General features: G+C 71.7%; 97 protein-coding genes, 1 rRNA gene, 2 pseudogenes and 1 riboswitch (1 of these 101 running past the window's edge). Of the genes and pseudogenes, 62 read left to right on the plus strand and 38 right to left on the minus strand.

The features are described 5' to 3' along the window. Positions 1-125 precede the first annotated feature (125 nt). The 3 genes from rrf to ACYVNR_RS00370 all read left to right on the plus strand — a co-directional run bounded on the left by rrf (position 126) and on the right by ACYVNR_RS00370 (position 1891). A 5S ribosomal RNA gene (gene rrf, locus ACYVNR_RS00360) occupies positions 126-242 on the plus strand. A gap of 81 nt (positions 243-323) precedes the next feature. Further along, the gene (locus ACYVNR_RS00365; RefSeq protein WP_461045736.1) at positions 324-719 is read left to right on the plus strand and encodes a cupin domain-containing protein; all 396 of its coding nucleotides are present in this window, start codon (positions 324-326) and stop codon (positions 717-719) included. Then, entirely contained in the window at positions 716-1891 is a 1176-nt protein-coding gene (locus ACYVNR_RS00370) for an adenosine deaminase (RefSeq protein ID WP_461045738.1), read from the plus strand. The genes ACYVNR_RS00365 and ACYVNR_RS00370 overlap by 4 nt, the downstream gene beginning before the upstream one ends. A gap of 21 nt (positions 1892-1912) precedes the next feature. Here ACYVNR_RS00370 and ACYVNR_RS00375 read toward each other — a convergent pair whose 3' ends face one another. From ACYVNR_RS00375 to deoC, 5 genes are read right to left on the minus strand one after another with little or no spacing between them, the layout of a single operon-like run. Next, positions 1913-2608 (minus strand): aspartate/glutamate racemase family protein, encoded by a 696-nt coding sequence (locus tag ACYVNR_RS00375; RefSeq protein ID WP_461045740.1) that lies wholly within the window; start codon positions 2606-2608, stop codon positions 1913-1915. Beyond that, entirely contained in the window at positions 2605-3243 is a 639-nt protein-coding gene (locus tag ACYVNR_RS00380; protein ID WP_461045742.1) for a uridine kinase family protein, read from the minus strand. The genes ACYVNR_RS00375 and ACYVNR_RS00380 overlap by 4 nt, the downstream gene beginning before the upstream one ends. A gap of 34 nt (positions 3244-3277) precedes the next feature. Beyond that, positions 3278-4165: an aldehyde dehydrogenase family protein gene (locus ACYVNR_RS00385; protein ID WP_461045743.1), complete on the minus strand. Its 888-nt coding sequence runs from the start codon at positions 4163-4165 to the stop codon at positions 3278-3280. After that, positions 4162-5646, minus strand: a complete 1485-nt coding sequence (locus tag ACYVNR_RS00390) for an aldehyde dehydrogenase family protein (protein ID WP_045192777.1) — start codon at positions 5644-5646, stop codon at positions 4162-4164. Before ACYVNR_RS00390 ends, ACYVNR_RS00385 begins: the two co-directional genes overlap by 4 nt. A gap of 59 nt (positions 5647-5705) precedes the next feature. Beyond that, the gene (gene deoC, locus ACYVNR_RS00395; RefSeq protein WP_458802076.1) at positions 5706-6692 is read right to left on the minus strand and encodes a deoxyribose-phosphate aldolase; all 987 of its coding nucleotides are present in this window, start codon (positions 6690-6692) and stop codon (positions 5706-5708) included. Positions 6693-6747: 55 nt separating this feature from the next. Between deoC and ACYVNR_RS00400 the strand changes: the two genes are divergently transcribed. After that, positions 6748-7389 (plus strand): PH domain-containing protein, encoded by a 642-nt coding sequence (locus ACYVNR_RS00400; RefSeq protein ID WP_461045746.1) that lies wholly within the window; start codon positions 6748-6750, stop codon positions 7387-7389. A gap of 99 nt (positions 7390-7488) precedes the next feature. Here the strand turns inward: ACYVNR_RS00400 and ACYVNR_RS00405 are convergent, their stop codons facing one another. Continuing rightward, the gene (locus ACYVNR_RS00405) at positions 7489-9174 is read right to left on the minus strand and encodes a phospho-sugar mutase (protein WP_461045748.1); all 1686 of its coding nucleotides are present in this window, start codon (positions 9172-9174) and stop codon (positions 7489-7491) included. Continuing rightward, a complete protein-coding gene (locus ACYVNR_RS00410; RefSeq protein WP_461045750.1) occupies positions 9174-10007 on the minus strand; it encodes a purine-nucleoside phosphorylase in 834 nt (277 codons plus the stop codon). The genes ACYVNR_RS00405 and ACYVNR_RS00410 overlap by 1 nt, the downstream gene beginning before the upstream one ends. A gap of 90 nt (positions 10008-10097) precedes the next feature. Between ACYVNR_RS00410 and ACYVNR_RS00415 the strand changes: the two genes are divergently transcribed. After that, entirely contained in the window at positions 10098-11510 is a 1413-nt protein-coding gene (locus ACYVNR_RS00415; RefSeq protein WP_461045753.1) for an NAD(P)H-quinone dehydrogenase, read from the plus strand. A gap of 17 nt (positions 11511-11527) precedes the next feature. Here ACYVNR_RS00415 and ACYVNR_RS00420 read toward each other — a convergent pair whose 3' ends face one another. Continuing rightward, positions 11528-11749 carry a hypothetical protein gene (locus ACYVNR_RS00420; protein ID WP_461045756.1) on the minus strand — a complete coding sequence of 74 codons (222 nt, stop codon included), beginning with the start codon at positions 11747-11749 and terminating at the stop codon, positions 11528-11530. A gap of 115 nt (positions 11750-11864) precedes the next feature. Between ACYVNR_RS00420 and ACYVNR_RS00425 the strand changes: the two genes are divergently transcribed. Beyond that, positions 11865-12395: an antitoxin gene (locus ACYVNR_RS00425; RefSeq protein WP_461045757.1), complete on the plus strand. Its 531-nt coding sequence runs from the start codon at positions 11865-11867 to the stop codon at positions 12393-12395. 90 nt (positions 12396-12485) lie between these two features. On the opposite strand, the gene ACYVNR_RS00430 is transcribed toward ACYVNR_RS00425, so the two are convergent. After that, a complete protein-coding gene (locus tag ACYVNR_RS00430; RefSeq protein WP_045192785.1) occupies positions 12486-14273 on the minus strand; it encodes an acetyl/propionyl/methylcrotonyl-CoA carboxylase subunit alpha in 1788 nt (595 codons plus the stop codon). 119 nt (positions 14274-14392) lie between these two features. On the opposite strand from ACYVNR_RS00430, the gene ACYVNR_RS00435 reads away from it, so the two are divergent. From ACYVNR_RS00435 to ACYVNR_RS00455, 5 genes are all read left to right on the plus strand, one after another. Then, positions 14393-15235 (plus strand): aldo/keto reductase, encoded by an 843-nt coding sequence (locus ACYVNR_RS00435; protein ID WP_461045759.1) that lies wholly within the window; start codon positions 14393-14395, stop codon positions 15233-15235. A gap of 44 nt (positions 15236-15279) precedes the next feature. Further along, a complete protein-coding gene (locus ACYVNR_RS00440; RefSeq protein ID WP_461045761.1) occupies positions 15280-15801 on the plus strand; it encodes a DUF3806 domain-containing protein in 522 nt (173 codons plus the stop codon). Between the two features lie 21 nt (positions 15802-15822). Beyond that, positions 15823-16683 carry a tryptophan 2,3-dioxygenase gene (locus ACYVNR_RS00445; protein WP_461045763.1) on the plus strand — a complete coding sequence of 287 codons (861 nt, stop codon included), beginning with the start codon at positions 15823-15825 and terminating at the stop codon, positions 16681-16683. Positions 16684-16685: 2 nt separating this feature from the next. Beyond that, entirely contained in the window at positions 16686-17333 is a 648-nt protein-coding gene (locus tag ACYVNR_RS00450) for a class I SAM-dependent methyltransferase (protein WP_461045765.1), read from the plus strand. A gap of 113 nt (positions 17334-17446) precedes the next feature. Next, positions 17447-18877, plus strand: a complete 1431-nt coding sequence (locus tag ACYVNR_RS00455; protein WP_045192821.1) for an APC family permease — start codon at positions 17447-17449, stop codon at positions 18875-18877. A gap of 435 nt (positions 18878-19312) precedes the next feature. Here the strand turns inward: ACYVNR_RS00455 and ACYVNR_RS00460 are convergent. From ACYVNR_RS00460 to ACYVNR_RS00475, 4 genes and pseudogenes are all read right to left on the minus strand, one after another. Further along, a pseudogene (locus ACYVNR_RS00460) lies at positions 19313-19603 on the minus strand (helix-turn-helix domain-containing protein); the annotation flags it as partial. 130 nt (positions 19604-19733) lie between these two features. Then, positions 19734-20201, minus strand: a complete 468-nt coding sequence (locus ACYVNR_RS00465) for a SufE family protein (RefSeq protein WP_045192791.1) — start codon at positions 20199-20201, stop codon at positions 19734-19736. Positions 20202-20205: 4 nt separating this feature from the next. Further along, a complete protein-coding gene (locus ACYVNR_RS00470) occupies positions 20206-21084 on the minus strand; it encodes a sulfurtransferase (protein WP_461045768.1) in 879 nt (292 codons plus the stop codon). Between the two features lie 12 nt (positions 21085-21096). Then, positions 21097-21480, minus strand: a complete 384-nt coding sequence (locus ACYVNR_RS00475; RefSeq protein ID WP_045192793.1) for a MerR family transcriptional regulator — start codon at positions 21478-21480, stop codon at positions 21097-21099. Between the two features lie 84 nt (positions 21481-21564). Here ACYVNR_RS00475 and ACYVNR_RS00480 point away from each other — a divergent pair, with 84 nt between their 5' ends. From ACYVNR_RS00480 to ACYVNR_RS00490, 3 genes are read left to right on the plus strand one after another with little or no spacing between them, the layout of a single operon-like run. Beyond that, entirely contained in the window at positions 21565-22743 is a 1179-nt protein-coding gene (locus ACYVNR_RS00480; RefSeq protein ID WP_458802106.1) for an acyl-CoA dehydrogenase family protein, read from the plus strand. Then, positions 22740-24287: an acyl-CoA carboxylase subunit beta gene (locus ACYVNR_RS00485; RefSeq protein WP_045192796.1), complete on the plus strand. Its 1548-nt coding sequence runs from the start codon at positions 22740-22742 to the stop codon at positions 24285-24287. The genes ACYVNR_RS00480 and ACYVNR_RS00485 overlap by 4 nt, the downstream gene beginning before the upstream one ends. Further along, entirely contained in the window at positions 24241-25548 is a 1308-nt protein-coding gene (locus ACYVNR_RS00490) for a hypothetical protein (RefSeq protein ID WP_461045771.1), read from the plus strand. Before ACYVNR_RS00485 ends, ACYVNR_RS00490 begins: the two co-directional genes overlap by 47 nt. Positions 25549-25552: 4 nt before the next feature. Here ACYVNR_RS00490 and ACYVNR_RS00495 read toward each other — a convergent pair whose 3' ends face one another. The 6 genes from ACYVNR_RS00495 to ACYVNR_RS00520 all read right to left on the minus strand — a co-directional run bounded on the left by ACYVNR_RS00495 (position 25553) and on the right by ACYVNR_RS00520 (position 34423). After that, a complete protein-coding gene (locus ACYVNR_RS00495; RefSeq protein WP_045192798.1) occupies positions 25553-26215 on the minus strand; it encodes a Maf family protein in 663 nt (220 codons plus the stop codon). 97 nt (positions 26216-26312) lie between these two features. Further along, on the minus strand, positions 26313-28775 hold the full coding sequence (locus ACYVNR_RS00500) for a carboxypeptidase regulatory-like domain-containing protein (protein ID WP_461045773.1): 2463 nt from the start codon (positions 28773-28775) through the stop codon (positions 26313-26315). 185 nt (positions 28776-28960) lie between these two features. Beyond that, complete coding sequence (locus ACYVNR_RS00505; protein WP_461045775.1) at positions 28961-30655, minus strand: DUF885 domain-containing protein; 1695 nt, start codon at positions 30653-30655, stop codon at positions 28961-28963. Between the two features lie 113 nt (positions 30656-30768). Next, positions 30769-32487, minus strand: a complete 1719-nt coding sequence (locus ACYVNR_RS00510; protein WP_461045777.1) for a protein kinase domain-containing protein — start codon at positions 32485-32487, stop codon at positions 30769-30771. A 59-nt stretch (positions 32488-32546) separates the two neighbouring features. After that, complete coding sequence (locus ACYVNR_RS00515) at positions 32547-32783, minus strand: acyl-CoA carboxylase subunit epsilon (protein WP_461045779.1); 237 nt, start codon at positions 32781-32783, stop codon at positions 32547-32549. Beyond that, the gene (locus ACYVNR_RS00520; RefSeq protein ID WP_461045781.1) at positions 32780-34423 is read right to left on the minus strand and encodes an acyl-CoA carboxylase subunit beta; all 1644 of its coding nucleotides are present in this window, start codon (positions 34421-34423) and stop codon (positions 32780-32782) included. The genes ACYVNR_RS00515 and ACYVNR_RS00520 overlap by 4 nt, the downstream gene beginning before the upstream one ends. 24 nt (positions 34424-34447) lie before the next feature. Between ACYVNR_RS00520 and ACYVNR_RS00525 the strand changes: the two genes are divergently transcribed. From ACYVNR_RS00525 to purE, 8 genes are all read left to right on the plus strand, one after another. Then, complete coding sequence (locus ACYVNR_RS00525) at positions 34448-35377, plus strand: biotin--[acetyl-CoA-carboxylase] ligase (RefSeq protein WP_461045783.1); 930 nt, start codon at positions 34448-34450, stop codon at positions 35375-35377. Between the two features lie 7 nt (positions 35378-35384). Then, a complete protein-coding gene (locus tag ACYVNR_RS00530; protein WP_461045785.1) occupies positions 35385-36566 on the plus strand; it encodes an adenylate/guanylate cyclase domain-containing protein in 1182 nt (393 codons plus the stop codon). 20 nt (positions 36567-36586) lie between these two features. Then, positions 36587-37474 carry an enoyl-CoA hydratase/isomerase family protein gene (locus ACYVNR_RS00535; protein WP_461045787.1) on the plus strand — a complete coding sequence of 296 codons (888 nt, stop codon included), beginning with the start codon at positions 36587-36589 and terminating at the stop codon, positions 37472-37474. A gap of 116 nt (positions 37475-37590) precedes the next feature. Then, positions 37591-38268, plus strand: a complete 678-nt coding sequence (locus ACYVNR_RS00540; RefSeq protein WP_045192804.1) for a response regulator transcription factor — start codon at positions 37591-37593, stop codon at positions 38266-38268. An 11-nt stretch (positions 38269-38279) separates the two neighbouring features. After that, positions 38280-39299, plus strand: a complete 1020-nt coding sequence (locus ACYVNR_RS00545) for a sensor histidine kinase (RefSeq protein WP_461045789.1) — start codon at positions 38280-38282, stop codon at positions 39297-39299. Between the two features lie 66 nt (positions 39300-39365). Continuing rightward, positions 39366-40025, plus strand: a complete 660-nt coding sequence (locus tag ACYVNR_RS00550) for a GtrA family protein (protein WP_461045791.1) — start codon at positions 39366-39368, stop codon at positions 40023-40025. Between the two features lie 21 nt (positions 40026-40046). Beyond that, positions 40047-41252 carry a 5-(carboxyamino)imidazole ribonucleotide synthase gene (locus ACYVNR_RS00555; protein ID WP_461045793.1) on the plus strand — a complete coding sequence of 402 codons (1206 nt, stop codon included), beginning with the start codon at positions 40047-40049 and terminating at the stop codon, positions 41250-41252. Then, positions 41249-41809, plus strand: coding sequence for a 5-(carboxyamino)imidazole ribonucleotide mutase (purE, locus tag ACYVNR_RS00560; RefSeq protein WP_461045795.1), 561 nt, complete (start codon positions 41249-41251; stop codon positions 41807-41809). Before ACYVNR_RS00555 ends, purE begins: the two co-directional genes overlap by 4 nt. A 34-nt stretch (positions 41810-41843) precedes the next feature. On the opposite strand, the gene ACYVNR_RS00565 is transcribed toward purE, so the two are convergent. After that, positions 41844-42308, minus strand: coding sequence for a CoA-binding protein (locus ACYVNR_RS00565; RefSeq protein ID WP_045192808.1), 465 nt, complete (start codon positions 42306-42308; stop codon positions 41844-41846). Between the two features lie 85 nt (positions 42309-42393). Between ACYVNR_RS00565 and ACYVNR_RS00570 the strand changes: the two genes are divergently transcribed. Further along, positions 42394-43413: an LLM class F420-dependent oxidoreductase gene (locus ACYVNR_RS00570; protein ID WP_461045797.1), complete on the plus strand. Its 1020-nt coding sequence runs from the start codon at positions 42394-42396 to the stop codon at positions 43411-43413. Positions 43414-43433: 20 nt separating this feature from the next. Here the strand turns inward: ACYVNR_RS00570 and ACYVNR_RS00575 are convergent, their stop codons facing one another. The 3 genes from ACYVNR_RS00575 to ACYVNR_RS00585 are packed head-to-tail and all read right to left on the minus strand — an operon-like array spanning position 43434 to position 46035. Next, positions 43434-44210 carry an SDR family oxidoreductase gene (locus ACYVNR_RS00575; protein ID WP_461045799.1) on the minus strand — a complete coding sequence of 259 codons (777 nt, stop codon included), beginning with the start codon at positions 44208-44210 and terminating at the stop codon, positions 43434-43436. Beyond that, the gene (locus tag ACYVNR_RS00580; RefSeq protein ID WP_461045801.1) at positions 44207-45010 is read right to left on the minus strand and encodes an acylneuraminate cytidylyltransferase family protein; all 804 of its coding nucleotides are present in this window, start codon (positions 45008-45010) and stop codon (positions 44207-44209) included. Before ACYVNR_RS00580 ends, ACYVNR_RS00575 begins: the two co-directional genes overlap by 4 nt. Next, positions 45007-46035, minus strand: a complete 1029-nt coding sequence (locus tag ACYVNR_RS00585) for a Gfo/Idh/MocA family protein (protein ID WP_461045803.1) — start codon at positions 46033-46035, stop codon at positions 45007-45009. The genes ACYVNR_RS00580 and ACYVNR_RS00585 overlap by 4 nt, the downstream gene beginning before the upstream one ends. 44 nt (positions 46036-46079) lie before the next feature. Between ACYVNR_RS00585 and ACYVNR_RS00590 the strand changes: the two genes are divergently transcribed. From ACYVNR_RS00590 to ACYVNR_RS00630, 9 genes are read left to right on the plus strand one after another with little or no spacing between them, the layout of a single operon-like run. After that, positions 46080-47525, plus strand: a complete 1446-nt coding sequence (locus ACYVNR_RS00590) for a lipopolysaccharide biosynthesis protein (RefSeq protein ID WP_461045805.1) — start codon at positions 46080-46082, stop codon at positions 47523-47525. A 60-nt stretch (positions 47526-47585) separates the two neighbouring features. After that, on the plus strand, positions 47586-49019 hold the full coding sequence (locus ACYVNR_RS00595; protein WP_461045807.1) for a hypothetical protein: 1434 nt from the start codon (positions 47586-47588) through the stop codon (positions 49017-49019). Between the two features lies 1 nt (position 49020). After that, a complete protein-coding gene (locus ACYVNR_RS00600) occupies positions 49021-49683 on the plus strand; it encodes a NeuD/PglB/VioB family sugar acetyltransferase (protein WP_045192815.1) in 663 nt (220 codons plus the stop codon). Beyond that, positions 49680-50735, plus strand: a complete 1056-nt coding sequence (locus tag ACYVNR_RS00605; protein ID WP_461045810.1) for an N-acetylneuraminate synthase family protein — start codon at positions 49680-49682, stop codon at positions 50733-50735. The genes ACYVNR_RS00600 and ACYVNR_RS00605 overlap by 4 nt, the downstream gene beginning before the upstream one ends. Positions 50736-50739: 4 nt before the next feature. Continuing rightward, positions 50740-51969, plus strand: a complete 1230-nt coding sequence (gene neuC, locus ACYVNR_RS00610) for a UDP-N-acetylglucosamine 2-epimerase (protein WP_461045812.1) — start codon at positions 50740-50742, stop codon at positions 51967-51969. Continuing rightward, positions 51966-53021, plus strand: coding sequence for a nucleotidyltransferase family protein (locus ACYVNR_RS00615; RefSeq protein WP_461045814.1), 1056 nt, complete (start codon positions 51966-51968; stop codon positions 53019-53021). The genes neuC and ACYVNR_RS00615 overlap by 4 nt, the downstream gene beginning before the upstream one ends. Positions 53022-53041: 20 nt before the next feature. Then, the gene (locus tag ACYVNR_RS00620; protein ID WP_461045816.1) at positions 53042-54130 is read left to right on the plus strand and encodes an SDR family NAD(P)-dependent oxidoreductase; all 1089 of its coding nucleotides are present in this window, start codon (positions 53042-53044) and stop codon (positions 54128-54130) included. Then, positions 54127-55323 carry an aminotransferase class I/II-fold pyridoxal phosphate-dependent enzyme gene (locus tag ACYVNR_RS00625; protein ID WP_461045818.1) on the plus strand — a complete coding sequence of 399 codons (1197 nt, stop codon included), beginning with the start codon at positions 54127-54129 and terminating at the stop codon, positions 55321-55323. The genes ACYVNR_RS00620 and ACYVNR_RS00625 overlap by 4 nt, the downstream gene beginning before the upstream one ends. Positions 55324-55371: 48 nt before the next feature. Continuing rightward, on the plus strand, positions 55372-57258 hold the full coding sequence (locus ACYVNR_RS00630) for a Na+/H+ antiporter (RefSeq protein WP_461045820.1): 1887 nt from the start codon (positions 55372-55374) through the stop codon (positions 57256-57258). Positions 57259-57283: 25 nt separating this feature from the next. On the opposite strand, the gene ACYVNR_RS00635 is transcribed toward ACYVNR_RS00630, so the two are convergent. Together ACYVNR_RS00635 and ACYVNR_RS00640 are read right to left on the minus strand one after the other, a co-directional pair. Next, positions 57284-58327, minus strand: coding sequence for an LD-carboxypeptidase (locus ACYVNR_RS00635; protein ID WP_461045822.1), 1044 nt, complete (start codon positions 58325-58327; stop codon positions 57284-57286). Between the two features lie 52 nt (positions 58328-58379). Continuing rightward, entirely contained in the window at positions 58380-59696 is a 1317-nt protein-coding gene (locus ACYVNR_RS00640) for a bifunctional o-acetylhomoserine/o-acetylserine sulfhydrylase (protein ID WP_461045824.1), read from the minus strand. A 91-nt stretch (positions 59697-59787) separates the two neighbouring features. Continuing rightward, positions 59788-59907, minus strand: a riboswitch (SAM riboswitch). Positions 59908-60127: 220 nt separating this feature from the next. On the opposite strand from ACYVNR_RS00640, the gene ACYVNR_RS00645 reads away from it, so the two are divergent. From ACYVNR_RS00645 to ACYVNR_RS00680, 8 genes are all read left to right on the plus strand, one after another. Further along, positions 60128-61672, plus strand: a complete 1545-nt coding sequence (locus tag ACYVNR_RS00645; protein ID WP_461045826.1) for a 13E12 repeat family protein — start codon at positions 60128-60130, stop codon at positions 61670-61672. Between the two features lie 26 nt (positions 61673-61698). Beyond that, positions 61699-62862 carry an acyl-CoA dehydrogenase family protein gene (locus tag ACYVNR_RS00650; RefSeq protein ID WP_461045828.1) on the plus strand — a complete coding sequence of 388 codons (1164 nt, stop codon included), beginning with the start codon at positions 61699-61701 and terminating at the stop codon, positions 62860-62862. Positions 62863-62928: 66 nt separating this feature from the next. Beyond that, a complete protein-coding gene (wecB, locus tag ACYVNR_RS00655) occupies positions 62929-63993 on the plus strand; it encodes a non-hydrolyzing UDP-N-acetylglucosamine 2-epimerase (RefSeq protein WP_461045830.1) in 1065 nt (354 codons plus the stop codon). Then, a complete protein-coding gene (locus ACYVNR_RS00660) occupies positions 63990-65003 on the plus strand; it encodes a glycosyltransferase family 2 protein (protein WP_461045832.1) in 1014 nt (337 codons plus the stop codon). The genes wecB (ACYVNR_RS00655) and ACYVNR_RS00660 overlap by 4 nt, the downstream gene beginning before the upstream one ends. Beyond that, on the plus strand, positions 65000-66181 hold the full coding sequence (locus tag ACYVNR_RS00665; RefSeq protein ID WP_461045834.1) for a glycosyltransferase: 1182 nt from the start codon (positions 65000-65002) through the stop codon (positions 66179-66181). The genes ACYVNR_RS00660 and ACYVNR_RS00665 overlap by 4 nt, the downstream gene beginning before the upstream one ends. A gap of 58 nt (positions 66182-66239) precedes the next feature. After that, positions 66240-67136 carry an ABC transporter permease gene (locus tag ACYVNR_RS00670; RefSeq protein WP_461045836.1) on the plus strand — a complete coding sequence of 299 codons (897 nt, stop codon included), beginning with the start codon at positions 66240-66242 and terminating at the stop codon, positions 67134-67136. Then, positions 67111-67908, plus strand: coding sequence for an ABC transporter ATP-binding protein (locus ACYVNR_RS00675; protein WP_461045839.1), 798 nt, complete (start codon positions 67111-67113; stop codon positions 67906-67908). Before ACYVNR_RS00670 ends, ACYVNR_RS00675 begins: the two co-directional genes overlap by 26 nt. Before the next feature lie 20 nt (positions 67909-67928). After that, positions 67929-69035: a glycosyltransferase gene (locus ACYVNR_RS00680; protein ID WP_461045841.1), complete on the plus strand. Its 1107-nt coding sequence runs from the start codon at positions 67929-67931 to the stop codon at positions 69033-69035. 24 nt (positions 69036-69059) lie between these two features. Here the strand turns inward: ACYVNR_RS00680 and ACYVNR_RS00685 are convergent, their stop codons facing one another. After that, the gene (locus ACYVNR_RS00685; RefSeq protein WP_461045843.1) at positions 69060-70415 is read right to left on the minus strand and encodes a glycosyltransferase family protein; all 1356 of its coding nucleotides are present in this window, start codon (positions 70413-70415) and stop codon (positions 69060-69062) included. Between the two features lie 179 nt (positions 70416-70594). On the opposite strand from ACYVNR_RS00685, the gene ACYVNR_RS00690 reads away from it, so the two are divergent. From ACYVNR_RS00690 to ACYVNR_RS00760, 15 genes are all read left to right on the plus strand, one after another. Further along, positions 70595-71191: an acyltransferase gene (locus tag ACYVNR_RS00690; RefSeq protein ID WP_461045845.1), complete on the plus strand. Its 597-nt coding sequence runs from the start codon at positions 70595-70597 to the stop codon at positions 71189-71191. Further along, entirely contained in the window at positions 71191-72279 is a 1089-nt protein-coding gene (locus ACYVNR_RS00695) for a DegT/DnrJ/EryC1/StrS family aminotransferase (RefSeq protein ID WP_461045847.1), read from the plus strand. The genes ACYVNR_RS00690 and ACYVNR_RS00695 overlap by 1 nt, the downstream gene beginning before the upstream one ends. A 2-nt stretch (positions 72280-72281) precedes the next feature. After that, positions 72282-73280, plus strand: a complete 999-nt coding sequence (locus ACYVNR_RS00700) for a Gfo/Idh/MocA family protein (protein ID WP_461045849.1) — start codon at positions 72282-72284, stop codon at positions 73278-73280. A 59-nt stretch (positions 73281-73339) separates the two neighbouring features. Beyond that, complete coding sequence (locus ACYVNR_RS00705; protein WP_461045851.1) at positions 73340-74884, plus strand: glycosyltransferase family 4 protein; 1545 nt, start codon at positions 73340-73342, stop codon at positions 74882-74884. Then, positions 74881-75945: a non-hydrolyzing UDP-N-acetylglucosamine 2-epimerase gene (wecB, locus tag ACYVNR_RS00710; protein ID WP_461045853.1), complete on the plus strand. Its 1065-nt coding sequence runs from the start codon at positions 74881-74883 to the stop codon at positions 75943-75945. Before ACYVNR_RS00705 ends, wecB (ACYVNR_RS00710) begins: the two co-directional genes overlap by 4 nt. Then, the gene (locus ACYVNR_RS00715) at positions 75945-76643 is read left to right on the plus strand and encodes a class I SAM-dependent methyltransferase (RefSeq protein ID WP_461045855.1); all 699 of its coding nucleotides are present in this window, start codon (positions 75945-75947) and stop codon (positions 76641-76643) included. Before wecB (ACYVNR_RS00710) ends, ACYVNR_RS00715 begins: the two co-directional genes overlap by 1 nt. Next, entirely contained in the window at positions 76643-77413 is a 771-nt protein-coding gene (locus ACYVNR_RS00720; RefSeq protein ID WP_461045857.1) for a hypothetical protein, read from the plus strand. The genes ACYVNR_RS00715 and ACYVNR_RS00720 overlap by 1 nt, the downstream gene beginning before the upstream one ends. After that, on the plus strand, positions 77410-78699 hold the full coding sequence (locus ACYVNR_RS00725; protein WP_461045859.1) for a nucleotide sugar dehydrogenase: 1290 nt from the start codon (positions 77410-77412) through the stop codon (positions 78697-78699). The genes ACYVNR_RS00720 and ACYVNR_RS00725 overlap by 4 nt, the downstream gene beginning before the upstream one ends. Positions 78700-78702: 3 nt before the next feature. Then, entirely contained in the window at positions 78703-80469 is a 1767-nt protein-coding gene (locus ACYVNR_RS00730; protein WP_461045861.1) for a glycosyltransferase, read from the plus strand. A gap of 16 nt (positions 80470-80485) precedes the next feature. Then, on the plus strand, positions 80486-83110 hold the full coding sequence (locus ACYVNR_RS00735; protein WP_461045863.1) for a glycosyltransferase family 4 protein: 2625 nt from the start codon (positions 80486-80488) through the stop codon (positions 83108-83110). Continuing rightward, entirely contained in the window at positions 83107-84408 is a 1302-nt protein-coding gene (locus ACYVNR_RS00740; protein ID WP_461045865.1) for a glycosyltransferase, read from the plus strand. The genes ACYVNR_RS00735 and ACYVNR_RS00740 overlap by 4 nt, the downstream gene beginning before the upstream one ends. Continuing rightward, on the plus strand, positions 84405-84923 hold the full coding sequence (locus tag ACYVNR_RS00745) for a hypothetical protein (protein WP_461045867.1): 519 nt from the start codon (positions 84405-84407) through the stop codon (positions 84921-84923). Before ACYVNR_RS00740 ends, ACYVNR_RS00745 begins: the two co-directional genes overlap by 4 nt. Next, a complete protein-coding gene (locus tag ACYVNR_RS00750) occupies positions 84920-85861 on the plus strand; it encodes a DUF6270 domain-containing protein (RefSeq protein WP_461045869.1) in 942 nt (313 codons plus the stop codon). The genes ACYVNR_RS00745 and ACYVNR_RS00750 overlap by 4 nt, the downstream gene beginning before the upstream one ends. Before the next feature lie 153 nt (positions 85862-86014). After that, on the plus strand, positions 86015-88135 hold the full coding sequence (locus ACYVNR_RS00755; RefSeq protein WP_461045870.1) for a SpoIID/LytB domain-containing protein: 2121 nt from the start codon (positions 86015-86017) through the stop codon (positions 88133-88135). Positions 88136-88504: 369 nt separating this feature from the next. Beyond that, positions 88505-90100: a peptidoglycan recognition protein family protein gene (locus ACYVNR_RS00760; RefSeq protein ID WP_461045872.1), complete on the plus strand. Its 1596-nt coding sequence runs from the start codon at positions 88505-88507 to the stop codon at positions 90098-90100. Positions 90101-90118: 18 nt separating this feature from the next. Here the strand turns inward: ACYVNR_RS00760 and ACYVNR_RS00765 are convergent, their stop codons facing one another. The 3 genes from ACYVNR_RS00765 to ACYVNR_RS00775 all read right to left on the minus strand — a co-directional run bounded on the left by ACYVNR_RS00765 (position 90119) and on the right by ACYVNR_RS00775 (position 94433). Then, entirely contained in the window at positions 90119-92599 is a 2481-nt protein-coding gene (locus tag ACYVNR_RS00765) for a N,N-dimethylformamidase beta subunit family domain-containing protein (RefSeq protein WP_461045874.1), read from the minus strand. A gap of 390 nt (positions 92600-92989) precedes the next feature. Continuing rightward, positions 92990-93628 carry a CoA transferase subunit B gene (locus tag ACYVNR_RS00770; protein ID WP_461045876.1) on the minus strand — a complete coding sequence of 213 codons (639 nt, stop codon included), beginning with the start codon at positions 93626-93628 and terminating at the stop codon, positions 92990-92992. A 1-nt stretch (position 93629) separates the two neighbouring features. After that, positions 93630-94433 carry a CoA transferase subunit A gene (locus tag ACYVNR_RS00775; protein ID WP_461045878.1) on the minus strand — a complete coding sequence of 268 codons (804 nt, stop codon included), beginning with the start codon at positions 94431-94433 and terminating at the stop codon, positions 93630-93632. A gap of 220 nt (positions 94434-94653) precedes the next feature. Here ACYVNR_RS00775 and ACYVNR_RS00780 point away from each other — a divergent pair, with 220 nt between their 5' ends. Continuing rightward, positions 94654-96558, plus strand: a complete 1905-nt coding sequence (locus ACYVNR_RS00780) for a peptidoglycan-binding domain-containing protein (RefSeq protein WP_461045880.1) — start codon at positions 94654-94656, stop codon at positions 96556-96558. 11 nt (positions 96559-96569) lie between these two features. Here the strand turns inward: ACYVNR_RS00780 and ACYVNR_RS00785 are convergent, their stop codons facing one another. The 4 genes from ACYVNR_RS00785 to ACYVNR_RS00800 are packed head-to-tail and all read right to left on the minus strand — an operon-like array spanning position 96570 to position 99574. Beyond that, positions 96570-97310, minus strand: coding sequence for a TIGR03089 family protein (locus ACYVNR_RS00785; RefSeq protein ID WP_461045882.1), 741 nt, complete (start codon positions 97308-97310; stop codon positions 96570-96572). After that, a complete protein-coding gene (locus ACYVNR_RS00790) occupies positions 97310-98473 on the minus strand; it encodes an LCP family protein (protein ID WP_461045884.1) in 1164 nt (387 codons plus the stop codon). Before ACYVNR_RS00790 ends, ACYVNR_RS00785 begins: the two co-directional genes overlap by 1 nt. After that, positions 98463-98891 (minus strand): DUF2304 domain-containing protein, encoded by a 429-nt coding sequence (locus tag ACYVNR_RS00795; protein WP_045192180.1) that lies wholly within the window; start codon positions 98889-98891, stop codon positions 98463-98465. Before ACYVNR_RS00795 ends, ACYVNR_RS00790 begins: the two co-directional genes overlap by 11 nt. Then, positions 98888-99574, minus strand: coding sequence for a glycosyltransferase family 2 protein (locus tag ACYVNR_RS00800; protein WP_045192179.1), 687 nt, complete (start codon positions 99572-99574; stop codon positions 98888-98890). The genes ACYVNR_RS00795 and ACYVNR_RS00800 overlap by 4 nt, the downstream gene beginning before the upstream one ends. Before the next feature lie 97 nt (positions 99575-99671). Between ACYVNR_RS00800 and ACYVNR_RS00805 the strand changes: the two genes are divergently transcribed. Beyond that, the gene (locus ACYVNR_RS00805) at positions 99672-101750 is read left to right on the plus strand and encodes a glycosyltransferase (protein ID WP_461045887.1); all 2079 of its coding nucleotides are present in this window, start codon (positions 99672-99674) and stop codon (positions 101748-101750) included. 33 nt (positions 101751-101783) lie between these two features. After that, entirely contained in the window at positions 101784-102749 is a 966-nt protein-coding gene (locus tag ACYVNR_RS00810) for a lysylphosphatidylglycerol synthase domain-containing protein (RefSeq protein WP_461045889.1), read from the plus strand. Positions 102750-102769: 20 nt separating this feature from the next. Here the strand turns inward: ACYVNR_RS00810 and ACYVNR_RS00815 are convergent, their stop codons facing one another. Together ACYVNR_RS00815 and ACYVNR_RS00820 are read right to left on the minus strand one after the other, a co-directional pair. Continuing rightward, a complete protein-coding gene (locus tag ACYVNR_RS00815; RefSeq protein ID WP_461046354.1) occupies positions 102770-103204 on the minus strand; it encodes a nitroreductase family deazaflavin-dependent oxidoreductase in 435 nt (144 codons plus the stop codon). Positions 103205-103357: 153 nt separating this feature from the next. Beyond that, positions 103358-104101 (minus strand): DUF3105 domain-containing protein, encoded by a 744-nt coding sequence (locus ACYVNR_RS00820; RefSeq protein ID WP_045192176.1) that lies wholly within the window; start codon positions 104099-104101, stop codon positions 103358-103360. 146 nt (positions 104102-104247) lie between these two features. On the opposite strand from ACYVNR_RS00820, the gene ACYVNR_RS00825 reads away from it, so the two are divergent. Further along, positions 104248-105183: a DNA-3-methyladenine glycosylase family protein gene (locus ACYVNR_RS00825; protein WP_461045891.1), complete on the plus strand. Its 936-nt coding sequence runs from the start codon at positions 104248-104250 to the stop codon at positions 105181-105183. Between the two features lie 108 nt (positions 105184-105291). Here ACYVNR_RS00825 and ACYVNR_RS00830 read toward each other — a convergent pair whose 3' ends face one another. Further along, a complete protein-coding gene (locus ACYVNR_RS00830; protein WP_461045893.1) occupies positions 105292-107367 on the minus strand; it encodes a PhoX family protein in 2076 nt (691 codons plus the stop codon). Between the two features lie 172 nt (positions 107368-107539). Here ACYVNR_RS00830 and ACYVNR_RS00835 point away from each other — a divergent pair, with 172 nt between their 5' ends. Further along, positions 107540-108724, plus strand: coding sequence for a glycosyltransferase (locus tag ACYVNR_RS00835; RefSeq protein WP_461045895.1), 1185 nt, complete (start codon positions 107540-107542; stop codon positions 108722-108724). On the opposite strand, the gene ACYVNR_RS00840 is transcribed toward ACYVNR_RS00835, so the two are convergent. Both ACYVNR_RS00840 and ACYVNR_RS00845 read right to left on the minus strand, forming a co-directional pair. Then, positions 108712-109662, minus strand: a complete 951-nt coding sequence (locus tag ACYVNR_RS00840) for an acyl-CoA thioesterase (protein ID WP_461045897.1) — start codon at positions 109660-109662, stop codon at positions 108712-108714. The genes ACYVNR_RS00835 and ACYVNR_RS00840 overlap by 13 nt on opposite strands. Before the next feature lie 74 nt (positions 109663-109736). After that, positions 109737-114038 (minus strand): FtsK/SpoIIIE domain-containing protein, encoded by a 4302-nt coding sequence (locus tag ACYVNR_RS00845; RefSeq protein ID WP_461045899.1) that lies wholly within the window; start codon positions 114036-114038, stop codon positions 109737-109739. Positions 114039-114291: 253 nt separating this feature from the next. Here ACYVNR_RS00845 and ACYVNR_RS00850 point away from each other — a divergent pair. Both ACYVNR_RS00850 and ACYVNR_RS00855 read left to right on the plus strand, forming a co-directional pair. Continuing rightward, positions 114292-115191 (plus strand): annotated as a pseudogene (locus ACYVNR_RS00850) (CpaF family protein); the annotation flags it as partial. Positions 115192-115210: 19 nt separating this feature from the next. Next, positions 115211-115343, plus strand: partial view of a recombinase family protein gene (locus tag ACYVNR_RS00855; protein WP_461045901.1) — the beginning only. 1274 nt of this gene lie beyond the right edge of the window; only the first 133 of its 1407 coding nucleotides appear in the window; it begins with the start codon at positions 115211-115213; its stop codon lies beyond the right edge, outside the window.

Here is a 115343-nt window from a genome sequence, read left to right on the forward strand (position 1 = left end):
GATAACTTGACTCACAAAGATGCTACGCGTCCACTGTGCAGTTCCCGAGATACAAACGGGAACCTGCGAACCACCACTACGAGTGGTGGGCAATCGCGTCCACGATTTTGATATCTCCATAGAGTTTCGGCTGTCATAGCGAAGGGGAAACGCCCGGCTCCATTCCGAACCCGGAAGCTAAGCCCTTCAGCGCCGATGGTACTGCACTGGTGACGGTGTGGGAGAGTAGGACGCAGCCGGACAACCATTCACGACAACCCCGCCAGCTCTGCTGGCGGGGTTGTCGCATTTCCCGGCCTTTTCGCGTCCACTAGGGTTGGCTCGTGCCTGAACTCATCCCCTCCCCGACGCGTATCCCCGTTCCCGGCGGCAAGGTCATCGACGAGCACGTCGGTACCGTCAACACCCCCGACGCCGGCCTTCAGAGCTCGGTCTCCGTGGCGCGCATGGTGGCCCCGGCCGGCTGGTCCGAGCCGTTCCAGAGGCCCGAGTTCGACGAGATCACGCTCGTCCTGGCCGGCACCGTGCTCGTCGACCACGACGGCGGCACCATCGAAGTGGGTGCCGGCCAGTCGGTGCTCACCCGAGGTGGCGAGCGCATCCGCTACTCGTGCGGGCCTGAGGGCGCCGAGTACGTCGCGGTGTGCCTGCCCGCGTTCAGCCCCGACACCGTGCACCGCGACGCGGAGGACGAGGAGAACGCGGGGGAGGCCCGGTGACCACGGTCGAGCAGGGCGCGCCCGACGAGCTGGTGCGCGCCCCCAAGGTGCTGCTGCACGACCACCTCGACGGTGGCCTGCGGCCCCAGACGATCCTCGAGCTGGCCCGGGAGTGTGGCTATGACGGCCTGCCCGAGAGCACGGCCGCTGACCTGGGACGTTGGTTCCGCGAGAGCGCGGACTCCGGGTCGCTCCCGCGCTACCTCGAGACGTTCGACCACACGCTCGCGGTGATGCAGACCCGCGAGGGTCTGTTCCGGGTGGCGAGCGAGTGCACCCAGGACCTCGCTGCCGACGGCGTCGTCTACGCCGAGAGCCGCTACGCGCCCGAGCAGCACCTCACCCAGGGCCTGACCCTCGAAGGCGTCGTGGAGGCCGTGAACGCGGGTCTGCGCGACGGCGAGGCCAAGGCTGCTGCGGCGGGTCACCCGATCCGCGTCACGTCGCTGCTCACCGCCATGCGCCACGCAGCCAAGTCCACCGAGATCGCCGAGCTCGCCATCCGCTACCGCGACGAGGGGGTCTCGGGCTTCGACATCGCGGGTGCCGAGGCCGGCTACCCGCCCACCCGTCACCTCGACGCCTTCGAGTACCTCCAGCGCGAGAACTTCCACTTCACCATCCACGCCGGTGAGGCCTTCGGCCTGCCCTCGATCTGGCAGGCCATCCAGTGGTGCGGGGCCGACCGGCTCGGCCACGGCGTGCGCATCGTCGACGACATCACGGTCGACGGCTCGCCGTTCGACGAGTGGCTCGAAGGCAACAAGGGTGACTCGAGCGCCCTGACGACGCTCGAGCTCGACCGGGTGCGTCTGGGCCGTCTGGCGGCCTACGTGCGCGACAAGCGGATCCCGCTCGAGATGTGCCCGAGCAGCAACCTGCAGACCTCGGCGGCGCCGTCCATCGCGCTGCACCCGATCACGCTGCTGCGGCGGCTGCGTTTCCGGGTCACGCTCAACACCGACAACCGGCTCATGAGCGGCACGTCGATGAGCCGCGAGGCCGCGTTGCTGCGTGACGAGGCGGGCTGGACGCTCGGGGACCTGCGGTGGGTGACCATCAATGCGATGAAGTCGGCCTTCATCCCGTTCGACGAGCGCCTGGCACTCATCGACGGGGTCATCAAGCCCGGCTACGCCGACCTGGGCTACGAGGTGCCGCCGATCGGCTGACGTCTGCCGGTGACGGGGCGGTCAGCCGGTCGCGAGGGCGGCCGAGACCGCGGCCTCGACGTGCAGGCGCGTCGTCGGGAAGACCGGCACCGGCGAGTCCGTCTGGTCGACGAGGAGCTCGATCTCGGTGCAGCCGAGGACGATGCCCTCGGCGCCGGCCGCCACGAGCCGGCCGATGATCTCGCGGTAGGCCTGCCGTGACTCGTCGCTGACGACCCCGACGCACAGCTCGTCGTAGATGATGCGGTGCACCACGGCCCGGTCGTGGGCCTCGGGCACGAGGACGGTGAGCCCGTGCCCGGCCAGCCGCTCGCGCAGGAAGGGCTGCTCCATGGTGTACGCGGTGGCGAGCAGCCCGACGCGCGAGAGTCCGTGGAGACGCACGGCCGCGGCCGTGACGTCGCCGATGTGGAGAAGCGGGATCGACACGGCCCGCTCGACGGTGTCGGCGACCTTGTGCATCGTGTTGGTGCAGAGGACCAGCAGTTCCGCGCCGCCTGCCTCGAGCCCGGCAGCGGCGGTCGCGAGCAGGTCTCCCGCCTCGTCCCAGCGCCCCTGTGCCTGAAGGCGCTCCACCTCGGCGAAGTCGATCGAGTGCAGCAGCAGGCGGGCCGAGGCGAGGCCTCCGACCCGCTCGCGCACGAGCTCGTTCGCCAGGCGGTAGTACTCGGCGCTCGACTCCCAGCTCATGCCGCCGAGCATCCCGACGAGCTTCATCGCCCCGCCGCCGTCCCGAGCAGCGCGCCGAGCTCGGCCTCCGCCTCGCGCGGGTGCACGCAGCGGGCCCCGTCGGACCGGGCCTGGGCGACCACCGCGGGCTCGTCACGCCACAGCGTGAGGCCGCGTCGCACGAGGATGTGGGGTGGCTTGCGCCGCTCCGACAGGTCGCGGACGAAGCGGCGCAGGGCCGTCAGCGTGCGGTTCTGGCGCACGCACAGCGCGTCGGCGAGCAGCCCTTCGGCCGACAGGGGCTCCACGAGGCGTCCGGCGAAGAGTCCCTCGGCCAGCACGTAGTCGTGCTGGCGGGCCGTCACGGTGTGGCGGCCGGTGACGGCCGAGGCGCCGATGTCGTAGACGGGAACCTCGACGGAGCCGTGGTCGACGAGGGAGCGCAGCGCCGCGACGGCTGCGCCGGCGTCCCAGGAGTCGGGGTGGTCCCAGTCGGCGATGCCGAGCGGGGAGCGCGGCAGCGCGGGGTCGCTCGCCTCGCGGTAGAAGTCGTCGAGACGTACGACGGGCCACCCGTGGGTCGCGTTGAGCCGCGCCGAGAGCCGGCTCTTGCCCGACCCGCTCGGCCCGGTCAACAGGATGACCCGGCGGCGGCCCGCTGCCGCGTCGTCGACGGAGCCCACCTGTCGTCCTCCTCGTGCGCTCCGCACCGGCTGCTCAGAGACCCTTGGGGTGCCAGACGGTCTTGGTCTCGACGAAGGCGCGGATGCGGCCGAGCCCCGGGTCGGCGTTCCAGTCGGGCTCGACGGGCCGGCCGTCGACCACCATGGGACGGTAGACCCGCTTGAGGTTGCCGGCGGCCTCGGCCTCGAGCGCGGCCCAGACGACGCCGTCGGCACCCGCCACGCCGGTGAGGTCGATGGCGTTGACGTCACGGTGTGCGGCAAGCCACGAGGCGACCTCGGCCGTGCGGGCGGTGATGATGTTGACGACACCGCCGGGGACGTCGGACGTCGCGAGCACCTCACCGAGCGTGACGGCAGGCAGCGGGCGGTCGGCCGAGGTCACGACGACCGCCGTGTTGCCCGACGCGATGACCGGGGCGATCACCGACACGAGACCGAGCAGCGAGGAGCCCTGCGGCGCAAGGACGCCCACGACACCGGTCGGCTCGGGAGCGGACACGTTGAAGAACGGACCGGCCACGGGGTTGAGGTTGCCGAGAACCTGCGCGATCTTGTCGGTCCAGCCGGCGTACCAGACGACGCGGTCGATCGCGGCGTCGACGGCCGCACCGGCCGCGCGGGTCGAGAGGCCCTCGCCGGCCGCGACCTCCTCGATGAACTGGGCACGACGTCCCTCGAGCACCTCGGCCACGCGGTAGAGCACCTGGCCGCGGTTGAAGGGAGTCGCGCCGGACCAGCCCGACAGCGCCGAACGCGCTGCGACCACGGCGTCGCGGACGTCCTTGCGCGAGCCCATCGAGGCGTTGGCGAGGAACTCGCCCTTGGCAGAGACGATCTCGTAGGAGCGGCCCGACTCGCTACGCGGGAACTTGCCGCCGATGTAGAGCTTGTAGGTCTTGCGCACGTCGAGGCGGCTCATCGGGTGGCTCCCGTCAGCTGTGTGGAGGATGTCGCAGGGGCAGTGGTCACATAGGCCTCGAGGCCGTGGCGGCCGCCCTCGCGGCCGTAGCCCGACTCCTTGTAGCCGCCGAACGGCGACGTCGGGTCGAAGCGGTTGAAGGTGTTGGCCCAGACCACACCGGCCTTGAGCTGGTCGGCCATCCAGAGGATGCGCGAGCCCTTCTCGGTCCACACGCCGGCGGAGAGGCCGTATGCCGTGTTGTTCGCCTTCGCCACCGCCTCCTGGGGCGTGCGGAACGTCAGCACCGACAGCACCGGGCCGAAGATCTCCTCGGTGGCGACACGGTGCGTCTGCGAGACGCCGGTGAGCACCGTGGGCGGGAACCAGAATCCCTTTGCGGGCAAGGAGCATTCGGGGCTCCAACGCTCGGCGCCCTCGGCGACGCCGGCCTCGACGAGCGCCGTGATGCGGTCGAGCTGTGCTTTGCTGTTGATGGCGCCGAGGTCGCTGTTCTTGTCCATCGGGTCGCCGACGCGGAGCGTGCCGAGGCGGCGCTTCAGCTTGGCGATGACCTGGTCGTGCACGTTCTCCTGCACGAGCAGGCGCGAGCCGGCGCAGCAGACCTGGCCCTGGTTGAAGAAGATGCCGCTGACGATCCCCTCGACGGCCTGGTCGATGGGGGCGTCGTCGAAGACGATGTTGGCGGCCTTGCCGCCGAGCTCGAGGGTCGCCTTCTTCGACGTGCCGGCGATCGAGCGCGCGATCATCTTGCCGACCTCGGTCGAGCCGGTGAAGGCGACCTTGTCGACGTCGGGGTGCTCGACGAGCGCCTGGCCGGTGCGGCCGTCACCCGTGATGATGTTGACGACACCCGCGGGCAGGTCGGCCTGCTGGCACACCTCGGCGAAGAGCAGCGCCGACAGCGGCGTCGTCTCGGCGGGCTTGAGCACCACGGTGTTGCCGGTCGCGAGGGCCGGCGCGATCTTCCACGCGAGCATGAGCAGCGGGAAGTTCCACGGGATGACCTGGCCGACGACACCGTGCGGCCGAGGCGCCTCGGCCCCGCCGGCGGACAGGCCGGCATACTCCAGCTTGTCGGCCCAGCCGGCGTGGTAGAAGAAGTGCGCGGCCGCCGTCGGCACGTCGACGTCGCGGGTCTCCTTGATGGGCTTGCCGTTGTCGAGGGTCTCGAGGACGGCGAACTCGCGGGCACGCTCCTGCAGGATGCGGGCGATGCGGAAGAGGTACTTGCCGCGCTCGGCGCCGGACATCGTGCCCCAGACGCCCTCGTAGGCGCGGCGGGCGGCGGCGACGGCCTTGTCGACGTCCTTCGGGCCGGCCTGGCTGACCTCGGCCAGCACCGTCTCGTCGGCCGGGTTGATCGTGGCGAAGGTCGCCTTGGGGCGGGTGAACGCTCCGTCGATGAAGAGGCCGTAGGACTTCTCGATCGTGACGATCGCGCGTGACTCAGGCGCGGGGGCGTACTCGAACGTGGGCATGAGGGTGTCTTTCGTGAGCTCTGTCGGTGCAGTCAAGGGCGTCGTGACGTGGCGGACCGTCAGTCGATGGTCACGTAGTCGGCGCCCGAGTAGGCACCGGTCGCGAGCTTCTGACGCTGGAGGAGCAGGTCGTTGAGCAGGCTCGAGGCGCCGAACCGGAACCACTGCGGGGTCATCCAGTCGTCACCCGCGATCTCGCTGACCATGACGAGGTACTTGATGGCGTCCTTGGTGGTCTTGATGCCACCGGCCGGCTTGACGCCGACCTGCACGCCGGTGAGCTCGCGCCAGTCGCGCACCGCCTCGAGCATGATGAGCGTGACGGGCAGGGTCGCCGCCGGCTGCACCTTGCCCGTGGACGTCTTGATGAAGTCGCCGCCGGCAAGCATCGAGAGGTACGAGGCGCGGCGCACGTTGTCGTAGGTGACGAGCTCGCCGGTCTCCATGATCACCTTGAGGTGCGTGTCGCCGCAGGCCTGCTTCACCTCCGCGATCTGGTTGAAGACCGTCAGGTAGTCGCCGGAGAGGAACGCGCCACGGTCGATCACCATGTCGATCTCGTCGGCGCCTGCCTCGACGGCGTCACGGGTGTCGGCGAGCTTGACCGGCATGCTGGCGCGGCCCGACGGGAACGCCGTGGCGACGGCCGCGACGTGGATGCCGCTGTCGCCGAGGGCCGCCTTCGCCGTCGCGACCATGTCGCCGTAGACGCAGATGGCGGCCGGGCGAGGGGTCGTCGGGTCGAGCGCGTCGGGCACGAGCGCCTTCGCGCACAGCGAGCGGACCTTGCCGACGGTGTCGGCGCCCTCGAGCGTGGTGAGGTCGATCATCCCGATGGCCGTGTCGATGGCCCAGGCCTTGCTCGTGGTCTTGATCGAGCGGGTGCCGAGCGCCGCGGCGCGGCCCTCGCAGCCGACCTGGTCGACGCCGGGGAGGCCGTGGAGCCACGAGGTGAGGGCGGAGTTCGTCAGGCGCGACACCCCGAGGACGTCACGCGCCTGAGCGGTGAGTTCCTGCGCGGAGCGCGTCGTGGTGCTAACAGTCACCACGGGAGTCTATCCACCATTCGAGACGGCCCGTGACGCGTGAGAGAGTGCCACCGTGAGTCCTGAACCCCAGCACCCCGAGCCCACCCGGGCCACCCCGGGCGCAGGCGGCCACGACGCGCAGACGCTGCGGCCCGGGTCGGCCATCGCGGTCGGTGTGATCGCCGGCCTGTGCGGCTTCGCCCTGCTCGTGCCGGCCCTGCTGACGCCACCGCGCAGCTGGTCGCTCGTCTCCGGGGTGCTGCTCGTCCTCGTGCTCGTCTGGCTCTTCGTCGTGCACCCCTGCGTCGTCGTCCACTCGGAGGGCCTGCGCCTCGTGAACCCCCTGCGCACGGTCGAGCTGACCTGGCCGGCCATCACCGAGGTGCGCTCGCGCTGGTCGCTCGAGCTCGTCGCCGACGGCGCGCGCTACACGGCCTGGGGCGTGCCGGCGGACCCGGGCCGCCCGAGGTACGGCCGCGGCATGCTGAGCCTCGGTGCGAACCAGGTGCGCGGGCGCGGCACCACCGAGCTGCCGACGAAGTCGAAGGTGCAGGCGCAGCTGGTCGCAGCGGAGGTCGAGCGGCTCATCGCGGCCGACCGCAAGCGCAAGGACGGCCGCACCCCGCGCATCGTGACCCAGGCGTGGGACCCCATCTCGGTGGGGCTCCTGCTCGCCGCGATCGCCTTCTTCGTCATCGCGACCTTCGTCGCCTGACGCCGGCCTCGCGGGCCCACCGCAGGCCCACCGCGGGCCCACCGCAGGCCCACCGCAGGCCCACCGCAGGCCCATCGCAGGCCAAGGGCCACAGCGAGCTCAGAGCGACGTGAGGCGCTCCATGTCGGCGCGGACCGCGGCCAGCCGCGTCTCGGCGACCGCCTTGGCCTCTGCGAGCCCGGCAGCGTCGGTCACCGGCTCGATGACCTCGAGGTAGACCTTCACCTTCGGCTCGGTGCCGCTGGGGCGCACGATGATGCGCGACCGGTCGGCCAGGTGGTAGCGCAGGCCCTCGGTCGGCGGCAGACCGCCGTCGCCGCGCGCGAGGTCGTCGGCGCGGGTGACCTCGGTGCCGGCCACCGTCGTGGGCGGCTCCTCGCGCAGCCGGCCCATCAGGGCCTCGGTCTGGGCGAGGTCCGAGACGCGCACCGAGAACGAGTCGGTGGCGTGCACGCCGTGCTCGACGGCGAGGTCGTCGAGCAGGTCGGTGAGGGTGCGCCCCTCGGCCTTGAGGGTCGCGGCCAGCTCGGCGAGCAACAGCGCCGCGCTGACGCCGTCCTTGTCGCGCACGAGGCGCGGCGCGACGCAGTAGCCGAGGGCTTCCTCGTAGCCGAACCTCAGCCGGCGCACGCGCGAGATCCACTTGAAGCCGGTGAGCGTCTCCTCGTGGGCGAGCTTGGCGGCCCTGGCGATCGAGGCGAGCAGGCGCGACGACACGATGGAGTTCGCGAAGACGTCGCGACGGGAGACCCCGCGCCGCACGACGTGCGCGCCGAGCAGCGCCCCCACCTCGTCGCCCCGCAGCATGCGCCAGTCACCGAGGGCCGGGTCGAGGACGGCTGCCGCGCACCGGTCGGCGTCGGGGTCGCTCGCGATGACGAGGTCGCACCCGACCGCCCGGGCCCGTGCCAGGGCCAGGTCGATGGCGCCCTTCTCCTCGGGGTTGGGGAACGCCACCGTCGGGAAGTCCGGGTCGGGCACCGCCTGCTCGTCGACCGGGATCGGCGCCGCGAACCCGGCCCGCACGAACGCGGCGTGCACCGTGCCGTGGCCGACCCCGTGCAGGCTGGTGTGGACGACGCGCAGGTCGCGGGGCGAGTCGGGCGCGACGACCGTGGCGACGGCGTCGATGTAGCTCTCGAGGAGGTTGTCGCCGAGCGTCTCCCAGCCCTCGGAGGCGCGAGGCACGTCGGCGACCCGCTCGACGCGACCGATGTGGGCCGCGATCTCGCCGTCGGCCGGGGGCACGATCTGGCTCCCGTCGCCGAGGTAGACCTTGTAGCCGTTGTCCTGTGGCGGGTTGTGGCTGGCCGTCACCATGACCCCGGCGTGGGCGCCGAGGTGGCGGATCGCGAAGGCGAGCACCGGGGTGGGCAGCGGCTGGGGCAGCAGCATCGCCCGACCGCCGGCCGCGACGACGACGGCGGCCGTGTCGCGGGCGAAGACGTCGGAGTTGTAGCGGGCGTCGTAGCCGATCACCACGGTCGGGTGCTCGCCCGCACGCCCTTCGTCCTTGAGGTATGCCGTCAGGCCGGCGGCCGCACGGATGACCACGCTGCGGTTCATGCGGTTGGGGCCCGCCCCGAGCGCCCCGCGCAGCCCCGCGGTGCCGAACTCGAGCAGGCCCGACATGCGGTCGGCGAGGCCGGCCTCGGCGTCGCCGTCCCCGTCGGTCGCCCGGGTGAGCAGCGTGTCGAGCTCGGCCCGCGTCGTCGGGTCGGGGTCGTCGTCGCGCCAGGCCCGCGCGGCGGCATACATGGTCTCGGTGGCGTCCACGGCGGTCATCACAGGCGCCCCACGACGGCGGCGAGCAGGCGCCCGCACCGCTCGGCGGCGACCTGTCCGGCCTCGAGCACCTCGTCGTGGCTCAGCGGGGTCTCGGAGATGCCTGCGGCGAGGTTCGTCACGAGCGAGATGCCGAGCACGTCGAGACCGCTCTGACGCGCGGCGATCGCCTCGAGCGTCGTCGACATGCCGACGAGGTCGCCACCGATGACCTTGGCCATCTGCACCTCGGCAGGCGTCTCGTAGTGCGGCCCGCGGAACTGGACGTAGACGCCCTCGTCGAGGTCGGGGTCGACCTCGCGGGCGAGGTCGCGCAGCCGCGGCGTGTAGACGTCGGTGAGGTCGACGAAGTTCGCGCCCTCGATGGGGGAGTGGGCCGTGAGGTTGATGTGGTCGCGGATGAGCACGGGCGTGCCGGGCGCCCAGGCCGGGTTGAGCCCGCCGCAGCCGTTGGTCAGCACGATCGTCGAGCAGCCGGCGGCCTTCGCCGTGCGCACGCCGTGGACGACCGAGCGCACGCCACGCCCCTCGTAGAAGTGGGTGCGCGTGCCGAAGACGAGGGCACGGCGGCCGGTGTCGCCGATCGCCACCGAGCGCATGCTGCCCGAGTGGCCGACCACGGCGGCCTTGTGGAAGCCGGGCACGTCGGCGTTGTCGACGGTGGCGAGCGTCTCGCCGATGAGGTCGGCCGTCTGGCCCCAGCCCGACCCGAGCACGAGCGCGACGTCGTGGCGCTCGACGCCCGTGCGCTCGGCGATCACGGCGGCTGCGTCGGCGGCGACGTCGAACGGGTCGGTGGAGGGGTCGTTGAGGTCGCGGGAGGTGCTGTTCACGATGTGGACTCTAGCGAGGTCGTCCTGACCGGCGCACCGGTCCCGCCAGGGTGCGGAGCCCGACCTCGGGGTCGTCCGGGGGATGGTTGGATGGAGCACGTGATCACGCGCGAGACGTCCGTTGTCATCATCGGAGGTGGCCCCGGCGGCTACGAGGCGGCCCTCGTCGCCGCACAGCTCGGCGCACGCGTCACCATCGTCGAGCGCGACGGACTCGGTGGCGCGGCCGTGCTCACCGACTGCGTGCCGAGCAAGGCGCTCATCGCGACCGCCGACTACATGTCCGACTTCGAGACAGCCTCGCAGCTCGGAGTGCGGCTCCAGGACGACGACGGTGACGAGGTGTCCGACGCGGTCGCCCAGGCGCACACGGTCAACGGTCGCATCCTCGAGCTCGCCGCCGCCCAGAGCGCCGACATCCAGGGCAGCCTCGAGCAGGTCGGCGTGACCGTGCTCCGCGGCACCGCCCGGGTCGCAGGGCGCGAGGCGGTCGTCGCCGAGCTCGCCGACGGCACCACGCAGGAGCTGGCCGCGGACGTCGTGCTGCTCGCCACCGGCGCAGCACCCCGGGTCATGGACACGATGCGCCCCGACGGCGAGCGGATCCTGACCTGGCAGCAGATCTACTCCCTCGAGGAGCTGCCCGAACGGATCATCGTCATCGGCTCCGGCGTCACCGGCGCCGAGCTCGCCCAGGCCTACCTCGGCCTCGGCTCCCAGGTCGTGCTCGTCTCCTCGCGCGAGCGGGTGCTGCCGGGCGAGGACGCCGACGCCGCCACCGTCATCGAGGACGTCTTCCGCAAGCGCGGCATGGAGGTCCTGGGCACGTCGCGGGCCGCCTCGGTCGAGCGCACCGCCGACGGCGTCGTCGTCACTCTTGTCGACGGCCGCACCGTCGAGGGCAGCCACGCCCTGCTCGCCGTCGGCTCGGTGCCCAACACCGCCGACCTCGGGCTCGAGGAGCTCGGCGTCGAGCTCAGCCCCTCGGGCCACATCCAGGTCGACCGCGTCTCGCGCACCAGCGTGGGCGGGATCTACGCCGCCGGTGACTGCACCGGCGTGCTGCCGCTCGCCTCCGTGGCCGCCATGCAGGGCCGCATCGCCATGTGGCACGCGCTCGGCGACGCCGTCGCACCGCTCAACGTTCGTGGCGTCGCGGCGAACATCTTCACGGAGCCCGAGATCGCGACCGTCGGCATCAGCCAGGGCGCCGCCGACGAGTCACCCGACGTCGAGTCGGTCATGCTGCCGCTCGCGCGCAACCCCCGGGCCAAGATGCAGGGCATCACCGACGGGTTCGTCAAGCTCTTCTGCCGCAAGGGCTACGGCACGGTGCTCGGCGGGGTCGTCGTCGCGCCCAAGGCCTCCGAGCTGATCTTCCCGGTCGCTCTCGCCGTGCAGAACCGGCTCAGCGTCGACCAGGTCTCGAGCACGATCACCGTCTACCCGTCGCTGTCCGGCTCGATCGCCGAGGCGGCGCGCCAGCTGCACCAGTCCGACTGACGCGTCAGGGGATCGCGTCAGACGACCTGGTCGGGGTGCTGCGGACGGTCCTGGCGGTCGCTCTCGAGCTCGGCCAGGCGGTCCTGCTCGGCCCACCGCTCCTTGCGCCGGCGCGACACGGTCTGGCGCAGCTTCTTCTGCAGCGGGTAGACGAGGGCCGCCACGACGATGAGGATGACGAGGTTCGTCACCGAGAAGGACGGCTGGTTCGAGGTCGCAGTGGCGAGGGTCGCAAGCACCTGACCAGTGTGTCAGAGGCGTAACGTCGGGCCCGTGGCGGCGTCGCCGTCGCGCCAGGGGAGCGACCGTGCCCGCGGGCCGGCCCCTGACCGGTTCGGACCGTGGAGGCACGCAGTGAGCGACTGGATCGACAAGGCCAAGGACTTCATCAAGGGCCACCCGGACCAGGCCGAGCAGGGGCTCGACAAGGCCGAGGAGATCATCAACGAGCGCACCGGCGGCAAGTACGCCGACCAGATCGACAAGGGAGCCGACGCCGTACGCGAGCAGCTGGGTCTGCCGGACGACGAGGCCACCGCTCCGCCGACGCCGCCGACGCCTCCCACCCCTCCCACGCCCGGCCCGGCGCCGACCCCCGGCCCGGCACCGACCCCCGGCCCGGCACCGACCCCCACGCCGACCCCCACGCCGACCCCCACGCCCGGGCCTCCCGTCGATCCCAACGACCCCTCGCCCGTGGACCCCGGTCTGCCGGGCAGCCCCGGACCGTCCGAGATCCCGCCGGCCACCGACCCGGCGGGCGAGCAGGACCTGCCGGGCGTGCCCGACCCGAGCAGCGCCGGGAACCAGGGCGGCGCCGGGAACCAGGGCGGCGCCGGGACCCAGGGCGGCGACATCACCCTGGGCGACCCGCCCAAGAGCTGAGCCGTCGCAGCACGGCGAGGGCCGCCCCACCGCGACGGTGGGGCGGCCCTGTCGTCGGCTCGACGCGTCCGGACCCGGGTGGTCGCCCGGTCAGCCCTCGGCGTCCTTGATCTCGGCGAGCACCGCGCCGGACGTGACGGTCTCGCCGACCTTCGCGGTGAGACCGGTGAGGACGCCGCCCTTGTGGGCGGTGATGGGCTGCTCCATCTTCATCGCCTCGAGGACGATGACGAGGTCGCCGGCAGCGACCGTGGTGCCCTCCTCGACGGCGATCTTGACGATGGTGCCCTGCATGGGAGCGGTGAGGGAGTCGCCGGAGGCGGCGCCGCCGGACTTGCCGCCGCCGGAGCGCTTCGGCGCCTTCTTCTTCGCGGCGGAGCCGCCACCGCCGCCCAGCGACAGGCCACCGGGCAGCGAGACCTCGAGCCGCTTGCCGCCGACCTCGACGACGACGGTCTGGCGCTCCTCGGGCTCGGCGCCGTCGGCGCCACTACCGGGCCCACCGGCATACGGCTCGACGGTGTTGTCCCACTCGGTCTCGATCCAGCGGGTGTGGATCGAGAACGGCGTGCCGTCGGCGGGCGCGAAGGCCGGGTCGGCGACGACCGCGCGGTGGAACGGCACGACGGTGGGCATGCCGTCGATGGTCAGCTCGGCGAGGGCGCGGCGGGAGCGCTCGACGGCCTGCTGGCGGGTGCTGCCGGTGACGATGAGCTTGGCGATCATCGAGTCGAAGGCTCCGGCGACGGTGTCGCCCTCGACGATGCCGGCGTCCCAGCGCACGCCCGGGCCGTGCGGCACGACCATCCTGGTCACGGTGCCGGGGGCTGGGAGGAAGCCGCGGCCGGCGTCCTCGCCGTTGATGCGGAACTCGATGGAGTGCGCGTGCGGCTCGGGGTCGCCGTAGTCGAGGCTCTCGCCGTTCGCGATGCGGAACTGCTCGCGCACGAGGTCGATGCCGGTGACCTCCTCGGTGACCGGGTGCTCGACCTGGAGGCGGGTGTTGACCTCGAGGAAGCTGATGTCGCCCTGCGGCCCGACGAGGAACTCGCACGTGCCGGCACCGACGTAGCCGGCCTCCTTGAGGATCGCCTTGGACGCGCGCAGCAGCTCGGCGTGCTGCTCGTCGGTGAGGAACGGGGCGGGGGCCTCCTCGACGAGCTTCTGGTTGCGGCGCTGCAGCGAGCAGTCGCGGGTCGAGACCACGACGACGTTGCCGTGCTGGTCGGCCAGGCACTGGGTCTCGACGTGACGCGGGCGGTCGAGGAAGCGCTCGACGAAGCACTCGCCGCGGCCGAACGCCGTGACTGCCTCGCGCACGGCCGACTCGTAGAGGTCGGGGATCTCCTCCATCGTGCGGGCGACCTTGAGGCCGCGTCCGCCGCCGCCGTATGCCGCCTTGATCGCCACCGGGAGCCCGTGCTCCTGCGCGAACGCCACCACCTCGTCGGCGCCGCCGACCGGGTCCTTGGTGCCGGGCACGAGGGGCGCACCGGCCTTGGTCGCGATGTGGCGGGCCTTGACCTTATCGCCGAGGGAGTCGATGGCCTCGGGGCCGGGGCCGATCCAGATGAGCCCGGCGTCGATGACGGCCTGGGCGAAGCCGGCGTTCTCGGCGAGGAAGCCGTAGCCGGGGTGGACCGCGTCGGCGCCGGACTGCTTCGCGACGTCGAGGAGCTTGTCGACGAGCAGGTAGCTCTCGCCGGGCGTCGAGCCACCGAGCGCGTACGCCTCGTCGGCGACCTTCACGTGCAGGGCATCCCGGTCGGGGTCCGCGTAGACCGCCACCGAGGCGATGCCGCTGTCCGCGCACGCCCGCGCGATGCGGACCGCGATCTCACCACGATTTGCGATCAGGACCTTGCTGATGGATGCCATGGCTCGGACTCTATCGGGCTGACGTCACGTCAATTCCGCCTCCAGAGGCGTATTCCCAGCCGTCTCGGAGTGAGGTCGGGCACATCAACCACCGGTGTGCTCGACCTAGCGTGGAGGCCATGACCACACACGCGTCAGTCCCCACGCTCGCCCTCGGCCACGCCTCCACCCCCGGCCTGGCCATCCCGCAGGTCGGTTTCGGTGTCTGGGAGGTGCCCGACGCGGACGTCGACGCCGCCTTCGGTCGCGCCCTCGAGGTCGGCTACCGCCACATCGACACCGCCCGCATCTACGGCAACGAGGAGGGCGTCGGCCGGGTCCTGGCCCGCGGCGACGTCGCCCGCGACGACGTCTTCGTCACCACGAAGGTCTGGAACGACGACCACCACGACGTGCCGGCGGCGTTCGACGCGTCCATGGGGCGCCTGGGCATCGACGTGCTCGACCTCTACCTCATCCACTGGCCGGCCCCCGCCCAGGACGCGTACGTCGACGCGTGGAAGGCCATGCTCGAGCTGCAGTCCGAGGGCCGGGTGCGCTCGGTCGGTGTGTGCAACTTCCAGCTGTCGCACCTGCAGCGCCTGCTCGACGAGACCGGCGTGCTGCCGTCGGTCAACCAGATCGAGCTCTCGCCGTACCTCCAGCAGGAGCAGCTGCGCGCCTTCCACGCCGAACACGGCATCGTGACCGAGGCGTGGAGCCCGCTCGCGGCCCGCGCCGGGCTCCTCGACGACCCGGTCGTCACGGGGATCGCCGCGAAGCACGGCGTGACGCCGGGGCAGGTGGCGCTGCGCTGGCACGTGGAGGTCGGCAACGTCGTGCTGACCCGGTCCGTCACCCCCGAGCGCATCGACGCGAACCTCGACCTCTTCGGCTTCGCGCTGGACGAGGACGACCTCACGGCCATCCGCGGCCTGGACCGGGGGACGAGGACCGGCCCCGATCCCGACACCTTCGGCTGAGCAGGCCGGGTCCGAGGCCGTCGCCAGACACTAGATTGACCCGCATGGGACTGTTCTCGAAGAAGAACAAGGGCGACGACGAGCCGGCCTCGGACCCGACCCCCGCCGACGACGCCGGCGAGCCCGGCGACGACGCGCTCGCGTCCGACGTCACCGGTCGACCCGTCACGGCGCCGCTGGGGGAGGCCGAGCGCGGGCGCCTCGACGCGGCGCTGGCCCACGCCGCGCAGGCGGGCGTCGACATCGACGACCTCAGCTCGATCAGCGCCCACTACGACGACGCGTACCGCCGGTGGTCGGCGACCCAGGGGGCCGACGGCGACGGCTCCGACGTCATCGTCGACACGTTCGCCACGGCGATCGGCGAGCACCTCGCCCGGCACAGCGCCCGCGAGTGGGCCGTCGTGACCGACGTCTTCGGCACCGACATCGGCCTCGTCGCGGCCCGGGCCGACACGGTCGTGGTGCCGCACAACCTCGTCGGCGCGCGGTGGATGCGTGGTGAGACCGGATGGATCCCGGGTGTCGTCTCGCACCTCGTGAGGATCCGCCCGCGGCCCAGCTGAGGCGCCTCCTAGGATCGCGACATGGCCACGGACGACCGGCGCGTCAAGCGCGAGCTCGAGGAGGGCATCGAGCGCGACTTCACGCGCAAGATGTCGTACGGCGACTACCTGCGGCTCGACACGCTGCTCAGCGCGCAGCAGCCGCTCAGCGACCCGCCGCAGCACGACGAGCTGCTCTTCATCATCCAGCACCAGACTTCGGAGCTGTGGCTCAAGCTCATGATCCACGAGCTGCGTTCTGCCCGAAGGCTTCTCGCTGAGGACGATCTGGCACCCGCTCTCAAGCGGCTGGCCCGCGTCAAGCACATCCAGCACACCCTCACCGACCAGTGGTCGGTGCTCGCGACGCTGACGCCGAGCGAGTACGCGGAGATCCGCCCGTTCCTCGCCACGAGCTCGGGCTTCCAGTCGGCCCAGTACCGCGAGGTCGAGTTCCTCCTCGGCAACAAGAACGCAGACATGGTCGCCGTGTTCTCGCACGACGAGGGCGCCCGCGGCGAGCTCGACACCCTCCTGCACGAACGCAGCCTCTACGACGAGTTCCTCGCCTACCTGTCCCGGCGTGGGTATGCCGTCCCGTCCCACCTGCTCGACCGTGACTGGACGCAGCCCTACCGCCTCGACCAGGGGCTCGTCGACGTCTTCGCCGGCGTGTACGCCGAGCCGCACGAGCACTGGGGCGTCTACGAGACGTGCGAGGAGCTCGTCGACCTCGAGGACAACTTCCAGCAGTGGCGCTTCCGGCACCTGCAGGTGGTGCAGCGCACCATCGGCCAGAAGACCGGCACCGGCGGGTCGACAGGCGTCGACTTCCTGCGTCGCGCGCTCGACCTGACCTTCTTCCCGGAGCTGTACGAGGTGCGCACCAGGATCGGGGGCTGACGATGGCGCGCGACTGGGACGAGCGAGCGGATGAGCTTGCGGCGCAAGCCATCTCGGACGGCGCGCCGACCTCCTGGTTCGACCGGCTGTACGCGGAGGGTTGCTCGGGCGTCGTCGGCATGCCGTGGGACAGGTCCCAGCCCGCACCGCAGCTGCGGGAGTGGGCGGAGTCGCAGGCGGTCGACGGCAGCGGGCGTCGCGCCGTCGTCGTGGGGTGTGGTCTCGGTGCCGACGCGGAGTACCTCGCGTCGCTGGGCTTCGACACGGCGGCCTTCGACGTCGCCCCGACCGCTGTCCGGGTGGCGCAGGACCGGCACCCGGGCAGCGCCGTCGACTACCGCGTGGCGGACCTGCTGGACCTGCCGGGGGAGTGGCTCGGCGGGTTCGACCTGGTCGTCGAGATCTACACGGTGCAGGCGCTGCCCGACCCGCCCCGGTCGGAGGCGGTCCGCGGCGTGCGCAGCCTGGTCGCCCGGGGAGGCACGCTGTTCGTGGTGGAGTTCCGCACGGACGGCGAGTCCGACGCGACGAAGGGTCCGCCGTTCGCGCTGAGCCGTGGACGCCTGCTGTCGTTCGCGGACGACGGGCTCGAGCAGGTCGAGCTGAGCGCCGTCGAGGGTCAGCACTGGCGGGCCGTGTTCCGCCGTTAGTCGGGCTAGTCCCCGGCGCGTCTCCCGTTGCCGCACCGTGGTGCGTGGGCCAAGGTGGTCAGGCAGGCAACCCACCGTGGCGCTTGGCCACGACCAGACGCATGGGAGGCGACATGGCTCAGGTTGCACAACAGGAGACCCACCAGGGCGGCGAGCTGAAGAGGGTCATGGGACCCGGGCTGCTGCTGCTCTTCATCGTCGGCGACATCCTCGGGACGGGCGTCTACGCGCTCACGGGAGACGTCGCCGCAGAGGTCGGAGGTGCGGCTTGGGCACCGTTCATCGTCGCCTTCGCCATCGCCATGGTCACCGCCTTCTCGTACCTCGAGCTCGTGACGAAGTACCCGCAGGCAGCCGGCGCGGCGCTCTACACCCACAAGGCGTTCGGCATCCACTTCCTGACCTTCATCGTCTGCTTCACGGTCATGTGCTCCGGCATCACGTCGGCCTCGACGGCCTCGCGGGCCTTCGCGTCGAACCTCGCCAAGGGGTTCAGGCTCGACGACGAGAACACGACGCTGATCATGCTCATCGCGCTGGGGTTCATGGCGGTCGTCGCGCTGGTCAACCTGCGGGGCGTCGGCGAGAGCGTCAAGGCCAACATCGTGCTGACGCTGGTCGAGCTGTCGGGCCTGCTCCTCGTCATCTTCGTCGGCTTCTTCGCGATCTTCGGCGGCAAGGGCGACTTCTCGCGCACGATGATCTTCGAGTCGCCGAGCGACAAGTCGACGTTCTTCGCCGTCACCGCGGCGACGTCGCTCGCGTTCTTCGCGATGGTCGGCTTCGAGGACTCGGTCAACATGGCCGAGGAGACCAAGGACCCCGTGCGGATCTTCCCCAAGATGATGATCACGGGCATCGGCGTGACGGGACTCATCTACGTGCTCGTGTCGCTCTGCGCCGTCGCCATCGTGCCGGTGGGCGACCTCGCCTCGAGCGACACGCCGCTGGTGACGGTCGTCGAGAGGGCCGCGCCGAACGTCCCGATCAAGGACCTGCTGCCGTTCATCTCGATGTTCGCCGTCGCGAACTCGGCCCTGATCAACATGCTCATGGCCTCGCGCCTGCTCTACGGGATGAGCAAGCAGGACGTGCTGCCCCACTTCCTCGGCCGGGTGCACCCGCGTCGCCGGACGCCGTGGGCGGCCATCGTCTTCACGACCCTTCTCGCCTTCGGCCTGATCATCTACGTGTCGGGTGCGAGCGAGGACGCGGTCTCGGCCCTCGGCGGCACGACGTCACTACTGCTGCTCGGCGTGTTCACGATCGTCAACATCGTCGTGCTCGTGCTCCGGCGCGACCCGAAGGACAGCGACCACTTCGTCACCCCGTCGTTCCTCCCGGTCGTCGGAGCGGTCGCCTGCTTCTTCCTCGTGCTGCCGCTGTCGGGCCGGCCGTCGGAGCACTACACGATCGGCGGCGGCCTGCTGGTGCTCGGCGTCGTCCTGTGGGCCCTCACCTGGATGGCGAACCGGGGCCTGCGGGCCAAGAAGACCTACTTCCGCGACCCCGACGACCTCGGCGGCGACGGCCCGGTCAACTAGCCCGCCGGTCACCTCGGCCCCGCGCGGCCGGCCGAACCGGTCTCGGCCGGGCTCGCACTGGCACGGGCAGTCAGCGGCGCAGTAGGCCTCGAAGCACGTGTCAGGGCAGGTGCAGTCGTCGCTCGGGGGAGGGGCATCGACCACCGGCTGCCGCCCGCGCCTGAGCCTGGCCCGCAGGCGCAGCTCTGCCCGGGTCGGGTGGTCGACCTGTCGCTGCCTGTGCGGAGCCGCTTGCGCTTCCCGGTCGCGTGCCGCCCGGTGCCTGAACCACGCTCGGGCTGGCGGCCGGTCGTAGCGCGGGCGTGCCTCTCGCTCGTAGGGCACCTCGTCCGGCGGTGCCAGGTCGAGGTGGGCGGGGAAGCGGCGGCCCTGGTTGTCGCGAACCAGGTCCTCCGGCACCGGCATCACCTCGCAACCGTCCGCATCGACGACCGCAAGTTTCAGGCCGGCGACCGCGAGGATCTGCTCGAAGAGCCCCAGCGTCGGCACCGATGCCCCGGACTCGATGCGGCAGACGGTGCTGGCGGTAGTCCCCACCACTTCGGCCAGGCCCCGCTGGCTCAGGTCGGCAAGGCGCCGCGCCCGCACGACGTAGCGTCCGACCCTGTCGTCCGCACCGTCCCCCGCTCCCGTCCGCGCCACGACCTCAGGCTGCAACTTCGAACATGCTGCGCGCAGCGGTCGTCCACAGGGGCTCTCGTACGGGGTGTTCGGCGAGCACACCACGTCACTGTTCCACGGGGCGCAACAGTGACGTACGCGGCTGGTGTAGTCACCTGGCGAGCGACGCTTCCGCGCGGCTGCGTCACTGTTCCACGGAACGCAACAGTGACGCGGGGTGCTCCGGGTCAGCTGGTCACGCGGCGGTCTTGGCGCGGACCTGGCGCTTGATGCGGCCGAGCATGGCGACCATGCCGCGCATCCGGAGCGGGGAGACCGCCTCGGCCAGCCCGAACCGCATCGGGGCGTCGTCGGGCACGGCGAGCACCTCCGCAGCGCTGAGCCCATCGAGCCCCTCGTGGAGGATGCCGGCGAAGCCACGGGTCGTCGGCGCCTCGGCGGGGGCGTCGAAGAAGAGGCTGACCGTGCGGTCGTCGAGCGAGACGCCGTCCGCGACCTCGACCGTGAGGAAGAGGGGCGACTGGCACTCGTCGACGCGCTCGAGCTGGTCGAGGTGACCGGCATACCGCTCGGGCAGGTCGGGCAGCTCGTCGCTGAACTCGAGCAGCAGCTGCAGCTTCAGTTCGTTGCTCGCGGAGCGGAAGTCGTCGGCGATCTCGGCGAGCGAGGTGGGCAGCGACATGGCGTGTGGGGACTCACTCATGCGCTCACCTCTCGATCGGGACGCGCACCGAGTTGCCCCACTCGGTCCACGAGCCGTCGTAGTTGCGCACCGTCTCGAACCCGAGCAGGTGGGTGAGCACGAACCACGTGAGCGAGGAGCGCTCGCCGATGCGGCAGTACGCGACGACGTCGTCGTTGGGGGCCAGGCCCTGCTCGGTGAGGTAGATCGCCTCGAGCTCCTCTCGGGACTTGAACGAGCCGTCCTCGTTGGCCGCACGCGCCCACGGCACCGACTTCGCACCGGGGATGTGGCCGCCGCGCATCGCGCCCTCCTGGGGGTAGTCGGGCATGTGCAGCAGCTCGCCGGAGAACTCGCCGGGGGAGCGGACGTCGACGAGCGGCTTGCCGAGGTGGGCGAGGACGTCGTCCTTGAACGCGCGGATCGGGGCGTCGTCGCGCTCGGCCACCGGGTACTCCACGGGCGTCGGCGTCGGGACCTCGCGGGTGATCTCGCGTCCCTCGGCGATCCACTTCGCGCGGCCACCGTCCAGGAGGCGGACGTCCTCGTGGCCGAAGAGGCTGAAGACCCACAGGGCGTATGCCGCCCACCAGTTGCTCTTGTCGCCGTAGAGCACGATCGTCGTCTCGCGCGAGATGCCGCGCTTGCCCATCACCTCGGCGAAGCGCGCGCCGTCGACGTAGTCGCGGGTGACCGGGTCGTTGAGGTCGACGTGCCAGTCGATCTTGATCGCACCGGGGATGTGGCCGGTGTCGTAGAGCAGGACGTCCTCGTCGGACTCGAGCACCACGATGCCGTCGGGTCCGCCGACAGCCCCGGCCGCGACCTGCTCGGCGAGCCAGTCGGTGGTGACGAGGCGCTCGGGGTGGGCGTACGCGGAGATCTTCGTGTCGTCAGCGCTCATGGGCCCATCGTGTCACGCGAGCTTGTCGAGGTCCTCACGGCACCGGCGCTCGAACTCGCCGAGCTCGGCGATGGCGTCCTGGATGTCGCGCAGCCGCTGGTCGAGGTCGGCGCGGCGCTCGTCGATCTGGCCGAGGACGTACTCGAGCTGCGTGCGCCGGCCGCGGGGGGCGTCGAAGAGGTCGATGATCGTGCGGATCTCCTCGAGGGGGAACCCCAGCCGCTTGCCGCGCAGGATGAGGCCGAGGCGAGTGCGGTCGCGGCGGTGGTAGATGCGCTGCGTGCCGCGCCGCTCGGGGGAGATGAGGCCGAGGTCCTCGTAGTGCCGCACCGTGCGGTGGGTCACGCCGAACTCCTCCGCCACCTGGGCGATGGTCCACGTCGGCGCACTTGTCATGGCGTCGATCCTGCTTTACGTTTACGTCAACGTCAAGCACGCGTCACGAGCGCGTGACGGCGGCGACCCCCCAGGAGAACAGCGATGTTCGAGCTCAGCCAGGACCACGAGGACTTCCGCCAGGTCGTCCGCGACTTCGCCGAGAAGGAGGTCGCCCCCCACATCGCCAAGTGGGACGCCGCCTCCCACTTCCCGGCCGACCTCGTGCCCAAGATGGGTGACCTCGGGCTGTTCGGCCTCGTCGTGCCGGAGGAGTACGGCGGCGCGGGTGACGCCGGCGACTTCACCAGCCTCTGCGTCGCGATCGAGGAGCTCGGCCGCGTCGACCAGTCCATCGGCATCACGCTCTCGGCCGGCGTCGGGCTCGGCATCAACCCGATCCTGACCTACGGCAACGAGGAGCAGAAGCAGCGCTTCCTGCCCGACCTCGTCTCGGGACGCGCGCTCGCCGGCTTCGGCCTCACCGAGCCCGAGGCCGGCTCCGACGCCGCAGCGACGAGGACCCGGGCCGTCCGCGAGGGCGACGAGTGGGTCATCAACGGCGCCAAGGCGTTCATCACGAACTCCGGCACCGACATCACCTCGGTCGTCACCGTCACCGCGCGCACCGGCACCAACGCGGACGGCTCGCCGCAGATCTCGGCGATCATGGTCCCGGCCGGCACGCCCGGCTTCGTCGTCGAGCCGGCGTACCACAAGCTCGGCTGGCACGTCTCCGACACCCATGGCCTCACCTTCGAGGGCTGCCGGGTGCCGGCAGAGAACCTGCTCGGCGCCGAGGGGGAGGGCTTCAAGCAGTTCCTCAAGACCCTCGACGACGGCCGCATCGCGATCTCGGCTCTCGCCGTCGGCTGCGCCCAAGCGTGCCTCGAGCTCGCGACCGACTACGCGAAGACGCGGACGGCGTTCGGCAGGCCGATCGGCGTCAACCAGGGCGTCTCGTTCCAGCTCGCCGACCTGGCCGTCATGGTCGAGGGCGCTCGTCTGCTCACCTACAAGGCGGCCTGGCTCAAGGACGAGCTCCACGCCGGCAAGCGCTCCGTCAAGGAGGTCAAGCAGGCCGCGGCCATCGCCAAGCTCTACTCGACCGAGGCCGCCGTCACCGCGACCCGCACCGCGACGCAGGTCTTCGGTGGCAACGGCTTCATGGAGGAGTTCCCCGTGGCGCGCTTCTACCGCGACGCGAAGATCCTCGAGATCGGCGAGGGCACCTCCGAGGTGCAGCGGATGCTCATCGCCCGCGGCCTGGGGCTGCCCGCATGAGCGACTCGGACCCGAGGGTCGCCGACGTCCGGGCCCGGCTCGCCAAGGCTCACGCCGCCTCGGCGAGCGCGCCGGAGAAGGCCCAGGCGAAGCTCGACGCCCAGGGCAAGATCTACGTCCGCGACCGCATCGCGCTGCTCTTCGACGAGGGCTCCTTCGTCGAGGACGGCCGCTACGCCAACGCGCTCCAGCCCGGCCTGCCCGCCGACGGCGTCGTCACCGGCCGCGGCACCGTCGACGGCCGGCCCGCGATCGTCATCGCCAACGACCCCACCGTCAAGGCGGGGTCATGGGGCTCGCGCACCGTCGAGAAGATCGTGCGCGCCACCGAGATGGCGCTGCGCGAGGAGCTGCCCGTCTTCTGGTTCGTCGACTCGGCCGGCGCCCGCATCACCGACCAGGTCGAGATGTTCCCGGGCCGACGCGGCGCGGGGCGCATCTTCCACAACCAGGTCGCGCTGTCGGGCAAGGTGCCGCAGATCTGCTGCCTCTTCGGCCCCAGCGCCGCCGGCGGCGCCTACATCCCCAGCTTCTGCGACCTCATCATCATGGTCGAGGGCAACGCCTCCATGTACCTCGGCAGCCCCCGCATGGCCGAGATGGTCGTCGGCGAGAAGGTCTCCCTCGAGGAGATGGGCGGTGCCCGCATGCACTGCACCGTCTCGGGTGTCGGCGACCTGCTCGCCCACGACGACGCCGAGGCCATCGAGCTCGCCAAGCTCTACTTCTCCTACGTGCCCGGGACGTGGCGCGACCACCCGCCGACGTATGCCGCCGAGGAGCCCGCGACGCCGCTGACCCGCGACACGGTGCCCGAGCGCGAGTCGGTCCCCTTCGACATCCACGACGTCATCGACGGCCTCGTCGACGACGACTCGTTCTTCGAGCTCAAGCCGCTCTGGGCCGGTGAGCTCGTCATCGGTTTCGGCCGCCTCGACGGGCAGAGCGTCGGCATCGTCGCCAACAACTCGATGGTCAAGGGCGGCGTGCTCTTCACCGACAGCGCCGACAAGGCCGCCCGGTTCATCTGGCTCTGCGACGCCTTCAACATCCCGCTGATCTACCTCGCCGACGTGCCCGGCTTCATGATCGGTTCGGAGGTCGAGCGCGGCGGCATCATCCGCCACGGCGCCAAGATGGTCAGCGCCGTCTCCTCGGCCACGGTCCCGCAGTTCTGCGTCGTCGTGCGCAAGGCGTACGGCGCCGGGCTCTACGCGATGGGCGGCCCCGGCTTCGGCCCCGACGCCACGATCGCCCTGCCGACCGCGCGCATCGCGGTGATGGGGCCCGAGGCCGCCGTCAACGCGGTCTACGCCAACAAGATCGCCGAGATCGCCGACGCCGACGAGCAGGCCCGGTTCGTCGCGGACCGCCGCCGCGAGTACGAGGAGGACGTCGACATCGAACGGCTCGCAGCCGACCTCGTGCTCGACTCCATCATCGAGGCGGATGAACTGCGCTCGGACCTCGTGCGCCGACTGGCCTATGCTTCCCGGCGTGACCGTCACTTCAGCGAGCGCAGACGCGCCGTCCCGCCGGTCTGAGCCGCGCCTCGGTCACCGGCTCGAGCACCCCGACCGCGAGGCGGAGCTGAAGCAGCCGTTCTGGCGACGGTTCCCCGTCTGGTTCCCCTTCGCGGTCTTCGGTGTCTCCCGCATCTTCGTGTGGGTCGCGGCCACGTACCTCTCGAGGTACCAGATCCCGCTGCCCATCGGCACCGCCAACATCCGCATCTTCTACCCGACCCCGGCCGACCCCGGCTACAACGCCGTGATGACCGGCTGGGACGGCCAGTGGTACCGCGTCATCGCCGAGCAGGGCTACCCCGCGGTGCTGCCCCGCGTCGGCTGGGGCGGCATCGACATGAACCCCTGGGCCTTCTTCCCGGTGTTCCCGATGACCGTCGGGCTCATCATGAAGGTCACCGGCCTGCCGTTCGCCCTCGTCGCGCCCGTGCTCTCGACCCTCATCGGGTTCGTCGCGATGTACATGCTCTTCAAGCTCGTCGACCAGGTCGTGGGCCGCTGGGAGGCGATCGTCGCGGTCGTCGCCACGAGCTTCTTCATCGCCTCACCCGCGTTCTCGGCGTCCTACACCGAGTCGACCGCCCTGCTCGGCGTCGTCACGGTGCTCTGGCTGCTGCGGCGCCGGCAGTACTGGTGGGTCGCCGTGACGCTGCTCGTGCTCTCGCTGAGCCGCAACGTCGTCATCGCCATGGTGCCGGTCATCATCGCGCACTCCGTGGTGCGCTGGCGGCAGGGTGACGAAGGCCCCCACCCGTGGAGGTTCCGGGTCGCGATGGGTGTGCTGGCGGCATACGCAGGCGCACTGACCTGGCTCTGGCCCACGATCGTGACGATCGCGACGGACACCCCGAACGCGTACAACGACACGATGCTCGCCTGGAACATCGAGACGAAGATCAAGCTCTACCTCTGGTGGGACCTGCTCTACGACTACTGGGGCGTGCTCGGGCAGGTCGGCGGTGTGCTCGGCGTCGCGGCGTTCGCGTGGTTCATGCTGTCGAGGCACTCGTGGCGCTGGGGCCCGGAGATCTGGGGCTGGGCCGGTGCCTACCCGGCATACATCATCCTCGTCACCAGCACGACGCCGAGCCGCGTGCGCTACGCGCTGCTCGCGTTCCCCATGACCCTCGTCATCGCCTGGTTCCTCAAGCTGCCCTGGTGGCGGCGCTACCGCTACTGGGTGCTGGCGCTCATCGTCGTCGCGGGCGCGGCGCAGATGTGGTGGTGGACCGAGCACTACCTCGTCATCGAGAACCTCACCGACGACCTCTACCCCTGACCGGCTACTGCTGCCCGGCACCACCGACGACGTCGAACCAGCCGATTCCGGCGTCGCCGAGCAGCTCGCGCAGCAGCGGCAGGGACAGGCCGACGACGTTGTGGTGGTCGCCCTCGACAGCGGTGACGAAGGCGCCACCGAGCCCGTCGATCGTGAACGCGCCGGCGACGGTGAGCGGCTCGCCCGTCGCGACGTAGGCGTCGATCTCGTCGTCGGAGAGCTTCGCGAAGTGGACGGTCGTCGACGCGGTCGCGCCGAGGGTGGCGCCGCCCGGGCCCCGGTCGTCGACGAGCCAGTGCCCCGTGTGCAGCACCCCCGAGCGGCCGCGCATCCGGTGCCAACGGCTGACCGCCTCGGCGGCGTCGGCCGGCTTGCCGTGCACCTCCCCGTCGAGCTCGAGCACCGAGTCGCACCCGACGACGACGGCTTCGTCGTCGAGGCCCGACGCGACGTCCTCGGCCTTCGCCCGTGCCAGGAGCAGGGCGATGTCGGCGGGCTCGAGCGGGCCGTAGCGCTCGGTGGCCTCGGCCACGGCGAGGTCCTCGTCGACGTCGCTCACGACGACGGTCGGATCGATGCCGGCAGCACGCAGGGTCGAGAGGCGCGCGGGGGAGGCCGAGGCGAGGACGAGGTGGACCGCGGCAGCGTCGGGGAGGGGGGTCGACATGCCGTCATCGTAGGGGCCGGCCGGGAGCCGGGGACGACGGACGGCGCCGCCCCGGTCCGGGGCGGCGCCGTCGTCGTCGTGGCAGCTGCGTGGCGCGTCAGGCGATCGCTGCCGTCTGGGCCGAGTAGACGGCCTTGGTGAGGTAGCCGGACCTGACGCCCGTGACCCTGACCTTGACGTACTTGCCCTTGTCGAGGCTCGTCAGCTTGTACGACTTCGCGGTCGCCCCCGAGATGGCGACGCCGGAGCGGTACCACTGGTAGGTGAACGTCGTCGGCGCCGGGCTCCACGTGCCGGGCACGGCCGTCAGCGTGTAGGCGACCTTGCGGGTGCCGGAGATGGTCGGGGTCGGTGCGGTGAACGTGCCGAGCACGGCGGACGTCGCCGCCGAGGTCCGTGCCGTCGTGAGGTAGCCGGACTTGGCCCCGGTGACCTTGACCGTCATCGTCTTGGCCTGGTCGGTGGTCGTCAGCCTGTAGGTGCTCGCCGTCGCGCCCGAGACGGCGACGCCGGAGCGGTACCACTGGTAGGTCAGGGTGACCGGCGCCGGGCCCCACGCGCCGGGAACCGCCGTCAGGGTGTAGCCGACGGCCTTGGTGCCGCTGATGGTCGGTGTCGGGGCCGTGAGGGCACCGAGCACCGCGCTGGTCGCGGACGACGTCCTGGCCGCGGTGGCGTATCCCGATTTCGTGCCCGTGACCTTGACGGTCATCGTCTTGGCCTGGTCGGTGGTCGTCAGCGTGTAGGTGCTGGCGGTCGCGCCCGAGATGGCGACGCCGGAGCGGTACCACTGGTAGGTCAGGGTGACCGGCGCCGGGCCCCACGTGCCGGGGACGGCCGTGAGCATGTAGCCGACGGCCTTGGTGCCGCTGATGGTCGGTGTCGGGGCCGAGAGCGCGCCCAGCACGACCGGGCCGGTCGCCGCCTGCTGGAGAGTGCCGGCGCCGTTCTGGCCGTAGGCGCTCATGCGCAGCGTGATCCGCTTGCCCATCATCGCGCTCGTCAGCGCCAGCGGCGGCGGCTGGTCGTAGCCGTAGCTCGTGTCCTGCGGCACGCCGCCGACGACCCAGGTGTACGAGGGGTTCCAGTCGCCGGCCGGGGCGATGGCGCCGTGGGCGGCCGTCAGCGAGCTGCCGACGACCCCGCTGCCGGAGATGGTCAGCGGGCTCGACAGCGACGGGGCACCGGAGCCCATGACCTCGGCGCCGTTGGCGTGCATCACGGCGCTGCGGTAGCCGGCGAGTGCACCGGTCACCTTCGCGGTGACGTAGGAGCCGGCGAGGTCGCTCGTCGTCGTGAACGTCGACCCGGTGGCTCCGGCGATGGGCACCAGCCCGTCCGTGCCCTGACGCATCCACTGGTAGGTCAGGGCCACGCCCGACGGGCCCCACGCGCCGGGGTCGACGGTGAGCGTGCTGCCCACCGCCGACGAGCCGCTCACGAACGGCTCGCCGGCGGTGAGGCCGTTGCCGGCCACGGGGAGGACCATCGTGAGCTCGCGCTTGCGGTTGTCGCTGGTCACGGTGAAGGGTGTCGCGGCGTCGAGTGTCGCCACGTTGTCGTAGCAGCGGTCCTGGTAGCGCGTGGCGGGTGCCCAGCCGTTGTCGTACCACGTGTCGTAGACGCAGACCTTGTACGTCTTGCCGAGCTCGGTCTCCTCCGCGAAGGTGCCGTCGGCGCCGGTGAGGAGCGGGCCGTACTGGCGCCCCCACCAGTCGCCCTCGGCCGGGCGGTACTCGAAGAGGTTCCAGTTGACGTTCTCGAGAGGCTTGCCGGCGGCGTCGGTCACCGTGACGACGACGCCGGTCCACGGGTCGAGGACGAAGTTGACGCCGGTGATCGTCGTGCCGGCCGGGATGTTCCAGGCGACGTAGTCACTCGTGCTCTTCGTGCCGTCCCAGCTCGCCGAGGCGTACTGGTGCCGGTCGTTCGGGTCGTAGGCCCAGACGTTGCTGGGTCCCGACTCGACGCCGGTCAGGGTGAAGGTCCCGTCGGCGGCCGACGTGGTGTCGTTCGACATGCCGCCCGTGGTCTTGGTGGCGTCGACGGCGAAGCCGCTGACGGGCTGGCCGGCCGTGTTCTTCACGGTGCCCTTGATGGTGGAGCGGCGGTCGAGCTGGATGTTCGCGACGGTGGCCGTCGCGCCGGCGGTGACGGGCGTCGCGTCGTCGAAGCTGCCCTTGTTCGCGTACCACTCGGTGCCCCACTGCGTGGCGCACGTCATCTCGCCCCAGCAGCCGGCCTCCATCTTGTAGGGGCCGGGCGAGGTGAAGGTGGCGGTATAGGTGCCGTCGGACCGGAACGTGACCGATCCGGCGTCGTTGTAGGCGGCGTCGTAGAACCAGAGCCCTGCGTCGCCGACGCCGACGACGGCGCCGGCCGCGTCGAGTCCGGTGACGCGGCCCGAGATGGTGTAGGTGGCGGCGTTGGCCGAGGGCGCGGCCAACGGCAGCAGCCCGAGTGCGACGGTGGTCGCGGTGAGCACGGTCAGGAGACGGCGCGCAGCGCGGCGCGTGGTCGTCCCCTCGGCCCGGCGCACCGCTGTGCAGTGGCGGAACACGGTCTTCTCCCCTGTGAGCTGTGAGGCGCCTGCGTGGAGTCGGCGGCGCGAGCACAGCATAGGTGCGCCGCAGAGCACCCGGCGATGGGGAGGAGTACCCATTCGTCGCACCGTGCACGACGGCCCCCGACCGTGCTGGTCGGGGGCCGTCCGCGGCTCGTGACGACGCGCTTTGCTGCGTCCGGTCAGATCTGCTGGAGCACCGCTGCCCGCAGCGTGTCGAGGCCGACGCCGCCGATGTCGAGGGCGCGGCGGTGGAACGCCTTGAGGTCGAAGGCGTCGCCCTCGCGCTCGCGCACCTCGTCACGCAGCTGCAGCCACAGTCGCTCGCCGATCTTGTAGCTCGGCGCCTGACCGGGCCAGCCGAGGTAGCGGTTGAGCTCGAACTTCAGGATCTTCTCGTCCATGAAGCCGTAGCGGGTCAGGTAGGTCCACGCCTTGTCGTAGTCCCACGCCCCGCCACCGACCTCTTCGGGCGCGTCGAAGCCGCAGTGCACGCCGATGTCGATGACGACGCGGGCGGCCCGAAGTGACTGTCCTGCAAGCCAACCCATGCGGTTGCCGGGGTCGTCCATGTAGCCGAGCTCGGCCATGAGGCGCTCGGCGTAGAGCGCCCAGCCCTCGCCGTGCCCGGACGTCCACGCCTCGATGCGCCGCCACTTGTTGAGCAGGGACGACCGGTAGACGGTCTGGGCGACCTGGAGGTGGTGGCCCGGGACGCCCTCGTGGTAGACGGTCGTCAGCTCGTTCCAGGTGCGGAACTCGGTGTTGCCCTTGGGGACCGACCACCACATCCGCCCCGGTCGGGTGAAGTCGTCGCTGGGACCGGTGTAGTAGATGCCGCCGGTCTGCGTGGGCGCGATCATGCACTCGATGGTCTGGACGGGTCCGGGGATGTCGAAGTGGACGTCCTTGAGCTGCGCGATGACCTCATCGGCGCGCTCCTGCATCCACGCCTTGAGGGCGTCGGTGCCGTGGAGGTGGTACTTCTCGTCGGCGTCGAGGATCTCGACCCCGCGCTGCACGCTGGCGCCGGGCTCGAGCCCCTCGGCGATCTCGGTCATCTGCGCGTCGAGGCTCGCGACCTCCTGCTGGCCCCAGCGATAGGTCTCCTCGAGGTCGACGGCCGCACCGAGGAAGTAGCGCGACTCGAGCCGGTAGCGGTCGATGCCGCAGGCGTCCGCCTCCGGCGCGTGGGGCAGCAGCTCCCGCTCCAGCCAGTCGGCCATCTCGCCGTATGCCGCCGCTGCCGCCGCCGCCGCGTCGGCCAGCCGTGCTTTCACGTCACCCTCGAGCGGGGCATCGCCGACGGAGGCGTCGGCGACGATCTTCGCGAAGTAGCCGTCGTCGGTGACGAGGTCGCGCGACTGCTCGGCGCACGCCTCGACCTGGCGGCGAGGGGAGACCTGGCCGCGCTCGCGAGCCACGAGCAGGGACTCCTTGTAGCCCTCGAGGGCGGCCGGGACCTTGGCCATGCGGGTGGCGAAGGTGCTCCAGTGCTCCTCGGTGTCCTGGGGCATGAGGTCGAACACGTCGCGCACGGACTGGAGCGGCGACGCGAGGACGTTCAGCGACATCTCGTCGAGCCCGGCGGCATACCGGTCCTCGGAGAGCTGGAGGCGCTCGGTCATCGCGTCGATGGTGACGCGGTCGACGTCGTCGGCGGCCGTCGCGTCGGCGAGCTCGGCGAGGGTGGCGCGACGCAGCGTCGACGCGGCGGCGTTGCCGGCCGGGGAGAGGTCGTCGAGGTCCTCCTCGGCGCAGGGGACGCCGAGGAAGGTCGCGTTGATGGGGCTGAGGGCGACGGCGGCGTCGAAGTAGGTCTCCGCGATGCGGTCCACGTCGGTCCGGGGTCGCGCTGTCTGGGTGTTGGCAGTCACCCGGCGAACGTATGCGAGCGCGGCGGCGCGTGCCAGTGCATTGACGGCGGGGCGCGCCGCCGCCGAGTCGACGCCGAGTCGACGCCGGATCGGCGCCGGGTCGACGCCGGCGTTCAGTCGCTCTGGTTGCCGTTGCCCTTGTCGTTGGGCTTGCCCTTGTCGCTGCCGCCGTCGCCGCCACCGGAGACGACGAGCGCGACGACACCGTCTGCTGTGGTCTGGCCTGCGCTGGGCCACGTGCCGACGACCTGGTCCTTGCCGTCGCCGGGCACGGTCACCCGCGTCACCCGGACGTCCTCCTTCTCGAGGCGCGACATCGCCTGCTTGGCCTCGGTGCCGACGAGGCCGTCGGGCACGACGAAGGAGGTGTTGCTGTCGGAGGGCGCGTGGCCGCGGCTGACCACGAGGGCAACGGTCTGCCCCTTGCTCATCGCCTGTCCCTCGCCGGGGAACGTGCCGAGGACGGTGTCCTCGGGCTTCTCCGAGCGCACGAGCACCCAGCGCACGTTGACGCCGGACTTGATGAGCGCGTCGACGGCGGCGCCACGCTGCGCCCCGACCAGGCCGTTCGGCACGGAGGTGCCGTCGCTCGGCTGGGGGTCCGTGGAGGTGGGCGCCGGAGCCGCGGTGGTGCTGCTCGCCTTGGGGGTGGGGCGCGAGACCGGGGCGGCGGTGTCGGCCTCGCTGCCGGAGCCCGACAGCAGGACGAAGCCGAGCACGCCCACGAGGGCGAGGATCACGGCGCCGAGCACCCAGACGGCGACGCTCGGACCACCGCGGCGGCCATCCGCGGTGCGGGCGCGACGGGGAGCAGCCACGGCGGGGGCGTCAGCCGTGTGCAGCCGCCCGGTGGGCGCAGGGTCGCCGGCCGCCGCCACGGCCTGGGTGGCCGTGCCGCTGTCGGAGGAGACACCCAGCGCCGGCATCCGGGCCGTGTTGGCGCCGGCGGCGAGCACCGAGGTGGCCGCGCCGGCGGGCAGCGCGCGGGTGGCGGCGTCGGCGCCGGACTCGCGGCGGGCCAGGGCCATCGCCATGGCGTCGGCGTCGGCGTAGCGCTCGGAAGGCACCTTCGCGGTGGCGTGGAGGACGACGTCGTCGAGGTCCGCGGGCAGGTCGTGCACGCGCGAGCTGGGCAGCGGCACCGGTTCGTCGAGGTGGCGCATGGCGATCGCGACCGGGGTGTCGCCGTCGAAGGGCACCGACCCGGTGAGCATCTGGAACAGCAGGATGCCGAGCGAGTAGATGTCGGTGGCCGGGGTCGTGGCCTGGCCGCGCGCCTGCTCGGGGGAGACGTAGGCGGCGGTGCCCATGACGGTGCCGGTGTCGGTGAGCGAGGCCTGGCCGAGGGCCTGGGCGATGCCGAAGTCGGTGACCTTGACCGTGCCGTCCGGACGGACGATGACGTTGCCCGGCTTGATGTCGCGGTGGACGACGCCGGCTCGGTGCGCGGCGCCGAGCGCGGAGCAGACCTGCTCGGCGATGCGCACGGCGTCGCTCGGGGTGAGGCGGCCGACCTGGCGCAGCAGGCGGGAGAGGTCGGAGCCGTCGACGTGCTCCATGACGATGAAGTGGGAGGAGCCGTCGACGCCGTAGTCGTAGACCTGGGCGATGTTCGGGTGCGAGAGCGCGGCGGCCGTCGTGGCCTCGCGGCGGAACCGCTCGACGGACTCCGGGTAGTGCGCCACGGCGGGCGCGAGCACCTTCACCGCCACGACCCGGCCGAGACGGTCGTCGGTCGCGAGGTGGACCTCACCCATGCCGCCGACGGCGATGCGCTCGCGCAGCGTGTAGCGCTCGGCGAGGCGGACGGCTGCTGAGGAGTCGACGGACATGGGCAAAGAGCCTAAGGGTGCAGGCCCCGGAACGCCCAACCGAAGTGGGCGTTCCGGGGTCAGCGCGGCAGGCCGCTGGTGCGCCAGCCGCCATGTGCGCGGGACGGCCCCACGAGGCGCCACGACGGGTCGGACCAGGCCGACCTGCCGTGCTCCGGGGGTGCCTCCTCGCCGTCGCCGAGCGCGGAGAGCACGGCGACGAGAGCCGCGACCTCCTCGGGGGTCGCGTTGCCCTGCACCCGGATGGCGGCGGTGGCTGTCGACGTGTCGTTTCCCACACTCGTGCCGTCGCTCACAGCGGGATGTTCCCGTGCTTCTTGGGCGGCAGCGTCTCGCGCTTGTTCTGCAGGGCGCGCAGGGCCCGGGTCACGTTCATCCGCGTGTTGGAAGGGCTGATCACGGTGTCGATGTAGCCGCGCTCGGCCGCGATGTAGGGGTTGGCGAGCGTCTCCTCGTAGTGCGCGACGAGCTCGGCGCGGTGCGCCTCGACGTCGCCGCCCTCGGCGGCCGTGGCCGCGAGCTCCTTGCGGTAGAGGATGTTGACGGCTCCCTGCGCGCCCATGACGGCGATCTGGCCGGTGGGCCAGGCGAGGTTGATGTCGGCGCCGAGGTGCTTGGATCCCATGACGTCGTAGGCGCCGCCGTAGGCCTTGCGGGTGATCACGGTGATCTTCGGGACGGTGGCCTCGGCGTACGCGTAGATCAGCTTCGCGCCGCGACGGATGATGCCGTCCCATTCCTGGCTGGTGCCGGGCAGGAAGCCGGGCACGTCGACGAAGGTGAGCACGGGCACGTTGAAGCAGTCGCACGTGCGCACGAACCGGGCCGCCTTCTCGGAGGCGTCGATGTCGAGGCAGCCGGCGAACTGCAGCGGCTGGTTGGCCACGATGCCGACCGACATGCCGTCGACGCGGGCGAAACCGGTGATGATGTTGGGCGCGAAGAGCGGCTGCACCTCCAAGAAGTCAGGGCCGTCCTCGCCTCCGTCAACAATGTGCTCGATGACCTGCTTCATGTCGTAGGGGACGTTCGGCGAGTCGGGGATGCACGTGTCGAGCCAGCGGTCGTCGTCGGTGACGGCGAGGTCGGCCTCACCCTCGCCGAACGAGGGAGGCGTCTCCATGTTGTTGCTCGGCAGGTAGGACAGCAGCGCCTTGACGTAGTCGATGGCGTCCTGCTCGTCGGTGCCCATGTAGTGCGCGACACCCGACTTGCTGTTGTGGGTCAGGGCGCCGCCGAGGTCCTCGAAGCCGACGTCCTCACCGGTGACCGTCTTGATGACGTCGGGGCCGGTGATGAACATGTGCGACGTCTGGTCGACCATGACGGTGAAGTCGGTGATGGCGGGGGAGTAGACGGCGCCACCCGCGCACGGGCCCATGACGAGGCTGATCTGCGGGACGACGCCGGAGGCGCGCACGTTGCGGTGGAAGATCTCGCCGTAGAGGCCGAGGGAGACCACGCCCTCCTGGATGCGGGCGCCACCGGAGTCGTTGAGGCCGATGACGGGGCACCCGATCTTCATGGCGAAGTCCATGACCTTGACGATCTTCTCGCCGAAGACCTCGCCGAGGGAGCCGCCGAAGACGGTGAAGTCCTGCGCGAAGACCGCGACCTGGCGGCCGTCGACGAGGCCGTAGCCGGTGACGACGCCGTCGCCGTACGGGCGGTTCTTCTCCTGCCCGAAGTTGTTGCTGCGGTGCCGGGCGTACTTGTCCATCTCGATGAAGGTGCCCTCGTCGAGCAGCATCGCGATGCGCTCACGGGCGGTCTTCTTGCCGCGGGCGTGCTGCTTCTCGACCGCGCGGTCCGAGCCCGCGTGGGCGACCTCTGCGACCCGCCTCTTGAGGTCGGCGAGCTTGCCCGCGGTCGTGGTCAGGTCGGGACCGTCTGAGGTGCTGGTGGGCTGCTCCGCCACGGCGTGTTCGCTTGCCATGCTGGGCAGCCTAGCCTTGGAAGCGTGCGCGATTCGCTCGACTCGGACTCCGTCGGTGCGGCCTTGGTCACGTCCGGCCGCCCATGGCGCGGCCTGGAGTTCCACCCCGCCCTCGGCTCGACCAACACCCGGCTGCGAGAGCTGCTCACCGGATGCCCGGACCAGCCGCCTGCGGCGACCCCGGGGCCGTATGCCGGCTCGCCGGCTCCCGGCGAGGGCGCGCTCTGGTGGGTGGTGGCCACCGACCACCAGACCGGCGGTCGCGGACGCCTGGGCCGGGCCTGGACGGTGCCGGACCGCGCCTCGCTCGCGGTCAGCGCCGCCGTCCCGGTCGCGGACCCGGCCCAGGCCGGGTGGCTGCCGCTGCTGGCCGGCCTCGCCCTCGCCCGGGCGGTGCGGGACGTCTCGCGGGCGGCCGGGCACGAGATCGCGCCGCGGCTGAAGTGGCCCAACGACGTGCTCGTGCCCGAGGACGGCGACCGCAAGCTGAGCGGCATCCTCTGCGAGCTGGTGACGGTGGGCGAGGGGCAGGCCGTCGTCGTCGGCACGGGCGTCAACGTCGACCAGGGGCGTGAGGAGCTGCCGGTGGACACCGCGACCTCGCTGGCCCTGGCCGGCGTCGAGGTGCGCCGCGAGGAGCTCCTCGTCGCCTACCTCGACCACCTCGCCGGCGTGCTCGTCGATGCCGGCATCGTCCCGGTGCCGGCGACCCCCGGCGACGCGTCGGTGCGAGCCGGCGCCGGCGCCGACGCGGTGCGCGCGGCCTACCGCGAGGCGTGCGCGACCATCGGGAGGCAGGTGCGGGTGCTCCTTCCGGCGGGCGAATCGGTCCTCGGCGAGGCCCTGGGCGTCGACGACGACGGGGCCCTCGTCGTGCGCACCGACCGAGGCACGCGGGCGTTCGCGGCCGGCGACGTCGTCCACGTCCGACCCGCGGGTGACGGGCTGGCATGATCGGGCCATGACCGAGCCGGGCACCGAGCCGAGCACCGGGCCCGGCGCCGCTCCCGGCGCCCCGCTCAGTGGCGAGGCACCGGGCAGCGCGGACTACACCGAGCGGCTGCTCGGTCGGCCCCTCGAGCTGCGCCGACGCGACGTCAGCCGCGGCGCCGAGGTCTCGTTGCTGTCGGCCCGCAAGTTCTGGCACGCGCTCGGCTTCCCCGTCGTCGACACCGACGACGAGCTGTTCACGGCGGCCGACCAGCGGGCGCTCGCGGCGGTCGCCGGCATCGTGCGTGACGGGCTGCTCGACGAGCAGGTGGCGCTCGCGATGACCCGGGCCTTCGCCCGGTCGGCCGACCGCCTCGCCGGCTGGCAGTCGCAGCTCATCGCCGAGGCGGTCGAGGAGCACATGACCGCCGCGCTCGCCGACGAGGGCGACGACGACGAGCACGAGACGCGGTCGGTGCCGAGCGTCGAGACCGCCACCGAGACCGCCCGTCGCCTCGCCGAGCTCACCGACCGGCTCGAGCCCCTGCTCGTCTACGCGTGGCGACGGCACCTCTCCGCCACCGTGGCGCGCATGCTCGCCGACGCCGACCCCGAGTCCTACGGCATGACGAAGATGCGGTCGGTGGGCTTCGCCGACCTCGTCAGCTTCACCGCGCTGGTGCGGCGGCTCTCCGAGCGTGACCTCGCCCGCCTCGTCTCGCGGTTCGAGGCGCTGTCGGCCGACGTCATCACCGCCCACGGTGGACGCCTCATCAAGACGGTGGGCGACGAGGTGCTCTTCACGACCGTCGGTGCGGCCCCGGCGGCGGCCATCGCCCTCGACCTCGTCGACACGATGACACAGGACGACGTGCTCCCAGCGGTGCGCTGCGGCATGGCGCGGGGCCCGATCATCTCCCGGCTCGGCGACGTCTTCGGCACGACGGTCAACCGCGCCTCGCGCCTCACCGCCGTCGCGCAGGCGGGCACCGTGCTCGTCGACGCCACCATGGCCCGCGAGCTCGCGGCCCTCTCGGGCTTCGAGCTGACCGGCCAGCGGCGGCGCATCCTCCGGGGCGTCGGGCCCGTGACGCCGTCACTGCTGCGCCGCGCGGCCGCCACCGGACGACGGCAGGCCCCGAACGGGTCAGTTCCCGACCTCATCCAGCCCACCGACCCCGGCCAGCGAGCCGGGTCACGCAGCGACGCGTGACCTTCGAAGGAGACCGACGTATGCCGTCAACGCCGACCGCAGCCGAGCCCCCCGCCGAGCCCCCCGCCGAGCGCCCCGCCGAGCGCCCCGCCGAGACCGCCGACGGTGCGGGCGACTCGGTCCTCGTGCGCGTGGAGCGCTTCGACGAGCCGGACCTGGCCCACGTCGCGGAGATCGTGCTCGACCGGCCCGAGGCCATGAACGCCGTCTCGACCGCGATGGCGAGGTCGATCGCGGCCGCCACCGCTCAGGTCGCCGCCGACGAGTCGGTGCGCTGTGTCGTGCTCACGTCAAGCCACGACAAGGCGTTCTGCGTCGGCGCCGACCTCAAGGAGCGCAACTCCTTCACCGACGCCGACCTCATGGAGCAGCGGCCGGTGGCACGGGCGGCGTACGGCGGGGTGCTCGCCCTGCCGGTGCCCGTCATCGCCGCCGTCGACGGGTTCGCCCTCGGGGGCGGCTTCGAGCTCGCCCTCTCGTGCGACCTCGTCGTGGCAGGGGAGGACGCCCTCGTCGGGCTGCCCGAGGTGAGCGTCGGCGTCATCCCGGGCGGCGGCGGCACACAGCTGCTCGTGCGCCGCGTCGGGTGGTCACGTGCCGCCCGCGCCATCTTCACCGCCGCGCGCCTGCCGGCCCGCGAGGCGCTCGAGCTCGGCGCCGTCGACGAGGTCGTGGCCGCCGGGACCGCGCGCGAGCGCGCACTCGAGATCGCCCGCACCATCGCCCGCAACTCGCCCGTCGGCCTCCGCAACGCCAAGCGAGCCATGCGTCTCGGCGCCGACGTCGACCTCGCGTCGGGCCTCGAGATCGAGGACGGCTGCTGGCGCGCGACCGCCTTCTCCGGCGACCGGCGCGAGGGTGTCGCCGCCTTCGCCGAGAAGCGCAGGCCGGTCTGGCCGGGACGCTGAGCCTCCGAACTCCCGTGTCCGTGTCGCGGGCGCCTCAGGGTGCGAACCGGGCCTTTCTCGATAGGCTCACGTCGGTCGGTGCGCCCCCACGCCGGCAGATCCTTGAGGACGGTGACATGACCCGAGTGCTCCTGGCGGAGGACGACCCAGCCATCTCCGAGCCGCTGGCGCGCGCGCTGCGGCGCGAGGGCTACGACGTCGACGTGCGCGAGGACGGAGCGGCCGCCCTCGACGGAGCCAAGGAGAACCCCGACCTCGTGCTGCTCGACCTCGGCCTGCCGCGCATCGACGGCCTCGAGGTCTGCCGCCGCATCCGTGCCGAGGGCCGGACCATCCCCGTGCTGATCCTCACCGCCCGGGCCGACGAGGTCGACACGGTCGTGGGTCTCGACGCCGGCGCCGACGACTACGTGACGAAGCCCTTCCGGCTCGCCGAGCTGCTCGCCCGCGTGCGGGCGCTGCTGCGGCGCACGCCGACCGAGGTCGTGGCCTCGGGAGAGCTGGTGCGCATCGACTCCGACGGCCGCCGCGCCTGGTTCAAGGGCGAGGAGCTGCAGCTGACCGCGAAGGAGTTCGACCTCCTCCGGGTGCTCGTGCGCGAGCAGGGCAAGGTCGTCTCGCGCGAGCAGCTGATGCGTGAGATCTGGGACACCGCGTGGTTCGGGTCCACCAAGACTCTCGACATGCACATCTCGGTGCTGCGCCGGAAGCTCGGCGACGACGCCACCTCACCGCAGTACATCGCCACGGTGCGTGGCGTCGGTTTCCGTTTCGAGCGACCGCAGGCCGACTGACCGTGAGGCGCATGCTCGATCGGATGGCGTTCGTCGTGGCGGCGGTGTGTGCTGGTGTCTGCGTGCTGCTGGCCACTGCCGTCATCGCCTTCGTCATCTCGAGCCGGCGCGACTTCGTCACCGACTGGCTGGGCTCCGACCCGTCCACCGGCGTCGCCCGCTTCGGGGCGGTGATGCTGGCCGTCGGCGCGGTCGGTGGCGTGACGGCATACCTCGTGACCCTCGGCACCCGCGCCCGCGTCGAGCGCTCGTCGAAGGAGCTCGTCGACCTCGCCACGCGCTTCGCCGCGGGCGAGGCCCGGCTCACCCCCGTGCACTCCGAGATCGACGAGATCGAGCACGTGTCGGGCGTCATGACCCGCCGCGCCCACGACATGACGAAGTCCCTCGCGGCCGAGCGCGACTTCGCGGCCGACGCCTCCCACCAGCTGCGCACGCCGCTGACGGCGCTGCTCATGCGTCTCGAGGAGATCTCCGAGACCGACGACGCCGAGGTCGTCAAGGAGGAGGCCAACATCGCCATCGCGCAGGTCGAGCGCCTCACCCGCGTCGTCGACGACCTGCTCGGGCGCACCCGTGGCGCCGGTGGGCCCTCACCCGCGGTGTCGCTCGACTCGGTCATCGCCGCCCTGCAGCGCGAGTGGCAGCCGGCCTTCGAGCAGGCCCGCCGCTCGGTGCGCGTCCGTGGCGAGCGCGGCCTCTTCGTCCGCTCCACACCGGTCGCGCTCTCGCAGGTGCTCTCGACGCTGCTCGAGAACTCCCTCGTGCACGGGCGCGGCACCGTCGACGTGCACGCCCGCCGCTCCGGGCCGTCGGTGATCGTCGAGGTCAGCGACCAGGGCGACGGCGTTCCCGCCGCGATGGCGCCACACATCTTCGAGCGCTCCGTCAGCAGCGGCGCCGGCGGCAGCACCGGGCTGGGCCTCGCCCTCGCCCGCGACCTCGCCGAGTCCAACGGCGGCCGTCTCGACCTCGTCCAGGCGCAGCCGGCGCGTTTCGCGCTCTTCCTCTCCGAGGCCGAGACCGACTGACGATCCTCCACGTCGGGTCCGGCGAACGCGCCGGGAACGCCGGGTTCGTCGGGGTAGGGTGCCCGCGTGAGGCGCCTGCATGAGTTCCTGTTCGTGCGCCACCGCCACAACTGGGTGCTGCTGCTCCGGTTCGGGGTCGTGGGGGCCTCCGGCGTGCTCGTCAACCTGCTGACCCTCATCGCCGTCAAGAAGCTGGGGCCGGGCTTCAACGAGGCGATCGTTGGCCTGCCCGCGAGCGACTTCAACGTGCGCTGGTACCACGTCTACTCGACCGTCGCGTTCGTCGTCGCCAACCTCTGGAACTTCCAGCTGAACCGGACGTGGACCTTCCGCACCTCGGCGCACGCCCGCTGGTGGCACGAGTACTGGCCGTTCCTGGCCGTCGGGCTGCTCGGCCAGGTCGTGGGCCTGCTGCTGCTGACGATGCTGATGCACCTCGACTCGCCGCTGCACCTGCCGACGTCGGTCTTCGACGACTCGACCGGCTTCCGCACCCGCCTCTACTGGGCGCAGCTGATCGTCATCGCCGTCGTCACGCCGATCTCCTTCGTGCTCAACAAGATCTGGACCTTCGCCGCGGTGCGCAGCCACCACCCCGACCTCGCAGACCCGAGCCACGCCGAGGCGGTGCTCCACGACGAGACCGCGGACGCCGCTCTCGCCGCCGGTCGGGCGGCCGGCACCGCGACCGGTCCGGGGACGGGCCGCTCCGACCGCCCCGCCTGAGGCCCACTACGCTTGGGCGACGTGAGCAAGCCGAAACGCGCCCCCGGAGGATTCCCCGTCGTCGGCGTGGTCGGAGGTGGTCAGCTCGCCCGCATGATGCAGGGGCCTGCCGTCGAGCTCGGCCTCCAGCTGTCGGTGCTCGCCGAGAGCGACATGGCGGCCGCCGCGCTCGTCGTGCCGAGCTCGCCCGTGGGCGAGCACACCGACCTCGACACGGTGCGGGCCTTCGCCGAGCACTGCGATGTCGTCACCTTCGACCACGAGCACGTGCCGCCGGAGGTCCTCGAGGCGCTCGAGGCAGACGGCATCACCATCCACCCCACCCGCGCCGCCCTGCGCTTCGCCCAAGACAAGCTGGCCATGCGCGAGCGCCTCACCGACCTGGGCATCGCGTGCCCCCGCTGGGCCCGCGCCACCACGGCCGACGAGGTGACGGCCTTCGGTGACGAGGTCGGCTGGCCGATCATCGCGAAGACCCCGCGCGGCGGCTACGACGGCAAGGGGGTGGCCGTGGCGTCGTCGGCCGACGACGTCGCCGACTGGCTGTCGAAGGTCGGAGAGCCCGGTCCGCTCGCGGACGGCCTGCTCCTCGAGGAGAAGGTCGACTTCGTCCGAGAGCTCGCCGTCCTCATCGCGCGCAGCCCGTCCGGGCAGGCGGCCGCGTGGCCCGTCGTCGAGACCGTCCAGACCGACGGCATCTGCACCGAGGTGCTCGCACCCGCGCCGGCGCTCGACGACGACCTCGCCTCCGTGGTCACCGAGGCGGGGCTGCGGATCGCCGGGGAGCTCGGCGTCACCGGGGTGCTCGCCGTCGAGATGTTCGAGGTGCGTCCCGGCAGGGGTGGCCAGGCGGCATACGTCGTCAACGAGCTCGCGATGCGCCCGCACAACAGCGGGCACTGGACCATGGACGGCGCGGTCACCGGTCAGTTCGAGCAGCACCTGCGGGCCGTGCTCGACCTGCCGCTCGGCGACCCGCGGCCCCGCGCCCCGTGGACCGTCATGGCCAACGTGCTGGGCGGCGACCGGCCAGAGCACGGGGAGCTCTACTCCGCCTACCGCCACATCATGGCGCGCGACCCCGGGGCCAAGGTGCACGTCTACGGCAAGGGCGTGCGGCCCGGTCGCAAGATCGGGCACGTCAACGTCAGCTCGGGCGACCTCGAGGAAGCGCGAGAGCGCGCCGGGCACGCGGCCGACTACCTCCGAGGAGTGATCACCGAATGAGCGCCACCGCAGCCATGCCTCCCTCCAACGAGGGGGCCGCGCCCGTCGTCGGCATCGTCATGGGCAGCGACAGCGACTGGCCCGTCATGCGCGAGGCCGCGCGGGCGCTCGAGGAGTTCGGCATCCCCTACGAGGCCGACGTCGTGTCGGCGCACCGGATGCCCGACGAGATGATCGCCTACGGCCAGAGCGCTGCCGACCGCGGCCTCCGCGTGGTCATCGCCGGCGCCGGCGGCGCTGCGCACCTGCCGGGCATGCTCGCCTCGGTGACGCCGCTGCCCGTCGTGGGCGTGCCGGTCCCACTCAAGTACCTCGACGGGATGGACTCGCTGCTGTCGATCGTCCAGATGCCGGCCGGCGTCCCGGTCGCGACGGTCTCGATCGGCGGGGCCCGCAACGCGGGGCTGCTCGCGGCGCGGATCGTCGGGACCGGCAGCGACGAGCTCGCCGCCGACGTGCGTGAGCGCATGGTGGCCTTCCAGGCCGACCTGCGCGACCAGGCGCACGCCAAGGGAGCCTCGCTGCGCGAGCACGTGACCCGGGGGCTCGGCGACTGACGGCCCCCCGGGCGCGCGTCAGGACGCGGTCCGCTCAGTCGGTGACGGCGTCGGCCCCGTCACCGGGCCGGACGCGTGGGTACTCGATCTTCGGGCAGGTGTCCATGACGACCGAGAGCCCGGCCGCCTCGGCGCGGGCGGCCGCGTCGTCGTCGATGACGCCGAGCTGGAGCCACAGCGCCTCGATGCCGAGCCGGGCGCTCTCGGCGATGGCCTCGTCGACGACCGCGCCCACGCGCCCGCTGTTGACGAAGCAGTCGACGACCTTGACCACCGTGCCGTCGGGGATGTCGGCGAGGGTCTTGTAGCCCTGCGCGCCGTGCACGGTCGCGGCGGTGGGGTGGACGGGCACGAGTCGGATGCCGAGCTCGCGCTGGAGCCACAGCGAGACCCGGTATGCCGTGCGGTCGGGATTGTCACCGAGGCCCACGACGGCCCACGTCGCCGGGGTGTAGAGCAGGTCGCGGATGACGTCGGGGTCGTTGCGGTGCAGGCTCATGGCCCCATCCTCACACGCGGGCTGGTGGTGGTCGCGCGTCGATGATGTCCGGAGCGTCCCCAGCCGACCGTGGTTGGATGGTCGGATGCGATTTGGAATGTTCGTCCCCCAGGGTTGGCGCATGGATCTCGTCGGCATCGAGCCGGCGCAGCAGTGGGAAGCCATGGTCAACCTCGCCAAGCACGCCGACGACGGCGACGTCTTCGAGTCCATCTGGGTCTACGACCACTTCCACACCGTGCCGGAGCCCTCGGACGAGGCGACGCACGAGGCGTGGACGCTCATGGCGGCCTTCGCGGCCGCGACGAGCCGGGTGCGCCTCGGCCAGATGTGCACCTGCATGGCCTACCGCAACCCCGCCTACCTCGCGAAGGTCGCGGCGACGGTCGACGTCATCTCGGGCGGCCGCACCGAGATGGGCATCGGCGCCGGCTGGTACGAGCACGAGTGGCGCGCCTACGGCTACGGCTTCCCCAAGGCGGGCGACCGCCTTGGCATGCTGCGCGAGGGCGTCCAGGTCTTCCGCGACATGTGGACCAAGGGCTCGGCCACGCTCGACGGCACGTACTACCAGGTCGACGGCGCCCTCTGCGCCCCACGGCCGCTGCAGGGCACGAGCCACCCGGGCAGCGCCGCCAACGGCATCCCCATGTGGATCGCCGGCGGCGGCGAGAAGGTCACGCTCAAGATCGTGGCCCAGTACGCCGACTACGCGAACGTCGACGGCACGCCCGACGGCTTCACGCGCAAGAGCGAGATCCTCGAGGGCCACTGCAAGGAGGTCGGGCGCGACTTCGGCTCGATCGTGCGCTCGGCCAACTACAACGTCGTCATCGGCGAGACCGAGGCCGACGTCGAGGACCGCCTCGCCTTCAACGGCGAGCTGCTGCGCCGCGGCGGCGTGCCCGAGAAGAAGGTCGAGGAGCACGTCGCGAACCTGCGCACGCAGCCCGCGGTCGGCACGCCGGAGAAGATCGTCGAGATGTTCAAGGACATGGAGGCGCGCGGCATGACGTACGCGATCACCTACTTCGGCGAAGCGGCGTACGACCGCTCGGGCATCGAGCTCTTCGAGGACAAGGTCGCCCCCGAGCTCAAGGGCTGAGTACCGGTCGGCTGGGCGGCCTACCAGGCCGTCCAGCCACCGTCGACGGCGACGACCTGCCCGGTGACGTACGCCGATGCGTCCGACGCGAGCCACGAGACGACACCCCTGAAGTCGTCCTCGGTGCCCATCCGCCCCAACGGGGTGAGCCGTTCGTAGCGTCCCACGAAGGCGTCGTCCTGCCCGCGCGCGATGCCGCCGGGGGCGAAGGCGTTGACGCGCACCTCCGGTGCGAGAACCGTGGACAGGTAGCGGGTCAGCTGCGCGAGCCCTCCCTTGCTGGCTGCGTAGGCCGCCGGGTTGCCCATGCGCGTGCCCTCGTAGAGCCCCATGTTGGGTCCGACGAGCCCGTAGATGCTCGAGACGTTGACGACGCTGCCGTGACCGCTGGCGCGCAGCAGGGGCGCGAGGCGGCGGGTCAGCGAGAAGGGCGCCGTCAGGTTGAGGGCCAGCGCCATCGTGAAGGCCTCGTCGGTCTGCTCGTCGAACGGGACGGCATACCCGGGAACGCCGGAGGTGCCGGTGAACGCGGCGTTGTTGACGAGCACGTCGCAGGCGCCGAGGTCGGTGACGGTGCCGACGACGTGCGACAGGCCTTGCGGGTCGAGGAGGTTCGCGCCGAGCGCCACGTGGCCCGAGCCCGGCAGCTCGTCGGCCGCCGTGGAGCACGCCGTCTCGTCGAGGTCGACGACGACGACGCGGGCGCCCGCGGTCGCGAGCGCGTCGGCGAGCACCCGTCCGAGGGGGCCGGCGCCGCCGGTGACGACGGCGGTGCGTCCGTTCAGGTCGGTCGTCATCGGACGGTCTCCTCGGTGGCCACGGCGGTGTCGAGCCAGGGCAGTCTGATGAGCCCGGCTCCGATGAGGGCCTCGATGAGGCGGAACTCGTACTCGTCGTCGATCGAGAACGCCTGGGCCTCGGGGATCTCCAGCCCCGCGTGGGTGCCCTCGTCGAACCACGAGGCCTCGAGACGGCGCACGAAGTCGGCCCGCCAGAGGTAGAAGTTGCCGTTGATGCGCAGGAACCGGTCGACGTCCTGGCGGCGGGTGACGCCGGTGCCGGCGTCGAAGTAGCGGCCCAGGGCGCCGTCACGACCGGCGTCGGGGCGCACGCCCACCCAGACGGGGTTGAAGGTCGGCTCGGACACGCTGATGACGCCGTCGAGCGCCGGGGTGTCGGTGAGGCGGCGGGCGGCTTCGGCGAGCTGGTCGGGCACTCGCGCGGGGCTGGTCGGGTCGAGGAGGAGCACGGCGTCGTAGGCGCTGCCCTCGTCGTGCTCGGCCCACTCGAGGGCGTGCCGCACGACGGGCGCCATCGGGGTGTCGTCGGCGGCGAGCTCCGCGGGCCGCAGGAAGGGCGCCTCCCCACCGTGCTCGCGCACGACGCCGGCGATCTCGTCGGAGTCCGTCGTCACGATGCAGCGTGTGACCTCGGGCGTCAGCGCGGCGGCGCGCACGCTGTGCACGATGAGCGGCAGACCCCACATCGGACGGATGTTCTTGCCGGGCAGGCCCTTCGAGCCCCCTCGCGCCGGGATGACAGCGAGGATGCGTGGCGTGGCGTGCGGGGCGTGCGGGGGGTGCGGGGCGTTGGTCACGACGGCTCCTCCGGAAGGCTGGGTGCGAGTCCGGTGCCGGGTGCGCCGGCCCGTGCGGCGTCACACAGGGCCACAGCGGCGACCCCGTCGGCGAGGGTGGCGGGGGCGCCCCGGGCGATGCGCTCGTCGGCCGGCGCGGTGGGCAGCAGGTCGAGGGCGGCGCGGGCCTGGGTGCCCATGACGATGTCGCGGTCGCGGTCGAGGTCGAAGACCTGCTCGGTGGTGTCGCCCTCGGGTGTCGTGTGGCGCACCACGGCGTTCACCACGTCCCACTCGAGGCGGCCGCCGGGGGAGTGGACGACGACCCCGCGGCTCGTCGGGCGTGTGGTGTAGTCGAGGCGGGCCGTGACGGTGAAGGACCGGTCGGTGGACCACAGGAGCGTCGCCGCCTGGTCGGCCTCGATGTCGAGCGGACCGCTGGTCTCGACGGCCGCGCCGAGCAGGGTCGGTGCTCCGAAGAGGACGCCGGCGTAGTCGATCTCGTGCACGAGGTCGCGCAGGACCCCGCCTTCGTCGGCCCGCGCCGAGTAGGAGTCGCGGTAGTCGCGGTCGGGCCGCCAGTCGGGGAGCCAGGACTGCGACCACACGTGCGCGGACGCCGGCAGGTCGAGGTGGCTCACGAGTCGGCGTAGGTGGCGGAAGGCCTCGTGCGCGCGCAGCGGCGCGGCCACCCAGACGAGCGTGTGCCGCAGGTGCTCCACCAGCGCTGACGTGCCGGCGGCTGTCGGCGCGACGGGCTTCTCGAGCAGCACCTTCTCTGCGCCCCCGTCGAGGGCCTCGAGCGCGTCGGCGACGTGGCGCGACGTGTCGGTGGCGACGACGACGAGCGCGGCTCCGCGCACGGCGCCGGGCCCGGTCGTGTCGTCGAGCAGGCGCGCACCGGTGGCCTCGTCCACGGCGCCGGCACCTGCCGGGCCCCGGTCACGGACCGGCCAGAGGGCGACGTCGGCGCCGACCTGGCGGAAGACGCGCGCGTGCCGCTGCCCGATCGAGCCGGACCCGCGCACGACGACGCTCGCGCTCACGACGCGCTCACCCGGCCCTCCTTCGCCCTAGTAGGTTTCCCATCGTGGCAGATCACCCCGACGCACCCGCGCCCGACACCGGGCGCGTGGAGCCTTCTGGTCGCCAGGGCGACGTCAACCCTCCACCCGGTGCTGCTTCTCTCGGTGCGCACTCGGTTATCTACCTGCTCGGCACCGCCCTGCAGGGCCTGGGCGTGCTGCTCGTGCTGCCCTTCGCCACCCGGCTGCTCGGTGAGGTGGAGTACGGCAAGGTCGCGACCGCGCTCGTGGTGGTCCAGATGGTCGGCACCGTGGCGGCCGCGGGGCTGCCCCAGGTGATCCTGCGCGAGTACCACCGGGGCGAGGACGGCCCGACCGCCGGACGCGCGCTGGCAGGCACCATGGTCGGCCTCGCCGTCGCGCTCGCCGTGCTCGGGGTCGCGCTCGGGGGCGTCCTCTCCGCCACGGGGCGTGTCGACTTCCGCCAGTGGTGCCTCGTCGTCGTCGCGAGCGCCGCCCTCACGACCGTGGTCGCGGGGCAGTCGCTGTCGCGGGCACGGCTGCGCCCCTTCCACTTCCTCGCGCTCGCGATCGTCTCGACGGTGGTGGCACACCTCTCGGGTCTGCTTGCAGCGCAAGGGGACCGGTCCTCGCGGACGTACCTGACGGCATACGCGGCAGCGCTCGTCGTCGCAGCGGTGCTCGCCTTGGTCGTCGGCCGACCGCTGCCACCCACCGCCGCCCGCCAGAGGGTGCGCGCGGGTGTGCGGCTGGCCGCGCCGCTGCTGCCGCAGGCGGTGGCGATGCTCGGCCTGCTGATGGGTGACGTGCTGCTCGCGAACCGGCTGCTCGGCGACGCCGCTGCCGGCAGCTACCAGGTGGCGCTCCAGATCGGGAACATCCCGTTCGTGCTCGCCGTCGCGCTCTTCAACGGCTGGAGCCCGCTCGTCCTCTCCCGGCCACTCGCTGACCGGTGGGCCTGGGCCCGCCGCAGCGGCACGGCCCTGCTCACGGTCGTCGTCGTCGGCGCGGGCCTCGTGGCCGGGGTCTCGTACTGGGTCTCGTTCGTGCTGGCCGGCGAGGGTTTCGATGTCGGGGCCATCGGCGGTACCGCAGCGCTGCTGACGTTCGTCGCCGTGCTCTACATGCTCTACCAGGGCTCCTCGCTCGCCGTGCTCGACAGCGAGCGCACCGGGTGGCTCGCGGCCGGTTCGCTCGCGGGCCTGGCGGTCATGGCCGCGCTCGCCGTGCTGCTGGCCCCGGACCTCTCCCTCGACGGGGTGGCGCTCGCGAAGGTGGCCGGCTACCTCACGCTGACGGCGGTGACCGTCGCGGTCGGCCGGCGCGAGCTGCGCTGGCCGGTGGAGGCCTGGCTCGCCGTGGCCGTGGCCGTGGCCGTGGTCGCCACGGTCCTGTCGTTCCACTACCTCTCGGGGGTGCTCGCCGTGGTGCTGCTGCTGGTGGGTGGGGCGATCATCGCGCCGAGAGTGCTGCGGACGCTGCGCGGATAGGATGGACCGCTCGCGCGCCGCAGACCCGACCGAACGACACGCAGGAGACACGCTTACGTGGTGACACCACTCGTCCACATGGGGTTGGGCTACGACGACCTGCTGGTGCCGGCTCTCGTGCACGCCGGCTTCGAGACGAAGGACCTCGTCCTCGTCGTGCGCACCGACGCCAACCTCGCGTGGGTGCGCCGGCACGCGCCGCGCGCCACGACCGTGCGCCTGCCGTATGCCGCCGCGCGCAAGGCGAACGTCGTCAGCGGGCTCGCGCCCCATGCGGCTCTCAAGCGGGCCTGTGCGGGGGTCGGTCTCGACGTGCTCGACCTGCTCGTCTCCGAGCGGGCCCTGCGCCGCAACCGCGTCGACACCGCGATGAACTTCCTCAACCTCGCGGCCGAGGAGCTCGAGTCGGCGCTCGAGGGCCGCGGGCCGGTGCTCGCCCTCGTCGAGTTCACCGTCACGTCCGAGCTGCTGACGGCCGGCCTCGTCACCCACCACGGCGGTCTCGCTACCTGGCCCCGCGGCATACGGCTGCCGTCCGACCGCTTCGGCCTCATCGGCGCCCCCCGCGGCACGACCCTCTGGAAGCGCGAGGTCGAGGACCCGTCGGCGCTCGCCGCGGGCCGCGCCTTCATCGACACGTGGCGAGCCGAGCACGGCCGGCCGATGGGCTTCGCGCGCAACCTCAAGGTCGAGACGGGGCAGGAGATCTGGCGCCTCGCGACCGACCGCATCAAGGAGTTCGCCGTCGACCGCGGCGCCAACCTCCAGCTGCCGCGCCCGAGCGACTACGCCCGGCTGCCGTGGCTCAACCCCGTCAAGGCCCGGCTCAACCTGCGCGAGTACCAGTCGCGCAGGTGGGACCCGGTGCCCGAGAAGTTCGTCTTCCTGCCGCTGCAGGTGCAGCCCGAGTCGAGCGCCGACGTCATGGGCCAGGAGTGGCGCGACCAGGCGTACACCGCGCGCGTCCTCGCCGATGCGCTCGCGCCGCTCGGCATCGGTGTCGCCGTCAAGGAGCACGCGCACTTCATGTGGCGGCGCGACCCCGACTACTGGCCCCAGTTCGACGTCCACCCCGGCATCGCGACGATCGACCCCTTCGCCGACTCGCGTGAGCTGATGAAGCAGGCGGTCTTCACCGTGACCGCGACCGGGACGGTCGGCCTCGAGGCCGGCCTGCTCGGGCTGCCCGTCGTGACGGGAGCCGACATGCCCTGGAGCGGCCTCGGCAACATCGCGCGCCTCGACTCTCCCGACGACCTCACGCAGTTCGTCGCCGACCGGGGCTGGGAGTCGCTGCACGCCGACCAGGCCGACATCGACGACTGGTTCGTGCAGGACTACGTGCGCAACTCGTGGGAGGGCCTCGTGCTCGACCCGCCCCGGGTGCCGGCCGTGCTCGAGCCCGACAACATCCGCAAGGTCGGCGGCGCGCTCGGCGAGGCAGCCGCCTCCCTGGGCCACCGCGCCGGCGTCAGTGCGACCGGAAAGGCCTGAGATGACAGGCGACTCGTCCGGCTGGGTGGTGCTCGGCGCGGGGGGCCACGCGCGCTCCGTCGTCGACGTGCTCGAGCGCGCCGGACACACCGTCGTCGCGGTGAGCGGCGCCGAGACCGGCGGTGAGCCCTGGCACGTCGACGTGCTGGGCGACGACCGCGAGGCCTTCGAGCTGATCGGCACGCGCCGCCTGCGCGCCGTCGTCGCGATCGGCGCCGGCCACGCCCGCAGCGCCCTCGTGCGCGAGCTGCTCGACCGCGAGCTCGAGGTGCCACCTGTCGTGGCGTCGACCGCGACCGTGTCGCCGCGCAGCGTGCTCGGAGCCGGCACCGTCGTGCTCGAGCACGCCCACGTCGGGCCCGCCTCGCGCGTCGGCGAAGCCGTGATCGTCAACACCGGAGCCATCGTCGAGCACGACTGCCGCGTCGGGGCCGGCAGCCACGTCGCGCCCGGTGCGGTCCTGCTCGGTGGGGCGTCCGTCGGTGGCGGCGTCCTCGTCGGCAGCGGGGCGCGCGTGCTGCCCCGCGTCACGGTCGGTGCCGGTGCGACCATCGGCGCCGGAGCCGTCGTCACCGGACACGTGGCCGACGGTCAGACCGTCATCGGCGTCCCCGCCGTCACCCGAGGCGTCGGCCGTGCCTCCCGAACCGGAGGCACCTCGTGATCGACCCCCTGAACGCCGTCCACCCCGTCAGCATCGGTGCCGCCTCGGTGCCCGCTCCCGACGACGTCTACGTCATCGCCGAGGCGGGCGTCAACCACAACGGTGACATCGAGCTGGCCCACCGGCTCGTCGACATCGCGGCCGCCTCGGGGGCCGATGCCGTGAAGTTCCAGACGTTCTCGCCCGACAAGCTCGTCTCGTCGGCGGCGGCGACGACGCCCTACCAGCGCGACCGGGGCGGCAGCTCCGACCAGCGCAGCCTCCTCGAGGCGCTGACGCTGCCCAAGGAGGCGTGGGTCGAGCTGCGCGACCACGCGACCGAGGCGGGCACGACGTTCCTGTCGACCCCGTTCGACCTCGACAGCGCCGAGATGCTCGTCGACCTCGGCCTGCCGGCGCTCAAGGTGAGCTCTGGCGAGCTGACGAACCTTCCCTACCTGCGCGAGATGGCGCGCCTCGGCGTCGTGCTGCTCGTCTCGACCGGCATGGGCACCGAGGAGGAGGTCGAGGCCGCCGTCGAGGCGTGCGCCGAGGCCCCCGGGCTCGTGCTCTTCCACTGCGTCTCGGCCTACCCGGCGCCCGTGGAGGAGTGCAACCTGCGGGTCATCCCGCGGCTCACCCAGCTGCACGGCATACCGGTCGGGTGGTCGGACCACACGCCCGGCCTCACGACGGCGCTGGGAGCCGTGGCGCTCGGCGCGCCCATCCTCGAGAAGCACTTCACGGGCGACTGCACCCTCCCCGGCCCCGACCACCTGGCCAGCCTCGAGCCTGACGCCCTGACCGAGTACGTCTCCGCCACGAAGCAGCTCGCCCGCGCCCTCGGCGACGGGGTCAAGGTGCGTATGCCGTCCGAGGAGGAGAACGCGGTCCTCGTCCGTCGCTCGTGGCACGCCGCACGCGCGCTCGCGGCCGGCACCGAGCTCACCGGCGACGACCTCCAGCTGCTGCGCCCCGAGGGCGGGGTCAGCCCGGCCGTCGACATCCGGGGGCGGGTGCTCGCCCGCGCGGTCGACGCCGGTGCCCCCGTGACCGACGCCGACCTGGCCTGAGCCGATGGCCCTGACCGTCGCCGTCTTCGTCGGCACCCGCGCCGACCTCGGCCCGCTCTCGCCGGTGCTCGAGGTGCTGCAGGCCGCCGACGACGTGACCCTGCGCGTGCTGACGGGGGTCATGTACGCCGTGGACGACCTCGTCGCGGCCCTGCCGGCGACCGGCTCCGCCGACGAGTGGCGGGGGGCCGTCGTCCCGCTCGCCGCACCGATGGGGGAGGTCACGGTCGCCGCCCAGCTCGAGCAGGGGGCGCAGATCGCCCGTGCCACCGGACAGGCGCTGCGCGAGCACCACGTCAACGTGCTCGTCGTGCTCGGCGACCGGTGGGAGCTGCTCTACGTCGTGCCGCCGGCCTTCCTGCTCGGTGTGCCGATCGTGCACCTGCACGGCGGTGAGGTCACCGAGGGCGCTGTCGACGAGCGGGTGCGCCACGCGGTGACGAAGCTCGCCGACCAGCACTGCGTCGCGTCCGAGGATGCTGCCGCGCGGGTGCGCCAGCTCGGCGAACCGTCCGAACGCGTCCACGTGACCGGCGCACCCGGGCTCGACCGTCTGGCGGGAGCCGCCCCGGTGTCCGACGACGAGCTGGCGACGATGCTCGGCGTGGCGTCGGTCGAGCGGCCGCTCGGACTGTTCACCTACCATCCACCCACCGCCCAGGCCGACGCCCCGGTCGGCGAGTGGGCGCGTGAGGCCGCCGAGGCGGCCCTCGCCGTGTGCGGCACCGTGGTCGCGACCCACCCCGGCATGGACGAGGGGCGCGACGAGGTGCTGGCGGTCCTGACCGCGCTGGCCGCGGACGAGCCCCGGTTGCACCTCGTCCCGGCACTCGGGCGTGACTACCCCCGCGTGCTCGCGGCCAGCGACGTGGTCGTCGGCAACTCGAGCTCGGGGGTCATCGAGGCAGCCACCGTGCACGTGCCGGCCGTCGACATCGGCGAACGGCAGCGCGGGCGGCTGCGCGGCGACAACGTCGTGCACGCCGACGAGGGGCGCGCGGCGGTCGAGGCCGCTCTCCGCACGTCCCTCGGGCCCGAGGGACGTCGACGTGCGGACGCCGTCGCCAACCCCTACGGCACGGGTGGGGCGAGCGCCCGCATCCTCGATATCGTTCGGGCAGCGGCACGGACGAGCCGCGTCAAGCGCTTCGTCGACGTGGCAGACGTGGCAGACGTTGCAGACGTGCCGGACCTGCCGGACCGTGCGAGCGACGCAGAGGAGGGGGCGGGGTGACGGCGCGAGACCTGCGCGCGGCGTGCGCGCCGACGACGGCGACGGTGCGTGACGCGTTGGAGGTGGTCGACCGCAGTGCGACGTTGGTGTGCCTGCTCGTCGACGACGACATGCGCCTGGCGGGGCTGCTGACCGACGGCGACCTGCGGCGCGCTGTGCTCAAGGGCGAGGGGCTGGATGCGCCGGCGCTGGACCATGCCACGCGTTCGCCGCACGTGGTGGCGGCGGGTTCGCCGCGGGCGTTGGTGCTGGACCTGATGCAGGCGCTGCGGATCTCGGCGGTGCCGGAGGTCGACGAGAACGGCACGCTGGTCAACCTGCACACGCTGTCGGACGTGGTGGGTTCGGCGCCGTTGCCGAACGTCGCCGTGGTCATGGCGGGTGGGCGTGGCACGCGGTTGGGCGAGCTGACGAGGGACACGCCCAAGCCGTTGATGACGGTGGCCGGGCGCTCGATCCTCGAGTGGATCGTGCTGGGACTGGTGGGCGACGGCATCCGTGAGGTGTACGTCAGCGTGAACTACCTGGCGGAGCAGATCGAGGAGCACCTCGGTGACGGTTCGCGGCTGGGGGTGGCGGTGCGCTACCTGCGTGAGGACCCGGAGCGGCCGTTGGGCACGGCGGGCTCGCTGACGCTGCTGCGGGAGCAGCGGCCCGATCTGGACGACCCGGTGCTGGTGATGAACGGTGACCTGATGGTCGAGTTCGACGCGGCGGCGCTGCTGGATGCGCACCGGCGGTCGGGGGCGACGGTGACGATGGCGACGCGCACCTACCAGCACGAGGTGCCGTTCGGGGTCGTGGAGAGCAACGGTGGCCGGGTCACGGGGGTCTCGGAGAAGCCGACGCTGAGCTTCGACATCAACGCGGCCGTGTATGCCGTCGAGCCGCGGGCGCTCGCATGGCTGCCTGTCGGCCGGCCGAGCACGATGCCGGGCCTGGTCGAGACGTGCCTCGAGCGCGACGAGCGGGTCACGGCGTGGCCGATCCAGTCCGAGTGGATCGATGTGGGGACTCCGAAGGACCTCGCCCGCGCCAAGGGCGAGGCATGAGAGACGACGAGAAGGCAGCTGTGACAACACTTTCCGGCAACGAGTCCCGACCCGAGCACGCGGGCGACGTCCCCCAGATCGAGCTGACGGCGCGCCCGGTGGAGGGGTCGTTGGCGGGCCGCACCGTCCTGGTGACGGGCTCGGACGGGTTCATCGGGTCGCACGTCGTCGAGCGGCTGGTGGCCGACGGGGCGCGGGTCAAGGCGTTCTGCCTCTACAACTCGAACGGCTCGACGGGCTGGCTCGAGGAGTCCGACACGTTCAAGCGGGCCGTGCGCGACGGGCAGGCCGAGGTCGTGCTGGGCGACATCCGTGACCCCGAGCACGTGATGGCGAGCACCGAGGGTGTCGACGTCGTGCTGCATCTCGCCGCGCTCATCGCGATCCCGTTCTCCTACGTGGCTCCCCGCTCGTACGTCGAGACGAACGTCATCGGCACCCTCAACGTGCTCGAGGCGGTGCGCCGTCACGGCACGCCGCGGATGGTCAACACCTCGACGTCGGAGGTGTACGGCACGCCCGAGGAGGTGCCGATCACCGAGGCGCACCCGCTGCGGGGGCAGTCGCCCTACTCGGCGACGAAGATCTCGGCCGACAAGATGTGCGAGTCGTACGCCCTGTCGTTCGAGACGCCGGTGACGACGCTGCGGCCGTTCAACACGTTCGGGCCGCGGCAGTCGACGCGCGCCGTCATCCCGACGGTGCTCGCGCAGCTGCTCGCCGGGGCGTCCGAGCTGCGCCTGGGTGACCTGAGCCCGAAGCGCGACTTCACCTTCGTCACCGACACCGCCGACGGGTTCGTGCGCGCCGCGCTGGCCGACGTCGCGCCCGGCACGACGATCCAGCTCGGCACCGGCCGCACGGTCTCGGTCGGCGAGGTGGTCGAGCTGTGCCGCAAGGTGACCGGCAGCGACGCCGAGATCGTCACCGAGAGCGCCCGCATCCGGCCCGAGGGCTCGGAGGTGCAGATCCTGTTGTCCGACCCCTCCCGCGCCAACGAGGTGCTCGGGTGGGCGCCGACCGTGTCGCTGGAGGAGGGCCTCGCCGCGACCGCCGAGTGGCTGCGTCCGCGCGTCGACCCCGAGACGGCCGGGCGGTACCACCGGTGAGCGGCACGGGCAGCGCTCCCGCAGGGGAGGCGCACGCTCCCGGCGCTCGAGGGCCCGAGGGGACCATCCCGCTCGCGGTGCCCAACATCGGCGAGCTCGAGCGGCGCTACGTCCTCGAGGCCGTCGAGTCCGGCTTCGTCTCGTCGGTCGGGCCGTTCGTCTCGGAGTTCGAGCGGCGCTTCGCCGCTCGGGTCGGGTCGAAGCACGCCATCGCGTGCTCGACCGGCACCGCGGCGATCCACGTCGGGCTCCTGCTCCTCGGGGTCGAGCAGGGCGACGACGTCGTCTGCTCCGACTTCACCTTCGTCGGCTCGGTCAACCCCATCGCGTACTGCGGCGCCCGGCCCGTCCTCGTCGACTCCGAGACCACGACGTGGAACCTCGATCCGGCGCTGCTCGCCGCGGAGCTCGACCGACGCGCCGCTGCGGGCGAGGCCCAGCCAAAGGTCGTCGAGATCGTCCACGTGCTCGGTCAGCCCGCCGACATGGAACCGCTCATGGACGCCTGCGACCGGCACGGCATACCCGTGCTCGAGGACGCCGCCGAGTCGCTCGGGGCCACCTGGTCGGGCGGGCGCTACGCCGGCAGGCACACCGGAACGGTCGGGCGCATCGGCTGCTTCTCCTTCAACGGCAACAAGATCGCGACCACCGGCGGGGGCGGCATGATCGTCACCGACGACGACGACCTCGCCGCCCGGGCCCGGCACCTGACGACGCAGGCGAAGGTGCCCGACGTCGGCTACCTCCACGACGAGGTCGGCTACAACTACCGCCTCACCAACCTCGCCGCCGGCCTCGGCCTCGCGCAGCTCGAGCGGCTCGACGAGTTCGTCGCGGCCAAGCACCGCATCGCGGCCCGCTACGACGCGGCGTTCGCCGACCTGCCGCTCGTGCTGCCGCCGCGCGTCGAGGGCCTGGACGCCACCTACTGGCTGTACTCGGTGCTCGTGCCCGAGGGCGACGGCCGCGGCCGTGACGACTTCCTCGAGCACCTTCACGCCCGCGGCGTCGGCGCGCGCGCCCTGTGGCGGCCGCTGCACGCCCAGCCGCCGTTCCTCACCGCGCCGGTGCTCGGCGGGGCCGTCGGCGACGGGCTCTTCGGGCGCGGCCTGTCGCTGCCGTGCGCGACCGAGCTGACCGAGACCGACCAGGACCGCGTCATCGAGGCCGTGCGCTCCTTCTTCGCCTGACGCGAAAGGGAGCGACAGCACGAGAGCCGCGTACGGCAGGATGTCGTCGTGGAGATCGCCATCGGGCTGCTCGCCATCGCGGCCACCGTCCTCGGCGGCGCGTGGCTCGCCGACCGCTTCGAGCTGCCGGCACCGCTCGTGCTCATCGTCCTCGGCATCGCCGGGTCCTACCTGCCGTTCGTGCCCGAGGTCGCGCTCAGCCCCGATGTCGTGCTGCTCGGCATCCTGCCCCCGCTGCTGTATGCCGCCGCGATCCAGACCTCGCTCGTCGACTTCCGCAACAACCGGGCCGTCATCCTCGGGCTCTCCGTGGGGCTCGTGCTCTTCACGGCCCTCGGGGTCGCGGTCTTCCTCAGCCTGGTGCTCGACGTGCAGTTCGGCGTCGCCTTCGCGATCGGTGCGGTCGTCGCTCCGCCCGACGCCGTGGCGGCAACGGCGGTCGGTCGCCGGATCGGGCTGCCGCGCCGCCTCGTGTCGATCCTCGAGGGCGAGTCGCTCGTCAACGACGCCACCGCGCTCGTGTCGCTGCGCACCGCTCTCGCCGCGGCCGGTCTGGCGTCAGGCACGGTCGCCTCCGACGTGACCTTCGGCCGAGTCGTGCTCGACTTCCTCTGGGCCTCGCTCGGCGGTGCAGCCATCGGCTTCGTCGTCTCGCTGGTGATCGTGGTGCTGCGCAAGCGGTTCTCGACCGAACCGGCCTTCGACACCGTGCTGTCGTTCATGGCGCCCTTCGCCGCCTACGTGCCCGCCGAGGAGGTGCACGCCTCGGGCGTCATCGCCGTCGTCACGGCGGGCCTGATCCTCGGCCACAAGTCGCCGACGACCCAGTCGGGCGCCTCGCGCCTCAGCGAGAGGATCAACTGGGGGTCGATCCAGTTCCTGCTCGAGAACGCGGTCTTCCTGCTCATCGGGTTGCAGGTGTTCTACGTGCTCCAGGACGTCCGCAGCTCCGACCTCTCCGCCGGCCGGATCGCCTTCGCGGCGGTCGGCACCCTGGTGGCGGTGCTCCTGCTCCGGCCACTGTGGGTCTTCCCGTTCCGCTACGTGCGCACCCACGTCCTGCGCGTCGAGGCCGAGGCGCCTTGGTCGCACTCGGGGGTGCTGTCGTGGGCGGGCATGAGGGGCGTCGTGACGCTCGCCGCCGCGCTGCTGCTGCCCCTCGAGACCCAACACCGTGACGTGCTCGTGCTGATCGCCGTCGTCGTCACCATCGGCACGCTCCTCATCCAGGGCACCACGTTGCCGTGGGTCGCCCGGCGCCTCGGGGTGCGCGGGCCCGACCCGCGTGAGGACGCGCTGCAGGCCGCGACGGTGCTGCAGGCGGCCACCCGGTCGGGGCTCGAGCTGCTCGACGGGATGTCCGACGTCGACGAGTCGACGAAGGAGATGCTGCGCGACCGTGCGTCCGTGCGGGTCAACCAGCTGTGGGAGCGGCTCGGGCCGCGCGGCCTCGACGGGGTCGAGCCGCCGAGCACGCAGTACCGCAGGGCGCGGCTGAAGATGCTCGACGCGGAGCGCAGCGAGGTGCTGCGACTGCGTGACGAGGGGCGTGCCGACGACGTCGTGCTGCGCACGGTGCTCGGCGCCCTCGACCTCGAGGAGACGATGCTCGACCGCCTCGAGGACCAGGAGAACCGACTGGCAGAAAGTGAGATGTTGCCCGTGGACACCATCGAGGCTCCGTGTGAGCATCTCCAGGAGAGCGACGCCTGCTCCGAGCCCCGCACCCCGGAAGGGTGTGAGGAGTGCCTCCGCGACGGCACGACGTGGGTGCACCTGCGCCTGTGCCTGGCGTGTGGGCACGTCGGCTGCTGCGACTCCTCGGAGTTCAAGCACGCGTCCGCCCACTTCCACGAGAGCTCTCACCCGGTCATGCGCTCGCTCGAGCCGGGGGAGTCGTGGCGGTGGTGCTTCGTCGACGAGGTGGTCGGCTGAGGGTCGTGTCAGTCGCGACCCGGCGTCAGTCGAGGCGCTGCGTGATGGTGTGCGTGCCCGCGACGGGGTCGTGCACGACGGTCGTCGAGGCGCACTGGACCAGCGCGAGGTAGGGCGCGACGTGCCCGCACTCCACGTCGGCCAGGATCGGCACGCCGAGCAGGCCCAGGGCGTCGCGGACGGCGTCGTGCTGGGTGAAGCCGTCGCGACCCGGAGCGTTCGTGCGCGACACCAGCACGCCGCTGGCCGCGTCGAAGAAGCCGTGCAGGCGCATCGCGTGCAGCGTGCGGCAGATGTCGTAGGAGCCCCACTCGCAGATGTCGAGCACGACGACGAGACCCTCCGGGGCGTGCCTTGCCGCGAAGGAGTTCGCGTCGCCGTAGCGGCCGCCTGCGAGGAACCCGATCGTCTCGACGCAGCCGCCGACGACACGGCCGGCCAGCATCGCGGCCTCGCCCTCGTGGCCCGGGTCGATGCGAGTCCACGTGCCGCGTCCCTCGAGGGTCATCGCCGAGACGCTCGGGTCGGCCGCGTAGTCGTCCCAGCCGGTCGAGCGGAAGCGGCCGGGGGAGTGCTGCTCGAGCTCCGTGCCGGGGATGGCTGAGGCGACGTCGACCCAGTGGAGGATGCCGTCGGGCAGCCGGTACGGGGTGTCCATGAGGTTCTGGCCGTGGATCGTCGCGATGCCCGTGGCCAGGGTGAGTGGTGTGAGCCAGGTCGACGTGTCGGAGAAGCCGACGCACCACGTCGGTTCGGCGGCCGCGACCGCGTCGAGGTCGAGCAGGTCGAGCAGGTCCATGCCCGTCTCCCCGCCCCAGGGTGGCACGACGGCCCTGATCGTCGGGTCGAGCAGCATCGACATGAGCTCGGCCGCGCGCGCCTCGCGGGGCCCGCTCACGTGGGAGGGCGCGTGGTTGAGCTCGCCCACGACGACGTCGAAGCCGCGGTCGCGAAGGCACCCGACGGCATACGTGAACCGCCCCCAGAGGGCGTCGCCGACACCCGAGCTCGGCGACGTGACGCCGATGCGGTCGCCGGGACGGAGCGGGGCGGGGTAGCGGATCGGCATGGCCGACATGGTGCCAGCCGTGCCGATCCGCCACACCCCGGTGTTCCGGGTGTCAGGCCTTCGCGGCGGTGAAGCCCTGCTCGAGGTCGGCGACGATGTCGTCGATGTTCTCGATGCCGACCGAGAGGCGCACGAGGCCGGGAGTCACGCCCGCGGCCCGACGGTCCTCCTCCGGACCCTGCGAGTGGGTCGTCGACGCCGGGTGGATGACGAGGGAGCGCACGTCGCCGATGTTCGCGACGTGGCTGTGCAGCGTCAGCGCCTCCACGAACTTCTTGCCCGCCTCGAGTCCGCCGGCGATCTCGAAGGAGAGCACGGCACCTGCCCCGCGGGGCGCGTACTTCTGCGCGTTCGCGTGAGAAGGGTTGTCGGGCAAGGACGCCCACACGACGCGCTCGACCTGGTCGTGGCCCTGGAGGTAGGCCGCGACCTTGGCCGCGTTCTCCAGGTGACGCTCGATGCGCAACGACAGCGTCTCGAGTCCCTGCGCGATGAGGAACGCGTTGAACGGCGCCGCGGACGGGCCGAGGTCGCGCAGCAGCTGCACGCGGGCCTTGAGGATGTAGGCGAGGTTGGCGCCGAGCGGGCTGCCGACGCCGAGGTCACGCGCGAAGACGAGGCCGTGGTAGCTCTCCTCGGGCGTGTTGTAGTTGGGGAACTTCTCGGCGTCCTTGGCGTAGTCGAACCGGCCCGCGTCGACGATGACGCCCGCGATGGACGTGCCGTGGCCGCCGAGGTACTTGGTCGCGGAGTGCACGACGACGTCGGCGCCCCACTCGATCGGGCGGATGACGTACGGGGTCGCGATGGTGTTGTCGACGACGAGCGGCACGCCGACCTCGTGGGCGAGACCGGCCACGGCCTCGATGTCGAGCACCTCGGCCTTGGGGTTGGCGATCGTCTCGCCGAAGAACGCCTTGGTGTTGGGCCGCACGGCCGCGCGCCAGGAGTCGATCGACGTCGGGTCCTCGACGAAGCTCACCTGGACGCCGAGCTTGGGCAGGGTGAACTTCAGCAGGTTCACCGTGCCCCCGTAGAGGCTCGGCGACGCGACGATGTGGTCACCGGCCTCGGCGATGTTGAGCAGGGCCAAGGTGGTGGCCGACTGGCCCGACGCGACGAGGAGCGCGCCCACGCCGCCCTCGAGAGCGGCGATGCGCTGTTCCACGACGTCGGTCGTCGGGTTCATGATGCGGGTGTAGATGTTGCCGAACTCCCTGAGCCCGAACAGGTTCGCCGCGTGGTCCGTGTCGTTGAAGACGTAGCTCGTGGTCTGGTAGATCGGCAGGGCGCGCGCCCCGGTGGCACTGTCGGCGCTCTGGCCGGCGTGGATCTGCTTGGTCTCGAAGGACCAGTTGGGCTCGGTCATCTCTCGTGTGCTCTTCCTCAGTCGTGTCGATGACCGGGCCCGTGACGGGTGATCGGGCCGGCGCACCGACGGGTCGGTGCGGGAGAGGAGCTCTCCGCGCTTGCCCGAGCGCCGGATGGCGTCAACGGGCCAGGTCCTCACCCGGGGCACCCCGCCGCGGTGGGAGGGTTGCCGGCCAGCGAGCCGGGGCTTGGCGCTGGCACTCATGACCTACTCGCGAGTGTACGTACGCGCGTCCGGCAGGTGGGAGCGCGTGTCCTCATCGTGGACGCACCTTCTCGCGCACACCGAAGCAGCGCGGTGCGCGTGGCGCGAGTCGCACTGTGGCGCAGTCGAACTCGTTGTCCACAGATGTGTCGAACCCCTTGCCATGTGGTCGAACATTTGTTCTACTCGAGGTAGGGTAACGAGCAGACAGGGGAGGTGGCCGTATGCCGTACGTCGCAGCACCGCGGTCCCTCTGGTCCTGGCTTCGTGACGTCGAGTACGAGCCGGCGGCCTCGGGTCACCGGTGCGGGCGGGTGCTGGTCGACGAGCGGGCCCGGTCGGTCGAGGTGACCGAGACGCTGCTGCGGGCGAGTGAGCGGGTGATGGCGCGGGTCGAGGCGCTTGAGGCCGTGAAGGCGCGCGTGGAGGCGGACCTGATGGCTGCATACGGGGCGTTGCACACGATCGCGGAGCAGCAGATCCAAGCCTTGCCGGCGGGGTCCTCGCGGCGGGCCGCGGCGCTGGTCTCGCCGGTGCGGGTCGTCGCGGAGGAGATCGCGCTCGCGACCGGCGTCGGGGCCGGGGAGGTCGGGCGCCGGTTGACGCTCGCGACAGCCCCACGGCGACACCGGCGTCTGCTGGCTGCGCTGCGTGAGGGCGGCACGTGGCTCTACCGGGCGGTGCAGGTCGCGTCCGAGACGGTCCAGCTGCCGGATGCGGACGTCGCGGCGGTGCAGGAGGCGGTGCTCGCCCCGTCGCGGGACGGGCGGCCGGTGGGGCAGCGGACGTTCACGGCCCGGTTGCGGCGGGCGGTCGCCTCGGTCGACACCCGCGGCACGGCCGAGCGGCGCGCGCACGCGCGGTCGCGGCGGGGCGTGTTCGGGCGGATGGTCGAGGACGGCATGGGCTGCCTGACGATCACGGCTGACGCGGGAACGGTCGCGGCGATCCTGGACCGGCTCAACACGACCGCCCGGAGCCTGCGCGGCACGGGCGACCCGCGCACGCTGGACCAGCTGCGCTGCGACCTGGCCACCCACGCCCTGCTGCGCAACGCCCTCACCCCGTGCGACGCCGGCCTGGTCGGCGGCGCCCTGACCACGGCCACGGGCGAGGCCGCCGCCGATGGGGGCGCCGCGGGTCCGGCCGGTGTGCCGGCGCCGTTCACGGGTGACGCGGCGGCGCGGGTGTGGCTCGTCGTGCCGTTCGAGGTCGCCACCGGCCACAGCGACGCCGCGTGCGAGCTGCCCGGGCACGGCTGGGTCACCGCCGCCCACGCCCGCGAGATCATGACCCGCCCCGGCTCGGTCTGGCAGACCCTCCCGGTGAATGTTCGCGACGGCCACGCGATCACCCGCCCCACGAAGGCCTACCGGCCCACGCCGGCGATGGTCGAGCACGTCCGGGCCGTCGACGGCACCTGCCGCGGACCCGACTGCCACGTCCCCGCCGCCCGCTGCGACCTCGACCACGAGACGCCCTGGCCGTCCGGTGAGACGTCAGTGAGCAACTTCTACGCCAAGGAACGCCGCCACCACAACCTCAAGACCCACCAGGTCTGGACCAGCACCCCGACCCCTGACGGCGGCTTGCAGTGGACCACCCTGACCGGGGCCTGCTACACCACCTACCCCAAGAACTGGCGCGAAGGCGCGGGCCCACCACCCGGAACGGGCCCTCCACCCGGCCCCGAACCACCGCCCCTTCTGAGTGTCTGGCGGGACCGTCAGTCGTGGTCCGTGGCGTCGATCACTAGGACGTCCTACTAATCCGAACCGGCGAGTAGGATCGCGCCGTGAGCACGAATGCCGACTTCGACCTGTTCCGGACCAGCGAGGACCACGAGGCCCTGCGGGAGGCCATCCGCGCGATCGCCGAGGACAAGATCGCCCCGTACGCCGCCGCCGTCGACGAGGAGGCGCGCTACCCGCAGGAGGCGCACGACGCCCTCGTCGCGTCCGACTTCTTCGCTCCGCACGTGCCCGAGGCCTACGACGGCATGGGCGCCGACGCCCTCGCGACGTGCATCGTCATCGAGGAGGTCGCCCGTGTCGACGCCTCGGCTTCCCTCATCCCGGCCGTCAACAAGCTCGGCTCCCTGCCGCTCATCCTCGACGGCAGCGACGACGTGAAGTCCCGCTACCTGCCGCCGCTGGCCAAGGGCGAGACGACCTTCTCCTACGGCCTGTCCGAGCGCGAGGCCGGCTCCGACACCGCCTCGATGAAGTGCCGCGCGAGACAGGACGGCGACGACTGGGTGCTGAACGGCCAGAAGTCGTGGATCACGAACGCCGGCGTCTCCGAGTACTACACGGTCCTCGCGGTCACCGACCCCGACGGCCCGCGAGGCGGCAACGTCTCGGCGTTCGTCGTCGAGAAGTCCGACGAGGGCTTCACCTTCGGCGAGAAGGAGCGCAAGCTCGGCATCAAGGGCAGCCCGACCCGCGAGCTCCACTTCGACAACGTGCGCATCCCGGGTGACCGCATCGTCGGCCAGGTCGGCGACGGCCTGAAGATCGCCCTCCGCACCCTCGACCACACCCGCGTCACCATCGGCGCGCAGGCCGTCGGCATCGCCCAGGGCGCGCTCGACCACGCCCTTGCGTACGTCAAGGAGCGCAAGCAGTTCGGCAAGCACATCGCTGACTTCCAGGGCATCCAGTTCATGCTCGCCGACATGGCGATGGAGCTCGAGGCTGCGCGCCAGATGGTCTACGTGGCGGCCGCGAAGTCCGAGCGCGGCGACAAGGACCTGTCGTTCTTCGGCGCCGCAGCCAAGTGCTACGCGTCCGACGCCGCCATGAAGATCACGACCGACGCGGTTCAGCTGCTCGGTGGCGCCGGCTACACGCGCGACTTCCCCCTCGAGCGGATGATGCGCGACGCCAAGATCACGCAGATCTACGAGGGCACCAACCAGGTCCAGCGCATCGTCATGGCCCGCTCGCTCTTGCGCTGACGGCGGCCGCGGCACACGTTCGGGCCCGGTACCCTCTTTCACGATCCCGAACCGGAGAGGCAACTCGTGAAGATTCTCAGTGTGGTCGGTGCCCGACCGCAGTTCGTCAAGCTCGCCCCGATCGCAGCCGAGCTGGACCGGCGTGGCGACGAGCACGTCATCGTCCACACCGGACAGCACTACGACGTCAACATGAGCGACGTCTTCTTCACGGACCTCGGCATCCCGGCTCCGGACGCGCACCTGGCCGTCGGCTCCGCCACCCACGGCCGCCAGACGGGAGCCATGCTCGGTGCGATGGACGAGGTGCTCGAGCAGCACCGTCCAGACTGGGTGCTCGTTTACGGCGACACCAACTCGACCGTCGCCGGCGCCCTCAGCGCGGTGAAGATGCACGTTCCAGTGGCCCACTTGGAGGCCGGCCTGCGCTCGTTCAACCGGCGCATGCCCGAGGAGCACAACCGGGTCATGACCGACCACGCCGCAGACCTGTGCCTGGCTCCCACACAGACGGCGATGGGGCACCTCGCGCACGAGGGTTTGGCCGAGCGGAGCGTCCTCGTCGGCGACGTCATGACCGATGTGCTCTACCGGGTGCGCGAGTCCGTGGCCGACCGTCCGGCCGAGCTGCCGGTCGAGCTGCGTGACCGGCCGTTCCGGGTCGCGACCCTCCACCGCGCTGAGAACACCGACGACCCCGAGCGCATCGCGGCGATCATCAAGGCCATCGGCCAGCTCGACGTGCCGACCCTGCTGCTCGCGCACCCGCGCCTTCGTTCCCGTGCTGCGGCACAGGGGCTGGACCTCGAGCAGGGCTCGGTCGTCGTCGCCGACCCGCTGCCCTACCCGCAGCTGATCCGCGCGGCAATGGCCAGCGTCGGTGTCATCACCGACAGTGGCGGTCTCCAGAAGGAGGCGTTCCTGCTTCGCGTCCCGTGCGTCACGGTGCGCACCGAGACGGAGTGGACCGAGACCGTCGAGCTCGGTTGGAACCGCCTCGCCCCCGACCCGTCCCTCATTTCGGCAGCCGTCGAGGGCTCGAGCCCCCAGCCCACGGATGCGGCGCCGTACGGCGACGGACGGGCGGCGGTCAGGGCCATCAGGGCCATCGCCGGGTGGACTCTGGCGTGACCTTCCTGATGAACGAACCAGGCCTGGAGAGTTCCTCGCCCGACGAGCAGTGGCCGTCCGTAAGCGTGATCGTCCCCGTGCTCAACGAGGAGCGGCACCTGGCCGAGGCGGTGCGGATGATCCTCGCGCAGGACTACCAGGGGGATCTCGAGGTCGTGCTAGCCCTCGGTCCCTCCACCGACCGCACCAGCGAGGTTGCAGCCCTTCTCACCCGGGACGAGCCCAGACTACGGCTCGTCGACAACCCGTCGGGTCGCACGCCCGATGCCCTCAACGCGGCGATCGACGTCTCGACCGGCGAGATCGTGGTCCGCGTCGACGGCCACGCCGAGATCTCGGCCTCTTACGTCACGACCGCCGTGCGTGAGCTCGTGCGGGTCGGGGCCGACAACGTGGGTGGGGTCATGGACGCCCAGGGCACCGACGACTTCACGCGTGCTGTCGCGTGCGCCATGAAGAGCCCTCTGGGCGTGGGTAGCTCCCGCTTCCACGTAGGCGGCGAGGCGGGAGAGTCCGAAACCGTCTACCTCGGCGTCTTCCGTCGGAGCGCCCTCGAGCGGGTGGGCGGCTACGACGCACACTTCGCGCGGGCGCAGGACTGGGAGATGAACCACCGCATCCGCGAAACCGGCGGACGGGTGTGGTTCACGCCCGAGCTCAGCGTCACCTACCGCCCGCGTTCCAGCTTCCGGGCGCTGGGCTCGCAGTACTTTCACTACGGCCGGTGGCGTCGTGTGGTCGCCCGCCACCACGAGGGCACCATCAACCCCCGTTACCTCGCCGCGCCCGCGATGGTCACCGTCACGACGGCGGCCCTAGCCGTCGGCGTCGCCTGGCCGACCGCGCTGCTGGTGCCCGCGGCATACGGAGTCGGGATCCTCGTCGGGGGCGTCGCGATTACCCGTGGCGAGAGCCTGCGCACCCGCGCCTTGGCGCCCCTCGTCCTCGGGACCATGCACTGGTCGTGGGGGATCGGGTTCCTGACGAGTCCCCGCGGCATCGCTCGATGAGCGCCAGCGAGGGCGCCGTCCTCATGCTCGTGTGGACCCCGGTCGCCACCGACACACGGGTGTTGCGGGAGGCGAGCGCGCTCGTCTCGGCCGGTCACAGCGTCCACGTCATCGGTCGCGCCGTTCCCGAGGACTTCGTGCCACCCGCAGGCGTCACGGTGGCCTCCGCCGGTCTCTCGCCTAGGTCCACCGGCCGCACCAGCACGCCGTCGGCCCTCGAGCGTGCGGTCCGCTGGGCTCTGCTCCCGCAGCACGTCAACCGCCGCCTGGGCCTCTGGCAGCGTGAGGCTGAGGCGCTCGCGCGTGCCTGGGTCGACAGCCACGGCACGCCAGTGGTCGTGCATGCCCACGACTACACGGCGCTGCCGGTGGGATCACGGCTCTCCGCGTCCTGGAATATCCCCCTCGTCTACGACACCCACGAGTACTGGGTGGGACGGCCCGTCGAGGGACGGCCCGCCCCCATCCTCCGGCGCCGTGAGCGACTGGAGGAGGGCCGTCTCGGGGCCACGGCGGCGGCGGTGGTGACTGTCGGTGACGGGGTGGCAGAGGCGCTCCGCGCCGATCACCCCGACTGGCCCACCGTGTTCGTCGTGCGCAACACCTTTCCCACACGGGATGACGTCCTGCCGCCTGACGCGGCCGCAGCGCTCCGGACCCCCAGGGCGCTGGTGTATGCCGGCCGGCTCGCTCCCTACCGCGAGCTCGAGGTGGTCGCGAGAGCGAGTCGCGAGCTACCGCTTCCCGTGACGCTCGTCGGACCCGCCGACGAGTCCTGGCTCTCGGGCTTCGATCCCGGGACCGCCGATGTGCTGCCGAGCGAACCGCTGAAGGCCGTCGACGAACGCCTCAGCTGCGCGGGTGTCGCCTTGGTAACGCACTCCGACCGTTGGGCCAACCATCGGCTGGCGCTGCCCAACAAGCTCTTCCACGCTGTCTCCCTCGGCGTGCCCGTCGTGGCCACCGACGTGGGCGAGCTGGGTGCAATGGTGAGGCGGCACGGGCTCGGGACCCTCTACCGTCCCGGGGACACAGGTGCGCTGCAGGACGCCGTGACCGAGCTCGTCGGGTCGTATCCGCGGTATCGCGCCGCCGTGCTGGCTGCCAAGGACGCCCTGTCCTGGGAGCGAGACGCAGAGGTGCTCCTCGGCGTGCACCGGGCGGTCCAGAGCACCTGACCGCTTCCACTAGACTCTCTTAGTCGCCGGCAGCCCGGTGACCCAGAAAGCGAGGACGATGAACGAGCAGCAGCGGACGGCCGAGACCGGCCGACCCGACGAGTTCACGCCAGTTGTGCACGTCTACGAGCCGCACCGCGCGGGCATCCCGCCGATCCTGCCGTATGTCAGGGAGCTGTGGCGCCGGCGGGAGTTCGCTGCCGAGAGCTCAAAGGCCAGCCTGCGGTCGGAGAACACCCTCACCGTCTTCGGCCAGATGTGGATGATCCTCAACCCGCTTCTGCTGGCCGGCGTGTACTTCTTCCTCGTGAACGTCCTGAGCGGCGGCCGCACGCCCGGCGGCCTGGGCCAGATGGAGTACTTCTCGAGGCTCACCGCGGGCCTGTTCGCGTTCTACTTCGTCTCGAACGCGATGATGGCCGGCGCGCAGTCGATCGTCGGGGGCGGCAAGTTGCTGCTCAACACGTCGTTCCCGCGCCTGCTGATGCCGTTCGCCGCGGTCCGCACCGCGTTCTTCCGTTTCCTTCCCACGGTCCCGGTCTACCTGTTCTTCCACCTGCTGGCAGGGAACCCGTGGAACCTCGGCACGCTCTCGGCGCTCGCATTCCTCTTCATGCTCGTCATCTTCAGCCTCGGCATCGCGGCATTCTTCGCAACCGTCCAGGTGTACTTCCGCGATGCGACGAGCTTCCTGCCGTACTTCAACCGCATCTGGCTGTACGCGTCGCCCGTGCTCTGGCTTATCGACTCCATCGAGGGCAACCGCTTCGCGTCACTGGCGCCGTTCAACCCGCTGTACACGCTGCTCGGCGGCTACACCGAGGCCCTGACCGAGGGTCATGTGCCCGATCTTTCCGTCTGGGCGACGGCCGCCATCTGGTCGGTGGCCATGCTCGCCATCGGGTCCTTCTACTTCATGTCAAGGGAGCGTGAGTTCGCTGTCCGCATCGCATGACCGCGGGTCCATCGCCGTCAAGGTCGAGAACCTCTCCATCACTTATCGCACCACGATGGAGCGGGTGCCCACGTTCAAGGGCGCCATTACTCGTTTTGGCCGCGGCGAACGCGCCCTCAAGGAGATCCACGCGGTCGACGACGTCTCGTTCGAAGTCCCTGTAGGGACGTCACTAGGGATCATCGGCAACAACGGCGCCGGCAAGTCGACGCTGATGCGAGCCCTTGCCGGCATCCTGCCGCCTACCAGCGGCCGCATCGAGGTGCATGGTCGGATCACCCCGCTCCTCGCCTTGGGCGTCGGCTTCAACAACAGCCTGAGCGGTCGCGAGAACATCATCCTCGGCGGGCTGGCCAGCGGGCTTTCCCGCAAGGAGGTTGAGGCACGCGCTGACACGGTGACTGAGTTCGCGGGCCTGGAGGAGTTCATCCACGCTCCCATGCGCACCTACTCGTCCGGCATGTACAGCCGCCTGGCCTTCGCCGTTGCCGTGCACATGGACCCCGACATCCTGATGATCGACGAGGCTCTGTCGGCCGGAGACGCGACCTTCAAGACCAAGGCTGCGGAGAAGATGGACGAGCTACGCACCAGCGCTCGCGCCATGTTCCTCGTCACCCACTCGCTCGCCTCCGTCAAGGAGCTGTGCAACGACGCCATCTGGCTGCACAAGGGCAAGCTGATGATGCACGACACCCCCGAGAAGGTCGTCACGGCCTACCAGGAGTTCGTCCACGTCGGCCACACCGCCATGGTTCTCGAGGACCTCTGAGCTCCGCACGGCCGGGCGGCGTGAGCCCTGCCCCGGACGTCAGTGTCGTCACCAGCGGGCACGACGTCGCCGACGCCCGCATCCACCGGTGGTGCGCGGCGCTGGGCGACGTGGGTCTCACCGTCGAGCTGCTCGGACTAGGCTCGGCTGCCGACGCTCCTCGCGGAGTGCAGGTCGTCACGCGGCCGCGTCCCCGGTCGCTCGGCCGGGCCCGGCTCGCGGGGGAGTATGCCCTCCGCGCCCGTGGGCGCGTCCTGCTCGCCCTTGACCCCGACTCGCTGCTGGCCGCCTTGGCGGCCGGGCGGCTGCGGCGGAGCGTCGTCGTGGCGGACGTGCACGAGGACTACGCGGCCCTGCTGCGTGACCGGTCCTGGGCCCGCGGAGCCGTCGGTGCGGCTGGTGCCGCGGTGGCGGGCCTGGCCACGCGGGCTGCCCGACAGGCGGACCTCGTGGTCGTCGCCGACACGCACGTCCCGCCCGTGGACGCCGAGCAGCGGCTCGTGCTCCGTAACCTGCCCTACCCGGGGATGCTTCCCGAACCCCAAGAGCCCTCGGACCCGCTGCGCGCCCTCTACGTCGGCGATGTGCGGCCGAGCCGCGGGCTGTGGTCAATGCTCGACGCCGTCGACTCCGCGCCGGGGTGGCGGCTCGACGTCGTCGGGCCTGTCGGCGACTCGTTCGAGGCATCGCTCCGCGACCGTCTGGACGCGAACGGGCTCGGCGGCAGGATCACCTTCCACGGCCGCCGACCGCCACGCGAGGCGTGGAAGCTTGCCGCCGGCGCCGCCTGCGGCCTTGTCCTGCTTGACGACACTCCTGCTTTCCGCGCCGCTATGCCGAGCAAGCTCTACGAGTACGTCGCCTCCGGGCTGCCGGTCGTGGTCACCGACCTTCCTCGGCAGCGGGCCTTCGTGGAGCAGTACTCCGTGGGCGCGGTCGTGCCAACGGGGGGGACCACGGGTGCGGCCACCTCGGAGGTGCTGCGCCGCTGGGCCGAGTGCCCGGACGAGCTGGCAGCCCTGCGCCAGCGGTCGTCAGTCTTTCGTGCCGAGGCCGACCTGTGGTCGGCCGAGTACGCCACCGTCACCGGCGCGATCCGCGACCTCGTCCGAGACCGGGTGCACTAGGACGGGTGTCGTGGGCCCGGTGTACTAGTCCGGCGCGTACCGGGAGCGACCCTGCTCGCCTCGATCGAGCATGCCGGCGCGCAGGGCCACGATGCGCGGCTGGAGCTGGACGTCCCGCAGGTGTCGTCGGCCGAAGTCGGCGCACGCCGCTCGCACCTCCGGGGGCGCGCTGCGGGCGGCCTCAGCGGCAGCACGGATTGCGAAGGCGACGGACTCGGGCGCAAGGTCGGTCACGGGGAACCAGAGAGGATAGCCGTCCAGCACCTCGCTGGCGGCGTTCCCGGGGTCGTGGACCGACACGATGGGCAGCCCGCTGGAAAGGTACTCGTAGACCTTGCCCGAGGTGACGTAGGCGCCGCTGCCGAGAATGAGGAGCAACGCATCAAACTGCTCGTAGGCGGCCCGCACCTCTCCCTTCGCGAGCGGCCCCTCGTAGCTGACTCCGACGTCGGCGTGACGCGCGACCAGGGCTTCGAGCTCCGGCGACGGTGTCGAGTGGAACCCCAGGTAGCCGTGGATCCGGGCCCTCGCGCCGGCCAGGGCTCCGCCCTCCGCGCGCGCCAGGCGCCACCCCGCGAGGAACGGCTCGACGGGAACTTTGGAGCTCACGGTCCCGATGTAGCCGAAGGTCAGCGGACGGGCACCCGAGGGCACCGTGCGCGGCAGGGGAGCGAAGTCGGGGTCCGCGCCGTTGGCTACGACGTGCATGCGTTCGCTCGCGTCGGGGTAGCGGTGTGCGTGCCAGGCGCGGATCGGCTCGTTCACGAACCAGATCTCCCGAGCCGCGCGGACGAGAGAACGTTCGAGGAGTGCGCTGCGCGACCGCTCGGCATGCACCTGACGCCCGGTGAAGACATCGAGCAGCCAGGCGTCCCGGTAGTCCATGACGTAGGGGACGCCGTGCCGTCGGTGGAGGTGACGGGCGACGGCAAACGCGACATTGGGGTTGGCGGTGGCCACCACGAGGTCGACCGGCTCACGACGGTGCAGGTCTGCGGCCGCCCGCTCGATCCGCCGGCGCCAGGGCCCGTACACCTTTTCCGGGAAAGGGACCTGGTCAAGCAGCACCCGGGCCCGCCACCAGACCCGCGGCGCCAGGCGCCTAGGCCCACTCCATAGGGCGCGGTCCTTGACCGGGTACGGCCACGAGAAGGGCACCCGGAGCACGCGGACCCGTTCGTCGACGAGAGCCTCCATCGACGGGTCGACACCCGTGTGCTGCTCGAACACCTCGCGTTCGGCCGTCAGCACCGTCACCCGAAAACCACTGCGTGCGAACGCGTTCGCCGTGGCCAGGGCTCGGTAGACGCCGCCGCTGCGGGCCGGGGGAAAGCCCCACGCGACGTAGAGGACGTGTGGCTGGGTGGGTGCGGGCGGCATACCTCGTCCTTCGTGGCCGGCGTCGGAGGGCGCGGCCACTATGCCACGTCGGGCCGACCGCGGTTGCGGCCCGGACGCAGAACACCGCCGGACGGGGCACCCGCGGGGGCTGGCAGGATGGAACCCGTCACGCCCCGAGGCGCACGTTCGACGGGTCGGAATCAACAGGAAGGTTCATCGTGGGCATCAGGGTCCAGGACAGCGCAGACGTCTCGCCGGAGGCCACGATCGGTGACGGATCATCGGTGTGGCACCTCGCCCAGGTGCGCGAGAACGCCGTGCTGGGGGAGAACTGCATCGTCGGGCGTGGTGCCTACGTCGGCACCGGCGTCCGCATGGGCGACAACTGCAAGCTGCAGAACTACGCCTTGGTCTACGAGCCGGCCGTGCTCGGCCATGGGGTCTTCGTGGGCCCGGCAGTCGTCTTCACCAACGATCACTTCCCCCGCTCCGTCGACCCGGACGGCAAGCTCAAGCGCGTCGACGACTGGGAGGCGGTTGGTGTCACCGTGGAGGACGGTGCGTCGATAGGTGCCCGGGCGGTCTGTGTCGCGCCAGTGACCATCGGCAGATGGGCTCTGGTAGCAGCCGGTTCGGTGGTGACCAAGGACGTGCCCGCCTTCGCCTTGGTCGCTGGGGTCCCGGCACGTCGGATAAGGTGGGTCGGCCGCGCCGGAGTCCCCCTCGAGGACGCAGGCGAGGGACGGTGGATCTGTCCCCAGACCGGCCAAGCCTACGTGGAGCACGACGACTCCCTGATGGAGGAAGCACAGTAATGACCGAGTTCATCCCCCCGGCAAAGCCGCTCATCGGCGACGAGGAGCGCGCTGCCGTCGACCGGGTCCTGCGCAGCGGAATGCTGGCCCAGGGACCCGAGGTCAAGGCGTTCGAGGAGGAGTTCTCCGAGCACTTCAAGCTCGGCCGTGCATGCGTCGCGGTCAACAGCGGCACCTCCGGACAGCACCTCGGTCTGCTCTCCTCGGGCGTTCAGGCCGGTGACGAGGTCATCGTCCCCTCGTTCACCTTCGCCGCTACCGCCAACTCCGTGGCGCTCACGGGGGCTACCCCCGTCTTCGCCGACATCGACGCCGACGACTTCTGCCTCTCGCCCGCCGCGATCGAGGCCTCAATCACCGAGCGCACCGTCGGCGTCATGCCTGTGCACCTCTACGGGCACCCGGCCAAGATGGACCAGATCATGGCCATCGCCGACAAGCACGGCATCCAGGTCTTCGAGGACGCGGCCCAGGCGCACGGCGCCTCGCTCAATGGCACGCCCGTCGGCGCCTTCGGTTCCTTCGCGATGTTCTCCCTCTACCCGACCAAGAACATGACCTCGGGCGAGGGTGGCATGGTGTCTGTCGCCAATGCCGAGGTCGAGCGGCTCATGCGCCTCTACCGCAACCAGGGGATGGAGAAGCAGTACCACAACGAGGTCGTCGGCCTGAACAACCGCATGACCGACATCCACGCCGCGATCGGTCGCGTGCAGCTGACCAAGGTCGACGCCTGGACCAGGGCCCGTCAGGACAACGCCGCCTTCCTCGACGCGAACCTCGAGGGTGTCGTGACTCCGCCTGTCGCTGAAGGGGCGGTGCACGTCTACCACCAGTACACCGTGCGTGTCCCGCAGGACCGTGACGGATTCTCGGCCGCCCTGCGCGAGGAGTACAACATCGGTTCCGGAATGTTCTACCCGGTCCCGAACCACCGGCTGAAGCCCTTCCAGGTGGAGGTCGACCTCCCCGAGACCGAGCGTGCGGCGCTCGAGTGCCTGTCGCTGCCGGTCCACCCCTCGCTGTCCCAGAACGACCTCGAGCGCATCGCCACCGCGGTGAACGCCCTCGCCAAGGCAGGTGCGTGAGCGTGGCTAACCTTCGCGCAGGCCTCATCGGTCTGGGGATGATGGGGCGCCACCACGCCCGCGTCCTCGGGTCCCTCGATGGCGTCGACCTGGTGGCAGTGGCCGACCCCGGCGGCGACGTGCACAAGGTGGCAGGAGGTCGTCCGGTCTTCGAGACGGTCGAACAGCTGATCGAGCAGGGCATCGACTACTGCATGGTGGCGGTCCCGACCATCTATCACGAGCCCATCGGCTTGGCGCTGGCGGCAGCGGGCGTCCACGCCATGATCGAGAAGCCGCTCGCCCAGGACACCCCCTCGGCGGAGCGACTGGCAAAGGCGTTCGCCGACGCCGGGCTCGTGGGCGCCACTGGCCACATCGAGCGGTACAACCCCGCCCTTCAGCAGGCTCGGGCGCGCCTCGAGGCGGGCGAGCTCGGCGACGTCTACCAGGTGCAGACGCGACGTCAGGGTCCGTTCCCCGCGCGCATCGCCGACGTCGGTGTCGTCAAGGACCTGGGCACCCATGACATAGACCTCACTGCCTGGGTGACCCAGCAGACCTTCACGTCGGTCGCCGCGCGCACAGCCCACAAGTCCGGGCGACAGTACGAAGACCTCGTTGCCGTCGTCGGCCAGCTGAGCAACGGCACCGTGACGAACCACCTCGTCAACTGGCTGTCGCCGCTCAAGGAGCGCGTTACCATCATCACCGGTGAGCGCGGCGCCCTCGTGGCCGACACCCTTACGGCGGACCTGACCTGGTATGCCAACGGGGAGGTCGCGACTACGTGGTCCGATATCGCGCAGTTCCGCGGCGTCACCGAAGGCGACGTTGTCCGCTACGCCATCTCCAAGCCCGAGCCGCTTCGCGTCGAGCACGAGAACTTCCGTGACGCGGTGCTGGGCAAGGAGGCCGACATCGTGACCATGGAGCAGGGCACCGCGACCGTTCGGGTGGCGGAGGCTTGCATCGAATCTGCGGCAACCGGTACCACCATCGCGCTCGAAGGGAAGTCGTGACGGATCCGACCCAAGAGCCGGCCGCGGCGCCGGCTCCGCGGGTCGTGCTCTTTCGGCCCATGCCACTCGACCGGGACACCCGCGCCAAGAAGATCGCGGCGACGCTCTCCCGTGGGGGCTATGACGTCGTCATCCTCTCTCCTGTGGCGACCGGCGCGGACGAGACGACCCAGACGATGGGCGACGTGACCGTCGTCCCGGTGCCGGTGAGCACCCGCCACCGGGACGCGGCGAACCGGCGCATCGTCGTTCGGCGCCAAGCCGCGCCGCGCGTGATCACCACGGAGGAACCCGAGTCCTACGTGACGCGCTTGGCCGAGCGCAAGCAGGCGCTGCGCCGGCGTCGGGCCAAGGCCGCGCGGCTGCGTGCCGACGTCTCGCCGACGGGTCAGGGCGTGGTCAACGGAGCGAAATGGGCGGTGGTCAGGGGCCAAGCCGCCTTGACCAAGATCGAACTGACCACAATGCGGTCGCGCTGGCGCGCTCAGGACCGGCTCAACAAGGCCGTCAAGAAGTCGTGGCGCGAGTTCGACGAGCGACGCCGCGAGAGCGACCTCCTCGCGACGACGCACGGCGTCCTACCCGAGATCCGTGACTACGCAGATGCATTCGCGCCGGTTCTGGACCGCCTGAAACCGGACGTGATCCACGCTCACCACCCGTTCATCCTGCACACCGCCATACGCGCGGCGCGTCGTCGGCGGGCCGACGGCCACTCGTGCCACGTCGTCTACGACGCGCGTGAGAACTTCGCCGGCATCCCGAAGGGCGAGCAGGGCAGCCCGCGACGCCACGCGGTGCTCGTGCGACAGGAGACCGAGACGATCAAGAGCATGGACCGCGTGCTGACCGTTTCCGAACCGATCGCCGACGAGCTGCATGACCGCTACCGTCTGGCGCGCCGACCGAGCGTCGTGCTCAATGTGCCGGTGCGGATGGAGCGCACCAAGGTCAGCACCGTTCGGGATGTCTGCGGACTCGACGCCGACACCCCCCTGCTCGTCTACAGCGGCGGCATCAGCGGCGCCCGGGGCCTCGAGACGCTCGTCGAAGCGCTGGGACGTCTGGACGACGTGCACCTGGTCATCGTCGCCGTCCCCCACCCACACCCGTCGGTGCCCGCTCTCCTGGCGCGGGCCATCGAGGTCGGTGCGGGACAGCGCGTCCACGTGACCGGTCCGGTGCCGCCCCACGACATCCCGACGTTCCTCGGGGGAGCCGACGTCGCCGTGCACCCGATGCCCGGCGGGTCGCCCAACCACGACCAGGCGATGCCCAACAAGCTGTTCGAGTACCTGCACGCCGGGCTGCCCCTGGTGGTGTCCGACGCGCGGCTGATGGCCGACTTCGTCCGCTCCAACCAGGTGGGCGAGGTCTTCACAAGCGGTGATGCCGAGTCGCTCGTCGCGGCCGTGGAGCGCGTGCGCAAGAGCCCACCCGCCGAAGACACGATCGCCGCGGTCGCCGAACGCTACTCCTGGCAGGGACAAGAGCGAGAGCTCCTCGACGTCTACGACGACCTGACGGGGTTCACCTCATGCTTGCGGTCGCCGGAAGGCATCGACCTCGAGGTACGCACCCATCAGACCGGAGGACTCACATGAAGATCCTGACGATCGTCGGCGCCCGACCCGAGTTCATCCAGGTGGCGCCGCTCGCATGGGCCTTGGCCGACGGCGTCGACCAACACGTCATCGTCCACACTGGCCAGCACTACGACCGGATGATGTCCGACGTCTTCTTCGAGGACCTCGGCGTGCCCGAGCCGGACATCTCGTTGGGTGTCGGGTCGAGCACCCACGGCATCCAGACGGGCGGCATCCTGGCCGCGCTCGACCCGATCCTCGACCACGAGAAGCCGGACGTTGTCGTCGTCTTCGGTGACACCAACTCCACCCTCGCGGGCGCGTTGGCCGCCGTGAAGATGCACATCCCCGTCGCCCACGTCGAGGCCGGGCTGCGGTCGTTCAACCGTCGCATGCCGGAAGAGATCAACCGGGTCATGACCGACCACGCGGCGTCGATCCTCTACGCGCCCACAGAGGTCGCCATGCGGCAGCTCGCCTCCGAGGGACTCGCCGGGCTGTCGGTGAACGTCGGCGACATCAAGACCGAGGTGACGTATGCCGTGCGCGACCGGGTCGCCGGGCAGCCGATCGAGCTCCCCGACAGCATCGACGTCACGGCGCCCTACTACGTCGCGACGATTCACCGGGCCGAGAACACCGACGACCCTGAACGGCTTCCCGACATCATCGAGGCTCTCGCCCGTGCACCCCACCCGGTGGCGTTGCTGGCGCACCCACGCCTGCGCGACCGAGCGCAGCGCTCCGGCATACGGCTTGACCAAGGCTCGATCGTCGTCTGCGAACCGGTCGCCTACCCGCAGATGATCGGAGCCGTCGTCGGCAGCGCCGGTGTGATCACCGACAGCGGCGGGCTGCAGAAGGAGGCGTTCCTGCTGCGCCGCCCCTGCTTCACCGTGCGAACCGAGACCGAGTGGGTCGAGACCGTCGACCTCGGGTGGAACACGCTCTGCGAGTCCCCACAAGAGCTCGCCAACGCTCTGCTCGCGCCTGCTCCGCAGGAGACCGACGCCGCGCCCTACGGCGTTGGCGACACCGCTGCGAGGATCGTGGCCGATCTGAGAGCGCGTGACCTGTGATGTCAGAGCAGACTCGACCCGAGCAGGTGACGGCCCCAGAGGCGCAGCGTCTCCTCGAACACGACGAGGTGGTCGGCTACTGGGACCGACGGCACCACGACCTTGACGCCTTCCTGTCCGGGGGAGACGTGAGCTTCGGCTACCACGCGAACGAGGCCTTTTACGCCGTCCGCCTTGGAAGGCTGCTCGACATCCTCGAGCCCGACAGCGACCCGTCGGCGCCGGTGCGCGTCCTCGATGCAGGCTGCGGCAAGGGCTGGTTCACGCGGGCGCTGGCCCGGTGCGGCTACCGCGTCGACGGCATCGACTCGAGCGCCAATGCCATTGCGGAGGCCGAGAAGGCGACCCGCGAGGCCACGGTTCTCGACTCGTATGCCGTCGCCACCCTCCACGAGTGGGCGCCGCCTTACCTCTACGACGCTGTGGTCGCAGTCGACGTGCTCTTCCACGTCACGCAGGACGAGATGTGGGCCGCAAGCGTCCGCAACCTCGCGGCGCTCACGCGCTCCGGTGGGCGGCTGGTCATCGCCGACCACGAGCACGCTGGCGAGAAGGTGTGGGGCGAGTACCAGGTCACGCGGGGCTCAGACCTCTACCGCGAGCAGCTGGAGCCTCTGGGCTTCCAGTACGAAGGTTTCTCTGCGTACCGCTTCCGCGGCAACCTTGGTGGCTTCCACACGTTCGAGAGGACCAGATAGTGCTCCTGCCCGAGCTGATCAACCGTCATCGGCGCGCCGACCGCAGCGTCCGGGTCCTCTGCGACGAGGACTACGCCGGGTTCCGGAAGTACGAGACCGTGCCCCTGGAGTCCGGTGGCGTCTCGGCCGACGATCTTGTGCTTGTCGACGCTGGCATGGCGTCGCGCGACCCGTGGGACGACCTCAACCACCTGCCCGACGGCACGACCGTGGTAATCGTCGTGCCGGGGACAGCCGCGGCCGTGCCGCTGGGCAAGATCGTGCAGTCCCTGACGCAGGCACAGCTCGATCTCGTCCAGGTGACTTCGCTCGAGCAGGTCTACAACCGGCACACGGCCGTGGTCGGTGTCCGGGGCCAGCAGCAGCATGATCCCGTGCGCGTCCGGCGCATCACCTGGGAGTGGGCGCTGGGCGACCTCGTCAGCCGCGCCGAACACGAGCGCCGGGTCGCCCGCGATGCCGAGAACGCCGCACGCGTGACCGAGCTGGAGCAGCAGCTGACCGAGGCGCGGAAGAACGCCGCCGACCTTCAGACCAGGGCCGACTCGCTCGGTGAGCAGGTGCGCCGGCTCCAGGGCGAGCTCGACCAGAGTCGACGAACGGTGCGGGAGCTGGGCAACGCCCCCGCACGCCGCGTCGGCGACGCCATCATCACTATGCGTAGGCGGCCCGTGGCGGGGGCCAAGGACGTCTACGCCGAGCTGAAGGCGTCACGCCGACGCCACAAGAACGCCAGCACCAAGGGCGCGACGAGTAAGGAAGTCAATTGAAGATCACGGTTGTTGCGCTCGGGAAGATCGGGCTGCCGCTCGCCGTCCAGTTCGCCGACCGGGGCCACGAGGTCATCGGCTCCGACGTGAACGCATCGGTCGTCGACCACGTCAACCAGGGACGCGAGCCGTTCCCCGGCGAGCACCAGCTCGACGAGAAGCTCGCCGCCGTGGTGGCCGACGGCCGTCTGCGTGCGACCACCGACACCGCCGCCGCGGTGGCCGAGTCCGATGCCGTGGTCGTCGTCGTGCCTCTCTTCGTCGACGCCGAGGGCGTGCCCGACTTCGCCTGGATGGACTCCGCCACCCGCGACATCGGTCGCGGTCTGCGCCCGGGCACCCTGGTCTCCTTCGAGACCACCCTGCCGGTGGGTACGACGCGTGGTCGCTGGAAGCCCATGCTCGAGGAGGTCTCCGGCCTCATCGAGGGCTCGGACTTCCACCTCGTCTTCTCGCCTGAGCGCGTGCTGACGGGGCGCGTCTTCGCCGACCTGCGCAAGTACCCGAAGCTGGTGGGTGGTCTCACGCCCGAGGGCGCGGCCCGGGCCACAGAGTTCTACGAGGCCGTTCTCGAGTTCGACGACCGGCCTGACCTGCAGCGCCCGAACGGTGTCTGGGATCTCGGTTCGGCCGAGGCGGCCGAGATGGCCAAGCTGGCCGAGACCACCTACCGCGACGTGAACATCGGGCTCGCCAACCAGTTCGCCCGCTTCGCCGGTCAGCACGGCATCGACGTGTTCCAAGTCATCGAGGCGAGCAACTCGCAGCCCTACAGCCACATCCATCGGCCGGGGATCGCCGTCGGCGGTCACTGCATCCCGATCTATCCGCGCCTCTACCTCTGGACCGATCCCGAGGCCACGGTCGTAAGCGCGGCCCGCGCCGCCAATGCCGGCATGCCGCAGTACACCGTCGAGATGGCGGCCCGCCTGCACGGCGGCCTCGAGGGCGCCCGCGTCGCGGTACTCGGTGCGAGCTACCGCGGCGGGGTCAAGGAGACGGCGTTCTCGGGTGTCTTTCCCACGGTCGACGCGCTGCGCGAGGCAGGTGCCGACGTGGTGGTCCACGACCCGCTCTACACCGACGACGAGCTCGGCACCATGGGCTTCAAGCCCTTCCACTACGGCGACCCTGTCGATGTGGTCGTCGTCCAGACCGACCACCGCGAGTACGCCGAGCTAACCGACGAGTCCTTCCCCGAGGTGCGCACGGTCGTCGACGGCCGACGCGTTCTCGACCCCGCCGGCTTCGCATCGGCGCGCTTCGGCTCCGTAGGCGTCGGCTGAGCCATGCGCCCAGCCAGGCAGGCCCCCGATCTGGCCGTCTCCACGCCGTGGTACCCCACCCCGTACAACCCGGTGGGGGGCAGCTTCGTCGCAGACTGGTCGGCGCTCGGCAGGCGCTTGCTCGACGGCGTGCACGTCTACCACTCCGAGGAGTGGCCGGGCGGCACCGAGGCCAACGTCGCGAAGTGGGCAGCTGACACCGATCGGGTGTTCGGCACCGTGGCACGGCGGGGCGGGTTCGACGTCACCGGGCGGTGCGGCCCCATCACGCGGGTGCCGACGGTGATCACGAGCGGCTGGGACGTGCCCCAGCGCGCTCTCGCTGCCGTCGAGGCGGCCCGGAGGTATGCCGTCGGGCTGGACGAGAGCCCGCTGGTGCACGGTCACGTCGGCTACCTCGGCGGTCTGGTCGGGGCCCGGCTCAAGCACCCCGACGCGCGGCTCGTCGTCACCGAACACTCGACCGGGCTTGCCGACGTGCTCGCCTCCGACCTGGGTCGCGACCTCTACGACGAGGTCCTCGGCGCGGCCCATCGGCTCACCTGCGTCAGTGACGTCGTGCGGCGGCAGATTGTCGAGGTCTTCCCGCAGCACGCCGACACGGTGGTGGTCGTGCCCAACCCGGTGAACTTCCAGCCAGAGTTTCGGCGCACCAGCCCGCCCGGGTCGCTGGACCGCTGGGTCTTCGGTGGTGGCCTCATCGAGCGCAAGGGCGTCACGCGGCTCACAGAGGCCTTCTGCCGCTTCGCCCTCGGCCGCCCCGGTGCACGCCTCGACCTGTTCGGCAGCGGACCACTGGAGCCGGCTCTGCGCGCCAGAGTCTCCGACGCGGGCCTGGACGACCGGGTCACCTTCCACGGCAACGTCGGGCACGCCGAGTTCCTCGCCGCCCTGCCAGAGCACGACGTGCTGCTGGCACCGAGCACCCACGAGACGTTTCACCTCGTCGTGCCTGAGGCCGTGGCCGCCGGCCTGCCCGTGGTGGTCACGCGCAGCGGTGGCCCGGAGGAGGCACTGGCGGGGGTGGCCGACCGGGTGGGTCGCTTCATCGACGTCAGCGACGACCCCGACGAACTGGCCGAAGCGGTGCTGGATCTCGAGGAGCGTCTCGGCGACCTCGACCTCGACGGCGGCCGGGCCGAGCTCGACCGGCGCTACGGCACCGCGGCCGTCACCCGTGAGCTCGCGGCACTCTACGGACTGGAGCCGGGGCGCGAGTCCGGCTCCGTCGCCGCCATTTCGACGGCCGCCACCGCTGAGCAGCCGTCGCGTCCGGTGGCGGACTCGGGGCCGGTGACGCTGCTCTCCGCGTCGGGCTGGCGCCGGTACGCCATCGAGGCGGAGTCGGAGGCCGCCGCGCGGGCCGACCTCCCCGTCTCGGTCGTGACGGCCGACGCGGGCGTGCGCGAGCTCCTGAGCGGTGTCGCCAGGATCGTCGAGCCGCACGCGTTCCTCGACGACCTGCCTCGCAACGGCTACGGTGCCCGGGACGCATCCGCCGAGGGTCCCTCCGTCCGGACGCGGGCCCGGACCCTTCTCCGCTCGGCGCTCGGTGCACGCCGTGGGCGCGCCGCCGACCCCGGCGTCTCCGGCGACCCAGCCGAGAGCGTACCCCCTGAGCACGCGGCGTGGCCGCGCTCGACCTACGTGCTGACGCACGTGTCAGGGGCGGCGTGGGCGGCGGCGCTGCTGAACGCCGACCCCGCGGCCGAGGTCGTCATCGAGCTAGACCGACCCCGTCTCGGACTCGCCCCCGTGGACGCCCCGTAGCCACCCTGGAGTGAACATGGATCACGGCGAGGACGTCGTGGCAACACCTGCAGCGCCCGTGGTGGCCATGCTCGTGACCAACGACGTCACGACCGACGCCCGGGTGCGCAAGAGCGCCCTGGCGGTGGCCGCGACCGGTGCCTCGGTCACGGTGGTGGCCCTGGCCTCGGACGGCCGTCGTACCGACACGAGCCTCGGTCCGGTACGCATCACGCGAGTCCCCGTGGACTTCGTGCTGCGCGACCGTGTTCGGGCGAACGCGCGCGCACGGCGTGCCCGCGGGCTGCCGGGCATGCGGCCGCTGACCCCTGACGACGAGGTCGCGCTGCGGTGGCAGGCCGCCGCACGCGTCAGGGACCTGCCGCCGGGGAAGGACCCCGGCCTCGCGGAGAAGGCACGACGCCAGTCGCTCCGGGCACGCCGGCTCGCGGGACGCTCGGGCGCTCGTGGGGCGCGGCTGCTCTGGGGCGGTCTGGACCGGGTGCGGGCCGAGATCCCCGTGCTGGCCTCGTGGCGCCGGGTGCTGCCCGAGGTCGACGACTACGAGCTGGCCTTCGGGCCCGTCCTCGACGCCCTGGGCCCTGACGTCATCCACGCTCACGACGTGCAGACGCTCCCCATCGCGGCGCGGGCCGTGAGCCGCGCGCGCGCCCGCGGCCGGTCGACGTCGTGGCTCTACGACGCCCATGAGTGGGTCCCCGGGCTGTCGCGGTATGCCGGCCGCTCCCGACGCACGATCGCGGCGTGGACCGACCTCGAGGGCGAGTACGTCCGTTCCGCGGACCGTGTGGTGACGGTCTCGGGCGGCCTCGCCGAGGCTCTCCGTGACCGGTACTCCCTCGACCGCACCCCCGACGTCGTGCTGAACATCCCGTCCGGCACCGGCGAGGCTCCGCCACCTCGCGGCCGCGACATCCGCAGCGACGCGGGCGTGGCGCCTAAGGCGCCCCTCCTCGTCTACAGCGGGGGAGTGACCGAGGCGCGCGGTGTGCTGGATGCGGTCGCTGCCATCGTGCGGCTCCCCGACGCGCACCTGGCCGTTGTCGCAGTGCCGAACCGTGAGTCGTCCGGAGCCCGTCGCGTCCTGGCGGAGGCCTTACGCCTGGGCGTGGCGGAGCGCGTGCACGTCCTGGACCCCGTCGAGCCCGACGAGGTGGTCGGCTACCTGCGCACGGCAGACGTGGGGCTCATCCCCCTCCACCACTACGGGAGCCACGAGTTCGCGCTCGCAAACAAGCTTTTCGAGTACCTCCACGCGGGACTGCCGATGGTCGTGAGCGACTGCCGCGCCCAAGCCGACTTCGTCAGGCAGCATGGGATCGGGCTCGTCCACCGGGCCGGCGACGCCGCGGAGCTCGCCGCCCGCGTCGGCGAGTTACTGACGGCCGCCGAGACGTGGCGCCCCCGGCTCGTGACGCTCGCCGCGCAGCCGGATTTCACCTGGGCCGCCCAAGCGAGGGCCCTGCAGCAGGTCTATGCCGAGTTGTCCGCGGGCCGTCTCGCCGTCCAGCCCTACGACGCCGAGGTCGGCCGCGACCCGGGCGAGGTCCCCCTCGTCGCGGCCTCCGCGGGTCCGACGACCCTTGGGATCGGGCCCAGCAACAGTGCCGGGCAGGGCTGGGCCTGGAGCCAAGCGGCGCGCCGCCAGTGGCCGGAGCTGCGCACCGAGGTCGTGGCGGTCGTCAACGGCAAGTACGACTACCCCGCCGACGTCACAGTCGCGCCGGGCACCTACCGCGCTGACCCGCAGTGGGGCCTGACGGTCCGCGAGTCGGCGCGGGCCACCTGGACCCACGCGCTGATCGAGACCGGACGACCGCTCTTCGGTGGCCTCGGCGGACTGGACCCCCGCCGCGACATCGCCTTCCTCGAGGGTGCCGGCATCAAGGTCGGGCTCGTCTTCCACGGCTCCGAGGTCCGCGACCCTCGACGGCACGCCGCCACCCACGAGTTCTCGCCCTTCGCGGATCCGCGAGACCCGTACACCCGGCGGCTGCAGGAAGTCAGCGACCGCAACGCCGAGCTGGTGCGCGACTTCACGGGTCCGGTGTTCGTCTCCACCCCCGACCAGCTCGACTACCTCCCCGGGGCCACGTGGCTGCCCGTCTGCGTGGACCTCGAGTCCTGGCCCCTGACGCCACGCAGCTCACGGGTGCCGCTCGTCGTGCACGCGCCATCCAACCCCCGGCTCAAAGGGACAGAGGTCGTCGAACGCGTCGTCGAGCCGCTCGTCGCCGAGGGGCTCGTCGAGTACCGGCGGGTGACCGGGCTGCAGCCCGCCGAGGCTGCCGACCTCATCCGCTCGGCCGACATCGTCATTGACCAGCTGCTGCTCGGCCTCTACGGCGTCCTGGCGTGCGAGGCGATCGCATCAGGGGCCGTCGTGCTCGGCAACGTAGGGGACTCGCTTCGCGCCAAGGTTCCCGCCGAGATCCCCGTCATCGAGGTCACTCCCACGTCGCTGGAGGCCGAGCTGCGTCGCGTCGTCGCCGAGCTGCCCACCCTGCGCGAGGGTGCCGGCGTACGCCGAGCGTACGTCGAGCGCTTTCACAGCGGCTGTTACGCTGCTGACGTCCTGAGCGGCTTCCTGGGCCTGGAAGCCCCACGACCCAGCCACGACCCCTCGGAGGACAACTCTTGACTGCGCGCCGCCACATCCTGCTCCTCGGGATGCAGTTCCCGCCGGCCAGGGGAAGCGGTGTCTACCGCATCCGCGCGTGGGCCAACCACCTCGCGTCCCGCGGCCACCACGTAACAGTGCTCGCGGCGAGCCGGGACTACTGGCGCGACCTCAGCGGCGACCTCGACGAGGCCCTGGCGGCCACCGTGCACCCCGCTGTCCGGGTCGTCGAGATAGACCTCCCCAGGGAGCACCTCGTCCAGGACGTCGCGCGGATGTCGTTCGTCCACGCCAACTTTCCGCGTCCATACCTCCTCGGGCACCAGGCACTGCAGAAAAAGGTCTTCCCCGAGCCGTACGCGCCCATGCTGCCGACGTTCGTGACCGAGGGCCTCAAGGTGCACCGTCGCAAGCCGGTCGACCTCGTGCTCGCGACGGGGAACCCCTATGCCCAGTACGCAGCCGCCATGATCCTCGGACGACTCATCCGTCGTCCCTACGTCGTCGATTACCACGACCCATGGACGCTCGACCTCTGGAAGGAGGAGGACGCGTACCCTCCGGGGCACCTCGCCCACCGGTGGGAGAAGCGCATCATCGACCGCGCTGCGCGCGTCATCACGGTCAACGCGCCGCTCGTCGACTGGTACCGCGAGCGCTATCCGGAGATCGCCGACCGCGTGCGGCTCGTCGAGAACGGCCTCGCGCCCGAGACGGTCACCGAGCCGAAGTTCGACCCCGACCCCGACCGACCGCTGAGGGTCGGCTTCCTCGGCACCATCCGCAACGACCTGCCGCTTAGCGAGTTCCTGGACGGGTGGGACATCGCGCGGCAGACGCCTGAGCTCGCCGACGCCTCGATGAACTTCTACGGCTACCTCGGCTTCTTCAAGCAGCACGCGAAGTCGATCCGCGACCGCATCACGCGAGCCGACCGCAACGTCTTCTGGCACGGTCCGGTGTCGCAGACCCAGGTCTCGTCGGTGCTAGGCGAGCTCGACCTCATGGCGATGCTGCTGACCAGCTCCCGATACGTCACTGCCGGAAAGGGATTCGACTACATGGCCTCCGGCAGGCCGGTGGTCGGTGTCCACGACCCGCGCAACGACACCACCTCGCTCTTCGCGAACTACCCCCTCTTCTTCGGCGCGGCGGCGGTCACCCCCGAGGCGATCGCCGATGCCTTGGTGCTCGGTGCGCAGGCCGCACGTTCCGAGACGCGTGCGCAGTTCGATGCCTGCAGGGTCGAGGCCCTCAAACACACGTGGGACGCTGCGATGGGTCCCGTCGCCGACGAGCTCGAAGGACTCATGCGATGAGCGAACCGACCGCAACGAGCGGGCCGCTGGCAGCCGGAACTTACTACGTCGGGGTTGCCGTGATCCCCAAGCGGCGCAAGACGATCGAGGACGCCCTCGGCAGGGTCGTCGAGCTCGGCGGGGAGTCGCTGCTCATCACGGCCGACGGCAGCGGCAAGGCCGCGCACGCCGGTGTCCGACAGATCGACCTGCTGCGGCGTGAGATGGGCTGGGGACCCAACCGGCTCATCGCCGTCAGCCCGAAGCGCGTGGCCGGCAGGGTCGTCGGCAAGAAGGTGGGTGGGCGGTCTTGGACCTGGCGCCACTGGGTGGGCTCGCGCCCGTACAAGGCGGTCCGGTTCCACGTCCTGTCCCGCGTGCTCGCCCCGCTGGAGTCGCAGCTGCGCTCCTCAGAAGTGACCCACATCGTTCTCGCAGGCGTCGAGTCGTGGCCCATCGCCTGGTACATCACCCGCACGAACCCCGACGTCCAGATGGTCTGGGACGTCCCCGACGAGTGGAAGCCGGCAAGGTGACGGTCGCGATCTGGGGAAGCTGCGTCACCCGCGACATCTTCGAGGTCGTGCCCGCCCCCGGCGCGACGCTCCAGTACCACGCCCGTTCGTCGTGGGTGTCGCAGGCCTCGGAGAGGTCCGACCCGCCGATCCCGACCCCCGACGGCACGGGGTTCGGGCACCGGACGGTCCGCGAGGACCTCGTCAAGGCGATCGTCCCCGCCCTGCAGGAGGCGAGCCCCGAGCTCATCATCTTCGATCTCATCGACGAACGGTTCGACGTGGTCGTCGTCGGTGAGGGCCGCTACACGCTCAACGACTACTACACGCGGCTCGGGCTCGAGGACGCGTTGCGCGCCGAGGGCGACGACCTCAGCGCCTTCCGTGACGCCGACCGCGAGGAGCTCTTCGCCGAGGCGGTCGCGGTCGTGGCGCCCCAGCTCATCGAGAGCCTGCCGCAGACGAAGTTCGTGCTCCACCAGGCGTGGTACACCGCGCGCTGCATCGGGCCCGACGCCGAGTTCTACGCCTCTGCAGGCAGGCACGTGGCGTGGACGAACGCGCGTCTCGCGCACCACTACACGGTGCTCATCGCGGCGTTCGGCAACCGACTGCACGTCGTCGAGCCGGATCGGGCCGAGTGCCTGGTGGCCGACTCCGAGCACCGCTGGGGACTGGCCCACTACCACTACGTCCCCGAGTACTACGAGCAAGCGGGCCGGCAGCTCGCGGCGATCCGTTCCGGGCCGCTCCTGGCCGAGCCGGCTGCCGTGCCGACACCCCCCACCCCAGCTGAGAGCGGAGCTGAGCATCCGGAGCGGGTCCCGGCCGCTGCGCCCACGAGCGACGGTCAGCGTGTCCTCGACGGCCTGCGGCGGCGCAGGTCCGTGCTGGCTGCCAGGCGCCGGGTGCGCCGGCTCGGCGGACGGCTGCTCCGGCGGATCCGCGCCCTGGTGTAGCCGGACCGGCCTGCGTCCGCGATGACGCGGTCCGCCGTTGTGCGGACGAAAACGGGGCAACTGGTTAGAGTACCGACGAGCCAGACAAACCACCCGGAGCCGACACAGCGCATCGGGACTGAGAGCCGTGTGCACGGTCGGGGGGAGACACCCATGCGGGTTGGACGCGGGATCGAGAACGCGATGCGAGGCAGGTTCCGCCACCCGGCGCGGACTCTCACCACCGCGGCTGTCGGAGTCACCCTGGCGATCACCGTCTCGGGTCCCGTGCCGACCGCGCAGGGCGCGTCGGCGGGAGAGATCTACCGCTACCCGGTGGGCCAGGCGACCGCCGTGGAGCTCGTGGGCCACGGCTTCGGCCACGGCCGCGGCATGTCGCAGTACGGCGCCAGGGGGGCCGCTGCTGCCGGCCTGACCTGGCAGCAGACGCTCGACTTCTACTACCCCGCCACGACCCGGTCTCCGTGGGGCGGCGGCGACCTCGCTGTGCGTCTCGACCAGCTCGGCACCGCGAGGACCTATCTCGAGCCGTCGCCGGGACTGCAGATCGCGATGGGCCGCCCGACCACTGCCACGACGACGTTGCCGACGGTCGCGCCCACCGGCAAGCCCGCCACGGCCTACGCCATCGTGAGGGATGGCACGACCTTGCGGGTCGAGGTGAGTGACGGCCAGGTCTGGAGCCGCTGGGACGTCACGGGCAACGGGTCCGTGCCTGCGACGCCCTTCGCCGTGAGCCGGCCCGACGGCGGGACGATCACCACCCAGGCCATCCGCACCGGCACGAACGGCTCGATGGCGGCCAAGCGGCGCGAGTACCGCGGCCGTCTCGTGACGTGGCCGGGGACCGCCAGCGGCTCGGTGACGACGGTCAACGAGGTCGGCATGGACCTCTACCTGCGCGGCGTGGTCCCCAGCGAGATGCCCGCCAGCTGGGCCGCGAGTGCGTTGGCAGCCCAGTCCGTCGCCGCGCGCACGTATGCCGCGCACGAGGCCGCCGCGAGCAGCTCCACCAAGTACGACATCTGCGACACCACGTCCTGCCAGGTCTACCTCGGCAAGTCCGACGGGGGAGTCTCGAACGAGTACGCCGCGGCCGACGCGGCCATCGCCGCGACGGCAGGCGTGCTATTGACCTACTCGGGCCAGCCCGCCTTCACGCAGTTCACCTCGAGCAACGGCGGCTACTCCGTGGCGGGCTCGGCCCCCTACCTGATGGCGAAGCCCGACCCCTACGACGGTCGCATCGCCAACTCGGCAAACACGTGGAGCGCCAGCGTGACGATCCGGCAGATCGAGACCGCCTACCCGGCCATCGGTTCCTTCCGCACCCTGCGGATCCTGTCGCGCGACGGGCGGGGCGACCAGGGTGGTCGCGTGCTCACCATGGCGCTCGACGGGACCTCCGGCACCGCCAGCCTGACCGGTGCCCAGTTCGCCTCCCGCTTCGGCCTGCGCCACTATTGGTTCCGCCCGACGAACGCCGCCACCCCGTCCGCGGCGGCGTGGCCACGCGACTGGAGCGGCGATGGCAAGGCCGACGTCATGACCCTGCTCGACACTGGTTCGGCGAATGTCGTGACCCTGCACCGCGGCACCGGCACCGGTGGTCTTGCTGGGCCCTGGGTCAGGTTTTCCACGGACTTCGGGCGTGGCACGCGGGTCTTCACGGCTGGCCCCTGGGACGCCGACGAGACCGGCGACTTGCTCGCGATCCGCTCCGACTCGAGCCTGTGGCTCTACCCTGGACGCGGAGCCTCAGGCGTGGGCATGCCTACGAGCCTCGGCACCGGCTGGAGCAGCTACCGCGACGTGTTCGGCGCTGGCGACGTCGACGGAGACGGGCGAAACGACCTTGTCGCGCGACACGCCGACGGTTCGCTCTACCTCGTCTCCGGAGACGCGCAGGGCGGCATCCTCGGACGCACGCTCATCGGTACGGGCTGGGCCGGGTTCACCTCGGTGTTCTCACCCGGCGACTTCGACGGCGACCGACGCGTCGACCTCATCTCGAGGGACTTCGGTGGGCGGCTCTGGCTCTACCCTGGACGCGGCGACGGCACGTTCGGCGCCCGCCGGGCGCTCGGTGCCGGCTGGTCGGGCTACACCTCGCTCGTCTCGACCGGCGACTTCACCGGAGACGGCGCCGCCGACCTGGTGGCCCGCCTGGGCGACGGCACGCTCTACGTGTGGGTGGGCAGCGGTGCAGGCGGTTTCGTGCGGCGCATCGCGCTCGGTGGCGGCTGGGCCGGATACAGCGCCATCATCCCCTGAGGCGACGGACGGGAGCGCGAGCGACGTCCACGTCGCGGATCTCGAGTGGTCGTTCGTCCGGTTTGCGTAGATGATCGTCAGGAGCCGCCGTGACGCAGGTGGCTGTTGAGGCCAGAGCGCACGGAGGTGCTTCCGATGATTCTGAGCAGAGGCCACGGCGTTTCCGCAGGGCGCGGACGCGCGAGGCTGGTCCGGTTGCTGGTGGCTGTGGTCGGGGCCACTTCGGCTCTTGGGGCCCTCCCTGTCGTCAGCCTCGGCGCGCCATCGCGGGCGGTGAAACCGATCATCGAGAAACACGCGCCGCAGTCGGTGGACGCCAACAGCACGACGGCGGTATTCCGCGGAGTCGCCCCCGCCACCGTCGTCGGGGTGGTGTGGGACAGGGGCACCGAGCGGGGCGATCTCTCCGTCACCAGCCGGCTCAAGGTGGGCAACGGGTGGCAGCCGTGGGGCGAGCTGGACGTCCAGGCGGGTGAAGCAAGCGACGCCAAGGCGGCCCGGCGCGCCGGCGCGCCGGCAGTGCGAGTCGGCACCGAGCCGATCATCACGACGGGGGCGTCGGCGTACGAGATCCGCGTCACGACCAGCGGCACGGGCGCCAAACTCCCACGCAACCTGTCCCTGCTCGACATCGACGGCTCGGCCACGCCCGTACCAACGGGGCCGAGCGCCCAGGCGGTTGCGGAGGGGGTGCGCCCGACGATCCTGTCGCGCGCGGCATGGGGTGCCGACGAGAGCATGCGCAACTGCGAGCCGACCTACTCCGCCCAGCTGAAGGCGGTCGCCGTTCACCACACCGCTGGGGTGAACGGCTACTCCGAGAGCCAGGTCCCCGGCATCATCAACTCAATCTACAGCTACCACGTCAACGGGCAGGGCTGGTGCGACGTGGGCTACAACGTCTTCGTCGACCGCTTCGGTCGGCTCTGGGAGGGCCGCTACGGGGGGCTCGACCGCAACGTGCTCCCGGCTGCACAGGGCGGTTTCAACCTCTACACGAGTGCCATCTCGGCCATGGGCACCTACGACTCGGCGGCGCCCTCCTCTGCGATGCGCGAGGCCATCGCCAAGTTCGCCTCGTGGCGCCTCGGTCTGGCCCACCTCGACCCGCTGGGCAGCACGGTCCTCACGACCTCCAGCGGCTCCAGCCGCTACCCAGCCGGCACGTCGGTGCGGCTGCCGGTCATCTTCGGGCACCGTGACACCAACCTGACCGAGTGCCCCGGCACCAGTCTCTACTCCGTCCTGCCGTCCATCCGGTCGCGGGCTCGGGCCCTGTCGGGGTCGGCTGCGATCTTCGACCCCGCCGTCAACTTCACGCGGCTCACCCATCGTGACCTGCCCGCCTTCCGGCTCAACGCCCACACCCCGTCGTGGCAGCGCTTCACGCTGACGGTCGTCAGTCGGACCACCGGCGCCGTCGTCTACTCGACGTCCGGGGCGACCTTCGAGCGGCGCCTCTCGGCCATGTGGGACCGGCGGGACTCCCAGGGCCGTCCGGTTCCCGCCGGCTCGTACGACTTGAGACTGGCCAGTTCGTCCACAAACTCGAGCGCCACCACCTACGTGCTCACGGTCGTCGTGATGGGCGCGCCGCAGCCCTTCGGTGACCGGGCTCCCGACGCCCCCGTCTACCGCACGCCCGGGACCTACGACACCTCGACGCACCAGTGGCGCACCACCTGCGCGCCCTACTCGACCGCCACCCGTTGCGACGTCCAGATCCGGTCGTCCGGCACGGCATTCGTGCGCAACAACTGGCACTACCACGACGAGGGGTACACGAGCTGGGCCGGTAACCGCCTCGCCGTGACGGGGCGCTGGTCGAGTGGGAACGTCGCCTACTCGACCAACTGCACGCCCTCGGCTTCCACCGGCCCCCGGACCTGCACGACGCAGTCGTGGAACGCGTCGCGGCAAGCCTGGGTGCTCAGCTCGACCGTTTGGCTCGGCGACGGCCAGTGACCACGGTAGGCTGCTGGGTCAGCGCATCCAGGGCAACGTCGTGTCCGCGTGGACCCCGCCCTCGTCGCTCGTGATGTCCGCACCCGGACCGGGCGGCGTGATCGATGGCCCCAGCCGGCCGGGAGCGGTCGGCGCGATGGCCTTCGGCGCCGGGAGGGGCGCGGCTGTGGTAGTCGGGAGGGGTGCGAACAGGGCCTTGGCCTCAGCCAGCACGCCGTCCGGCACCATAGACGTCCCGCCGATGGCCTCGAGCCGGGCGGGTCCGGCGCGCACGATGTCCTCTGCTTCAGACGGGTTGAGAGTGGGTCCGTTCACGAGGACGAGTGAGCCCTTGGACGCGGCCACGACCGGACCGGCCGAGAGCGCGTCCGGGAAGAACTGGCCGGTCGCGAGGGCCACGGTCCCACCGGCCTGGAAGCTCGACGTGTCGCGGGCGACGAGGCGCGAGGTCTGGTAGCGGTCGCTGCCGGCGATGCGCACGACGGCGGGTGCGTAGCGACCGAGGGTCGACTTGACGGCCTCGCTGACCACTGCGTTGCTACCGACCACGGCTACGCGGTCCGGACGCAGGCGCGTCAGCTCGTTCATGGTGTCTGCCGTGAGAGTCGCGGTCGGCGTGAGCAGCACCGGGCCGCCGAGTCGGGCACCGGCCGCACCCGCGGCGAGAGCATCGGGGAAGTCCGTGCCGACCGCGACATACGCGACCGGGACACCCGGCGCGAAGGTCGCGGCGGACAGTCGCGCCGCCGTCGCGTAGCGGTCAGGGCCCGCGACCCGAACGGGCGTCACGCCAGCGGCCTTGCCGACACTGAGCAAGGCTGCGTCGCTGACGACGGCTGCAGAACCGACAACCACGACCCGGTTCGGGTGCAAACGAGCCAGTTCGTCGAGCACGGCCTGTGGGACCCAGCTGCCGGGCACCATGAGTACCGGGCCAGCACCCCTGCTGGCCGCAGCCGCACTGACGGCGTCGGGAAAGTTCAGTCCGGTCGCGATGTGCACGACGCCGCCGAAGCCGTCCGGAAAGTGCTGCCGGGAGACAGCCACAGCCGTCTGGTAGCGGTCGAAGCCGGAAAGTCGCAGGGCTGGGACGTCCGCGCCCGCGGTCCGGTCCGGTCCGGGCACCTGCCGCGCCAGAATGTTCGTCGCCATCGTCTGCGCCAGAGCGTTCTGCCCGGTTTCGCCGCCGAGGGCGCGTGCGAAGCGCAAGGTGCCGGCAGAGAACACCCAGGACCCTGCGGCTGAGAGGTAGACCGTCGACTCGTGGATGTCGGAGATTCCGTTCGATGTCGCGTAGGGCGACTGGGCAAGGATCTCCCACCTCGTGCTTTCTGGGCCGGCCACGGCGGGCATCCGCCGGTCGACCTCGCCACCGACCAGGTTCGGGAGCCGCGAGCCCGCCACGAGGCGCGTGCCTCGGTAGATCCAGTGGCTCGCGTTCGCGACCACCCACGGGGCGTCGACGGCCGGGGCGCCGAGGCCGTTCGTCGGCCACATGAGGCCGAGGAGGGGCTGCTCGGGCCGGCCTGTCTCACGGAAGCGCAGCGTCTTCAGCGCTGTGGTCGGCTCAGGGTCACGCATCCACTCACGCCAGCAGACGAGAGTGCGGTCGCTGTCCTCGAAACGCGCCTGCCAGTAGACGTTGTTGGCCGTCAGGAACGTCAGCGCAGCACCAGCACCACGCGCGCTCTCCACGTTGGTGAACATCTCGGCCGACCAGTACTCGTCGTGGCCGGCGAACAGCACCGCGCGGGCGTGGAGACGCCCGGGCGTGCGGTGCAGGTCGACGTTCGTGGCGTACTTGACGTCGACGCCGCGCTGCTCCAGGTATCTCGCGGTCGGTGCCTCGAACTCGAACAGGAGGCCGGCGCCGTGGGTGGCGTACGGCCGGTTGTAGCTCACCTTGACCGCTGCCGCGCTACCGCCGCTCGTCGCCGCGCCGTAGGAGTTGTAGGTGTAGAGGCTCTTTCCCGTGGCCCTGTCGCTAGGGAAGTTGTTGTACGCCTGGTAGGTGTTGGTCGCCTGGACCTCGACCGCGTCCGCAGTCCGGGCGTCGTCCCGCACTGTGAACACGATGTAGTTCTGGTAGGTCCCACGCGTCAGGGTCGCGACGTAGAGGCCGGACGTCCAGTCGGTGCCGACGGCCAGGGTCCTCATCGTCGACCACGCACAGCTGCGCAGTCCGGTGCTCGTGGTCATGGGGCATGCGGGCTGTGTCGTGACGGCGGCGGAGCCGGAGGTCATGAGACGACCCCCGAGCCCGCCGTACCACCCCAGCCGGAACACGTGGTAGGCCACGGAACCCGGGGCGCTCACCGACACCTTGAGGTCGATGGTGCCTCCGACGTTCACGCTGGTGGCGGATGCGTACCCCTTGACCTGCTTCGCCGCATCATCGGCGAGCGTGTAGCCCGCCCACGGCAGTCGCCACCGGGTGTCGCCGGGTCGGCGGTTCTCCGTCGTGACCCGGTTCGGTCCTGGCGCGACGGCGACGGCCACGGCAGTCACGGTGCGCCCAGCCGCAGCGGGTGACAGAACCACCGCAACGGATGACGCCGACGCGGCAGTCAAGAGTGCCGAGCATGCGCCGAACGCCAAGAGGCACGCTCGAATGAGGCGTCGTTGCATCGGTCTCCCCCCAGCTCCCCCGAACCCATTTGCATGCCCCCCGGGGCATGTAGCGAAGGGTGCCGACGCGCTACGGTCGCGCCAGAAGTGGTCGAGCAGTGGACGACGATGACGCATTCATCGGAGTGTCGGTCCCTTGACTCAGGCTACTACTAAACGTAGTAGTCGATGGGTCGATCGAGTGGAAGAGAGCGAGGTCACAGCCGCTCCGTCGCGAGCTTCGAGACGGGATGTTCTTCGTGACGCCTGCGACGATCGGCGTCAGACTAGGTCGACCGTGATCTCGGGCTCGGTCTTCTCGCGCACCTCGTCCTCCGTGACGCCCGGGGCGAGCTCGCGCAGCACGAGGCCAGCATCCGTGACGTCGAGGACGCAGAGGTCGGTGATGATGCGCTGGACGACGCCGCGGCCGGTGTAGGGCAGCGAGCACTCCTTGACGATCTTGTAGGAGCCGTCCTTGGCGTTGTGCTCCATGAGGACGATGACCTTCTTGGCGCCGTGGACGAGGTCCATCGCGCCGCCCATGCCCTTGACCATCTTGCCGGGGATCATCCAGTTGGCGATGTCGCCGCCCGCCGAGACCTGCATGGCGCCGAGGATCGCCGCGTCGACCTTGCCGCCGCGGATCATGCCGAAGCTCGTCGCGGAGTCGAAGAACGCCGCGCCCTTGCGCAGCGTCACGGTCTCCTTGCCGGCGTTGATGAGGTCGGGGTCCTCCTCGCCGTCGAACGGGTAGGCGCCGACGCCGAGGATGCCGTTCTCGGACTGGAGCACGATCTCGACGTCGTCGGGCACGTAGTTGGGCACGAGGGTCGGCAGGCCGATCCCGAGGTTGACGTAGGCGCCGTCGGACAGCTCGGCCGCGGCGCGGGCCGCCATCTGCTCACGGGTCAGTGCCATCTCAGGCCTCCTTGCTCTGGTCGGCGGTGCCGGCGGGGCGCGGTCGGACGGTGCGACGCTCGATGCGCTTCTCGGCCGCCTGCTCGGGGGTGAGCGGCAGCACGCGCTGGACGAAGATGCCCGGCAGGTGGATCTGGTCGGGGTCGAGCTCACCGGGCTCGACGAGCTCCTCGACCTCGGCGACGGTGACGCGGCCGGCCATGGCGCACAGCGGGTTGAAGTTGCGGGCCGACTGGTTGAAGACGAGGTTGCCGTGCCGGTCGCCCTTCGCGGCGCGCACGAGCCCGAAGTCGGTCGTGATGGCCTGCTCGAGCACGAAGGTCTTGGTCTCACCCATCCACTCGAAGTCCTGGGTCTGCTTCGGCGGGGACGCGACGGCGATGTTGCCGGCATCGTCGTAGCGCCAGGGCAGCCCGCCCTCGGCGATCTGGGTGCCGACGCCGGTCATCGTAAAGAAGGCGCCGATGCCCGAGCCGCCGGCCCGCAGGCGCTCGGCCAGCGTGCCCTGGGGGGTCAGCTCGACCTCGAGCTCGCCGGACAGGTACTGCCGCTCGAACTCCTTGTTCTCGCCGACGTAGGAGCTGACCATGCGACGGATCCGCTTGTCGCGCAGCAGGATCCCGAGACCCCAGTCGTCGACGCCGCAGTTGTTGGAGACGGCCTCGAGGTCGCTGATCCCGGCGTCGTGGATCGCTGCGATGAGGACGGAGGGAATGCCGCAGAGGCCGAAACCGCCGACCGACAGTGACATTCCGTCACTGATGCCGGCGATGGCCTCCTGGGGAGAGGAGACGACTTTGTCCATGCGTCGGACTCTATCCGCGCCGCCGTGCGCGGGAGCCGTGGGGTCGCCCCACAGGGCCACCGATCATGTGTTCGCCGCACACGTGCTCAACCTCGGAAAGTACAGGTCTGTAATTCGCGCAACTGCCTTGTGAGTCCTGTGACTGGAGTGCATAAATGGTGCGGGAGTTGCGTTTATCGCGAGCCCCGTCCGATCCGCGACCGACGACAAGAGGTTCCTCATGGCCCTGCGCCGACGCCCGCTGGGCCTCGTCCTCGCCCTTCCCGCCCTCACGGTGCCGATGGCCGCGGCTCCCGCAGCGGCGGTCCAGGCGCCCCCGACGCGCCCGCTGCCGAGCGGGCTCGACGTCTACGTGCCCTACCAGGGCCAGACGGTCTGCGACCCCGTGGCGCGTCCCGGGGTCCTGGCCTTCGCCCGCCTCATGACGTCGCACTACGGGATGGGCTCGACCGCCCTCATCGGACGCACGTGCGGCAGCGGGCCGTCCGAGCACTACGACGGGCGCGCGTGGGACTGGATGCTCAGGGTCGACAACCCGGCGCAGGAGGCCGTGGCGCAGTCGGTGCTGAGCTGGCTGACCGCGCCCGACGCGAACGGTGTCCAGGGCGCGATGGCCCGGCGCTTCGGGATCATGTACATCATCCACAACCGGAAGATGTGGCGCGCCTACGCGACCGACCGGGGCTGGGCCCCCTACACAGGGGTCTCGCCGCACACCGACCACATCCACTTCAGCTTCAACTACGACGGCGCCGCGGGTCGCACCTCGTGGTGGACCGGGGTGCCCACCCGCAGCTACCTCACCGCGCTGCCGCGGGCCGGCTCGCCTGCCACGCCTCCGGCCCCGGTGCCGACGACGCCGGTCCCGGCGACCACCCCCGTTCAGCTCTCCAGCGGCATGCGCTCGGAGGCCGTGCGCCAGCTGCAGGCCCGGCTGGGCAACCTGCCGACCACCGGCTTCTACGGCGACCTCACCAAGGCCCGCGTCACCGCCTACCAGGCCTTCGTGGGTCTGCCCCGGACGGGCGTCGCCGACCTGCGCACGCAGGAGATCCTCGCGACGCGGGCCTGGAAGAGCGTCACCGCCGCCTACCCGACCCTGTCGTTCGGCACGACGTCGGCGGCCGTACGCATCCTGCAGGCCAAGCTCGGCTCGCTGCCGACCACCGGCTACTACGGCACCCTGACGCGGGCGCGGGTGACGGCGTACCAGAAGCTCGCCGGCCTGCCGCAGACCGGCGTCGCCGACCCGGTCACGCAGGCCCGGCTCTGGGTGCGCGGCTGGAGCGGCGGCGCGACCACCAGCTCGACCGGCTCGATCGGCTCGACCGGCTCGACCGGCACTGCCGCCACCTACCCGACGCTGGCGTTCGGCACCACCTCCACGGCGGTCAGGACGCTCCAGACAAGGCTCGGGGCGCTGCCCGTCACCGGCTACTTCGGCCCGCTCACCCGGGCGCGGGTGACGGCGTACCAGAAGTTCGTCGGCCTGCCGCAGACCGGCGTCGCCGACTCGCGCACCCAGCAGACCCTCGTGACCCGTGGCTGGACGGCGACGGCGCGCACCGTCGCACTGACCCAGCCGACCGGTTCCGCACAACCCGGAGAGGACATCGTCATGACCGCCTACGCCAGCTCGTCGACATCCGGCACCTGGTCGACCTCCAGCCCGGGGGTGGCGAAGGTCGACGTCGCGACGAGCTACACGGCGTACAAGAGCCTCACCCTCGCGACCGGCTCACGTGGCGCGGCCGTCCGGGTGCTGCAGCGGGCGCTCGGAGGCCTCGCGGTCGACGGCGTCTTCGGTGCGGTGACGCGCGACAAGGTCGTCTCGCTGCAGCGCTCGCTCGCGTTGCCGCAGACGGGCGTCGTGACGCCCGAGCTGTGGGACGTGCTCGAGGCGCGCGACTTCCCGTTCGTGGCCGACCGCTCGACGGTGCTGCGTGCCGGTGACAGCGGACCGCAGGTCGTCGCCGTGCAGCGTCTGCTCGGGGTGGCCCAGACCGGGGTCTTCGACCTCGCCACCCGTGAGGCGGTCAAGGCCGCTCAGGCCCGTGCCGGCCTCGCCAGCACGGGCGTCGTCGCCTCGCGCACGTGGTCGCTGTTCGACCGGTTGTCTGCGTAGAACGTCGTGGCTCAGGCGTCCTCGCGGACGTCGTGCGTGACGCCCTCCGAGGCGAAGCGGTCGGACAGGTCGTCGCGCGAGCCGCGCACGAGCACGACCGAGCCGCCCGCCGACCATGCCGCGAGGCTCTGACGGAGCACCCGGTCCAGGGCGCCCCCGACGACCACGCGTGGGGCCTCACCCCACGACGGGTCACCCACGACGACGTCGCCGTATGCCGTCCCGCCGGCCTGCGAGCCCGGCCCGACGATCGCGACGTCGCCCGGCTCGGGGTCGGCCATGGGGGAGAAGAGGTCGCCGTGGGTGGAGAGCTCACGGGCCTCGTCGACCGCGCCGGGCGCCGACGCGGCCTCGGGGTGGCTGCGCGCGAGGGCGGGCAAGGCCACGAGCACCGTGTCGCCGCCGTGCGCGGCCGCGGCCTCGGGCGAGTGCGTGACGAGCACGTCGGTGCCGGACGCCTCGGCGCCGACCACGACGGTCGCGCCGACCGACCAGGTCGCGAGCGCCCAGTAGAGCGAGCGCCAGTGTGCGGGCAGGTCCAGACCGACCGTCGTGCCGGGCCCGGCGGCGGCGTCGTCCTGCAGGAGGTTCGCGGCCTTGGACACCCAGTTCGCGAGCACCCGTGCGCTCAGCTCGATGCGCTCCCCGAGCGTGGGGCCGGGCTCGTCGTCATACCAGGTGAGGCGGGGACGGCCGGGATCGGCCGCAAGCATCCGGGCCAGGACGTCGGCCGGCAGCAGGGGAGCGGTCATCAGCTGTTCTTCGCACCCTCGACGGTGGTGCCGGCCGGTGGCTCGGTCAGCGGCTCGTCGTTCTTGAGCGCCTTGAAGAGCGCCTTCGCCCGCTCGGTGTCCCACTTGATGGCGAGCGCGCCACCGCTGGTGCGGTAGGCGAGGTCGGAGGTCGGCACCGTCAGCGACAGGCCCTCGTCGTTGCTCACGGAGCGCATCGCCTGGAGCACGCGGACGGCGTCCATGATGCCGGTCTCACGGCCGACGGCCAGACCGGCGGCAGAGGCGTCGGCGAAAGCCTTGTAGCGCCAAGGGATCAGGACCGTGGACGGCGTGGCTGCCTTCTTCATGAGGGCGCCGAGGAACTGGCGCTGGCGGGCGGCGCGCCCGATGTCGCCGAGGGGGTCCTCGTGGCGCGAGCGCACGTAGCCGAGGGCGTTGCCGCCGTCGAGGGTCTGGCACCCCTTCTTGAGGTCGATGCCCGCGAGCTTGTCCTTCATGTCGCGTGCGACGCACAGGTCGACGCCACCGACGCTGTCGACGACGCCCGCAAAGCCGCCGAGACCGATCTCGATGTAGCCGTCGACGTGGATGCCGGTGACCTGCTCGACGGTGTTCGTCAGCAGCTTGGGGCCACCGAACGCGTACGCGGCGTTGATCTTGTTGGAGCCGTGGCCGGGGACGGGCACGTAGGAGTCGCGCGGGAGCGAGACCATGACCGGCTTGCCGCCGCTCTCGGAGACGTGGACCAGCATGATCGTGTCGGTGCGGTTGCCCTCGGCGCTGCCCGTCGCATACTTCTTCTTCTGCGCCTGGGTGAGGCCCTCGCGGCTGTCGGAGCCGACGAGGAGGTAGTTGTAGCCCGACGTGTCGGTGGGCCGGTCGCCCGACGGGATGTTGTCGACCTTGTTGACGGCGCCCCACGCCTGCATGGGCACCCACACGAGGAAGCCGATCCAGGCGAGGAGCAGCACGAGCAGCGTGATGAGGACGATCCGACCCTTGCGCCAGCGGTAGCGGGTCTCGCGACCTGCGGGTCGCCCTCGACCCGCACCGTCGTAGCGGTCGTCGAGGCGGTCGTCGTGGCGGTCCTGGCCTGCGGGGCTCTTGACGCGTCGCCTGGTGTCGACGACGTAGGCGTCGTCACGGTCGGGACGGCGAGGGGTGCTCGGATCAGTCGGCATCGGCTGCCTTCGCGCTCGGGGTCGGGGGAACGTCGCCCGACAGTGTGTCAGGGGATGCTGTCGACCTCACGTGCTCGACCGCCGACGCGGCCTCGTCGAGGGCGATCCGCCGGGCGAGGCGGGTGTAGCGCGTCTCCATGGCCCGGAAGCGCTTGTAGGTCGTCACGACGAAGCCGAGGAAGGCCACGACCAAGCCGTAGAGGATGAGGTCGGCGCCACGGCCGATGCCGAACCAGTTGGCGACCCGGGTCCACGTGCCGCTCGGGTCGATGATCGAGTAGACGGCGAGGGCGGCGAGCACGAGCAGCCCGAGTCGGCGCACGGCCTGCGTGCGCTGCCCCGAGCCGACGAGCAGGCGCCAGGCGACCCCGAGGGTGCCGAGGATGAGGATGACCTGGATCAGGCTCTGTCTGCTCATCGCCAGATCAGCTCCGCGAGGATGTTGACCGCGTTCCAGAGCGACTGGCCCTTGGCCCGCGAGTAGTCGGTGTAGAGGATGTGGACCGGCTCCTCGGCGTAGCGGACCCGTTCGCCCCCGAAGCGCATCGAGCCGATCTGCGACACGATCTCGGAGGCGTGGGCCATGCGGTTCTGGGTGATGTCGAGCCTCGCGACGACGTCGCGGTCGAGCACGCGCAGGCCGTTGTGGGCGTCGGTGAGGCGCGTGCCGGTGGTGAGGTTGGTGTAGGCCACGGCCGCGCGCAGGACGAGCTTCTTCAGGGCCGAGGCCTCGGTGCGCTCGTCGAGGAAACGGGAGCCGAACACGACGCGCACGTCGCCGCGGCGGATGCGCTCGAGCATCACCTCGACGTCGTGGATCTGGTGCTGTCCGTCGGCGTCGTAGGTGACGACGTAGCGCATCGCCGGGTCGCCCAGGGCGTACTCGAAGCCGGTCTGCAGGGCGGCCCCCTGCCCGAGGTTGACGGGGTGGCGCACGACCGCGGCCCCCGCCTGCTCCGCGCGGTCGGCCGAGGCGTCCCGCGAGCCGTCGTCGACGCAGACGATCTTGGGGAAGACGGAGCGGGCCTGCTCCACGACGTCGGCGATGACGGCGGCCTCGTCGTAGAGCGGCACCACCAGCCACACGTCCTCGTTCTGCATGCGCCCAGCCTAGAGCGGTCGGGGTGCCCCGCCCGACACGCGACGTGAGTGGGGAGCGCGCCCGACGGCGTACGCGTGGAACTAGAGTCGGGGGACCATGACGGACGCGTTGTCACACGGCCCCCTGCCGGGAGCCGGCCAGGCTCGGGATGAGGCTCCCGACAACACGGGGTCGGCCGCGCTGCGCATCGCGATCGTCGGCCCGAGCCACCCGCACAAGGGCGGCGTCGCCGCCCACACGACGATGCTCGCCCACCACCTCGCCGACGCCGGCCACGACGTCACGCTCGTGTCGTGGGCGCACCTCTACCCGTCGAAGCTGCACCACGCCGACGCGACGGTGCCCGACGGCGTGCCCGAGGTGACGCCGTTCCCCAGGACCATCCGGGCGCTCAGCTGGGCGCGGCCCGACACGTGGGTGCGGGCGGGGCGCCGGCTGCGTGACGTCGACGCCATCCTCGTCGTGCACGTGATGCCCGCCGTCGTCCCTGCCCACCTGGCCCTGCTGCGCGCGGCCGGTGCGGTGCCGGGTGCGGCACGACCTCGTCCGCAGTCGGTGGTCGTGTGCCACAACGTGCTCCCGCACGAGCCGCACGCCGGCGACGCCCGGCTCATGTCGCTGCTCTTCGCGCGGGTCGACTCGGTGCTCGTGCACAGCACCGACCAGGCGCGGGTGGCCCACGACCTCGGCGCACGCCGCGTCTCGGTGGCCGACCTGCCCCCGCACCTGCCCGGCGGCGACCCGATCTCGCGCGACCCCCGCCCCGGCCCCACCCGGCTGCTCGCCCTCGGGCTCATCCGCGAGTACAAGGGCATCGACGTGCTCCTGCGCGCGATGCGCACCGTGCCGGAGGTGACGCTCACCATCGCCGGCGAGATCTGGGGCGCCAACCGTGGCGTCATCAGCCGGCTCGCGTCGGACCCGGCGCTCGCCGGCCGGGTCGAGATCCGCGACGGCTACGTGCCGGCCGACGCGCTGGCCTCGCTCCTCGCCGACCACGACGTGCTCGCGCTGCCGTACCGCTCGGCGACGGCCTCGCAGAACGTCATCCTCGGCCACGCACACGGCCTACCGGTGCTCGCATCCGACATCTCGCCCTTCTCGCAGCAGGTCGACGACGGTGTCAACGGCCTGCTCGTGCCGCCGGAGGACGAGCGGGCGCTCGCGGGTGCACTGCGTCGTCTCGGCGACCCGGAGGTACGCCGCCGACTGGCCGAGGGTGTCCAGACGCCCGACCTCTCCGGTCCGTGGGCGCACTACCTCGGCACGGTCGAGGCGCTGTCGTTCGACGAGAGCGCCCTCCTGCCCGAGCCGGAGCCGTATGCCGTCGTGTCGGGTGAGCCGGACGACGTCGACCCGCCGGACGACGAGCTCGACGACGACCTCGACGACGACCTCGACGAGAGGGCGGAGGGCGGCCCCTCCTCGGTCGCCCGGCGGGCGGCCGTGCGGGTGGCCGCGCGCGCCGTGCGCCTGGGTCGTCGCGCCCGGCGCACCGCCTCGCACGCCGTGGCCTCCCGGCGCCCGCTCGTCGAGCTGCGACCGGACGACCTGCCCGACTGGGTGCTCGCGACCGACGTGCTCGGCGAGCCCGACGAGGCCGACGACGCCCGGCGCCTCGCCCGCCTGCTCGGGCTGCCCCGCTCGCTCGACAGCGTCTCGGCGTGGGCGGCGCTCGGGGCCTTGGCGGCGATCGTCCGCGTGCGCGACGACGGTCGCCGCAGCGCCGTCATCGTCGACGAGGGCGGCACCCGCTCGCTGCTCTCGCGGTGGGCCCGTGCGGTCGGCTTCGCACCGGTCGAGATCGACTTCACCGGCAGCCACCCGAGCGTCGCCGCGCTCGACGTCGACACCGGCTCGCTCGACGTCATCGTGCGGATCCACCCGGACGGCTGCGACGCCGGCGACGTCGACCACGTGCTCGAGCAGGCGTCCTGGGCACTGCGGTCGGGCGGACTGCTCGTGGTGACGATCCCGATCGGGCCGCGAGCCGTCGAGGGCGCCGTCGGTCCCGCCGACGTGCGCGGCATCCTCGCGCGGGCCCACGACCTCGGCTTCGTGCTCGTCGGCGACCTCGACGGAGACGTCAACGCCCGCATGCGCGACGCCGCGGCGCGCGCGCGGGCCGACGACGCGGCATACGGCCTCGTGCGCCTGACCCTGCGCCGGCGCTGAGGCGCTCGAGGACCCTGCGATGATGGTGACGACATGAGCCGACAGAAGATCATCACCGTGCTGCGTGTCGGCATCGCCGTCGTCACCCTCGCGGCTGTCGTCTACGCGGTCGTGCGCAACTGGGCCGACATGTCGGTCCACCTCGACAAGATCTCGTGGGCCACCTTCGCCTGGTCGACACTCGCGGCCGCGGTCGGCACGTGGCTGACGATGATCGGCTGGAAGACGCTGCTGGCCGACCTCGGCTCCGACCTGCATCTCGCGCCCGCGTCAGGCGTCTACTTCGTCGGGCAGCTCGGCAAGTACCTGCCGGGCTCGCTCTGGTCGGTGCTCGTGCAGGCCGACATGGCGAGCGCCCTCAAGGTGCCTCGCCGGCGCACCGCGGTGACGGGGCTGCTGGCCCTCGGCCTGGCGCTCGCCACCGGCTTCCTCGTCGGGCTGCCGGCGGCCTCCTACCTGCTCACGCGAACCTCGTCCGGCTTCGACTGGTGGCTGCTGCTCGGCATCCCGATCCTCGTCGTGCTGTGCGTGCCGAGGCTGCTCAACGCGCTCATCGCCCGCATGCTGAAGACGCTGCGGCGCGACCCGCTCGAGCACGACCTGTCGGGGGGCGCCGTGCTGCGCGCCGTCGTCATCTTCGTGCTGGTCTGGGTCGCCTTCGGCGTGCACACGCTGCTGCTCGCTCGGGCCGTCGCCGGCGAGGGTGCCCACCTCGACCTCACCACGGCGGCGATGACGGGCTACGCCCTGTCGGTCTCGCTCGGCATGCTCACGGTCGTGCTGCCCGCCGGCCTGGGCGCGCGCGAGGGTCTGCTCACGCTGATCCTGTCGACGGCGATCCCGACGCCGGCTGCTGCCGCCGTCGCGATCATGTCGCGCTTCATCGTCACCGTCGTCGACGTGCTCGCCGCCCTCGGCGGGTGGCTGTACGCGCGCTCGCACCACCTGCTGCGGCAGCGGCAGTCCGAGGCCGAGCAGGTCGACGACCTGTCGGTCTGAGCCCCGGGTCTGGTCGTGGCTCAGACGCGCTCGAGGACGAAGACGGGGATGAGCCGGTCGGTCTTCGTCTGGTACTCCGCGTAGGGCGGGAAGGCGGCGACGCAGCGTTCCCACCACTGCTCGCGCTCCTCACCCGTGAGCTCGCGGGCACGCGCCGGCCACGTCTCGGCGCCGACCTGGAGGTCGATGTCGGGGTGCGCCTGCAGGTTGCGGTACCACTTCGGGTGCTCGGGTGCGCCGCCCTGGCTCGCCACGGCAGCGAAGTCCCCGTCGTGCTCGACCCGCATGAGCGGCACCTTGCGCACCTTGCCGCTCTTCCTCCCGCGCATCGTCAACAGCACGACGGGGCGGTTCTGGATGTGCACGGACTCGGTGGTGCCGGTGCGCTCGATCTCCTCGACCTGCTTGCGCACCCAGTCGCTCGGGCTCGGGACGTACTCGCCGGTGATCGTCATGGAGGCGACAACCATCGCGAATGCACCTCTTGTTCCCGCCGCGAGCACGCCGAAGGCCCCCGGTCGGTGACCGGGGGCCTTCACTGGACGGCGTCGGACGGCGTCGGACGGCGTCGGACGGCGTCAGGCTGCGTCAGCCGGCGTCAGGCGGCGTCAGGCCGCGCCGGGCTCGGGAGCCGAGCTCCACGGGTGCTTCTTGACGAAGTCCTCGACGACAGCCGTGTTGAGGCCGCCGCACAGCTGGCGGTGGCCCTTCTGGTTCGAGACCTTGCCGCTGGCCTGGTCGTAGTCGGCGGACCAGTGCGACAAGGCGTACTTCTTGCCCTCGGGGAAGGCGCCGTAGGCCGGGTCCCACGGGCTGATGATGAACTTGTTCGCCGACTCCTTCATCGCGTTGACCTTCGTGCTGAGCGCCTCGAAGCTCGCGGCCTGCTCCTTCTCCACCGAGCGGTCGTACCACAGGATCGTGTAGCCGTGCTCGAGGTTGTGCACGAGCGTCTCGATCTTGGGGGCGTCGGCGACGGTGTAGACCCTGCGCTTGTCGACGGCCGGCACGGCGAAGTGCTGGCCGCTCGAGGGCGGCACGGTGGCGTACTGGATCTTCGTGACGTCCGCCTTGTTCGTGCCCGGCCCGACGTGGTCGCTGGAGCCGCTCGCGGCGTCGTCGGTGACGGGGTCGCAGGAGGCCGCGGCGATGTCGCCGCTGATGCTCTGGAGGGCCTCGGCCTTCTTGTTCTGCTCGCCGACGATCGCCCAGGCGACGGCGCCGCCGATGATCGCGATGACGGCGACGCAGGCGCCGATCACGACGAAGAGCCGGCGACGCTCGGCCTTCTTCTGTGCTGCCTGCATCTGGGCGACGCGCTCGCGGCGGTCTCGGCTCGTCTCGCGGGCCATCGTTCCTCTTCCTGTGGGCTCTCGGTCTGCCGGTCCGGGTCGGCCGGCGGGGCTGAGGTCGGGCGGTGCAGGTGTGAGTTGCGTGTGCCGACGGGCCGTTGTCGTCTCGTTCAACGACCGAGGCGAGTGTAAGCGAGGATGTTGTGATGACCGCACCCGTGACCGCCCCCGTCACCAGGGTCTGGCGCAGCGAGCGCGAGATCTCCCTGCGTGGCCAGCTCGGAGCGTTCCGTCGCGGCGGTGGCGACCCGACGTCCCGTTTCTCCCGCGAGGGCTCGGCCACGCGCGCCGTGCAGACGCCCGAGGGGGTGGGCACCCTCCACCTCGTGTGCCGTCCCGGCGACTCCGAGGTGCACGCGCACGCCTGGGGGCCGGGCGGGCCGTGGCTGCTCGAGTCGGTGCCGGCGCTGCTGGGCGAGGAGGACGACCCGACCGGGTTCGTGCCGCACCACGACCTCGTCGCGGAGGCGTGGCGCCGGTTCCCGCACTGGCGCGTGCCGCGTTCCGGGCTCGTCTTCGACGCGCTCGCCCCCGCGGTCATCGAGCAGAAGGTCACGGGTCAGGAGGCCTTCGCCGGCTACCGCACGCTCGTGCGGCGCTTCGGCGAGGTCGCGCCGGGGCCGTTCCCCGGGCTGATGGCACCGCCGACACCGGCCGGGTGGGCGGCCATCCCCTCGTGGGCGTGGCTGCAGGCCTCGGTCGACGGGGCGCGTTCGCGCACCGTCGTGCGCGCCGCCGGGTATGCCGGCCGGCTCGAGGAGGGCGCACGCGTGTCGGTCGCGGAGGCGCACCGTCGCCTGCGCGCCCTGCCGGGCATCGGGGTGTGGACGTGCGCGGAGGTGGCGCAGCGCGCGCTGGGCGACCCCGACTCCGTCTCGTTCGGCGACTACCACGTGGCCAAGGACATCGGCTGGGCCCTCACCGGGACGCCCGTGGACGACGACGGCCTCGCCGAGCTGCTCGAGCCGTACCGCGGGCACCGCTACCGGGTGCAGCAGCTGCTCGGGATGGCCGGGCACCACCGCCCCCGCCGCGGGCCGCGCATGGCGCCGCGCACCCACCTGCCGTCACGCATCCGCTGAGCCGGGCGGCATACGCGACCAGGCGGCATACGTCACCGGGCGTGCGAAGGCCCGACACCCCCCGTGAGGTGCCGGGCCCTCGCGGTCAGGCGAGCCGGGAGCGGGGGCTCACCTGCGGTAGGAGACGACGACGCTCGGGCGCGGGAAGCCGTCGGTGTGCGGCCAGGTGCTCGACGGCGTCTCGAAGGTGGCGCCGTCGGTCTCGCCGGGGTGCTGGACCGCGATGAAGACGGACAGCTGGTCCTCGGTTACGAGCGGGCCGCAGGTCTCGGCGCCGAAGGGCACGGTGAGGAACTGCTCGACCCTGCCGCGGTCGGGGCCCGAGACGGGCACGCGGAAGAGACCGTCGTTCGAGCCGAGCACGTTGCCGTCGGTCGAGATCCAGAGGTTGCCGACCGCGTCGAAGGCGACGTTGTCGGGGCAGCTGATCGGGCTGACCTTCGACTTGTCGTAGCCGGCAAAGTAGGTCTCGGGCGCCTCGGGGTCACCGCAGACGAGGAAGAGGTCCCACGTGAACTTCGTTGCGGTGTGGTCGTTCCCGAGCTCGGTGAGCTCGAGCACGTAGCCGTTGCGGTTGCCCGGCTTGCTCGTCAGCGGGGCGCCGAGCGACGAGCGCACCATGCTCGAGGCGAGCGGGTTGGTCTCGTCGGTCGGGTACTTCACACCGCGGTCGGAGTTGTTGGTGAGGGCGGCGTAGATCTTGCCGTTGACCGGGTTCGGCTCGACGTCCTCCGGACGGTCCATCTTCGTCGGGCCAACGGTGTCGGCGGCGAGGCGCGTGTTGACCAGCACCTCGGCGACGCTCATGCCGGGGACGAACGAGGTCGTGTCTGAGGTCAGGGCGACCCACGTGCCGGCGCCGTCGAACTCGCCGTCGCCGGCCCCGTCCCCGACGAACTTCGCGACGTAGAGCGTGCCCTTCGTCAGGAGCGCCTTGTTGTGGGCACGCGCCGAGCGCGAGTCGCCCGTGCGGAAGCGGTCGGCCGAGACGAACTTGTAGAGGTAGTCGCCGCGCTCGTCGTCGCCCATGTACGCCACCGCGTGGCCGTCGTCGGAGATCGTGACGTTCGCGCCCTCGTGCTTGAAGCGACCGAGCATCGTCTGCTTGACCGGTGTCGAGCCCGGCTCGTAGGGGTCGACCTCGACGACCCAGCCGAAGCGGTAGGCCTCGTGCGGGTGCTTCGCGAGGTCGAAGCGCTCGTCGACGCTGGACCAGCCGCGGTTCGTCGCGGCCGCGGTGGCGAGGCCGTAGCGCTTGAACGAGGTCGCGTTCGCGGCGTCGACCGGGCCGGAGGCGTCGAAGTAGCCGTTGAAGTTCTCCTCGCCCGACAGGACCGTGCCCCACGGGGTCGTGCCGCCCGCGCAGTTGCCGAAGGTGCCGAGCACGCGGGTGCCGGCCGGGTCGGCGGCCGTGCGGAGCAGCTCGTGCCCGGCCGCCGGGCCGCGGAAGGCGAACTCGGTGTGCACCGTGATGCGGCGGTTGTACTTCGCGCGGCGGTGGTCCGAGCGGATCCACGAGCCCTTGGCGCGGCCGCGCTCGATGGTGACGACAGCCATGCCGTGGGCCGCCATCGCGATCTTCTTGATCGTCGCGTCGTCGTACTCGCCCGTCGGGAACATGAGGTTCTCGTCGGTGTACTCGTGGTTGGTCACGAGCAGGGCGCTGCGGCCGCTGAGCGGCAGCACGCCGACGTAGTCGTTGTTGTAGCCGAACTGCAGGGCCTGCGCCTCGGGCGTCTGCGCGTGCACGTCGAAGCGCGGCGCGCCGGCCTCGACCGGGTCACCCCAGCGGATGACGACGTTGTGCGTGAACTGCGGCGCGTTGGTCACCGCGTCCGCACGGTTCGGGGCGACGGGCGTGAACGCGGCGCGGCCGACGTCTCGCGTGCGGCCCGCGGCGGCGCCGGCGGCTGCAGGCGTGGGGGCAGCCGTGGTTGCAGCGGCCGCCGGAGCCGCGGCTGCAACGCCCGTGAGGCCGCCGACGACGAGGGCCCCGGCACCGAGGCCTCCCTTGAGGACCGACCGGCGGGCGAGGGCACCCTCGACGAGGTCGCGCATCCTGGGGTTGTCGGACTGGTTCGGCACGGGCGCGTCGCACGCGTCGTTGCAGCGGTAGCGACACGTCATACGGCTGCGCGAGCCGTGGCGCGGCGTCGCGACCAGGGGCAGAAGCCTGGGGGTCATGTGAGTGCTCCTTGTGCGGGCGGGTCGAGGGGCGCGGGTTCGGCACCGCGCGGACCGCTCGTGACGCTAGGGCTCGCGCGGTCGCTCGCCGGTGCTCCTGCGGTGGCCATCAGGTGAACTCCGCGTGACCGCTTCGGGCCCGCGACCCTGCCCCGCGGTGCGACCCTGAGCCATGCGCGTCCTGTTCTCGACGACGGCAGGCACCGGCCACTTCACGCCGATGGTGCCGCTCGCGCGGGCGTGCGCGGCGGCCGGTCACGAGGTACGCGTGGCCGCACCGGAGTCCTTCGCGAGCCACGTGGCCCGCGCCGGCCTGGACCACGCCCCGTTCGACGACGTCGACCCAGAGGTCATGGGTGCGGTGTTCGCCGGTCTCTCGTCCGTGTCGCCCGACCTCGCCAACCTCACCGTCGTGCGCGACGTCTTCGGCCGTCTCGACGCCCAGTCGGCCCTCCCGAGGGTGCGCGACCTCGTCGACGAGTGGCGCCCTGACGTCGTGCTGCGTGAGCCGTGCGAGTTCGGGTCGCTCGCGGCGGCCGAGCGTGCGGGGGTGCCGCACGCCGAGGTGGCGATCGGGATGGGCCGGATGCGGGAGTGGGTGGGGGAGCAGCTCGACGAGCCACTGGGCGAGCTGGACGAGATCGCGGGTCTGCCCGCAGGCACGTGCACCCCCGCCGCGGCGTCGGCCCGTGTCTTCACGTCGGTGCCCGCCGGGCTCGACGACGCCGGCTCCGCGGCGCCTGCCGAGTCACGCGCTGCGGTCGTGCGGTTCCGCAACGGGTCGGCCCGAAGCCGAACGGGCTCGCTGCCGGGGACCTGGGGCGACCCCGACCAGCCGCTGGTCTACGTCTCGTTCGGTTCGGTGACGGCCGGCTTCGCCGAGCTCGGCACCGTGTTCCGTGGGTCGCTCGACGCCCTCGCAGGCCTGCCGGTGCGCGTGCTCCTCACGACCGGGCAGGCCGGCGAACCGAAGTCGCTGCACCCCTGGCCGGCCAACGCGTACGTCGCCAAGTGGTGGCCGCAGGAGGACGTCATGCCGCTCGCGGGGGCGATGGTCGGACACGGTGGCTTCGGGACGACGATGGCCGCCCTCGCGGCCGGGGTGCCCCAGGTGGTCGTGCCGCTCTTCGCGGCCGACCAGGAGGTCAACGCCGCCCGGATCGAGCAGGCCGGCGCGGGCGTCCGGCTCGGTGGTCGCACGGACGCCGTGACCGAGCTCGCGGCGGCCGTCGAGCGGGTGCTGGGCGACGACGGGTCGCGCGCTGCCGCTGGTGCCCTGGCCGACCAGATCGACGCGTTGCCCGACGTCTCCGAGGTCGTCCCCGCCGTCGAACGCCTCGCCACTCAGGGGATGTGACGCTCGGCGTCGACCCTGTTGCGCATCTGCACCAGCGCGAGGGCGTGGTCGCGCAGGGCGACGTCCTCCTCGCTCACCGGGGTCCACGGCTTGGCGGGCACGGCGTTGCCGTCGTCGTCGAGCGGGACGAAGACGATGAGCGAGTGGGTGGTGAGGGCGAGCTCGCCCGTGGCGGGGTCGCCCGAGCGCACGTGGACGCTGACGTGCATGCTCGACGTTCCGGTCAGCAGCAGCCTGGCCTCGACCTCGACGACGTGGCCGATGCGGAGCGGGCGGTAGAAGCGCACGCCACCGGCGTAGACCGCGACGTTGGCAGCCGACCCCGTCCACTGCGTGGCGAGCACGTGGGCGGCCTCGTCGATCCAGCGCATGACGATGCCGCCGTGCACCTTGCCGCCCCAGTTGACGTCGGTCGGGGCGGCGAGGAAGCGCAGCACGACGCGTGGGGCGGTGCCGGCGTCGCTGTAGGTCTGGGCCGCCATCGCGTCGGCGATCTCGCTGCGCAGGGCGATCCGCTTGACGGCGCTCTGCTGCCACTCCCGGTCGTGGTCGTCCTCGGCGACGAGCTGCGGCACGGGGATCGGCGTGCCGTTCTCGTCGACGGCGACGAAGACCATGATGCAGTCGGTCGTCGGCTGCAGGTCGACCTCCTTGGGGTTGCCCGCGGCCACCGTCACGTGGATGTGCATGCTCGTCGTGCCGGTGTGGACGACCCGCGCGGTGGCCTCGACGAGGTCGCCGACCTCGACCGGGCGTGAGAAGCGCACGTTGCCGACGTATGCCGTGACGCTGTAGGTGCCGCTCCATCCCGCGGCCGCCGCGTAGCCGGCCTTGTCGATCCACTCGAGCACGCGGCCGCCGCCCACGGTGCCGGAGTAGCCGGCGTCGGTCGGGGCCGCGAGGAAGCGCAGGGTGATCTCTCGGGCACGGCGCGGCATGGTGGTCCTCCTCGGGCCGGGTGTTGGGAGAACACTGGCAGAGCCGCACCCCCGGCGGCGGGGATGCTCGGTCCTCAGACCGGCAGTGCCGGCTCGCGGGTGAGCGGAGTCGTGACGAGGCCCGTCAGGCCGACCTGCACCGGCTCGGCGGCGCCGTCGAGCACGAGGTAGCCGCGCCCGGGCCTGCGCGCGACCGGCACGTCGAGGCGCGTCCCGAGCACGTCGCCGTCGGTGGGCGTGCTGGGCTGGAGCAGCAGGCCGCACCCGTCGCGCGCGACCTCCGGGACGAGCCCCCGGAACGCCGCGTTGGCCCGGGCGAGGTCTGCGCCGACGGCGACGAGTCCGTGGGTGGGGTCGACGAGGCGGGTGGCCTCGACGAGCGCGGCTTCGACGGGGCTGCCGTCGACGGCCTCCGCGTCGTCGACGAGGAGGCACAGGTCGGGATCGAGCCGGCGAGCCGCCACCAGCTCGGCGGCGTCGTGCTGCGAGAGGTGGGGCAGCCCCTGCGCCCTGGCCCAGTCCGAGAGGGGTGAGCGGCGGGGGCAGACGGTGAGCACGGATCGTCCGCGGGCCACGAGCGCCTCGCCGATGGTGACCAGCGCGGACGAGCGCCCGGACCGGCCGGGACCGGCGACCAGCAGGCGACGCACCGTCCCGAGCGGGAGGGCCAGCGGGCTTGCAGCGTCCCCGCCGACACCGAGGACGACATGGTCGGGACCACCCAGCATCGGGGTCGAGCCGACCCGGTCGGGCAGAGCCCTGATCTGCCACGGAAGACCGGCTGCGGCGGTGTCAGGTCGCAAGGCCCGGGCCGCCCGGTCGATGGCCTCGCTCGTGTCGCGGGCCGACGGGCCGGCGCCGGGGTGGGCCAGCTGCACGTCCTGTCCGGTGAGCACGTCGACGGCCCTGCCTGCTGGCCGCCCGGCCGACACCTGGGCCGGGGTGAGGCCGGCGAGCACGAGGTCGAGCGGGTCGGGCATCTGGAGGACGAGCCTCCTCGCGAGCAGCCCCGGCAGGCGACCCGAGACGACGGCCCGGCCCCCGGCCACGACGAACTGCACTCCCGCAGAGGGACCGTCACGGAGCAGCCGGTGCAGGGCGTCGACGGTGGCGCCGTGGTCGACTGCGCCCAGCGACTCCTCGAGGGAGTCCCATCCGTCGACGAGCACGATCGTGTGGCGAGCCCGCTGCTCCTCACCGTCGACCGCACCGTCGACCAGGCGGCCGAGTCGCGCGATGAGCCGACGGCACAGTGCCGCGTCGGTGCCGTCGGCGACGGTGCCCACGTGCGGCAGGTCGCGGAGGCCCAAGCACGGGCCGGCCGTGCCCTGCAGCACGTGCACGTGGACGTCGGTGGGCGCGAAACGCTGCGCGAGGCCCAGGGCCAGCGCGACGAGAGTCGTCGACCGGCCGCTGCGAGGGCCGCCCGCCAGGCCGAGGTGCTGCCCGTCACCCACCTGCCACACGTACGGCTCGCGCCGCTGCTCGGACGGGAGGTCGGCCACACCCAGCGGCACGCCGGACGCACCAGTCGAGTGTCCCGGCAGCGCGGTGACGGGCAGCGCGGTGACGGGCAGCGCCGACGGCAGGGGCGGCAACCACGGGGGAGGGCCCGGAGCGATGCCCAGCCGGGCGGCGGCCGCGACTGCGGCGTCCACGACCGCGGTCAGCTCGCTCGCGGGACCGACGGCCGCTCCGCCCGCGAGAAGGGGAAAGGTCGCCTGCGCCAGCAGGTCGCGGCAGACCACCCGCGGCCGGTCGGGGGAGGTGCTCGGCTCGCGCACCGTGCCGCCGAGGTAGGCCGCCTGCACCGGAGTGAGCGCGTCGTCGCCGGCCCTGATCCACGCCCTCCCGGGTGAGCGGGGGTCGAGAGAGGCGGCGTCGGGGGCGTCGATGACGTCGACGCTGTCGCTGCGGTCGCGCACGCGCAGCGCGATGCGCAGGGCGACGTTGGCCCGCATGTCGGCGGAGACGATCCCGGCTGGGCGCTGCGTGGCGAGCACGAGGTGCAGGCCGAGCGACCGACCCAGCGCCGCAACCCGCACGAGTCCGCTCACGAAGTCGGGGAACTCGTCGGCGAGGGCCTTGAACTCGTCGACGACGATGACGAGGCGCCCGAGCGAAGGACGCTCCCCGCGTACGGAAGCCGCACGACGGAAGTCGTCGAGGTCCTTGGCGCCCGCCTCGGCGAGCAGGCGCTCGCGGCGCTTCATCTCGGCATCGAGGGAGGTGAGAGCGCGGGCGGTGAGGCCCGCGTCGAGATCGGTGACGAGTCCGACGGTGTGTGGCAGCCGGGCGCAGTCGCTGAAGGCCGACCCGCCCTTGTAGTCCACGAGGACGAAGGAGAGGTCGTCAGGCCGGTTGGCCACGGCGAGACCCGTCACGAGGGTTTGGAGCAGCTCGGACTTGCCCGACCCGGTCGTGCCGCCGATCAGCACGTGCGGGCCGTCTACTGCGAGATCGAGGCGGAGCTGCCCCTGGGGCGTGCGGCCCACGAGGGCAGAAGGCACTCCGCTGCTGCCCGCCCAGGACGCGGCCAGCCCCTCGGGGGTTACGGCGTCGACGCCCGCCTGCCGGTGCAGCCCGACGAAGGACACCGCGCGAGGAAGGGCGACGGAACCTGCGTCGGGGGTCGCGTCGACGAGCGGCGCCATGGCGCGGCACACACCTTCCAGCCAGCCCAGCGACGGCAGGTCGGGCACGATGTCGTCGAGGCGACCGGATTCGGCCCGCATCGTGGCCCGCAGACCCGTCGCGTCGACCTCGACGACGGCCCTCGACTCCGTCGGCAGGGAGGTCACGTCGTCGTCGACGCAGAGAAACGCGAGGCCGACGGGCGGGCCGTCCACCAGCAGGTCCGAGACCCCGGGCACGGCCCGGAGCGCGCTGGCGCCGTCGAGCACGACGACGACGTCCGCGGTGCGGCTCGTGTCGAGGGTCCACCGTTCCTCACGCGCCGCGCGACGGCTCTCCACCAGGGTGCGCAGCGCCTCGACGTGGACGCCCACGTCGGCGGCTCCGCCCGCGATGCGCGGAGCGGCCTCGTCGGCGTCCGCCGCGTGGGGCAGCTGGGCGGCCCACTCCCAGTCCCGGGCCGTCTCGGGCGAGGCGGCCAGCACGTGCAGGGAGAGCCGTCGCGGCGTGTGCCACGCGGCGACCTGCAGCGCGAGGCCACCGGCCAGCGGCAGAGCATGCCTCCGGGGCCCGGCGATGCCGACGACCCCGGACCCTCCGAGATCGACGAGGGCCGGCACGTCGTCCACCTCGGGAAGGGCGTCGACCGCGTCGCCCTGCAGCTCGACGCGCGCCGGCTGTCGCGCCGTGCCGAGGCGCAGCACGAGGTGGTCGGGGTCGCCGGGGCGGCGCTCCCACAGCCGCGTGGCGCGCCGTCGCACGGTCGCCTCCACGTGGCCGAGGTCCGGGTGCTCCCGCCGTCGCCTCCCCGCGTCGTCGCGGGCGGCCAGCTCGAGGTCACGTCGCGCCTGCCTGAGCGCCGCGGCGTGCTCCTTGAGCTGACGCCGATGCGTGGTGCGGCCGGCCCTCCGGTCGCTCCACCACTGCCCGAGGAGCAGCACCGGAGACATGAGGGCGAAGAGCAGCAGCGCGGGGGAGGAGAGCGCCACGGCCAGCACAGCAGAGAGCACCAGTGGCGCGGACGACGCGAGGAGCGGCATCCGGCCCTGCTCCGGGCGCGTGGGCGCCGTCGGGAACGTGACAGTCGCGGGAGGGCGGGGGTCGACGAAGCGGGGCCGGCGGTGGATGCGAACCCTCCCGTCGACGATCTCGTGGTGACCGGGTCGCACGTCGACGGCTCCCAGCACCACGGTGGTGGAGCCCAGTCGGAGGTGCTGCCCCTCGCCGAGCGTCGCGCCCTCCGTTGGCAAGGGGACCCCGTCGACGCGGGAGGGGTTCGTCGTGCCGAGGTCGCGCACGCGTACGCCCTCGGCGCTCACGTCGACCACGGCGTGGGCTCGCGAGACGCCGGGGTCGTCGAGGCGGACGTCCGCCGAGGCCGCACGGCCCACCAGGTGTCCGCCGCGGCCGAGACGGATGAGCCGTCCGGCGCCGTTGCCGCTGACCACCCGCAGCTCCACCGCGCGTCCGTCGCGCCCCCGGGGCCGCTCGGGCTCGTGACTCGTCACCGTGAGCAGGGCTCCACGGACCAGCGGGAGCTCACCGACGCGGTGCTCGTCGCGCACGGCGACGCCACCGACGCTGAACGTTGCGCGCCCGCCGGACCCCGCCTCCCAGCCCACGGCCGCGGCCAGCGGGGTGCGCACCTCGGCGAACGGGGTGCCGACCGCGGCCTCGATCGTGACGTGGCGGGGGCGGGTGCCCAGGTGCTCGGGGTCGATGACGGTCACCGTCAGCCGCACGTGTGCCTCCTCGTGTCCCGACCATCACAGCGCTTCCCCGCCCGGCGCCTGCCGGCTCGTGCACAGCTGTGGACGCCGAGCGACGCCCTACGGCGCCGGACGCTACGGTGTCGCGCCCCCCGCCGTTGCGCGGTGGCGCGACTGTGGATGACCGGAGCGCGGGTGCTCGCGGGGCGCCTAGCTTGGACGCGCCAGATCCGGTGACACCGGGCAGGATGTCCGCGAAGCAACTCACAGGGGTTCAGGGGAACGCATGTCGACACACGAAGCGGTGCGCCACGTCGAGGGCGAGGTCCGCGAGCTGATCCGACGGTCGGGGCTCGACCCCGCGAGCGATGCCAAGGCCGTCCGCCGTCTCGTGCAGGACGCCGTGCAGGACTACGACGAGCGGTCGCTGCACGGGGGCCTGCCCTCGCTGGGCGACCAGCGGCTCGCCGTCCACTCGATCCTCGCAGTCGTGGCCGGCTACGGCCCGCTCCAGCAGTACTTCGACGACCCGACGGTCGAGGAGATCTGGATCAACGAGCCCAGCAAGGTGTTCGTCGCGCGCGGGGGCATCTCCGAGCTCACCCCCACGATCCTCACGGCCGAGGACGTCCGCGACCTGGTGGAGCGCATGCTGAGGAGCAGCGGCCGCCGCGTCGACCTGTCCAGCCCGTTCGTCGACGCGACCCTCGCCGACGGCTCCCGGCTGCACGTCGTCATCCCCGACATCAGCCGGACCCACTGGCAGGTCAACGTCCGCAAGTTCGTCGTCAAGGCCGACCACCTCGACGACCTCGTGCGGCTCGGCACCATGCCTCGCCAGGCGGCCACCTTCCTCGAGGCCGCGGTCGCCAGTGGCCTCAACGTCCTGGTCGCGGGTGGCACGCAGGCCGGCAAGACGACCCTGCTCAACTGCTTGGCGGCGGCGATCCCGCCACGCGAGCGAATCGTCACGTGCGAAGAGGTCTTCGAGCTGAAGATCCCGCAGCGCGACGTCGCGTCCATGCAGTGCCGCCAGCCCAGCCTCGAGGGCACCGGTGAGGTGCCGCTGCGCCGCCTCGTCAAGGAGGCGCTGCGCATGCGCCCCTCACGCATCATCGTGGGGGAGGTGCGCCAGGAGGAGAGCCTCGACCTGCTCATCGCCCTCAACAGCGGCGTGCCGGGCATTGTCAAGGCACAATGTACGTATGACGAAGCGAGCCGCCATCTACTGCCGCATCTCCCAAGACCGGGAGGGCGCCGGCCTCGGCGTCGAACGGCAACGGCAGGACTGCATGGCGCTGGCCGGCAGGCTGGGCTGGACCATCGTGGCCGAGCACA

This window comes from Terrabacter koreensis (assembly GCF_054783315.1).

Excerpts from the sequence above, each read along its gene's own strand:
- ACYVNR_RS00695 (WP_461045847.1), top strand. The coding sequence starts at position 71,191 with ATGACCGAGTTCATCCCCCCGGCAAAGCCGCTCATCGGCGACGAGGAG.
- purE (WP_461045795.1), top strand. The coding sequence starts at position 41,249 with ATGAGCGCCACCGCAGCCATGCCTCCCTCCAACGAGGGGGCCGCGCCC.
- ACYVNR_RS00540 (WP_045192804.1), top strand. The coding sequence starts at position 37,591 with ATGACCCGAGTGCTCCTGGCGGAGGACGACCCAGCCATCTCCGAGCCG.
- ACYVNR_RS00520 (WP_461045781.1), bottom strand. The coding sequence starts at position 34,423 with ATGGCAAGCGAACACGCCGTGGCGGAGCAGCCCACCAGCACCTCAGAC.
- ACYVNR_RS00715 (WP_461045855.1), top strand. The coding sequence starts at position 75,945 with ATGTCAGAGCAGACTCGACCCGAGCAGGTGACGGCCCCAGAGGCGCAG.
- ACYVNR_RS00705 (WP_461045851.1), top strand. The coding sequence starts at position 73,340 with ATGCCACTCGACCGGGACACCCGCGCCAAGAAGATCGCGGCGACGCTC.
- ACYVNR_RS00530 (WP_461045785.1), top strand. The coding sequence starts at position 35,385 with ATGACCGAGCCGGGCACCGAGCCGAGCACCGGGCCCGGCGCCGCTCCC.
- neuC (WP_461045812.1), top strand. The coding sequence starts at position 50,740 with ATGGCCCTGACCGTCGCCGTCTTCGTCGGCACCCGCGCCGACCTCGGC.
- ACYVNR_RS00390 (WP_045192777.1), bottom strand. The coding sequence starts at position 5,646 with ATGCCCACGTTCGAGTACGCCCCCGCGCCTGAGTCACGCGCGATCGTC.
- ACYVNR_RS00470 (WP_461045768.1), bottom strand. The coding sequence starts at position 21,084 with ATGAGCGCTGACGACACGAAGATCTCCGCGTACGCCCACCCCGAGCGC.
- ACYVNR_RS00450 (WP_461045765.1), top strand. The coding sequence starts at position 16,686 with ATGGCGCGCGACTGGGACGAGCGAGCGGATGAGCTTGCGGCGCAAGCC.
- ACYVNR_RS00445 (WP_461045763.1), top strand. The coding sequence starts at position 15,823 with ATGGCCACGGACGACCGGCGCGTCAAGCGCGAGCTCGAGGAGGGCATC.
- ACYVNR_RS00405 (WP_461045748.1), bottom strand. The coding sequence starts at position 9,174 with ATGACCGCCGTGGACGCCACCGAGACCATGTATGCCGCCGCGCGGGCC.
- ACYVNR_RS00830 (WP_461045893.1), bottom strand. The coding sequence starts at position 107,367 with ATGACCCCCAGGCTTCTGCCCCTGGTCGCGACGCCGCGCCACGGCTCG.
- ACYVNR_RS00800 (WP_045192179.1), bottom strand. The coding sequence starts at position 99,574 with ATGCAGAACGAGGACGTGTGGCTGGTGGTGCCGCTCTACGACGAGGCC.
- ACYVNR_RS00640 (WP_461045824.1), bottom strand. The coding sequence starts at position 59,696 with ATGACCGAGCCCAACTGGTCCTTCGAGACCAAGCAGATCCACGCCGGC.
- ACYVNR_RS00745 (WP_461045867.1), top strand. The coding sequence starts at position 84,405 with ATGAGCGAACCGACCGCAACGAGCGGGCCGCTGGCAGCCGGAACTTAC.
- ACYVNR_RS00815 (WP_461046354.1), bottom strand. The coding sequence starts at position 103,204 with ATGACGATCACCGGCGAGTACGTCCCGAGCCCGAGCGACTGGGTGCGC.
- ACYVNR_RS00770 (WP_461045876.1), bottom strand. The coding sequence starts at position 93,628 with ATGGCACTGACCCGTGAGCAGATGGCGGCCCGCGCCGCGGCCGAGCTG.
- ACYVNR_RS00795 (WP_045192180.1), bottom strand. The coding sequence starts at position 98,891 with ATGAGCAGACAGAGCCTGATCCAGGTCATCCTCATCCTCGGCACCCTC.
- ACYVNR_RS00685 (WP_461045843.1), bottom strand. The coding sequence starts at position 70,415 with ATGCCGCCCGCACCCACCCAGCCACACGTCCTCTACGTCGCGTGGGGC.
- ACYVNR_RS00645 (WP_461045826.1), top strand. The coding sequence starts at position 60,128 with ATGCCGTACGTCGCAGCACCGCGGTCCCTCTGGTCCTGGCTTCGTGAC.
- ACYVNR_RS00820 (WP_045192176.1), bottom strand. The coding sequence starts at position 104,101 with ATGGCCCGCGAGACGAGCCGAGACCGCCGCGAGCGCGTCGCCCAGATG.
- ACYVNR_RS00810 (WP_461045889.1), top strand. The coding sequence starts at position 101,784 with ATGAGCCGACAGAAGATCATCACCGTGCTGCGTGTCGGCATCGCCGTC.
- ACYVNR_RS00730 (WP_461045861.1), top strand. The coding sequence starts at position 78,703 with ATGCGCCCAGCCAGGCAGGCCCCCGATCTGGCCGTCTCCACGCCGTGG.
- ACYVNR_RS00735 (WP_461045863.1), top strand. The coding sequence starts at position 80,486 with ATGGATCACGGCGAGGACGTCGTGGCAACACCTGCAGCGCCCGTGGTG.
- ACYVNR_RS00415 (WP_461045753.1), top strand. The coding sequence starts at position 10,098 with ATGGAGCACGTGATCACGCGCGAGACGTCCGTTGTCATCATCGGAGGT.
- ACYVNR_RS00570 (WP_461045797.1), top strand. The coding sequence starts at position 42,394 with ATGCGATTTGGAATGTTCGTCCCCCAGGGTTGGCGCATGGATCTCGTC.
- ACYVNR_RS00545 (WP_461045789.1), top strand. The coding sequence starts at position 38,280 with ATGCTCGATCGGATGGCGTTCGTCGTGGCGGCGGTGTGTGCTGGTGTC.
- ACYVNR_RS00480 (WP_458802106.1), top strand. The coding sequence starts at position 21,565 with ATGTTCGAGCTCAGCCAGGACCACGAGGACTTCCGCCAGGTCGTCCGC.
- ACYVNR_RS00440 (WP_461045761.1), top strand. The coding sequence starts at position 15,280 with ATGGGACTGTTCTCGAAGAAGAACAAGGGCGACGACGAGCCGGCCTCG.
- ACYVNR_RS00375 (WP_461045740.1), bottom strand. The coding sequence starts at position 2,608 with ATGAAGCTCGTCGGGATGCTCGGCGGCATGAGCTGGGAGTCGAGCGCC.
- ACYVNR_RS00510 (WP_461045777.1), bottom strand. The coding sequence starts at position 32,487 with ATGTCCGTCGACTCCTCAGCAGCCGTCCGCCTCGCCGAGCGCTACACG.
- ACYVNR_RS00780 (WP_461045880.1), top strand. The coding sequence starts at position 94,654 with ATGGCCCTGCGCCGACGCCCGCTGGGCCTCGTCCTCGCCCTTCCCGCC.
- ACYVNR_RS00565 (WP_045192808.1), bottom strand. The coding sequence starts at position 42,308 with ATGAGCCTGCACCGCAACGACCCCGACGTCATCCGCGACCTGCTCTAC.
- ACYVNR_RS00495 (WP_045192798.1), bottom strand. The coding sequence starts at position 26,215 with ATGTCGACCCCCCTCCCCGACGCTGCCGCGGTCCACCTCGTCCTCGCC.
- ACYVNR_RS00575 (WP_461045799.1), bottom strand. The coding sequence starts at position 44,210 with ATGACGACCGACCTGAACGGACGCACCGCCGTCGTCACCGGCGGCGCC.
- ACYVNR_RS00840 (WP_461045897.1), bottom strand. The coding sequence starts at position 109,662 with ATGCCGCGCCGTGCCCGAGAGATCACCCTGCGCTTCCTCGCGGCCCCG.
- ACYVNR_RS00775 (WP_461045878.1), bottom strand. The coding sequence starts at position 94,433 with ATGGACAAAGTCGTCTCCTCTCCCCAGGAGGCCATCGCCGGCATCAGT.
- ACYVNR_RS00475 (WP_045192793.1), bottom strand. The coding sequence starts at position 21,480 with ATGACAAGTGCGCCGACGTGGACCATCGCCCAGGTGGCGGAGGAGTTC.
- ACYVNR_RS00835 (WP_461045895.1), top strand. The coding sequence starts at position 107,540 with ATGCGCGTCCTGTTCTCGACGACGGCAGGCACCGGCCACTTCACGCCG.
- ACYVNR_RS00785 (WP_461045882.1), bottom strand. The coding sequence starts at position 97,310 with ATGACCGCTCCCCTGCTGCCGGCCGACGTCCTGGCCCGGATGCTTGCG.
- ACYVNR_RS00790 (WP_461045884.1), bottom strand. The coding sequence starts at position 98,473 with ATGCCGACTGATCCGAGCACCCCTCGCCGTCCCGACCGTGACGACGCC.
- ACYVNR_RS00435 (WP_461045759.1), top strand. The coding sequence starts at position 14,393 with ATGACCACACACGCGTCAGTCCCCACGCTCGCCCTCGGCCACGCCTCC.
- wecB (WP_461045853.1), top strand. The coding sequence starts at position 74,881 with ATGAAGATCCTGACGATCGTCGGCGCCCGACCCGAGTTCATCCAGGTG.
- ACYVNR_RS00670 (WP_461045836.1), top strand. The coding sequence starts at position 66,240 with ATGAACGAGCAGCAGCGGACGGCCGAGACCGGCCGACCCGACGAGTTC.
- ACYVNR_RS00385 (WP_461045743.1), bottom strand. The coding sequence starts at position 4,165 with ATGAGCCGCCTCGACGTGCGCAAGACCTACAAGCTCTACATCGGCGGC.
- ACYVNR_RS00805 (WP_461045887.1), top strand. The coding sequence starts at position 99,672 with ATGACGGACGCGTTGTCACACGGCCCCCTGCCGGGAGCCGGCCAGGCT.
- ACYVNR_RS00455 (WP_045192821.1), top strand. The coding sequence starts at position 17,447 with ATGGCTCAGGTTGCACAACAGGAGACCCACCAGGGCGGCGAGCTGAAG.
- ACYVNR_RS00755 (WP_461045870.1), top strand. The coding sequence starts at position 86,015 with ATGCGGGTTGGACGCGGGATCGAGAACGCGATGCGAGGCAGGTTCCGC.
- ACYVNR_RS00485 (WP_045192796.1), top strand. The coding sequence starts at position 22,740 with ATGAGCGACTCGGACCCGAGGGTCGCCGACGTCCGGGCCCGGCTCGCC.
- ACYVNR_RS00535 (WP_461045787.1), top strand. The coding sequence starts at position 36,587 with ATGCCGTCAACGCCGACCGCAGCCGAGCCCCCCGCCGAGCCCCCCGCC.
- ACYVNR_RS00825 (WP_461045891.1), top strand. The coding sequence starts at position 104,248 with ATGACCGCACCCGTGACCGCCCCCGTCACCAGGGTCTGGCGCAGCGAG.
- ACYVNR_RS00665 (WP_461045834.1), top strand. The coding sequence starts at position 65,000 with ATGAGCGCCAGCGAGGGCGCCGTCCTCATGCTCGTGTGGACCCCGGTC.
- ACYVNR_RS00600 (WP_045192815.1), top strand. The coding sequence starts at position 49,021 with ATGACAGGCGACTCGTCCGGCTGGGTGGTGCTCGGCGCGGGGGGCCAC.
- ACYVNR_RS00430 (WP_045192785.1), bottom strand. The coding sequence starts at position 14,273 with ATGGCATCCATCAGCAAGGTCCTGATCGCAAATCGTGGTGAGATCGCG.
- ACYVNR_RS00465 (WP_045192791.1), bottom strand. The coding sequence starts at position 20,201 with ATGAGTGAGTCCCCACACGCCATGTCGCTGCCCACCTCGCTCGCCGAG.
- ACYVNR_RS00635 (WP_461045822.1), bottom strand. The coding sequence starts at position 58,327 with ATGCCGATCCGCTACCCCGCCCCGCTCCGTCCCGGCGACCGCATCGGC.